Annotated in this window: 97 protein-coding genes (2 of these 97 cut by a window edge); 59 read left to right on the top strand and 38 right to left on the bottom strand. The window is 29.0% G+C overall.

Features of this window, described 5'->3' with window-relative positions; genetic code table 11:
* The 10 genes in view from MKD34_RS00275 to pcp are tightly spaced (at most 56 nt apart) and all read left to right on the top strand, a layout consistent with a single transcriptional unit that may run on beyond the window.
* Positions 1-683, top strand: partial view of a hypothetical protein gene (locus MKD34_RS00275; protein WP_023052132.1) — the 3' portion only. It extends 55 nt beyond the left edge of the window; only the last 683 of its 738 coding nucleotides appear in the window; the start codon falls outside the window, past its left edge; its stop codon occupies positions 681-683.
* Between the two features lie 56 nt (positions 684-739).
* On the top strand, positions 740-1597 hold the full coding sequence (locus MKD34_RS00280) for a PHP domain-containing protein (RefSeq protein ID WP_240219159.1): 858 nt from the start codon (positions 740-742) through the stop codon (positions 1595-1597).
* Complete coding sequence (rfaD, locus tag MKD34_RS00285) at positions 1594-2589, top strand: ADP-glyceromanno-heptose 6-epimerase (protein ID WP_023052130.1); 996 nt, start codon at positions 1594-1596, stop codon at positions 2587-2589. Before MKD34_RS00280 ends, rfaD begins: the two co-directional genes overlap by 4 nt.
* 11 nt (positions 2590-2600) lie before the next feature.
* Positions 2601-3404: an undecaprenyl-diphosphate phosphatase gene (locus MKD34_RS00290; RefSeq protein ID WP_185890827.1), complete on the top strand. Its 804-nt coding sequence runs from the start codon at positions 2601-2603 to the stop codon at positions 3402-3404.
* A gap of 16 nt (positions 3405-3420) precedes the next feature.
* Entirely contained in the window at positions 3421-4821 is a 1401-nt protein-coding gene (locus MKD34_RS00295) for a coproporphyrinogen III oxidase (RefSeq protein ID WP_240219160.1), read from the top strand.
* 1 nt (position 4822) lies between these two features.
* Positions 4823-5320, top strand: coding sequence for a ComEA family DNA-binding protein (locus MKD34_RS00300; protein ID WP_240219161.1), 498 nt, complete (start codon positions 4823-4825; stop codon positions 5318-5320).
* A gap of 10 nt (positions 5321-5330) precedes the next feature.
* Complete coding sequence (gene hslO / locus MKD34_RS00305; RefSeq protein WP_240219162.1) at positions 5331-6212, top strand: Hsp33 family molecular chaperone HslO; 882 nt, start codon at positions 5331-5333, stop codon at positions 6210-6212.
* On the top strand, positions 6209-6871 hold the full coding sequence (locus tag MKD34_RS00310; protein WP_240219163.1) for a DUF969 domain-containing protein: 663 nt from the start codon (positions 6209-6211) through the stop codon (positions 6869-6871). Before hslO ends, MKD34_RS00310 begins: the two co-directional genes overlap by 4 nt.
* Before the next feature lie 12 nt (positions 6872-6883).
* Positions 6884-7801 carry a DUF979 domain-containing protein gene (locus MKD34_RS00315; protein ID WP_240219164.1) on the top strand — a complete coding sequence of 306 codons (918 nt, stop codon included), beginning with the start codon at positions 6884-6886 and terminating at the stop codon, positions 7799-7801.
* An 18-nt stretch (positions 7802-7819) separates the two neighbouring features.
* Positions 7820-8461, top strand: a complete 642-nt coding sequence (pcp, locus tag MKD34_RS00320; protein WP_240219165.1) for a pyroglutamyl-peptidase I — start codon at positions 7820-7822, stop codon at positions 8459-8461.
* Between the two features lie 34 nt (positions 8462-8495).
* On the opposite strand, the gene MKD34_RS00325 is transcribed toward pcp, so the two are convergent.
* Positions 8496-8771, bottom strand: coding sequence for a hypothetical protein (locus tag MKD34_RS00325; RefSeq protein ID WP_240219166.1), 276 nt, complete (start codon positions 8769-8771; stop codon positions 8496-8498).
* A gap of 309 nt (positions 8772-9080) precedes the next feature.
* On the opposite strand from MKD34_RS00325, the gene MKD34_RS00330 reads away from it, so the two are divergent.
* Complete coding sequence (locus tag MKD34_RS00330) at positions 9081-10262, top strand: ROK family transcriptional regulator (RefSeq protein WP_240219167.1); 1182 nt, start codon at positions 9081-9083, stop codon at positions 10260-10262.
* Between the two features lie 261 nt (positions 10263-10523).
* On the top strand, positions 10524-11624 hold the full coding sequence (locus tag MKD34_RS00335) for a FomA family porin-like outer membrane protein (protein WP_240219168.1): 1101 nt from the start codon (positions 10524-10526) through the stop codon (positions 11622-11624).
* 62 nt (positions 11625-11686) lie between these two features.
* On the opposite strand, the gene MKD34_RS00340 is transcribed toward MKD34_RS00335, so the two are convergent.
* Positions 11687-12763, bottom strand: a complete 1077-nt coding sequence (locus MKD34_RS00340; RefSeq protein ID WP_240219169.1) for a glycerol dehydrogenase — start codon at positions 12761-12763, stop codon at positions 11687-11689.
* 115 nt (positions 12764-12878) lie between these two features.
* Between MKD34_RS00340 and ligA the strand changes: the two genes are divergently transcribed.
* Positions 12879-14927, top strand: a complete 2049-nt coding sequence (gene ligA / locus MKD34_RS00345; protein ID WP_240219170.1) for an NAD-dependent DNA ligase LigA — start codon at positions 12879-12881, stop codon at positions 14925-14927.
* 72 nt (positions 14928-14999) lie between these two features.
* On the opposite strand, the gene celB is transcribed toward ligA, so the two are convergent.
* From celB to MKD34_RS00360, 3 genes are all read right to left on the bottom strand, one after another.
* Positions 15000-16334, bottom strand: a complete 1335-nt coding sequence (gene celB / locus MKD34_RS00350; RefSeq protein ID WP_185890811.1) for a PTS cellobiose transporter subunit IIC — start codon at positions 16332-16334, stop codon at positions 15000-15002.
* Between the two features lie 97 nt (positions 16335-16431).
* Complete coding sequence (locus MKD34_RS00355) at positions 16432-17505, bottom strand: hypothetical protein (protein ID WP_240219171.1); 1074 nt, start codon at positions 17503-17505, stop codon at positions 16432-16434.
* Between the two features lie 54 nt (positions 17506-17559).
* Positions 17560-17865, bottom strand: coding sequence for a PTS sugar transporter subunit IIB (locus MKD34_RS00360; protein WP_240219172.1), 306 nt, complete (start codon positions 17863-17865; stop codon positions 17560-17562).
* Between the two features lie 319 nt (positions 17866-18184).
* Here MKD34_RS00360 and MKD34_RS00365 point away from each other — a divergent pair, with 319 nt between their 5' ends.
* From MKD34_RS00365 to MKD34_RS00375, 3 genes are all read left to right on the top strand, one after another.
* A complete protein-coding gene (locus tag MKD34_RS00365; protein WP_240219173.1) occupies positions 18185-19330 on the top strand; it encodes a replication initiation protein in 1146 nt (381 codons plus the stop codon).
* A 163-nt stretch (positions 19331-19493) separates the two neighbouring features.
* The gene (locus MKD34_RS00370; RefSeq protein ID WP_240219174.1) at positions 19494-20579 is read left to right on the top strand and encodes a DUF871 domain-containing protein; all 1086 of its coding nucleotides are present in this window, start codon (positions 19494-19496) and stop codon (positions 20577-20579) included.
* Positions 20580-20605: 26 nt separating this feature from the next.
* Complete coding sequence (locus MKD34_RS00375) at positions 20606-20944, top strand: PTS lactose/cellobiose transporter subunit IIA (protein WP_023052112.1); 339 nt, start codon at positions 20606-20608, stop codon at positions 20942-20944.
* Positions 20945-20998: 54 nt separating this feature from the next.
* Here MKD34_RS00375 and MKD34_RS00380 read toward each other — a convergent pair whose 3' ends face one another.
* The 3 genes from MKD34_RS00380 to MKD34_RS00390 form a co-directional block, all read right to left on the bottom strand.
* A complete protein-coding gene (locus MKD34_RS00380) occupies positions 20999-21442 on the bottom strand; it encodes a Dps family protein (RefSeq protein WP_240219175.1) in 444 nt (147 codons plus the stop codon).
* A 96-nt stretch (positions 21443-21538) separates the two neighbouring features.
* Positions 21539-22291, bottom strand: coding sequence for an IclR family transcriptional regulator (locus MKD34_RS00385; RefSeq protein WP_240219176.1), 753 nt, complete (start codon positions 22289-22291; stop codon positions 21539-21541).
* A 3-nt stretch (positions 22292-22294) separates the two neighbouring features.
* Positions 22295-22804 carry a hypothetical protein gene (locus MKD34_RS00390; RefSeq protein ID WP_240219177.1) on the bottom strand — a complete coding sequence of 170 codons (510 nt, stop codon included), beginning with the start codon at positions 22802-22804 and terminating at the stop codon, positions 22295-22297.
* 166 nt (positions 22805-22970) lie between these two features.
* Between MKD34_RS00390 and hcp the strand changes: the two genes are divergently transcribed.
* Positions 22971-24638, top strand: a complete 1668-nt coding sequence (gene hcp / locus MKD34_RS00395; RefSeq protein WP_240219178.1) for a hydroxylamine reductase — start codon at positions 22971-22973, stop codon at positions 24636-24638.
* Between the two features lie 44 nt (positions 24639-24682).
* On the opposite strand, the gene MKD34_RS00400 is transcribed toward hcp, so the two are convergent.
* Complete coding sequence (locus MKD34_RS00400) at positions 24683-25672, bottom strand: sugar kinase (RefSeq protein ID WP_240219179.1); 990 nt, start codon at positions 25670-25672, stop codon at positions 24683-24685.
* Between the two features lie 2 nt (positions 25673-25674).
* Positions 25675-26313: a bifunctional 2-keto-4-hydroxyglutarate aldolase/2-keto-3-deoxy-6-phosphogluconate aldolase gene (locus tag MKD34_RS00405; protein ID WP_185890801.1), complete on the bottom strand. Its 639-nt coding sequence runs from the start codon at positions 26311-26313 to the stop codon at positions 25675-25677.
* A gap of 191 nt (positions 26314-26504) precedes the next feature.
* Between MKD34_RS00405 and MKD34_RS00410 the strand changes: the two genes are divergently transcribed.
* Both MKD34_RS00410 and MKD34_RS00415 read left to right on the top strand, forming a co-directional pair.
* Positions 26505-27143 (top strand): carbonic anhydrase, encoded by a 639-nt coding sequence (locus tag MKD34_RS00410; RefSeq protein WP_240219180.1) that lies wholly within the window; start codon positions 26505-26507, stop codon positions 27141-27143.
* 132 nt (positions 27144-27275) lie between these two features.
* Positions 27276-28139: a mechanosensitive ion channel family protein gene (locus tag MKD34_RS00415; protein WP_240219181.1), complete on the top strand. Its 864-nt coding sequence runs from the start codon at positions 27276-27278 to the stop codon at positions 28137-28139.
* A 26-nt stretch (positions 28140-28165) separates the two neighbouring features.
* Here the strand turns inward: MKD34_RS00415 and MKD34_RS00420 are convergent, their stop codons facing one another.
* Positions 28166-29050, bottom strand: coding sequence for a hypothetical protein (locus MKD34_RS00420; RefSeq protein WP_240219182.1), 885 nt, complete (start codon positions 29048-29050; stop codon positions 28166-28168).
* A 165-nt stretch (positions 29051-29215) separates the two neighbouring features.
* On the opposite strand from MKD34_RS00420, the gene MKD34_RS00425 reads away from it, so the two are divergent.
* Both MKD34_RS00425 and MKD34_RS00430 read left to right on the top strand, forming a co-directional pair.
* On the top strand, positions 29216-29656 hold the full coding sequence (locus tag MKD34_RS00425; RefSeq protein WP_240219183.1) for a DUF2147 domain-containing protein: 441 nt from the start codon (positions 29216-29218) through the stop codon (positions 29654-29656).
* The gene (locus MKD34_RS00430) at positions 29653-32499 is read left to right on the top strand and encodes an AMP-binding protein (protein WP_240219184.1); all 2847 of its coding nucleotides are present in this window, start codon (positions 29653-29655) and stop codon (positions 32497-32499) included. The genes MKD34_RS00425 and MKD34_RS00430 overlap by 4 nt, the downstream gene beginning before the upstream one ends.
* 33 nt (positions 32500-32532) lie before the next feature.
* Here MKD34_RS00430 and MKD34_RS00435 read toward each other — a convergent pair whose 3' ends face one another.
* The 9 genes from MKD34_RS00435 to glgB form a co-directional block, all read right to left on the bottom strand.
* Positions 32533-33252 (bottom strand): basic amino acid ABC transporter substrate-binding protein, encoded by a 720-nt coding sequence (locus MKD34_RS00435; RefSeq protein ID WP_240219185.1) that lies wholly within the window; start codon positions 33250-33252, stop codon positions 32533-32535.
* 34 nt (positions 33253-33286) lie between these two features.
* A complete protein-coding gene (locus MKD34_RS00440) occupies positions 33287-34015 on the bottom strand; it encodes an amino acid ABC transporter ATP-binding protein (protein WP_240219186.1) in 729 nt (242 codons plus the stop codon).
* The gene (locus tag MKD34_RS00445; protein ID WP_240219187.1) at positions 34012-34677 is read right to left on the bottom strand and encodes an amino acid ABC transporter permease; all 666 of its coding nucleotides are present in this window, start codon (positions 34675-34677) and stop codon (positions 34012-34014) included. Before MKD34_RS00445 ends, MKD34_RS00440 begins: the two co-directional genes overlap by 4 nt.
* 399 nt (positions 34678-35076) lie before the next feature.
* Positions 35077-37014, bottom strand: coding sequence for a glycoside hydrolase family 13 protein (locus MKD34_RS00450; protein WP_240219188.1), 1938 nt, complete (start codon positions 37012-37014; stop codon positions 35077-35079).
* A complete protein-coding gene (locus MKD34_RS00455) occupies positions 37007-39439 on the bottom strand; it encodes a glycogen/starch/alpha-glucan phosphorylase (protein ID WP_240219189.1) in 2433 nt (810 codons plus the stop codon). Before MKD34_RS00455 ends, MKD34_RS00450 begins: the two co-directional genes overlap by 8 nt.
* A complete protein-coding gene (gene glgA / locus MKD34_RS00460; protein ID WP_240219190.1) occupies positions 39436-40878 on the bottom strand; it encodes a glycogen synthase GlgA in 1443 nt (480 codons plus the stop codon). The genes MKD34_RS00455 and glgA overlap by 4 nt, the downstream gene beginning before the upstream one ends.
* 21 nt (positions 40879-40899) lie before the next feature.
* Positions 40900-41991 (bottom strand): glucose-1-phosphate adenylyltransferase subunit GlgD, encoded by a 1092-nt coding sequence (gene glgD / locus MKD34_RS00465; protein ID WP_240219191.1) that lies wholly within the window; start codon positions 41989-41991, stop codon positions 40900-40902.
* A complete protein-coding gene (locus tag MKD34_RS00470) occupies positions 41991-43109 on the bottom strand; it encodes a glucose-1-phosphate adenylyltransferase (protein WP_240219192.1) in 1119 nt (372 codons plus the stop codon). Before MKD34_RS00470 ends, glgD begins: the two co-directional genes overlap by 1 nt.
* Positions 43110-43111: 2 nt before the next feature.
* Complete coding sequence (gene glgB, locus MKD34_RS00475) at positions 43112-44992, bottom strand: 1,4-alpha-glucan branching protein GlgB (protein WP_240219193.1); 1881 nt, start codon at positions 44990-44992, stop codon at positions 43112-43114.
* Between the two features lie 227 nt (positions 44993-45219).
* Between glgB and MKD34_RS00480 the strand changes: the two genes are divergently transcribed.
* From MKD34_RS00480 to MKD34_RS00580, 21 genes are all read left to right on the top strand, one after another.
* Positions 45220-45849, top strand: coding sequence for a polysaccharide deacetylase family protein (locus MKD34_RS00480; protein WP_240219194.1), 630 nt, complete (start codon positions 45220-45222; stop codon positions 45847-45849).
* Positions 45850-46028: 179 nt separating this feature from the next.
* Positions 46029-46229, top strand: coding sequence for a cold-shock protein (locus MKD34_RS00485; RefSeq protein WP_023052090.1), 201 nt, complete (start codon positions 46029-46031; stop codon positions 46227-46229).
* A 243-nt stretch (positions 46230-46472) separates the two neighbouring features.
* Positions 46473-47825, top strand: coding sequence for a magnesium transporter (gene mgtE, locus MKD34_RS00490; RefSeq protein ID WP_240219195.1), 1353 nt, complete (start codon positions 46473-46475; stop codon positions 47823-47825).
* A gap of 130 nt (positions 47826-47955) precedes the next feature.
* The gene (gene megL, locus MKD34_RS00495; RefSeq protein ID WP_240219196.1) at positions 47956-49149 is read left to right on the top strand and encodes a methionine gamma-lyase; all 1194 of its coding nucleotides are present in this window, start codon (positions 47956-47958) and stop codon (positions 49147-49149) included.
* A 247-nt stretch (positions 49150-49396) separates the two neighbouring features.
* Positions 49397-50737, top strand: a complete 1341-nt coding sequence (locus tag MKD34_RS00500) for a YjiH family protein (RefSeq protein ID WP_240219197.1) — start codon at positions 49397-49399, stop codon at positions 50735-50737.
* Between the two features lie 127 nt (positions 50738-50864).
* Positions 50865-51509 (top strand): helix-turn-helix transcriptional regulator, encoded by a 645-nt coding sequence (locus tag MKD34_RS00505; protein WP_240219198.1) that lies wholly within the window; start codon positions 50865-50867, stop codon positions 51507-51509.
* A 16-nt stretch (positions 51510-51525) separates the two neighbouring features.
* Entirely contained in the window at positions 51526-52101 is a 576-nt protein-coding gene (locus tag MKD34_RS00510; RefSeq protein ID WP_240219199.1) for a 2-oxoacid:acceptor oxidoreductase family protein, read from the top strand.
* Positions 52101-52403 carry a 4Fe-4S binding protein gene (locus tag MKD34_RS00515; protein WP_240219200.1) on the top strand — a complete coding sequence of 101 codons (303 nt, stop codon included), beginning with the start codon at positions 52101-52103 and terminating at the stop codon, positions 52401-52403. The genes MKD34_RS00510 and MKD34_RS00515 overlap by 1 nt, the downstream gene beginning before the upstream one ends.
* Before the next feature lie 14 nt (positions 52404-52417).
* Positions 52418-53668, top strand: coding sequence for a pyruvate ferredoxin oxidoreductase (gene porA, locus MKD34_RS00520; RefSeq protein WP_240219201.1), 1251 nt, complete (start codon positions 52418-52420; stop codon positions 53666-53668).
* Between the two features lie 4 nt (positions 53669-53672).
* Positions 53673-54611 (top strand): thiamine pyrophosphate-dependent enzyme, encoded by a 939-nt coding sequence (locus tag MKD34_RS00525; RefSeq protein ID WP_240219202.1) that lies wholly within the window; start codon positions 53673-53675, stop codon positions 54609-54611.
* Positions 54612-54880: 269 nt separating this feature from the next.
* Positions 54881-56449: a hypothetical protein gene (locus MKD34_RS00530; RefSeq protein WP_240219203.1), complete on the top strand. Its 1569-nt coding sequence runs from the start codon at positions 54881-54883 to the stop codon at positions 56447-56449.
* Entirely contained in the window at positions 56446-57138 is a 693-nt protein-coding gene (locus MKD34_RS00535) for a LytTR family transcriptional regulator DNA-binding domain-containing protein (RefSeq protein WP_240219204.1), read from the top strand. The genes MKD34_RS00530 and MKD34_RS00535 overlap by 4 nt, the downstream gene beginning before the upstream one ends.
* Positions 57139-57167: 29 nt before the next feature.
* Complete coding sequence (locus MKD34_RS00540) at positions 57168-57947, top strand: transporter substrate-binding domain-containing protein (protein ID WP_240219205.1); 780 nt, start codon at positions 57168-57170, stop codon at positions 57945-57947.
* An 8-nt stretch (positions 57948-57955) separates the two neighbouring features.
* Positions 57956-58747, top strand: coding sequence for an amino acid ABC transporter permease (locus MKD34_RS00545; protein ID WP_240219206.1), 792 nt, complete (start codon positions 57956-57958; stop codon positions 58745-58747).
* Entirely contained in the window at positions 58737-59483 is a 747-nt protein-coding gene (locus MKD34_RS00550) for an amino acid ABC transporter ATP-binding protein (protein WP_240219207.1), read from the top strand. Before MKD34_RS00545 ends, MKD34_RS00550 begins: the two co-directional genes overlap by 11 nt.
* Before the next feature lie 206 nt (positions 59484-59689).
* The gene (locus MKD34_RS00555; protein WP_240219208.1) at positions 59690-60427 is read left to right on the top strand and encodes a potassium channel family protein; all 738 of its coding nucleotides are present in this window, start codon (positions 59690-59692) and stop codon (positions 60425-60427) included.
* 27 nt (positions 60428-60454) lie between these two features.
* On the top strand, positions 60455-62764 hold the full coding sequence (locus MKD34_RS00560) for a patatin-like phospholipase family protein (protein WP_240219209.1): 2310 nt from the start codon (positions 60455-60457) through the stop codon (positions 62762-62764).
* 81 nt (positions 62765-62845) lie between these two features.
* Positions 62846-63472: a hypothetical protein gene (locus tag MKD34_RS00565; protein ID WP_240219210.1), complete on the top strand. Its 627-nt coding sequence runs from the start codon at positions 62846-62848 to the stop codon at positions 63470-63472.
* A 68-nt stretch (positions 63473-63540) separates the two neighbouring features.
* Positions 63541-64758, top strand: coding sequence for an AarF/UbiB family protein (locus MKD34_RS00570; RefSeq protein ID WP_240219211.1), 1218 nt, complete (start codon positions 63541-63543; stop codon positions 64756-64758).
* Positions 64759-64787: 29 nt separating this feature from the next.
* The gene (locus MKD34_RS00575; protein WP_240219212.1) at positions 64788-67670 is read left to right on the top strand and encodes a DEAD/DEAH box helicase; all 2883 of its coding nucleotides are present in this window, start codon (positions 64788-64790) and stop codon (positions 67668-67670) included.
* Positions 67654-68049: a (deoxy)nucleoside triphosphate pyrophosphohydrolase gene (locus MKD34_RS00580; RefSeq protein ID WP_240219213.1), complete on the top strand. Its 396-nt coding sequence runs from the start codon at positions 67654-67656 to the stop codon at positions 68047-68049. The genes MKD34_RS00575 and MKD34_RS00580 overlap by 17 nt, the downstream gene beginning before the upstream one ends.
* 33 nt (positions 68050-68082) lie before the next feature.
* On the opposite strand, the gene argH is transcribed toward MKD34_RS00580, so the two are convergent.
* The 3 genes from argH to yfcC all read right to left on the bottom strand — a co-directional run bounded on the left by argH (position 68083) and on the right by yfcC (position 72752).
* Positions 68083-69498 carry an argininosuccinate lyase gene (gene argH / locus MKD34_RS00585; protein ID WP_240219214.1) on the bottom strand — a complete coding sequence of 472 codons (1416 nt, stop codon included), beginning with the start codon at positions 69496-69498 and terminating at the stop codon, positions 68083-68085.
* A complete protein-coding gene (locus MKD34_RS00590; RefSeq protein WP_240219215.1) occupies positions 69453-70991 on the bottom strand; it encodes a Na+/H+ antiporter NhaC family protein in 1539 nt (512 codons plus the stop codon). The genes argH and MKD34_RS00590 overlap by 46 nt, the downstream gene beginning before the upstream one ends.
* Positions 70992-71252: 261 nt before the next feature.
* Complete coding sequence (gene yfcC, locus MKD34_RS00595; RefSeq protein ID WP_240219216.1) at positions 71253-72752, bottom strand: putative basic amino acid antiporter YfcC; 1500 nt, start codon at positions 72750-72752, stop codon at positions 71253-71255.
* A gap of 420 nt (positions 72753-73172) precedes the next feature.
* On the opposite strand from yfcC, the gene MKD34_RS00600 reads away from it, so the two are divergent.
* The 3 genes from MKD34_RS00600 to MKD34_RS00610 all read left to right on the top strand — a co-directional run bounded on the left by MKD34_RS00600 (position 73173) and on the right by MKD34_RS00610 (position 81840).
* Complete coding sequence (locus tag MKD34_RS00600) at positions 73173-74594, top strand: sodium-dependent transporter (RefSeq protein ID WP_240219217.1); 1422 nt, start codon at positions 73173-73175, stop codon at positions 74592-74594.
* A 164-nt stretch (positions 74595-74758) separates the two neighbouring features.
* Positions 74759-76030, top strand: coding sequence for a phosphatidylserine decarboxylase family protein (locus tag MKD34_RS00605; protein WP_240219218.1), 1272 nt, complete (start codon positions 74759-74761; stop codon positions 76028-76030).
* A 119-nt stretch (positions 76031-76149) separates the two neighbouring features.
* Positions 76150-81840 carry a hypothetical protein gene (locus tag MKD34_RS00610; protein ID WP_240219219.1) on the top strand — a complete coding sequence of 1897 codons (5691 nt, stop codon included), beginning with the start codon at positions 76150-76152 and terminating at the stop codon, positions 81838-81840.
* A 65-nt stretch (positions 81841-81905) separates the two neighbouring features.
* Here the strand turns inward: MKD34_RS00610 and MKD34_RS00615 are convergent, their stop codons facing one another.
* Entirely contained in the window at positions 81906-82151 is a 246-nt protein-coding gene (locus MKD34_RS00615; RefSeq protein ID WP_240219220.1) for a GlsB/YeaQ/YmgE family stress response membrane protein, read from the bottom strand.
* 172 nt (positions 82152-82323) lie between these two features.
* On the opposite strand from MKD34_RS00615, the gene MKD34_RS00620 reads away from it, so the two are divergent.
* The gene (locus MKD34_RS00620) at positions 82324-83166 is read left to right on the top strand and encodes a hypothetical protein (RefSeq protein ID WP_240219221.1); all 843 of its coding nucleotides are present in this window, start codon (positions 82324-82326) and stop codon (positions 83164-83166) included.
* Positions 83167-83223: 57 nt separating this feature from the next.
* Complete coding sequence (locus MKD34_RS00625) at positions 83224-84039, top strand: apurinic/apyrimidinic endonuclease family protein (protein ID WP_240219222.1); 816 nt, start codon at positions 83224-83226, stop codon at positions 84037-84039.
* 35 nt (positions 84040-84074) lie between these two features.
* Here MKD34_RS00625 and MKD34_RS00630 read toward each other — a convergent pair whose 3' ends face one another.
* From MKD34_RS00630 to MKD34_RS00645, 4 genes are all read right to left on the bottom strand, one after another.
* On the bottom strand, positions 84075-85628 hold the full coding sequence (locus MKD34_RS00630; protein ID WP_240219223.1) for a bifunctional aspartate transaminase/aspartate 4-decarboxylase: 1554 nt from the start codon (positions 85626-85628) through the stop codon (positions 84075-84077).
* A 14-nt stretch (positions 85629-85642) separates the two neighbouring features.
* The gene (gene aspT, locus MKD34_RS00635) at positions 85643-87358 is read right to left on the bottom strand and encodes an aspartate-alanine antiporter (protein ID WP_240219224.1); all 1716 of its coding nucleotides are present in this window, start codon (positions 87356-87358) and stop codon (positions 85643-85645) included.
* A 146-nt stretch (positions 87359-87504) separates the two neighbouring features.
* Positions 87505-90165, bottom strand: coding sequence for a formate dehydrogenase subunit alpha (gene fdhF / locus MKD34_RS00640; protein WP_240219225.1), 2661 nt, complete (start codon positions 90163-90165; stop codon positions 87505-87507).
* 14 nt (positions 90166-90179) lie between these two features.
* Positions 90180-90431: a GlsB/YeaQ/YmgE family stress response membrane protein gene (locus MKD34_RS00645; protein WP_240219226.1), complete on the bottom strand. Its 252-nt coding sequence runs from the start codon at positions 90429-90431 to the stop codon at positions 90180-90182.
* Between the two features lie 155 nt (positions 90432-90586).
* Here MKD34_RS00645 and MKD34_RS00650 point away from each other — a divergent pair, with 155 nt between their 5' ends.
* Positions 90587-91348 carry an autotransporter domain-containing protein gene (locus tag MKD34_RS00650; protein ID WP_240219227.1) on the top strand — a complete coding sequence of 254 codons (762 nt, stop codon included), beginning with the start codon at positions 90587-90589 and terminating at the stop codon, positions 91346-91348.
* 18 nt (positions 91349-91366) lie between these two features.
* Here the strand turns inward: MKD34_RS00650 and MKD34_RS00655 are convergent, their stop codons facing one another.
* The 7 genes from MKD34_RS00655 to MKD34_RS00685 form a co-directional block, all read right to left on the bottom strand.
* Entirely contained in the window at positions 91367-92785 is a 1419-nt protein-coding gene (locus MKD34_RS00655) for a GGDEF domain-containing protein (protein ID WP_240219228.1), read from the bottom strand.
* Positions 92782-95556: an EAL domain-containing protein gene (locus MKD34_RS00660; protein WP_240219229.1), complete on the bottom strand. Its 2775-nt coding sequence runs from the start codon at positions 95554-95556 to the stop codon at positions 92782-92784. The genes MKD34_RS00655 and MKD34_RS00660 overlap by 4 nt, the downstream gene beginning before the upstream one ends.
* Entirely contained in the window at positions 95553-97262 is a 1710-nt protein-coding gene (locus tag MKD34_RS00665) for a GGDEF domain-containing protein (RefSeq protein WP_240219230.1), read from the bottom strand. The genes MKD34_RS00660 and MKD34_RS00665 overlap by 4 nt, the downstream gene beginning before the upstream one ends.
* A 107-nt stretch (positions 97263-97369) precedes the next feature.
* Positions 97370-97714: a hypothetical protein gene (locus tag MKD34_RS00670; protein WP_240219231.1), complete on the bottom strand. Its 345-nt coding sequence runs from the start codon at positions 97712-97714 to the stop codon at positions 97370-97372.
* A gap of 57 nt (positions 97715-97771) precedes the next feature.
* Positions 97772-99367, bottom strand: a complete 1596-nt coding sequence (locus MKD34_RS00675) for a HAMP domain-containing sensor histidine kinase (RefSeq protein ID WP_240219232.1) — start codon at positions 99365-99367, stop codon at positions 97772-97774.
* A gap of 1 nt (position 99368) precedes the next feature.
* Positions 99369-100016, bottom strand: a complete 648-nt coding sequence (locus MKD34_RS00680; RefSeq protein WP_240219233.1) for a response regulator transcription factor — start codon at positions 100014-100016, stop codon at positions 99369-99371.
* A gap of 351 nt (positions 100017-100367) precedes the next feature.
* Positions 100368-100931, bottom strand: coding sequence for a 6-carboxytetrahydropterin synthase (locus tag MKD34_RS00685; RefSeq protein ID WP_240219234.1), 564 nt, complete (start codon positions 100929-100931; stop codon positions 100368-100370).
* A gap of 217 nt (positions 100932-101148) precedes the next feature.
* Between MKD34_RS00685 and MKD34_RS00690 the strand changes: the two genes are divergently transcribed.
* Complete coding sequence (locus MKD34_RS00690) at positions 101149-101529, top strand: Fur family transcriptional regulator (protein ID WP_240219235.1); 381 nt, start codon at positions 101149-101151, stop codon at positions 101527-101529.
* Positions 101530-101578: 49 nt separating this feature from the next.
* On the opposite strand, the gene MKD34_RS00695 is transcribed toward MKD34_RS00690, so the two are convergent.
* Positions 101579-104365 carry an autotransporter outer membrane beta-barrel domain-containing protein gene (locus tag MKD34_RS00695; protein WP_240219236.1) on the bottom strand — a complete coding sequence of 929 codons (2787 nt, stop codon included), beginning with the start codon at positions 104363-104365 and terminating at the stop codon, positions 101579-101581.
* 21 nt (positions 104366-104386) lie between these two features.
* Positions 104387-105331 (bottom strand): omptin family outer membrane protease, encoded by a 945-nt coding sequence (locus tag MKD34_RS00700; RefSeq protein WP_240219237.1) that lies wholly within the window; start codon positions 105329-105331, stop codon positions 104387-104389.
* A 527-nt stretch (positions 105332-105858) separates the two neighbouring features.
* On the opposite strand from MKD34_RS00700, the gene MKD34_RS00705 reads away from it, so the two are divergent.
* The 10 genes from MKD34_RS00705 to MKD34_RS00750 all read left to right on the top strand — a co-directional run bounded on the left by MKD34_RS00705 (position 105859) and on the right by MKD34_RS00750 (position 114638).
* Positions 105859-106635 (top strand): glycosyltransferase family 2 protein, encoded by a 777-nt coding sequence (locus tag MKD34_RS00705; RefSeq protein ID WP_240219238.1) that lies wholly within the window; start codon positions 105859-105861, stop codon positions 106633-106635.
* Positions 106636-106702: 67 nt separating this feature from the next.
* Positions 106703-107875 carry a glycosyltransferase gene (locus tag MKD34_RS00710; protein WP_240219239.1) on the top strand — a complete coding sequence of 391 codons (1173 nt, stop codon included), beginning with the start codon at positions 106703-106705 and terminating at the stop codon, positions 107873-107875.
* A gap of 13 nt (positions 107876-107888) precedes the next feature.
* Complete coding sequence (locus tag MKD34_RS00715; RefSeq protein ID WP_240219240.1) at positions 107889-109052, top strand: glycosyltransferase; 1164 nt, start codon at positions 107889-107891, stop codon at positions 109050-109052.
* Between the two features lie 2 nt (positions 109053-109054).
* A complete protein-coding gene (locus MKD34_RS00720) occupies positions 109055-109666 on the top strand; it encodes an acyltransferase (protein ID WP_240219241.1) in 612 nt (203 codons plus the stop codon).
* 6 nt (positions 109667-109672) lie between these two features.
* Positions 109673-110521, top strand: coding sequence for a glycosyltransferase (locus MKD34_RS00725; protein ID WP_240219242.1), 849 nt, complete (start codon positions 109673-109675; stop codon positions 110519-110521).
* Complete coding sequence (locus MKD34_RS00730; protein WP_240219243.1) at positions 110515-111204, top strand: lipopolysaccharide core heptose(II) kinase RfaY; 690 nt, start codon at positions 110515-110517, stop codon at positions 111202-111204. Before MKD34_RS00725 ends, MKD34_RS00730 begins: the two co-directional genes overlap by 7 nt.
* A 10-nt stretch (positions 111205-111214) precedes the next feature.
* Complete coding sequence (locus tag MKD34_RS00735) at positions 111215-111760, top strand: acyltransferase (RefSeq protein ID WP_240219244.1); 546 nt, start codon at positions 111215-111217, stop codon at positions 111758-111760.
* Positions 111748-112989 carry an O-antigen ligase family protein gene (locus MKD34_RS00740; protein WP_240219245.1) on the top strand — a complete coding sequence of 414 codons (1242 nt, stop codon included), beginning with the start codon at positions 111748-111750 and terminating at the stop codon, positions 112987-112989. The genes MKD34_RS00735 and MKD34_RS00740 overlap by 13 nt, the downstream gene beginning before the upstream one ends.
* Positions 112976-113989 (top strand): hypothetical protein, encoded by a 1014-nt coding sequence (locus MKD34_RS00745; protein WP_240219246.1) that lies wholly within the window; start codon positions 112976-112978, stop codon positions 113987-113989. The genes MKD34_RS00740 and MKD34_RS00745 overlap by 14 nt, the downstream gene beginning before the upstream one ends.
* Entirely contained in the window at positions 113982-114638 is a 657-nt protein-coding gene (locus MKD34_RS00750) for a CatB-related O-acetyltransferase (protein WP_240219247.1), read from the top strand. The genes MKD34_RS00745 and MKD34_RS00750 overlap by 8 nt, the downstream gene beginning before the upstream one ends.
* A gap of 6 nt (positions 114639-114644) precedes the next feature.
* Here MKD34_RS00750 and MKD34_RS00755 read toward each other — a convergent pair whose 3' ends face one another.
* Positions 114645-115343 carry the 3' portion of a hypothetical protein gene (locus MKD34_RS00755; protein ID WP_240219248.1) on the bottom strand. Its footprint extends 234 nt past the window's final position, so the window shows 699 of its 933 coding nt (coding positions 235-933); the start codon falls outside the window, past its right edge — the gene reads right to left on this strand; the stop codon is at positions 114645-114647.

Below are 115343 nucleotides of genomic sequence, written 5' to 3' on the forward strand. Positions count from 1 at the left end.
CACTAAATAAAAACAATGTTAATTTACAAGAGAAGTATAAAGTTGATACAGTGGCTATGAAAAACTGGGAAGAGACATTCAGCACAGTAATAATAGGAGAGTCTGAATTAGAAGATTGGTACGGAGCAGATCAACCAATAAGCTATTTAGCAAGAAATCAAAAACTAGATCAAAAACAAGTAAAATTTTTAGATTCTTTAAAGACAAAGGGAGAGATAACAGAAGCAGATCAAGAGCAGTTTAACTCTATTCTAGAAAAAACTGTGAAAAAACTTCCAAGAGAGTACTATTTAAAAGATGAAAACTTTAAAGACCCTGCAGGATTAGCTAAATATATGGTAACTCAATCATATGTAAGAATGGCAAATCCATCTAATCATATAGCTAATGAAGTTGCTACAAAAGAGGAGTGGGCTGAAATAGTTGAATTCTCTAAAAAGAGTGACTTATCAGAAAAAGAGATAAAAAGATTTAGAAAACTTCTAAACAAATTTATAAAAAGAGGAGAGTTCTTTGATTCAAAATCATGGTATTTTGTAGAAGTATCTCCTAGAGTTGTACAAGTAAATGATATTTACAAGAAAAAAGAGAAGACAAAGTTAGAGAAGAATAATATAAATGCAAAGGCTTTATACCTTGCTTATTCAGAGTATTTTTCAAAATTAGAAAAGTGGGATGACTAAAAAACTGTGGCGCCTTTAGAGATAAAGGTGCCATTTTTACTTAAGGGAGGAGTCTTATGAAGGATTTAAGTGAAAGGTATGATTTACATACTCATACAACATATTCAGATGGAACATTTACTGTGAAAGAGCTTTTAAATAGAGCTAAATACATTGGTTTAAAAGGAATAGCAATAACAGACCATGATACAATGGAAGGTATTTCTGAGGGGAAAGAGATAGCTCGTGAACTAGATTTAAAATTTATACCTGGAATAGAGTTTTCATGTTCTTATCAAGGATATGAGATTCACATTTTAGGATATTTTTTAAATGACAAATCGGAAAAATTAGCGTCAAAACTAATAGAGCTAAAAAAAGCTAGAAAAGAAAGAAATGAAAAAATTATTAAAAAATTAAATAATTTAGGCCTTAAAATAACAATGGAAGAGATAGAAAAAGAAGCTACAGGAACTATTGTAAGCAGAGCTCACATCTGTAATGTTATGATGAATAAAGGATTTGTTTATTCAAAAGGTGAGGCTTTTAAGCAGTACTTAGGAAGAAATGGTGTAGCTTATGTAGAAAAAGGTAGCTCAGATCCTATTGAGATTATAAAGCTTATAAAGGAATGTAAGGGAATCTCAGCTCTAGCTCATCCTAGTTTAATTTGTGATTCAAGAGAAAGAACAGAAAAGATAATAGATATTCTTTTAGAGGCTGGATTAGATGGATTAGAGGTAGAGTATAGTTCATATACCCCTAAAGAGATTAAATACTACAGAAAATTAGCCACAGAAAAAGGTTTGTTGAAAGTTGGGGGATCAGATTTTCATGGTGGAAATAGAGTGGGAGTAGATATTGCTCATGCTTCTATTAAAGAAGAGGATATAAAAGATTTATTAGAAAGAGAAAGCAAGGAGGAAGTAAAATGATTATAGTAACAGGAGCAGCTGGATTTATAGGAAGCGCTTATATTTGGAAATTAAATGAGATGGGAATAAATGATATATTAGCTGTTGATAAATTAAGAACTGAGGAAAAATGGTTAAATTTAAGAAAGAGAGATTATGCTGACTGGTGTGATAGAGATGAGCTTTTTGCATGGCTTGAAAATGAAGAAAATGCAAGTAAAGTAACAGCAGTTTTACATATGGGAGCTATATCAGCAACAACTGAGAAAGATGGAGATCTTTTAATGAAGAATAACTATGAGTATTCAAAAAAGTTATGGGATTTCTGTGCTGATAGAAATATTGTGTATGTATATGCCTCTTCAGCAGCTACTTATGGTGGAGGAGAGCAAGGTTATAGTGATGAGGGAACTCCAGAAGAACTAAAAAAATTAATGCCATTAAATAAATATGGATATTCTAAAAAATTCTTTGATGATTGGGCATTTAAGCAGGAGAAAGCTCCAAAACAATGGATAGGAGCTAAATTCTTTAATGTATATGGGCCACAAGAGTATCATAAAGGAAGAATGGCTTCAATGGTATTCCATACATTTAACCAATTTAATGAAAATGGTGGAGTAAAACTATTTAAATCTCATAAAGAGGGATATAGAGATGGGGAGCAATTAAGAGATTTCATCTATATTAAAGATGTTGTAGATATGCTATATTTCTGTATGTTTAATGAAGTTCCATCAGGAGTTTATAATATAGGAACAGGAGAAGCAAGAAGCTTCCATGATTTATCAATGGAAACTATGAAAAATGCTAGCGAAAACTTTGAATTAAAAACAGAAGAAGTAATAGAGTTTGTTCCAATGCCAGAGGATTTAAGAGGAAGATATCAATACTTTACACAAGCTTCAATGAGAAAATTAAGAGAAGCAGGTTATACTAAAGAGTTTTGTTCTTTAGAGGATGGAGTAGCTGACTATGTAAAATATCTTAAAAAAGAGGATAGCTACCTATAGGAGGAGATGAAATGAATCCATTTTTACTAGTTATTATACTGGGAATTGTAGAAGGGATGACAGAGTTTGTTCCTGTAAGTAGTACAGGTCATATGATATTAGTGGAGAGATTTATAAACTCTCCTCTTGTATCTAAAAGTTTTATGGATAACTTTTTAGTAATTATTCAGTTTGGAGCTATTTTATCAGTTGTAGCTTACTTTTGGAAAGATTTAACTCCTTTTGTAAAAACAAAAGAGGAGTTTAAAGAGAAATTTTCTTTGTGGACAAAGATAATAGTGGGAGTTTTACCTGCAGGAGTTATTGGATTGTTAGCAGATGATTATATATCTGAATTTTTTATGGATAACACAACAGTAGTTGCAAGTATGCTTATACTTTATGGTATTATTTTTATTTTAGTTGAAAGAAAAAATTTAAAAGGTAAAGTAACTTCAATAAAGCAGATGTCATATAGATTGGCTTTTACAATTGGATTTTTCCAATGTTTAGCTATGATTCCGGGAACATCACGTTCAGGAGCGACGATAGTGGGATCTTTACTTTTAGGTGTATCTAGAGCGGCAGCAGCAGAGTATTCATTTTTCTTAGCTATTCCAACAATGGCAGGAGCAACTCTACTGAAGCTCCTAAAAAATGGACTTAATTTTACAACTTTAGAATGGCAACTTTTAATAGTGGGATCTGTGGTTTCTTTTGTTGTAGCATATGTTGTTATTAATTGGTTTATGGGATATATAAAAAAGAGAACTTTTGTGGCTTTTGGAGTATATAGAATCATAATTGGAATTTTAGTTTTATTATTAATGAAATAGGAAGTGGTGTATTTAAGTGTCAATAGTTACTAACTTTCCTCTAAGTGAAAAAAGTTTAGAGGAGTTTGTAAGAATTATGTTACCTAAAGAAGTAGGTAAAGATATAAAAGGTGAAGTAAGTTATAAAGAGAATAAGATAATTGTAAAAGCTGAAATAGATGGAAAAGAAGCTATAATGGAAGAGGAGAATTTAGAGCATATAATTGAAGATCAAAATTTAATAATGTTAAAAGGAGGTCTATTAAAAGCTCTTAATAAAAATTATCCATGGGGTAGTTTAATTGGTGTAAGGCCTACTAAAATGACTAGACGACTTATGCAAATGGGATTTTCAAAAGAAAGAGTTAGAAATCTTTTAAATAATATGTACCTTGCTAATTTTGATAAAATAGATCTTTTAATGAGAGTTATTGAAACAGAGGAAAAATTATTAAATAAAGATGCAATGAATATGTATATAGGTATTCCTTTTTGTCCATCTAAGTGTAGATATTGTTCTTTTGCTTCTTATGAAATAAATAGTAGTTTAGGTCGTTTTTATCCAAAATTCGTAGAAACACTTTTAGAAGAGATTGAGCTTGTAGGAGAACTTTCAAAAAATAAAGGTTATAAATACGAATCATTGTATATAGGTGGTGGAACACCAAGTATTTTAACAGAAGAGGATACTGAAAAAGTTTTAAAAGCAGTTCATAAAAATATAGATCTTTCAAATTTAAAAGAGTTTACCTTTGAAGCTGGAAGAGAAGATGCTATAACTAAAAGAAAACTAGAGATTCTTAAGGAATATGGAGTAGATAGAGTAAGTTTAAATCCTCAGACATTTAAAGAACAGACTTTGAAAGATTTAAATAGAACGTTCAATAGAGAACATTTTGATGAAGTGTATAGAGATATAAAGGAGATTGGATTTATATTGAATATGGACTTAATATTAGGATTACCTGGTGAAAGTGTTGAAGATATATTAAATACTTTGAACGAGCTTGAAAAATATGATATAGAAAACTTAACGGTTCATGCCTTAGCTAAAAAAAAGGGATCACCTCTATATCATGAAGATTTTGAGGAATCTGAAGTTGAAAGAATGTTAGTTGAAAATGCAATAAGTGAACTTGTAAAAAGGAAAGGAATGGAACCTTACTATATGTATCGTCAAAAAAATAGTTTAGATTGGGGAGAAAATGTAGGATACTCTATTCCAGGAGCTGAATCTAGATTTAATATAGAGATGATAGAAGAAAATCAACAAACTATGGGTCTTGGTGGTGGAGCTATAAGTAAAGCCATTCATAAAGAAACAGAATATATTGATCAAATAGAAAGATTAGTTAATCCTAAAGATCCAGCATTATATATTGCAGAGATGAGAATGAGACACAATAAGAAAATAGAACTTTTTTCTAAGGAGATATAATATGAAAAAGTTAATTTTTTCAATTTTAATTTTATTAATATCAACTTTTTCTTATGGAATAATTGAAAGTGAATTTAAAGTTATTGAGAGTAAAAATACACTAGATGCTCAAAATTTACTTTTAGATATTAATAAAGCAAGTAAAAGTGATATGTTAAAAAACGGAATATCTCAAAGTTATGTGGATAAAATAATAGAATATAGAGATATAACTGGTGGATATAAAAAATTAAACGAAATGACTAGAATATCTGGAATTGGAAAAAAGACTTATGAAAAGCTAAAAGTAAAGTTTAAAGAGCCACAAAATATTAAACTAAATAGATTTAATATCAATAAGGCAGATGATAAAACTTTAATATATTATGGATTTAGTAAAAAAGAGATACAAAGCATTAGAAAATACCATGAAAATAGTACTATTAGAAATAATTTGGAATTAAAAAAAATTATTTCCAGTAAAAAATATGAAGATTTAAAAGATTATATCGATTATTAGAGGTGAAAAAATGAGTAGATTAATTAGAGGTGTAAGTAAAAATGCAAGATTTGTTCTTGTAGATACAAAAGATATTGTACAGGAAGCTTTAGATATTCATAAGTGTAGTCCAACTGCTATATCAGCTTTTGGAAGACTTCTTTCAGCTGGAGTTATGATGGGAGCAACCCTAAAAGGAAATGATATACTAACACTTAGAACAATGACAGATGGACCTTTATCAAGTATGGTAGTAACAGTTGATAAGGATGGTGTAAAAGGTTATGTTTCAAATCCAGAAGCAGATTTACCAGCAAAAGAGAATGGACAACCAGATGTTCAAGCTTTAGTAGGAAGAGGAACTTTAAATGTTATCAAAGATTTAGGTTTAAAGGATCCTTATGTTGGAGTATCAACAATAGAAAGCGGAGAGATTGCATATGATATTGCATATTATTATGTAACTTCAGAGCAAACACCTACAGTAATAGCTTTAGGTGTAGATTTAGAAAATGAAACAACTGTTAGATCAGCTGGTGGATACATGATTCAGCTTTTACCAGATGCAGAAGAAAATTTTATAGTAGAGTTAGAGAAGAAAATAGGAGCTATTAGAAGTGTAACAGAATTATTTAAAGGTGGAATGGATTTAGAAAGAATCTTACACCTTTTATATGAGGATATGAATGATGAAAGTCATGAGAAATTAGTAGAACCATATGAAATTTTAGACTCAAAAGAGATAAAATATAATTGTAATTGTGATAAAGAGAAATTCTATAAAGGAATTATAACTTTAGGAAAAGAGCAATTAGAAGAGATATTAGCTGAAAGAGGAGAGGTAGAAGCTGAGTGTCATTTCTGTGGAAAGAGATACTCATTTAAAAGAGAGGATTTAGGTGAGATATTGTGATTAAATTAATAGGGGTATTAATTATTCTAATTGGATTTATAATCAAATTAGATACTATAGCTGTTGTTTTAATAGCTGGAATAGCAACAGGACTTGTTGCGGGAATTGACTTTATCGAGGTTTTAAATATTTTAGGAACAGCTTTTGTTCAAACTAGATATATGACATTATTACTTTTAACACTTTCTGTAGTTGGAATACTAGAAAGAAATGGTTTAAGAGAAAGAGCTTCAATTTGTATATCAAAACTAAAAGGTGCAACAGCTGGAAAAGTATTATCAATATATGTAACAGTAAGAATGTTAGCAGCAGTTTTATCTATGAGATTAGGTGGACATGTTCAATTTATTAGACCATTAATTTATCCTATGGCAAAAGGTGCTATTGAGAAGGATGGAGTAGTATCAGAAGAGTTAGATGAAGATTTAAAAGGAATAACTAACGCTTCAGAGAATTATGCTAACTTCTTTGGACAAAATGTTTTCGTAGCATCTTCAGGAGTTCTTTTAATTGTTGGAACTTTACAAGAGTTAGGTGTAAAAGTAGAAGCATACGATGTAGCTAAAGCTTCAATACCAGTTGCACTAATAACTTTAGTATTAGCATATTTCCAATACTACCGTTTAGATAGAAAAATTAAAAAGTTAAGAGCAAAGTAGGAGGCAAAATTAATGGATGTAAAGATGTTATTAGAATTTATGTATATACTTTGCGGAATTATTTTATTAATAAGTGGTGTATATTCATTTTTAGATAAAAATAATCCTAAAAGAATAGGATCAGCGGCATTTTGGATGATATTTGGTTTCTTATTTATTGGTGGGCCACATGTAAATCCATCAATAGTAGGAGGGTTACTACTAGTAATGGGAGTTTTAAGTGCTACAAAATCTGTTTCACTTGCTTCGTTTACAACGAGTACAGAGGAGTTTAGAGAAAAGCAAGCTCATAAAATTGGAAATATGTTATTTGTTCCAGCTGGTTTGATAGGAGTTGTAGCTTTTTCGATAGCTCAATTTACAAAATTAGGTGGTTTAATAGGATTAGGAATTGGAGCGATAGTTGCCTTAATTGTTACTATGATAGTAACAAAAGAAAAGTTTGATAAAATTCCTTATGATTCAAGTAGAATTTTACAACAGATGGGTCCAACAGTTATTTTACCACAACTTTTAGGATCTTTAGGTTCTGTATTTGCTAAAGCTGGAGTTGGAACTGTAATTGCTGGAATAATGGGAAGTGTGGTTCCAGAAGGAAATATTTTAGCAGGAGTAACTGTTTATTGTTTAGCAATGGCTATATTCACAATGATTATGGGAAATGGATTTGCGGCTTTTGCAGTTATAACAGCAGGAATAGGTTATCCATTTGTTATAGCTCAAGGTGGGAATCCAGCAGTAGTTGGAGCGCTAGGATTAACAGCAGGATTCTGTGGAACTTTATTAACACCAATGGGAGCTAACTTCAATATAGTTCCAGCATCGATACTAGAGATGAAAAATAAAAATGGTGTAATATTAAAGCAAGTAGGTGTAGCGGTACCTCTTCTTGCAATACATGTTGTATTAATGTATTTCTTAGCATTTTAATTTTTAGGAGGTAGTGTAATGAAAGTTTTAATTACAGGTTTTGATCCATTTGGAGGAGAAAGTATAAATCCAGCGTGGGAAGCAGTGAAGGCAATGAAAGATAATATTGATGGTATAGAGGTAATAAAATTACAAATACCAACAGTTTTCAAAAAATCAGCTGAAAAACTATTTGCAGGAATAGAAGAGCATAAACCAGATGCTGTTATATGTATTGGACAGGCTGGTGGAAGATACGATATGTCGGTTGAAAGAATAGCTATTAATATGGATGATGGTAGAATTCCAGATAATGAAGGATATCAACCAATCGACACTCCAGTTTATGAGGATGGAGAAAATGCTTACTTTGCAACACTTCCTATTAAAGGAATCGTTGAAGAGATTAAGTTAGCAAAAATACCAGCATCGGTATCAAATACGGCTGGAACATATGTATGTAATCATATAATGTACTCATTACTTTATTATATATCAAAAAACAATTTAAATGTAAAAGGTGGATTTATTCATGTTCCTTATATAACAGAGCAAGTTGTTGATAAGAAAAATATGCCTTATATGGAAGTTACAACTATAACAAAAGCATTAGAGTGTGCAGTTCAAGCTTTAAATAAATATGAAATTGATGTAAAAGTTTCAGGTGGTAAAGAGTTTTAATGAAAAAAGCCCGTCGTAATGATGGGCTTTTTTACTATTCTTCAATAATACCAAGAACTTCATCTAACTCTAATAAAATTTGTTCTTTAGAAGAGTCATTTATTTTGATTCCAGATTTTTTAGAAAAGATAACTTTATCATTAATATTAAATAAAGAGTTTACTTCAGAATTAGAGCTTAAAGAGATTATTTCTCCAACTCTGTAATTTTTTTCCTCGTTATTTTGAATTAATATAATTCCTGTAGATGTTTTTTCTTCTAAATTTATAGTTTTAACAAGAATTCTTTTACCAATAGGTTTAATTTTCATTTTTACCTCCTAAAATATTTTAAGATAATAAAATTGTAGCAAAAAAAAATAAAAAAGCAATAAAAATAAAAGAAGAGATGACGGGAACATCTCTTCTTAAAACGGGTTTCAACCAATCAACTGGAGGGTTGCTGGTTATTTATATAATAAGTTTAGCACCTTATTATTAATTTATGATATAATTAAATAAAGATACGTTGTTTATTTAATTTAGTAAAAAAAATACCTAAAAAAAACGATATGAGTTTTACAAGGTAAAATATACATTAAAAAAAAGGGTTTGTCAATAAAAAAATAAAGGAGACGGGGATGGATTTTAAAAGTCAAAATAAAAACATTACAAATTTATTGAAATTTATTAATCAATGTGGTGGGTCTAATAAATTGGAAATAGCTGAAAACATAATGGTTTCACCAGCTGCGTTAACAAAAATTTCTAAAAAATTACTTGGGGATAATGTATTAGTTGAAAAAAAGTATATAGATGAAAATAATAGAAAAAAAAATCTTTTACTAATAAATTATGAAAGATTTTGTTCAATAGGTGTACTAATCGAAGAAAATTTTACAAAGGTTATTTTAACAAATTTAAAAAATGATGTTTTGGGTGAATTAAAATTTGAAAATAACTATAATGGTGATTTTGACGAGTATTTAAAAGCTTTGCTTGAATTTATTGAAAAACTTGCAAAAGAAAATAAAGTTTTACCTGAGAAAATATTAGGTGTTGGTGTTGTGGTAACTAATGAGTTTATTGTAAAAAAATCACTAGATTTATTTAAAGAGGATAGATTTTTAACTTTAAAAAAATCTATCATGGATAAATTTTCAGGATATGTATTTGTAGAAACTGAAATTAGAGCAGAAGCTTTATATGAAGCTTTTTTAGCTCCAGAATATAAAGATTTTTTCTTGGTCAAGTATGGAGAAAAAAGAGGAAGTGCTATTATTATAGATAATAAGCTTGTAAATCCAGCTATTTCTCATTATAGATCAATGGGAACTAGACATTTTATAGTAGAGCCTAACTCAGATATATATTGTGAAATTTGTAAGAAAAAAGGATGCTTTGATACAATGGTTTCTCCTAAAAATATATTTGAAGAAATTTTAAAGGAAAATAATTATTCAAATCGTATAGTAGAAATGTATAAAAATATGAGTTTTGAAGAGTTTATAAAAAGGGCAGAAAGCGGAGAGATAACAGAGTGTAAAGCACTTAGAAAAGTAGCAAGATATATTGCAATTCTTATGATTAATCACAATAATTTATTACCTTTAGATACTTTTTTACTTTCTGGAAGAGTATTTAAAAGTTCGCTTTTCCTAAATTATTTAAAAATGTATTTACAAGAGTTTCAACTAGGAGAGGTTCATGAAAAACTTATAGTTTTAGATAAACATGTATTTAGAGAAGAGCTAGTAGCTTCATTCTTACCAATAAACTATATTTTTTATAATTATCACTTTCAAGATAATTTAGAAGAATAAATTTTAAGAGATAGAAATCTATCTCTTTTTTTAATGGATAAATTTCATATAGTAAAATAAAGATAAAAAAATAAAAGTTAACTTTTCTTTTAAAAATAAGGGTTTATAGATAAAAATAAAATAAAAAAATAATTTACTAAGAAAAATTATATTTACAAATTTAAAAAAATATTGTATAAAGAATACAGTGGAAAAGAAATATTTTTTTACTATAAAAAATTATTTCTCAAAATAACACAATTAAAAATCGGAGGGGATTTTATGAAAAAATTAGCACTTTTTTTAGGATCTTTACTTGTTGTAGGAACTGCAGTTCAAGCTAAAGAGGTTGTTGTAGCTCCAGTTGAAGTATCGAAAGAGATTATTGTTGTAGCTGAGCCTGTAGTTGAAGAGGTTGTAGCACCTGTATTTAGACCAACAGGTTATATTGGAGTAGAGTATAGAGCATATGGAAAGACTGAAGGACATGGAGATAGAGTAGCTCCAGGATTTGGAACAGATCCAGGTGTGGCTCAAGATGAGTGGAATAGAGGTTCAAATAAATATTCAAGACTTGAGACAACTTTTGGTGTTCAAGCAACTGAAAATTTCTCGCTAGAAGGAAGAATTAGAGATTTTAACAATTTAGAAAATGGTGATTCAAATGATAATTATAGTGCACAGGATGGAACTGAAACAAGATTAAGAGCTTACTATAAGCATAACGATTGGTTTACTTCAAGAGTACAGTATAAAGATGAAGAAGACAATTCTCAAAATTTAGAGTACCAGGCAAGATTTATAACATACAAAAATGAAGGTGGATTATTAAGTAGCTTAATCCTAGCTCCAAAAGTATATCATTCATTCCCAAAAGATGGTGGGTCTAACTATATGAATACTATCGGTATGGATATCGAGTATGCAGGTAACTTACCATTAGGATTTACTTGGGATGGTACAATTTATTTAGATCAAAACTTCTATGGACAAGATTTCCATACAAATGCTAACTTAACAGATAATAAAGATAAAGATTTTACTGCAACATGGGAAATCTACTTACGTAGAAACTTTGCATTATATACAACTGATGCATATGCGATAGACTTCAATTTTGAAGGTGGATATGATCCATACGTATTTGGACAATATGATAAATATACTAAAGATAGTAATGGTGAAACTACTAAATCACCTAAGACAACTTATAGCTTATATACACTATTAACTTTAGATGCAACATATAAAATTACAGAAAATGTAGCTGTAAATGCTGGAGTAGGAGCAGAGTATAGAAACTGGGATAATATAGATCAAAGTTCAGCTTCTCACTGGAGATGGCAACCACTAGCATATGCTGGAATGAAAGTAACATTCTAATAGATATCTAATTAAAAAACCCTTGGATTAATCCAAGGGTTTTCTTTTTTATAATCAATTTTTTAATATCCTCCATAGTTGTCAGCAGCTAAAATAGCAGCTAAAACTTTTTCAGGAGTAACTTTAAAAGGCATATTATGAATTGTTTCTCCTGGTGCACAAGCAAGTTTAGCAACTTCTAAAAGTTTTTCTCTTTCGATGGAATTAACTCCTAAATCCTCTAGAGATGTTGGGAGCCCAATGTTTTTACAGAAAAATAAAACTTCATCAATCTCTTCCATAGGTGCATTTTCAAGGAATAGTTGAACTAAAGTTCCAAAAGCTACTTTTTCACCATGATATAAGTCATGACACTCTTCAAGAGCTGTTAACCCGTTGTGAATAGCATGAGCAGCAGCGAGTCCGCCACTTTCAAATCCAATACCACTTAAATATGTATTAGCTTCAATAATATTTTCAACTGCCTTTGTACAAACACATTTTTGTGCAGCAAACATAGCTTTTTCTCCATCTGCTATAAGTGTATCAAAGCATAGTTTAGCAAGAGCCATAGCAGCTTTAGTAGGAAGTCCACCACCCATATTTAAAGCTCCTGATTGCTCACATGCTCTAGCTTCAAAGTATGTTGCTAAGGCGTCGCCCATTCCACTAGCTAAAAGTCTAGCTGGAGCCTTAGCAATGATCTCTGTATCCATTAAAACGATATTTGGATTACTTGGTAAAATTAAATATTCATCAAAAATACCATCATCTGTGTAAAGAACTGATAAAGCACTACAAGGAGCATCAGTTGATGCAATAGTAGGAACAATTATAACGGGAAGATTTGAATAATAAGCGAGAGCTTTTGCAGTGTCTAATGTTTTCCCACCTCCAACTCCAATAATAATCTCAGATTTTTTTTCTTTTAGAATTTCTTTTAATCTGTTAATCTCATTTTTAGAGCACTCTCCATTAAAAAGTTCAAAAGTTGCAGTTAAATTTTCTTTTTTAAAACTTTCTTTTATAATATCTTCAGTTATACTCATAACAAAGTTATCAGCAATAATAAAAGCATTTTTTTTAGCATATTTAGCAATATTGCTTAAAGAGTTAGCTCCCTGAATATATTTACTTGGTGATAAAATAATGTTTTCCATTTAATACCTCCATAACCTTTAATAAAAAAGAACTTTCATATCTATTTATTACCACTAAACTCTTAATTTGTAAATAGAAAAGTGGTATAATTTAATAAAAAAAGGATGGTGGAGCATGCTAAAACTTTTTGATTTAGTTGAAGAGAGTGAGCCGAAAAAAAGAATAGATGAATTAAGAAAAGAGATAGAGCGTTATAACTATTATTATTATACTAAAAATGAATCTATAATCTCAGATTTTGAATTTGATAAACTTTTAAAAGAGTTAGAAAAATTAGAAAAAGAATACCCAGAATTTAAAGAGGATATATCTCCAACAAAACATGTGGGAGCCATTGATTTAAAAGAAACTAAGTTTAAAAAAGTTATTCATAAAAAGCCTATGTTAAGCTTAAGTAACTCATATAATATCGAGGATGTAGTTGCTTTTACAGAGAGAATAGAAAAAAATCTTGAGTATAAGCATGAAAAATTAGAATATGTTCTTGAGTTAAAGTTAGATGGAGCTAGTATAAGTATAACTTACGAAAAAGGTCAACTTGTAAGAGCAGTAACAAGAGGCGATGGAATAGAGGGAGAGGATGTTACAGAAAATATCTTAGCTATTAATACAATTCCTAATTACTTAAAAGAGGATGTTGATTTAGAGGTTAGAGGAGAGATTGTACTTCCTTTAAGTCAATTTGAAAAATTAAATGAAGAAAGATTAAAAAATGGTGAAGAGATATTTGCTAACCCAAGAAATGCAGCTAGTGGTACTTTAAGACAGCTAGATTCAGAAATAGTTAAAGAAAGAGGATTAGATGCTTATTTCTATTATGTAGTGGAACCTTTAAAATATGGTTTTAAAACTCATAGAGAGAGTTTAGATTATTTAGACAAAGTAGGAATAAAAACAACTGGAGTAGCTGAGGTTATTGATGACTTAACTATTATGGAAAAAAGAATAGCTTATTGGGAGATTGAAAGAGAGAAGCTAGACTTTGAAACAGACGGGTTAGTGATAAAGTTGGATAATATAGATTTATGGGATGAAGTTGGATATACAACAAAAAGTCCAAGATGGGCAATAGCTTACAAATTTCCAGCAAAGCAGGTAACAACTAAACTTTTGGGTATAACTTGGCAAGTTGGAAGAACTGGAAAAGTTACTCCTGTAGCAGAGTTAGAAGAGGTTGAACTATCTGGAAGCAGAGTTAAAAGAGCTAGTTTACATAATATGGATGAGATTTTAAGAAAAGATATTAGAGTTGGAGATAGAGTATTCATAGAAAAAGCAGCTGAAATTATTCCACAAGTTGTAAGTTCTATAAAAGAGGTTAGAACAGGAGAGGAAAAAGAAGTTGTTCCTCCAACAAACTGCCCAGTGTGCGAATCAGTTTTAGAAAAAGAAGATGGGTTAGTTGATTTAAAGTGTGTAAATCCTAACTGTCCAGCAATTATTCAAGGAAGTATTGAGTATTTTGTTTCTCGTGATGGAATGAATATAAGTGGATTTGGAAGTAGAATTGTAGAAAGAATGCTAGAGTTAAATTATATAAAAGATATCACCGATATATATAATTTAGGAGAACGTAAAGAAGAACTTATACAATTGGATAAGATGGGAGAAAAAAGTGTAGAGAAACTTTTAGCTTCAATAGAAAAAAGTAAAGAGAGACCGTATTCTAAAACACTATATGCTTTAGGAATACCTTTTGTTGGAAAATTTTTAGGAAATGTTTTGGCAAAGAAAAGTAAAAATATAGATAGATTATCTCAAATGTCTAAAGAGGAACTTTTAGAGATTGATGGTGTTGGTGATAAAGTTGCTGAGTCTGTTTATAACTTTTTTAGAGATGAAAAATCAATGATAATTGTAAAAAAGTTAAAGGATTATGGAATAAATTTTGGAAAATCAGATGAAGATGTTGAAGAGAAAATTATAGAAAATGGCAAATTTTCAGGAAAGACCTTCCTATTTACAGGAAAATTACAAAGATTTAAAAGAGAAGAGATTAAAGATTTAATAGAATCTCTAGGTGGAACAAATTTATCATCAGTAAGTAAAAAGCTTGATTATTTAATTGTTGGAGAAGATGCAGGTAGTAAATTAACAAAGGCAAAAGAGATTGGAACAATAAATATTTTAACAGAAGATGAATTTATAGAGTTAACAAAGTAATAAAAACCTCCCTAGGATTAATCCTAGGGAGGTTTTTATATATATATTAGCACTTTATTTATAAATTATTTATTAAGCAGCTTCAGTTTCATTTAAAGACTTCTCATATACTCTTAAGAAAGGAATGTATAAGAAGAATGAAACAGCAACTAATCCACAACTTAGGATAAACGCAGTAATACTGAAGTTAGTAGCAAGTAATGCTCCGATTGGTCCTGGAGTTGTCCAAGGAACAAGAGTTATAATTTTTCCTACTAAGTCAAACTTTGTAGCAAACCATGCTATACAAGCATTTAATACTGGGATTCCAACGAATGGAATGAATAATAATGGGTTCATTACAATAGGTGCTCCAAACATTATTGGTTCGTTGATATTGAATACTGCTGGAATAACTGAAAGTTTTCCAATTGATTTAATATGTGCATTCTTACTTACAGACATAGCAAGTGCAAGTCCTAAAGTAGCTCCAGCTCCACCGATATAAACATAAGCATCAAGGAATCCTCCTGCAAATATCTTAGGTAAAGCTTCACCAGCTTGAAGAGCAGCTTGGTTAGCAGCAAGGTTAGATAGAGTTATAGAGTTAATAATAGCTATAACGATATTTGTTCCGTGTAATCCAGCAAACCATAAAAGGTGAGTGATTATGATGATGAAGATTACAGAGATTAATGAATCAGACATATTTAATAATGGTGCAAAAGCTTTTAAGATAATCTCAGGAACCATGATGTTTAAACTCTTCATTGCAAATATGTTCATTGCGTGGAAGATAATTGTAACAAATACGATTGGGATTAATAACTCAAAAGATTTAGCTATTGCAGGTGGTACAGAATCAGGTAATTTAATAACAAACTTCTTTTGTACTAATAGTCTGAATATTTCAATAGCTATTATTGCTCCTAGGATAGCTGTAAATAGTCCTTTAGCGTCAAGATATCTAGCGTCCATAATTGGCATCCATCCACCGTCAGGTATAAGGAATAGAGCTCCAGCACCCTCTGCTTGACCAACAGGTAACCAATCTAATTTAGCTGAAACTAGTAAAAATGCATACATTGATAAGAATCCACCAGTTGTACCATTAAGACCATAGCTATTAGATAAAGACATTCCAATTCCATAAGAAACGAATAAAGACATAATTCCCATACTTACATAGAAAGGCTGTACTAAATCTCCTTTAAAAGCTCCCATTAAATTAGCGTACCATTCCATATAAAGTACGTTATTAGGATCAGTAAATGGTAGGTTTACCATTAAAAGGATAAATGAACCAATAATTAAGAACGGCATTGTGTAAACGAAACCGTCTTTGATTGCATTTAAATATCTGTTTTGTCCAACTTTGGCAGCAACAGGCATAAGTTTTTCTTCAATAAGATTCATAAAGTTACTCATAAATTTTTCCTCCGTTTTTTAGTTTTATTATATCAAATTTTATAGAAAGGGGTGGAGGAAAAAACTTCCCCTCCCCATAATTTTTATATTTGTCAAATTAGAATTTGTAGTTTAGTCCTACATAAGCCCAGATTAAATCAATATCGTGGTCTCCGTTAGGTTGTGTCCAAGAGAATAACTTATCATCATTTTTATAAGTTCTCGTATTGTGCTCATAAGCAACTCCTACGAAAGTAGAGAAAGCTTCATTGATAATATAGTTAGCCATTAACTCATATCTAATTTTGCTTCCAAATTTATTTTCGTATTGTTCAATATATCTACCATCCCATTTAGCATCATGAGTTCTGTCTAAAGTTAATCTAATTCTAGGCATGATAGTTAATTTTTCAGTAGCTTGATATGGCATCATAAATCTAATTTGAGTTTCAACCATTTCATAAGAATCATACATCTCTCCAGTTGTATAGATAGTTGGATTAAATGATAACTTATCAGTTAATTTGAATGAAGGACCGAAATCTCCTTCCCAATACCATCCGTTGTCTCTAGAAACTTCTCCAGTTTTTGTAGTTTCTTTATCTCTATCGATACCAGCAACTAACCAACCTGCTAACATTCCGTTGAAATGATTAAAGTCAGTTCCTAACTCATATCTATCTCTTGTCCAGTTATTATGATAAGTTTCTCTATTATAGTCTCTAGTTCTTTCTTCATTTCTATATTTTAAGTGGAATCCTTGATTAGCAAAAACTTGATATCTAACTTTCCAATCTACTCTTAAAGACTCCCAGTTAGCGTTTGATTTATCTACAGATAAATCCCCACCAAATCTTTTTTCAACATTTAAATCTAAAGTTAATTTTCCTTTTGAAGCTGATACTCCAGTTCCCCAGAAAGTTCCGTCTTCGTCATCTCCACTAGCAACTCTAGATCCGTTATCAAAATCTTCGAATTCTAAATAAGTTCTACCAGCAAAAGTCCACTTATCTTCAGGAACTTCAACCATAGTCATAACTTGAGTCTCTTCGTTTACATTTTCTTCTCTAATCTCCCCAGCAACAGGTGCAATTGTTTCAGTAGTAGTTGTAGGCCCTGCTACAACCTCTTTAGCAAAAACGTTTGTACCTAATAATGATAAAGCAGCTAATAAATAAAGTGATTTTTTCATTTGTTACCCTCCCGTTTTTTAATATAAAAGTGTTATTGTTATTCCTTATTTTAATTATTTAGATAAGCTTAAAGCAAAGTCTAAAATTTTCTTACCGTTTAAAGTTCCGTAAGCCATAGTATCGATTACATCTAAAGGTTTTCCAGCTTCAGCAGCTATAGCAGCTAATTCAGCTTTCTTAAATCTAACTTGTGGACCTAAAAGGAATACATCATATTTAGGTAATAACTCGTGGAATTGCTCTAAACCTACAGCATCAATTTTAACTTCTATATTTTCAGCAGCAGCAGCAGCTTCCATTTTTTTAACAACCATACTTGTTGACATTCCCGCAGAACAAAGTAATAATATTTTTTTCATAATTGTTTCTCCTTTTTAACTTACATATTTGAATTTTTAATTTAAAATTTTTAATTAGTGTTGAGTGAACCTTTCACCTGACACTAGAATTATAAAATATGTTTTAAAAAAAGTCAAATTTCACAAAAATCAGACTTTTTTCGTCAAATAACAATATATATAATAAAAAAAAACTTGAAAATAAGAGATAAATATTGTATTCTTTAATAGAAACGAAAAAAAATACAAAAAAAATCGTCTAATTTTCATATAAAACTGTTAAAAAAAAACAAAAAAAATTAAAAAAAATTAATAATTATATAAAAAAGGTGGTGGAAGTATGAGAAAAATGGCTTTTGATTTTTCTAAAAATGATATTTTTATAGATACAGATAAGAAATTAAACAAAAAAGAAAGAGATTTTTTAGAGGTAATCAGAGAGAGATACAAAGGAAAAAACGAAAAGTATATAATTTTTACAGAAAAAGAGTTAAAATCAATAGTAAAAGAAAGAGGATTAATAGAAGATTTTTTAGATAAATTTTCCAAAAGAAGGATTCATTTAAAATTAATAGAAAAAGATGAAGAAATATTTTTTTCATCATTTCCTATATTTGATTTTTATATGAGAAATAGAGAAGAATATAGATTATACATCTCTAGATCCTTAAAATCTTTAAAAGAAAGTGGAATTTTTGATGACATAGATTTAATGTTAATTCTTTTATTTAAAGATAAAAAAAGTTTTCAACTATATTTAGCTATGATAAAAAATAGAAATCAAGGTGGATTTTTAATAAGTAGAGATCAATTAAAAGAACTTTTAGGTGTAGGGCAAGAGAATTATGAGAGATTTTATGATTTTGAAAAAACAATTTTGAAACCAGCATTAGAAGATATAAATCAATTAACAAAATATAATATAGAATATAAAAAAATAAAAAATAGTGACGGATTTACAAGTAAAATTATGGAGATAGAGTTTACATTTAATCATAAACTTTCTCCAATATTAGCTGAAGAGATTGATAGATTATTACTTCCACTTAGAGATAGAGTTGACTCAATCTCAACTGTAAGTAAAGTGATAGAAGAAGCTCTTTTAAAAGAGGGAGTAGAATTTGTTAGAAATAACTTATATCATTTAGATAAAGGAATCTCAGGTTCTTTAGATGAAGCTATTTGTTTGGCTTTAAAAGAAAACCAAAATATAGATCATCAAGAAAAATATATTTTAGTAAGTAAAACGGTAGATGTATTTTCTAATAGATTTATTTTTGAATCAAGACTCTATAAAGAGCTTTTAAAGTGTAAATTTTATTATAATTATAACTTCTTAAAAGCTTTAAGAAATTTAAAAGTTGGAGAGACGTTAGAATACAAAGATGAAAGACACAAAATAAATATTCTTTATTTAGATAAAGGAAGAGAAAGTAGTATAGAGATCTATAAAACAGTAGAAGATGCTACAGGAGAAAAAAAATAAATTTACCCGTTAATATGTGATAAAAAGAGATAAATAGTTGAAATTATTATAGGTATTAGACGAAAAAAAACAGTTTATTTTTCTTGTAGTTTTAGTTCTTGACTTATGTAGAAAAATCTAGTAAAACCTAAGTAAAACAAAGGTTTTCAGGAGGGAGTAGAGAATGAAACAATTAGGAATATCTATATATCCATTTCATGCTACATTAGAAGAAAATAAAAAGTATATTGAATTAGCAGCAAAGTATGGTTATAAAAGAGTTTTCACTTGCTTATTATCAGTTGATGGGGATAAAGAAGTTATACTAAAAGAGTTTAAAGATACAATTGAACATGCAAATAGCTTTGGAATGGAAGTTATGGTAGATGTAGCACCATCTATATTTAGTAAATTAAATATAAGTTATGAAGATCTTTCTTTCTTTAAAGAGATAGGAGCTACAGGAGTAAGATTGGATTTAGGTTTTTCTGGAAATGAAGAGAGTATAATGACATTCAATGAATATGGATTATTAGTTGAGATAAATATGAGTCAAGATACAAATTATGTAAATACAATAATGGATTTTATGCCAAATAAAGAGAAGCTAGTAGGATGTCATAATTTCTATCCACATAGATATACAGGACTTTCAAGAGAACACTTCAGAAGTTGCAATAAGAGATTTAAAGGATTTGCTTTAACAACAGCAGCCTTTGTAACATCACAAACAGGAACGTTTGGTCCATGGCCAGTAAATGATGGTCTTTGTACGTTAGAAGAGCATAGAGATCTTCCAATAGAAGTTCAAGGAAGAGAGTTATTTAATGAAGGAATAGATGTTGTAATTATATCAAACTGTTTTCCAACAGAAGAAGAACTTAAGAGATTAGCAGATGTAAATAAAGAGATGTTAGAGCTTGAGTGTGAGGTTTATGAGGGTGTAGGGGCAGTTGAAAAAGATATAATTGAAAAAGAACTACATTATCAAAGAGGAGATGTAGGAGAATATGTTGTTAGATCAACACAATCAAGAGTAAAGTATAAAGGAACTCATTTTGAGTTATTTAATCCAGTTGATATTAAAAAAGGAGATGTATTAATCGAGTCATCACTTTATGGACAATACGCTGGAGAGTTACATATAGCAAGAAAAGATATGAAAAACTCGGGGAAAACAAGTGTAGTTGGAAAAATAGATCCAAATTACATGGGATTATTAGATAGTATTAAACCTTGGCAAAAATTCAAGATTAAAATAAAAAAGTAATAAAAATCGGTTTAGGAGGATATAAAATGGTAGACTTTACAGAAGAGGAATTAGAGGAGATAATATTTTCAATAGTTGCATATGCAGGAGAGGCAAAAGGATGTGCTCATCAAGCGCTAGCATTTGCAGAAGAGGGTAAATTTGAAGAAGCTGAAGAGTGTATGAAAGAATGTGACGCAGCAGTTTTAAAAGCTCACCACGTTCAAACAGATATGATTCAAAAAGAAGCGGGAGGACAAAAGATACCTTTATCAATAGTTTTCGTTCATGCTCAAGATCACTTAATGACAGCGTTATCTGAGAGAGAGTTAATTAAGAAAATGATTAAATTAAATAAAAGATTATTTGCTTTAGAGAGCAAGTAATAAAAATTATAACAAAAAACCCCTTGAAATTTTCAAGGGGTTTTAATTTTATACTTATGCTAACCAAGCACCAAACATCCAAATATGTTTTTGATATAAAGCAGCTATATCAGTTATTAAAGTAAGAGTTTCTTGGTCATCTTCTTTTTCAGCGATTCCCATTATAATGTTAGCTTCAGCTAAAAGAAGTTTAAAATCTTCTAACATTAATTTAACAGCTTCTTTAGCTGGATATGCTTTAGTTTCAGCTTCAGCTAAAACAGTATGTTTTAAATAGATTTCTAAAGATCCAAAAGGTCTGTGTCCTATCATTAAAATTCTTTCAGCAACAGAATCGATTTGTGCATCAATTTCACCCATTATACCATCAAGCATTGGATGAATAACGAAGAAGTGCTCTCCAGTTAAATTCCAGTGGAAGTTGTGTACTTTAGTTTTAAATACATGTAAATCTCCTACAAATTTGTTCATTTGAAATACTAGATCTTTATTTTCCATAAAAAATCCTCCTTTTGTTTAAAAACCTTTAGTTTTTTTAAATTCAATTTATTATTCGGGGATTTTAGAAATTTCCTTCAAAGAAAATAAAAAAAATTAGAATGACATATTAATAAGAGTTTTATTTACTTTTTCAGAAACCTCTTTCATAGCAATTATAATCTCATTTATATGAGATTCATTAGTATTATTACTAAAAAAAGGACAACTAAGAGCAGCTATAATTTTATTACTTTTATCATAAATAGGAATAGCCACTGCACTAATAGTGTTTGAGTGCTCCATATTATCAAAAGCAATTTTTTTTATGTTGACTTTAAATAACTCTTTTTTTAAAAGATCTCTGTTAGTTATAGTATTTTCAGTATATTTTGGTAAAACTTCAGGAAGTAGAGAGTTTAATTTTTTTTCTGTTAACTGACAAATTAAAATTTTACTTGCTGCACCAGCATGTAAAGGAAAAATTGCATTTTCTGGAACAGTAATTTTATAATAATCATTACTCTCAACAGAAGCAATTACTCTAATTTTATTTTTATCAAAAACACTAACTTTAAAAGTTTCCTTAAATTTTAAGGACAACTCTTCTAAATATGGATAAGAAACATTTTTAATTAAGTTATAGTTTTTATTTTTATTTGAAAAGTACTCAAATTTATTTCCTAAAGTATAATCTTTTCCATTTTGATAGATATATCCCATTGTAACTAAAGTATAGATTAATCTATTTGTCGTAGCTTTAGGTATATTTAAATCTTTAGAGATTTCAGCTTGAGAAGCTTTTTCTTTTAGATAAAGATAATTAAAAATCTTATCAATTTTTTCCATAGCCGGAACTAATTTTTTCATAGTTTAATTCACCATTGTTGTAGTTTTTTGTACTTTACCAAATCCTTTTTGATAAGTGGTTCTTTCTATTGTTCCACTAGGATATCTTTTTTCTACAGTAACTTCAGGTCCAGATTCAGCGTCAATAAATTCAACAATTTCATAAATGTTTTCACCTGACTTCCAAGTTTTTCCAACTGTAAATGGTGCTTTTAAAATAACTTCGCCTTTAGTTAAATTAAGGTCATCTATATTAACATGAGTATCTTCTCCAGAATAGATTAAAGAGATTGAATCTTTATTAACAAGATATACTCTCTCAACTCTTGTAGCTGTATCAAAAGTTTCTTCAACAATAAATTTTAAACCATTTTTTCGAACTGTTTTGCTAGTAGTTTTTGAACCAGCATTTTCAAATCCACCTTTATAAGTAAAGTCTCCTGCTACGAAAAAATCAGAGACAATATATTCCTCTGTATTACTACATCCAATTAAAAAAAGTAAACAACCAAAAATAAATAGATATTTCTTCATAAAATCTCCTCCTACTAAAAAAATAATTTATTAGTTTAAAATGATTATACCTTAAATATAAAAAATCTACTAGAAAAAAAGTTGGATCTGTAACATATGTTACAGAAAAAAAATAACTATACTGTTATAATCCACTTATAGATTTTAGAAATAAGGAGAGATATCAATGGAAAAAATACCAATGTTTTGTTTTCAATGTCAAGAAACAGCAGGAAATAAAGGCTGCTCAGTAGTAGGAGTTTGTGGAAAGAAACCGACTACATCAAATCTACAAGATTTGCTTATTTATACAGCAAAGGGTATATCGATACTTAGAGAAAATTTATCTTTGGAAAATAGATTAGAAAATAAAGAGTTAAATTCAGAGATTGATTACTATATAACAAACTCTTTATTTATAACAATAACAAATGCAAATTTTGATGATGAAATGATATCTAAAGAGATTTTAAAAGGATTAGAGATTAGAGATAAAGTAAAAACTCAATTGGATAATTTTGGATTAGATATAAAAAGATTAAAAGACCACGATGCAGTAACATTTACAGTAAAAACAATCGAGGATATGAATAAAAAAGCTTTAACAATTGGAGTTCTTTCAACTGAGAATGAAGATATAAGATCTTTAAGAGAAGTTATAACTTATGGATTAAAAGGTATGGCAGCATATTATGAACATTCTGTAAATTTAGGATATGAGAAATCAGAAATAGTTATGTTTATAGAAAAAGCTTTAGTTTCAACTTTAGATGATTCAATAGAGTTAGGAGATTTAGTTGGATTAACTTTAGAAACAGGAAAATTTGGAGTAGATGTAATGGCATTATTAGATTCTGCTAATACAGGAAAATTTGGAAATCCAGAGATAACAGAAGTAAATATCGGAGTTAGAAATAACCCTGGAATTTTAATATCAGGTCATGACTTGAATGATATAGTTCAACTTTTAGAGCAAACAGAGGGAACAGGAGTGGATGTATATACTCATTCAGAGATGTTACCAGCGCACTATTATCCAGAGTTAAAAAAATATAAGCATTTAGCTGGAAACTATGGAAATGCATGGTGGAAACAAAAAGAAGAATTTGAAACATTTAATGGTCCTGTTGTATTCACAACAAATTGTATAGTACCACCTAAGGCTGGAGCTTCATATGAAGGAAAAGTATTTACAACAAATGCAACTGGATTCCCAGGATGGAAAAGAGTTGAAGAGAAGAATGGAAAGAAAGATTTCTCAGAAGTTATAGCATTAGCTAAAACATGTAAAGCACCGACAGAGATTGAAACTGGAAAAATTATAGGTGGATTTGCACATAATCAAGTATTTGCATTAGCTGATAAAGTTGTAGATGCAGTAAAATCTGGAGCTATTAGAAGATTCTATGTAATGGCAGGATGCGATGGAAGAATGAAGTCAAGAGATTATTATACAGAGTTTGCAGCTAATCTACCAAAAGATACAGTAATTTTAACAGCAGGTTGTGCAAAATATAAATATAATAAATTAAACTTAGGAGATATTGGTGGAATTCCAAGAGTTTTAGACGCAGGACAATGTAATGATTCATACTCATTAGCATTAATAGCTTTAAAATTAAAAGAAGTATTCCAATTAAATGATATAAATGAGTTGCCAATTGCTTATAACATAGCTTGGTATGAGCAAAAAGCTGTAATAGTTCTATTAGCATTATTACACTTAGGAGTTAAAAATATTCATTTAGGACCAACAATTCCAGCATTTTTATCAGGAAATGTTTTAAAAGTTTTAATAGATAACTTTAATATTGGAACTATTTCAACAGTAGAGGAAGATTTAAAGAATTTCTAAGAAATAAAAATGGTAAGGGGTGAGTTCCTTACCATTTTTTTATATTATCTTGAAACAGTTGAAATACCATTATTGATGATATTATAAATTTCATCTTTTGAAACTAAGTTTGCATCTCCTCTTACAGTATGTTTATAAACAGAAGCTGCAGTTGCAAAATCTACAATATCTTTAGGTGAATGATTGTTATAGATTCCAAAAAGAGCTCCAGCAGCAAAGGCATCTCCTCCACCAACTCTATCAACAATTTGGAAAGTATATCTAGGTGAAGCTATAAGTTCACCATCTTTAAAGATAAAACCAGTTAAAGAGTTTTCATTAACTGAGTGTGTTTCACGTTTTGTAGAAAGCAGATATTTTATATTTGGATATTTTTTTGTAATCTCTTTATAATATTCATTTAAATCAGAATGATTTCCTAATTTCATGATATTTTTAGCATCTAAAATACCAGCAAAACAGATATCTATATACGGAAGATAACTTGTTAAAACAGGAGAAGCTTCATCTAAAGTCCAAAGTTTTCCTCTGTAATTAAAGTCGAAACTGATTAAAACTCCCATTTCTTTAGCTTTTTCCATAATTTTAATTGTAAGTTCTTTACAATTTTCTGAAAGAGCTGGTGTAATTCCAGAAAGATGTAATATTTTACAATCTTTTAGAATTTCTTCTATTTTTAACTCACTATAATCTAAAGTAGAGAATGACGAGTATTTTCTATCATAAATAACTGATGATGCTCTAACACTTGTTCCAACTTCTAGGTAGTAAGTTCCAAGTCTTTCTCCACCAAGAACTATATTTTTTGTTTCAACTCCATTAGCTTTTAAATATCTAAAGATAGAATCAGAAAGTGGATTGTTAGGTAGTTTAGTAACATACTCAGATTCTATTCCAAAGTTTGCAAGAGAAACAGCTACGTTAGCTTCTCCTCCACCGTAATCAGCTCTAAATGTATTACTTTGAATAAATCTATTGTTATTTTCAGTAGAAAGACGTAACATAATCTCTCCAAGAGTTACAATTTTACTCATAATTAGATCTCCTCTCTAACCTTTTTAACTTTAGCGATAAAAGCTTTTGCAGTAGCAGTAATCTCTTCGCTAGGTCCAGTAGCTAACTTTCCTCCAACACCAACAGCTACAACTCCATTTTTAATCCATTGGTCAACATTTTCTAGAGAAACTCCACCTGTAGGCATGATGTTAGCTTGAGGTAAAGGTGCTTTAACAGCTTTAATAAAGTCAGGGCCAAAAGCACTTCCAGGGAAAAGTTTAATAATATCGCAACCTAATTCCATAGCCTTAATCATTTCAGTAATAGTCATACATCCAGGCATATATGGAATAGCATATCTGTTACAAAGTTTAGCAGTTTCAGCATCAAATCCAGGAGAAACAATATATTTTGCTCCAGCTAAAATAGCAAGTCTAGCAGTTTCAGTATCTAAAACAGTTCCAGCTCCGATTATAAAATCGTCTCCAGGGAATTCTTTTGAAAGCTCTCTGATAACTTCAGTAGCTCCTGGTACAGTGTAAGTTACTTCAATTGCATTAACTCCACCAGCAATACAAGCGTTAGAAACACGTTTAGCTTCCTCTAAATTTTCAGCTCTAACAACAGCAACCACTCCAGTATTTATAATTCTATCTATAATTTCATGTTTTTTTAACATTTATAAACCCCCTTAAATTTCTTTTATTAGTTGAATTAATTTTATAAAAATAGTAGATTATAAACAATGTCAATTTTACAAAAAAATTCCACATATGAAACTAAAGGAAATAAGCCACTAAAAAGGTAGAAATATTTTGTAAAATATAGTAAAATGTAAGTAATACTCTAAATAGGTTTTAAGGAGGAAAAATGCAAAATTATAATGAGTTATTAGAAGCAAATTTAGAATGGGTAGAAAAAAGATTAGATTTAGATAAAGATTATTTTAAGAATCTTTCTAAAGGTCAAAATCCACCATTCTTATATATAGGATGCTCAGATAGTAGAATGCCGATTGATACTTTTACTCAAAGTGAACCTGGAAGTTTTTTTATTCATAGAAATATAGCTAATCAAGTATTTTCAAATGATATGAATTTTTTAGCAACTTTGGAGTATGCTGTTGAACAGTTAGAAGTAGAGCATATAATAGTTTCTGGACACTATGAGTGTGGTGGAATAAAAACAGCTCACGATAAATGCAGACATTCTTCAATAATCTCAAGTTGGTTGATGCCAATAAAAAAGATAGAAGTAGAGCATAAGGAAGAATTAGAAAGTTTGGCAACAGAGCAAGAAAGATTAGATAGATTGACAGAATTAAATGTATTAGAGCAATTAAAACATATATTTGAATTATCAGTTATAAGAAATAGAATTGAAAATGGAAAATATCCAAGAATTCATGGATGGGTTTTAGATATTAGAAGTGGAAAAATAGTAGAAATAGAGATTCCAATAGAAGATTGGAAATCAAAGGGAATAATACCTAAAGAGTACCAAGTTTAATAACTAATCCTTTATCTTTTAAAAAACTAAAAGATGGAGGATTTTATTATGTAGGATACAGAGAAAAAATTGTTTCATCTGTAGAATTTATTTGGTTTAAAAATTAAAAGATATAATATTAGGAGGAGTAAAGTGGAAGTAAAGTCACAAAGTTTTTTGGAGGAAGTTTTAAATCACTTAGTTGACAAAAATATTTTTGTTAATTTTACAGTGGAGTTTTTATTTTTTATAATAAAATTATTTTTTTGTATAGGAATATATTATTTTGCTTTAAAATTAGTAAAAAAAATAGCTCCAATTTATAATAATGCTAGAAAAGAGAATGTAATAGATCCATCATTAAGAAGTTTTATTAGATCAATTTTATATGTGGGCTTACATGCAACATTGATAACTATTTGTCTTCTGATTATGGGAGTTAAAGAGAGTAGCTTACTTGCATTCTTTGGAACATTGGGAATAGGTGTTGGTTTAGCATTAAAGGATAACCTATCAAATTTTGCAGGTGGAATAATTGTTCTTGTTTTTAAAACATATAAAGTTGGAGATGAAGTAAACATATCTGGAGAGATGGGATATGTTCATGATATTGATATTTTCTCTACTACAGTTAGAACTCATAATAATGATTTAGTGATAGTACCAAATGGATCTATTGTTTCAAACAAAGTAATCAATTATACAAAAACGCCAATAAGAAGATTAAAGTTTATAGTGGGAGTATCTTATGATGCAGATTTAGATATTGCTAGAGAGGCATTAGAAAAACTTTTAAGAGATAATCCATTAGTTTTAACAGATCCACCAGTATATAGTCATGTGGATGCTTATGCAGATAGTTCTATAAATATTGCTTTAAAAGGTTGGGCAACAAACGAGCATTACTGGACAGTTTATAAAGAAACATTAAATGGTATAAAAGGTGCTTTAGATAGAGAAAATATAAGCATACCATTCCCACAAATGGATGTTCATTTAAATAATGTGGATAAATAAAAAAGCTGAAGAGATTCAGCTTTTTTTTAAAATCTATATCCTAAAGAGAGTGTTACACTCTTTCTTTTTCCAAAACCAACTTCAGTTGTAAATTCAACTGATTTATTTATCTCACTTCTAAAACCAATAACATTGTTCCAAGGAGATGAAGTACTTTCTTTTACTTCAAATTTTCCATTTTTAACATTGATTCCAGAAGGAAGAATTCCAAGTGTATTGATATCTCCTTTTAAAGTTTGGGTAATATTTTGATACATAGTTCCAATCCAAATAGAGTTTTTAGTATTATAAAAGTCAAAGTTATAACCAACTTTTGGAGAAACAACAAAAGCAGAGATATCTCCTTCGATAATGTTTAAAGTAGTATTAGTATAGTTAAAATCAACAAGGGAGAAGAAATTTTTATATCCTCCAGCTAGAACAGTTCCAACTCCGTAAGTAGTTCCTTCATACCTTAAAGTAAAATCAACATCTTTAATAGGGATGGGAATAGGTTTTCCATTAGGAAATATAGAAGGTAAAAAGAAAGTTCCATTAACATTGGCTGTAGAATGTCCTTTTGTTTTTCCCAAAACTCCATAAACATTTAAAAAAGGAAAAATCCAAAGATCAGCTTTAATCAATTTATTTGTGTTAACTGTTTTAGCTTTATCAGCTGTAAGATTTAAATTATTTCCAATATCTAATTTTCCAATAGTTCCAGTTAAATTAATCTCTTTAATATCCACATCTTGTTTCATATCTACATATATAACATTTATTCCATAGGGATTTGGAAGTTCATAACCTCTCTCTCTAGCTTCATCTCCAAGTAAAGGAAACATAGATTTATCTTGTAAAGAATTATCAGAAGAGATAAGTAAAATACTATTAAAAATAAAAGTGATAAGTAATATTAATGCTTTTTTCAAAAGAACCTCCTAAAATATATCATAAGGAGAAATTATATCATAAAAAGAATGATAAAGCTATTGGAAAATTATTAAAAAACAAAAGTGTAAAATATTTCTAATATTACTATTTGAAAATATAGGTTATAATATTTATCCATAAAAAATAGGAGGAAATTGTGAAAAATGAAACTAATTATATTGTTTATGATATTTGGAAATATGCTTTTTGCTAATTCAATTTTAGGGTATTGGATGACTCAAGAGGGAAAAAATGGAAATGAAGCCATTGTTTTGATAGAGAAGGAAAAAAATACATATATAGGGAAAATAAAGTATATAGCGACAGTTGATAAAAATTTTAATATAATAAGTTATACAAATAAAGATGAAATAATTGGATTTGAATTAGTAAAAGGTTTTCAAAAAATTGATGATGTAACATATAAAAAAGGGCGAATAATAGATCCTAAAAGTTTGAAAGAGTATTATGCATCTGTAAAACTTGAGGGGGATAAGTTTATTTTGAGAGGGTCACTTGATTCTCATGGAATATTAGGAGCTAAGAGGGTATGGAAAAAAGTGAATAAAGAGTATATAGAAAAATATGGTGATGAAAAGTTATGACAGAGAAAAGAAAAGTATCTCCTAACGAAAGAATGTATTTAGCATTTGAAAAAAATTATAACTCTTTCGTAATAAATAGGATTGTAGAAGGTAGAGGAGATATTGATATAGAGATACTTCAAAGTGCAGTCAATAAAGTAGGAGATATTTATCCAGAGAGTAGATTTAAATTAAAAAATGACTATTGGATAGATTCAAAACTAAATCCAAAAGTTATAAAGATTCAGAGAAAAGATGTGGGAAAAGATTTTAAAGAGTTGATGAAAAGAAAGATAGATTTAACTAAAGATATAGCTTGTGAAGTATACTATCTTAATGAATTTGATAAAATAACAATTATATTTCGAACTCATCATGGAGTGATGGATGGAAAAGGACAAGGAATTTGGATTGAAGCAATTTTTAAAGAGCTTAATAATTTAGAGATTGAAAAGTTTTCTTCTAAAGTGAGAGACATAGATTTACTAAAAGATAGTGGAATTAATAAAAGCAGTGATATAGTAACAATAGGAAATTATTCACCGCTGAAAGATAGAGTGTCTTATAAAATTACAGATCCAATCTCTAAAAAAATAGAGATTAATGAAAAAATAAATAGTATAACAGCTAAATTAATAGGGAGTATCCATAAGTTAAGTAAAGATTCAAAAAGTAGATTTATAATAACAAGAGATATAAGAGAAAAGTTTCCAGAGGAAAAATTAAATACTGGAAATTTATCACTACCTATGTATTTAGAAACTACAAGTGAAAATTGGCAAGAGATAAATAAAGATTTAATAAATACAATATTAAAAAATGAAGATATAAAATATTCACCAAAAGAGTACTTTATATTTGAGAATATCCCAATGAATATTCTAAGATTAGGATTAAAATATACAATTTTCAATTATAATAGACAGAAAAAAACGGCAACAACTGCAGTAATATCAAACTTAGGTAGAATTGATTTAGAGAATTATAAAACAAAATATTTTATACCAGAAAAAGTTTATGCACTACCAGTAATAACACCACTAGTTCCATTATCTTTTGTAATAACAGAGTTAGATAATAAAACTATAATAACAGTTGGTTATTATGAAGATAACTATGAAGAGAAGAAATTAGAGGAATATTTAGAGAAATTAAAAGATACTCTTTTAAATAGAGAGAAAGTTAAGATTAAGGGTAATAAAGAGATAAGAAAAGTTAATATATTTAAAGAAATTTTTAAAAAATCTGAAAAAGAAGATATTTTAATTTTAGAGAATGATAAAGAAATAAGTTATAGAGATATATTTATTAGTGCTTCGAAAGTAGCTAGTTATTTGAAAAAAATAGGAGTTAATAAAGGAGACAGAGTTTCTATATCAACAAAAAGAGACTCAAGTTATTTAATCTCTATATTAGCATGTATAAAACTAGGAGCTGTATTTATACCAATAGATCCAGAGTACCCAAAAGAAAGAGTAGATTATATAAAAGAGAGCTCAGCAAGTAAGATATTGTTAGAATCTTTAGAGTTTATTTTAGAAGAAGAGGTTTTAACTAATCTAAATTTTAAGGAGTTTACGGAATATAAAAATGAAGATGTTATTTATACAATTTATACTTCAGGAAGCACAGGAAAGCCTAAAGGTGTAGAGATAACATATGGTACACTTTGTAACTATATATCTAATTGTATTGAAAAATATGGGATAACAGAGGAAACTATATTTGGATTTTTCACATCAATATCCTTTGATTTATCTATAACAGCTATTTTTACAACATTACTAGCAGGTGGGAAAATAGAGTTTTTTAATGAGAAAATTACACCAATAACTTTAAAAAATATTTTTGAAAATAGTAAAATGAATAGTGTGAAAATGACACCAACTCATTTGGAAATTATTTCAAAATATAATATAAAAAAAGATAGGTTTAAGTTAGTAATTGTAGGTGGAGAACAGTTAAAGGTAAGTACAGCTAAAAAAGCTCAGGATATTTTAGGCGATAGTTGTAAAATAGTTAATGAGTATGGACCAACAGAAGCCACAGTGGGTTGTATATACCATATTTTTGATAAAAATAAAACTTATATAGGAGAGGGACTACCTATTGGAAAACCTTTAGATAATATTGATCTGTGTTTAGAGATTGATACCAATGAAAATATGGGAGAACTCCTTATAGGTGGAGATTGTTTAGCAAAAGGATATTATAATAATTTAAAAGAGACTACAGATAAGTTTATATACTTAGAAAATAAAAGATTTTATAAATCTGGAGATCTATGTAGAATAAATAAAGATAATGATTTAGAGTTTTTAGAAAGAAAAGATTTCCAAGTAAAAATTAGAGGTTATCGAATAGAATTAGAAGAGGTTGAGAAAAAGATAGAGGAGTATCCAGCTATTATTGGATGTAGAGTTATTCCTAACTCATCTAAAAATTCTCTATTAGCATACTATATTGGAAAAGTAGATCAAAACGAACTTTTAAAAACTTTAAAAGAAAAATTACCAGAATACATGGTACCCTATGCTTTTTTTGAAATTGATGAGTTTCCGCTAAATTCTAATGGAAAATTAGATTTAAAAAAACTTAAAGAGTTAGGACAAAAAGATTATAAAGATAATATAGATGAGGTGTCATTATCAAGTTTTGAAAAAAAGATTATCAAAATTTGGGAAGAGATATTAGAGATAAAAATAGATAAAAATAAAGTAAATTGGAATTTTTATGAATTAGGTGCGGACTCTTTAAGTATAGTTAGATTTATAAATGAGATAGAGCCCTTTATAAATAAAGAGGGAGTAGAAAAAATTCTATTAAATCCAAACTTAGAAACAATAAGTAAGTATAAAAAATAAAATCCCCCATATTTGGGGGATTTTTAAATATCTTTACATATGTTTTTTTAAAAGAGTTTCATAAGTTCCATCTTTTTTTAGCTCGTCTAAAGCTGTATTAATTTTATTTAAAAGTTCACTATTTTTTTTAGAGATGGCGATGGCATATTCTTCAGGTTCACCAGATGTTTCAGCTAATTTTAAACCTTTATTATTTTTTACATAGTTTAAAGCAGTTTCAGAATCTAAAACAACAGCATCGATTTTATTGTTTTGTAACTCCATGATAGCAGCATAAGAAGCATTATATTTTTTTGACTTAACATCTTTCATCTCGCTAACTACAACGTCCCCAGTAAATCCTAGCATAACTCCAACAAGTTTTCCATTTAAATCATCAAATGTTTTAATGTCGTTATTATTATCATTTAAAATAATAACTTGGTTAGCTGTATAATATGGATTTGAAAAATTAACAGCCATTTTTCTCTCATCACTAGCTGTCATTCCAGCAATAACAATATCTATTTTATTAGTTTCAAGAGCTGGAATTAGTCCATCAAAAGCCATGTCTTTAATAACTATTTCCATATCTAATTTTTTACCAATAGCTTTAACTAAGTCTATATCAAATCCAACGACTTCCCCTTTATCAAGGTATTCAAAAGGTGGAAATTCAGCATTAGTACCAACATAAAGTTTTCCTTTTGCAAAAGTTAAAGTACTCATAATTAACATTAAAAATAGAACCAAATTTTTAAAAATCTTTTTCATAATATCCTCCTCAATGTTTTTAAAATATCTTATATTAATGATTTAAAACTTTTTCAATGAAATCTTTAGCTCTAGAATGATTAGTTCCATCAAAAAGTTCATCAGGGGTTGTATCTTCTAAAATAGACCCTTGATCCATAAATAAGACTCTATCAGCTACTTTTCTAGCAAATCCCATTTCATGTGTAACTACAACCATAGTCATTCCTTCTTTAGCAAGATCTCTCATAACATCTAAAACTTCTCGAATCATCTCTGGATCAAGAGCAGATGTTGGTTCATCAAAGAGTATAACTTCAGGGTCCATACAAAGAGCTCTAGCAATAGCTATTCTTTGTTTTTGACCTCCAGATAAATGATCTGGATATGCTAAAGCTTTATCCTTTAATCCTACTTTTTTTAGCAAAAGAAGAGCTTTCTCTTCAACATCCTCTTTTTTCATTCCTTTAACTTTCATAGGAGCTAAAGTAAGATTCTCAAGAACTGTTTTATGGGGAAAAAGGTTGAAGTGTTGAAAGACCATTCCAACTTTAGCTCTCATATGATTTATATTTGTTTTTGGACTCATTATATCCTCTCCACTGATATAAATATGTCCAAGAGTAGGTTCTTCTAAACGGTTTATACATCTTAAAAATGTAGATTTTCCACTTCCAGAAGGGCCAATAACTGCAACAACTTCCCCTTTCATTATATGGGTAGAAACTCCTTTTAAAACTTCAAGTTCTCCGTAATTTTTAAATAGATTATCAACTTTTATCATTTATTGCTCAACCCCTTTTCAACACCTCTCATGATTTTTGTAAAGATTCCAACTAAAACTAGATATATTAAACCAACTAAAAGTAGTGGTTCAACTCCTCTATAAGTTTGAGATGTAATTATGTTTGCAGATCTTAAAAGGTCTACTCCACCGATAAACCCAACTATAGATGTTTCTTTTAAAAGAGTAATAAATTCACTAACTAGTGTGGGAAGTATTTTTCTAACAGCTTGTGGAATTATAACCTCTTTCATAGCCATAGAATAACTCATTCCAAGAGCTCTAGAAGCTTCCATTTGTCCTTTATCAAGTCCTTCAATACCAGCTCTAATAATTTCAGCAACGTAAGCACTAGAGTTTATTCCAAAAGCAATACCAGCAACTAAAAATATAGGCATGTCACGGAATCCAGCAAAAATAATATTAGCTAGAACTAGAAGTTGAACAACTGCTGGAGTTCCTCTAATAAGATCAATATAGCAAATAGCTATCCATTTGAATCTAGGTGAAAGTCTTAAAAGTGCGATAAAAATACCAAAGATAACACCAAAGATAGCTGAAAAAGCTGTAACACCAACTGAAAAAGCTAAACCTTGAAGAACATATTGATATCTGTAACCATCAATAAAAATTGTTTTTAGTGTACTTAAGTAATCTCCCATAAAAATCTCCTTTATATTAGTATTTGGTATAAAAAAAGAAGGCCTAAGAGTATAGACTTATACTCTTAGGCCTTCCAAAATTAAAAGGGTAAATAATTTTGCGAAAGTAATCCATAGTTATAAAAATAAAAATGGATGGTCAGCATCAAAAATTACTAAGAATATAATAGAATATAGAGTTTTTATTATTTTGTACCCTATTCCTATCATTTCTAAATAACATGACCTGACCTCCTTTAAAAAATTCTTAAACTACTAAAGTTTGATTGATTATAAACTATGAAAATAAAATTGTCAAATACTTTTTTATAAAAATATTTTTCCTAAAAGTGCTTATGAGAAAACACTCACAAGTACCCTTAGGAAAAAAGCTGAGCAGGGGGGAGTGCTCAGCTTTTCTTAGACACTTTTACTACTAAATAAAAGTGTCTTTAGTGGGGGGATTTTTATTGGGAAATTAGTAGATGAATCTATTGGAACGATTAGGGGGTCATTCCAACGATATATGTCAGTCGCTATATTATTACTAAATTTCCCCAGAAATTCCTTCAAATTAATTTTAAAAATTTTTGATTTATTTGGATTTCTATTTGTAAGAACTCCTATAAAGTCTCTCTCATTGGGGAAAAATCTTATGTAGGCAAATACATCAGGATGGGGTGAAAAAAATTTAATTTCACCTTTTTTTAACACTTTAGAACTAGATCTTAAAAAAGATATTTTTTTATACCAATTTAAAAGATTTTGGTCCTCCTTCCCCCAAGGATATGTTCTTCGATTATCAGGATCTTTACCACCTTCTACTCCAACTTCGTCTCCATAATAGATAACAGGAACTCCAGGAAGAGTAAATTGAATTAAACTTAAAGATTTTAAAACTCTAGTAGTTGCAGGCTCTAAATATTGAGGCTCAAGATTAAAATCTTTTACTATATCTTTAACTGAAGTTTTTATTCTTTTTACATCATGGCTTCCTAAAAGATTAAAAGATGCAAAATAGTTCTCTTTAGGATAGTTTTCTCTTAAAGAATTCATATATTTACAAAGAGTTTCACTATCAATAGAACCATTATAGAAATTCAAAAGATATGTTCTAAGAGGATAATTCATAGCAGAGTCTAGTTGTTTACCATTAAAATACTCTCTTCGTTGCCCATAACTTACCTTATTACTGGCATCTTCCCAAACTTCTCCAATAATAATAGATTCAGAATCGATATTTTTACATTTATATTTTAAACTTTCAATAAAGAAGCTTGGAAGTTCATCAGCTACATCAAGTCTCCACCCTTTAATACCAGTCTTCATCCAATGGTTAATAACACTATTTTCACCTTCAACAATGTATTTAAAAAAGCTAGGTTCTAACTCGTTTACACAAGGTAAATCCTTAATTCCCCACCAACAATCATAATCATAGGGGTAATTTTGAAATCTATACCATGGATAGAAAGGAGAAGATTTATTAGTAGATGCTTCTTTAAAATATATACTATCCTTTCCTGTATGATTAAAAACACCATCTAAAATTGTATATATTCCTCTTTTTTTACACTCTTTAACCATATTTTTAAAGTCTTTATATGTACCTAAAACAGGGTCGATATTATGATAGTTATTAGTATCATAACGATGGTTACTAGTTGCTTCAAAAATAGGATTTAAATATAGGGTTCCAACATTTAAACCTTTAAGATAGTTAATTTTTTCAGTAATCCCTTTTAAGTTACCTCCAAAAAAGTCCCAACGAGCTATTTCATTTTTACTATTTTTTATATACATTGGAATATCAGACCATCTTCCATATAAAAAACTATTAGCTTTGGGTTCGTTAACTTTACCATCTTTATTTCCATTTTTAAATCTATCTGGAAAAATTTGATAGGCAATACTTTCTTTAAACCAGTTAGGAGTAGGAGTGTTTTTATAGTATAGGGTAATTTGATAATCAATTGGAAAATTCTCATAGATATCTCCTATTCCACCAAGAGCTAGAGAGTTATTACCATAATAAAAAACTGTATTATCATTTCCAATGACTATTTTAAAGTGATAAAAAATAGTTTTAGCTAAAGATGGAGTTGTAAAATTAAGAGACCAGACAATATAGTCGTGGTCTCCAATTTTTTTTTCACCTTCAGGAAGCATTTTAAGCTCTAACTCCTTACCATTTTTTATGATTAAGCTAATATTTAAACAGTTAATATTTTTTTGAGTGAATATATTGAATGTTATATTTTCTCCACAAGGAGTAGCTCCAAAAGGTGTTTTAAATTGTTCATCTTGAGAATCAAATAAAATAGAATCTTTAGGTAGAGAATAAGAAAGACTATTCACCTCTTTTCACCTCCTTAATATGCCAAATATCCTCAGCATATTTTCTAATACTATTATCAGAAGAGAATTTTCCAGAATGTGCAATATTAACTAAACATATTTGTAGCCAACCTCTTCTATTTTCATATAAAGTATTGATTTTATTTTGAGCTTCAACATAAGCAGAGAAATCCTTTAAAACAAAATAGGGGTCTCCTTCTCCATATATATGATTTAAAATATCTTTAAACTCATCCTTATTTTCAGAGAATGTCCCATCACTAAGTTGATTAAGAATCTTTTGTAAGTCAGGATTAGAGTTTAGAATATCTCTAAAGTTATAAGTTCTATTTTTTTCCAAGTCCATAACCTCTTGAGAAGTAAGACCAAAGATAACGATATTGTTATCTCCAACTTCATCATAAATTTCTACGTTGGCTCCATCAAGAGTAGCTAGAGTAACAGCTCCATTCATCATGAACTTCATATTTCCAGTTCCAGATGCTTCTTTAGAAGCTGTTGAAATCTGCTCACTCACATCTCCAGCTGGAATTATAAGCTCAGCTATAGAAACACCATAGTTTTCAAGGAATACAACCTTAATTTTATTTCTAATATCAGGGTCATTATTTATAACATTAGCTACAGAGTTTATAAGCTTTATAATATTTTTAGCTAAATAGTAAGATGGAGCAGCTTTAGCACCGAAAAAGAATGTACGTGGAACTATATCAAGTTCAGGATTTTCCTTTAGTTGATTATAAAGATAGATTATGTTAAAAATATTTAGTAGTTGTCTTTTGTATCCATGAAGTCTTTTAACTTGTACATCAAAAATTGAAAATGGATTTATATCAATGTTATATTTATTTTTAACAAAATCTACCACTTTTTCTTTATTTTTAAATTTTATTTTATCTAATGTTTGTAAAACATTATCATCATTTATATATTTTAAAAAGTTAATAAATTTATTTGTATCATTTAAACATTCAGGGCCACTTTTCTCTATAACTAGTTTATAAAGTTCAGGATTTGCATTTTTTAACCATCTTCTATGGGTAATACCATTGGTTTTATTGTTAAATCTTTCAGGATAAAGAAGATAGAAGTTATGAAGTTCTCGATTTTTAAGAATTTCAGTGTGAATTTTAGCAACTCCATTAACTGAGTGAGAACCAATTATAGCTAGATTAGCCATTCTAACCTCACCATTATAGATTATTCTCATTGAATCAATTTTACTATAATCCTCTTCATATTTTTTACTAACCTCTTCGCAGAATCTTCTATCAATCTCTTCGATAATCATAAGAATTCGAGGAACAGTTTTTTTAAACATATCATAGGGCCATTTTTCCATAGCTTCAGCTAATATAGTGTGATTAGTATAAGCTAAAGTTTTAACAGTTATATCCCAAGCACTATCCCAATCAAGTCCCTCTTCATCTAAAAGTAGCCTCATAAGTTCACCAACAGCTATAGCGGGGTGTGTATCATTGATATGAATTCCTACAAAATCAGAGAATTTATGAATAGATTCTTTAAGTTTTTTATATCTTTTTAAAATAGTTTGAAGTCCAGCACTAACAAAAAAATACTCTTGCTTTAGACGTAAAAGTTTTCCTTGAAAACTAGAGTCATCAGGATATAAAATCTGTGAAATAGCTTCAACAGCAAACTTTTTATCAATAAATTTTTGATAATCACCTTTTTGAAGACCATTTAAATCAATCTCTTCTTCAGGAAGTTCAGCACTAAAAAGTCTAAGGGTATTAACAGTTTCCATATTAGAACCTAAGATGGGAATGTCATAAGGAACAGCGTCGATCTCTTCACAACCAGAGTATATAGGTTCAATACCATTGGGAGTATTAACTAAATTTACAACTCCACCAAATTTAACTGTTACAGTTTTTTCAGGTTTTTTAATTTCCCATAAAAAATCCTCTTTTAACCAGTTATTTAAAAGTTCTTTTTGATATCCATTTACAATTTTTTGATTAAAAAGACCGTGTTTAAATCTAATTCCACACCCATGTCCAGGAAACCCAAGTGATGCAAGAGAATCCATAAAACATGCTGCAAGTCTTCCAAGTCCTCCGTTTCCAAGAGCAGGATCAGGCTCTAATTGTAAAAGAGTATCTAAATCTATCCCTAAATCTCTAAGACCATCTTTAACTACATCTCTAATATTAAGATTTAAAAGATATGAGTTTAAAAGTCTTCCTAGTAAGAATTCCATAGAAAAATAGTATATTTGTTTACATTTTTTCTTAGTATAGTAGTTGTTAGTTTCTGCCCAAGATTCAGAAATATAATCTCTAATAAGTTTTCCAAGAGCTAAATATTTATGTTCTAGGGAAGCTTCAGTGGGCGTTTGAGCAAAAGTCAGAGTAAGTCTTTTAATATAATCCTCTTTAAATTGATTTTTAGTTAAATTCATAAAAGACCTCCATATAGCGATTTATATTTTTTAGCTGACTCCTTCCAATCAGAGTTATATTTCATACAAGATCTCATAAGAGCAGTCCAAGCTTTTTTATCTTCATAAAAAACTTTTGCAGCATATTCAAGTTTAAAAAGCATATCATGAGCATTATAATTTTGGAAAACAAAACCAGTTCCTCCTAAGGTATCAGGATTAAAGTTAGAAACAGTGTCTTTTAAACCACCAGTTTCCCGAACTAGAGGAATAGTACCATATCTCATAGCAATAAGTTGACCTATACCACATGGTTCAAATAGAGAGGGCATTAAAAACAGATCACATGCTCCATATATTTTTCTAGCCAATTCATCACTAAATGTTATGTTAGATGAAAGCTTCCCAGGATTAATATATGAATAATAGTTAAATAGATCTTGGTACTGCACATCTCCAGTTCCTAAAACGACAAATTGAAGGTTAATGTTTAAGATATCATCCATAACCCATTTTATAAGATCAAGACCCTTTTGACTGACTAAACGAGAAACTAATCCTACCATTAAAATATTTTCATCTACAGGAAGTCCCAATCTTTTTTGTAACTCCACTTTATTTACAGCCTTTTTCTTTAAGTTAGTTAATCCAAAATTAGCATAAAGTTTATCATCTTTTCTAGGATCATATAAAGTATAATCAATTCCATTTACAATTCCATGAACTTTATTTCCAAGTTCGATGATTAATCCATTTAATTTTTCTCCATAGAAAGGGTATGTAATCTCTTTAGCGTAAGTTTCACTAACTGTTGTAACTAAATCAGAGTATATAAGACCACCTTTCATAAAAGAAACACCATCATAAAATTTAAGTTTATCCTCTGAATAATATGATGAATCAAGACATAGAAGTTCTCCTAAGATATCTTTAGAAAATACACCTTGATATTTTAGATTATGTATTGTAAAAACTGTTTTAGTATTTTTTAAAAGTGAATCCTCTTTATAAAAAGCCTTTAAAAGTACAGGAATCATTCCAGTATGCCAATCATTACAGTGAATAATATCAGGAGAAAAATCAGGTATATGTTTAACAGCTTCTAAAACCCCTCTGCAAAAGAAAGCAAAGATTTCTCCATCATCATAGTGGCCATAAGGGATATGTCTTTTGAAATAGTATTCGTTATCTAAAAAATAGAAATCAACGCCATCATATTCTAAATGAAAAAGACCAGCATATTGATTTCTCCAACCAACAGGTACAGTAAAAGAACCTAAAAAATTCATTTTTTCTACGAATTTTTTAGGAATATTTCCATTTTTAGGAAGTATAACTTTAGCATTAACACCAACTTTTTTTAATGCTTTTGGGAGAGCGTGAGATACATCTCCAAGACCTCCAACTTTTAAAAATGGATCAGCTTCTGAAGTGGCAAAAAGCAGATTAATATTTTTCATCTTCCTTCCTCCTTGTAAAAGTTAAAATTTATATTTTTTCTGAATAACAAGAGGATATGAAGGGTTTCCTTCTAACTCTGTTTCTTCTAAAACAACATTTTTATCAACAATAATATTCTTTAAATGAGTACCAGCTTTTATAGTACAATTTTGAAGAATGATACAATTTTCTACTCGAGCACCTTTTTCAATATTAACATATCTTGAAAGTACACTATTAATAACTGCTCCTTCAATAAAACATTCATTGGAAATAATAGAATTTTTTACAATCTCTTCACTTAAATAATGAGTAGGAATAGAATCTTTAACTTTACTAAAAATTGGTCTATTTTCATTGAAGAAAATCTCTTTTAAAGTTTTAGAGTTTATTAAATCCATATTAGTTCTAAAGTAGTTTGCTAGTGAGTTTAAACAAGAAAGATATTCTTCATGCTCAAATCCCATAATTTTTAGATTATTTTTACTTCTATAGATAATATCTTTTAAAGCTATTTGATTGTGCGGTCTAGACATAACTAAAGCCATTAATAGAGATCGCTTTATTAAAAATACTTCCATTGATATGTTTTGATTTTTCTTAGGTAAAAAATTAGCACAAGCTCTTGTTAAATGATTTTTTTCATTAAATTCTAAAATATCACATCCAAGAAAATTTTCTGAAGGCTCTGGAATATTTTTATATATAACAGTGACATCAGCTTCAGATAATTCGTGAAACTCAATAGCTTTATCTAAATCGATATTTGCAATCATATAGGTTGGTGCGATAACAATCATCTCATCTTTAGATTTTAAAAGATCATCAAAATTTTCAACTAGAAGTTCAGTGTCACTTTCAGCATCTCCATTATGTATTGTAAGACCACCATTTTTTCTATTTAATCCCCAAGATTTAGCAACATCTAGATGGTTTCTTAAAGAGCGACAATTTTTACCTGTGAGAATATGTATATTTCTAATTCCAGCATTTTTCATATATGATAATGGAAAATCAATAGCTCTGTATTTTCCTGCAATAGGAACAGTTGCAATTCCTCTGTGTGCTGTTAAAGTTTTTAAAAGGTCCCTACTTTCAAAAGAAGTAATAACTCCAGTATATTTTGCTAACATTATTCATCCCCCCCACTGATAAATAGAATTTCATCCTTTCTACCAAAATGTTCATTTTTTTCAACAACAACATTTTCACCTAAAATTATTCTATTAACAAAACTCCCCTCTTTTAAAACTGCACCAGCTAAAATTACACTGTTATGTACTTTAGCACCCTCTTCTACAAAAACTTCAGATGATATAACAGAGTTAATAACTTCTCCTTTTATAATACACCCTTCTGAAATAATAGAGTTTTTAACAACAGCAGTTTCTTCAAGAAGATGACCAGGTTTATTTGTAGCTTGAGAATATATTCTCCAATTTTTGTCAAAAAGATCAATAGGGTTTGAGCTATCTAACAAATCCATATTTGCAGCCCAAAGACTTTCAATAGTTCCAACATCTTTCCAATATCCTGAGAAAGGATAAGCCATTAGTTTATGTCCTTCTCTTAAAAATTTAGGAATAATATTTTTTCCAAAATCTTTATCTGAATACTTATCTTGTTGATCCTCTTTCAGTGCTTTTTTAAGATCAGGCCAATTAAAAATATATATACCCATACTTGCTAAAGTACTTTTAGGTTCTTTTGGCTTTTCTTCAAACTCATAGATTTCATTATTTTCCTTTGTATTCATAATTCCAAACCGTGAAGCTTCCTCAATAGGTACATCAATAACAGCTACAGTTGCAGCTGCCTCTGTTTCAATATGAAAATCCAACATTTTATCATAGTCCATTTTATAAATATGATCTCCAGATAGGATAAGAACATACTCTGGATTATACATATCAATATAGTTTTCATTTTGAAATATAGCATCAGCAGTTCCCTTATACCAACGATTTTCACTCTCTGTAGAATACGGAGGTAAAATACTAACTCCAGCGCCTTCTACATCCAAATCCCATGGACTTCCAACTCCAATATGTCTATTCAACAAAAATGGCTTATATTGAACTAAAACTCCAACTGTATCAATTCCAGAGTTAACACAGTTACTTAGTGGAAAATCAATAATTTTATATTTACCTCCAAAAGGAACAGCAGGTTTTGCTACATCTTTTGTAAGTTTTTTTAGTCTACTTCCTTGACCACCAGCTAAGATCATAGCTATCATTTTCTTTTTCATAGTTAAATTCCCCCTTTTTTTAATATTGGTTTTAAAAATAGTGTACAAAGTGGAGCTATATTTATAGAAATAGAGAAAGGTTGATCATCTAATTCTCTATTTATAGGCTTGATAATTTCACTATTAATTTGGTTACTACCACCAAAAATATCTTTATCACTATTAAAAACTTCCATATATTCAAACATCCTTGGAACACCAATAGAGTGATTTATGTACTCGTTTTTAGTAAAGTTACAAACAACTAAAATAAAATCCTCTAAATTCTCTCCCTTTCTTATAAAAGTTATAAGTTTTTGGGTATAGTTTTTATGATTCACCCATTGAAAACCATCAGAAGTTGAATCTTTACCCCAAAGAGCTGGTTCTGATTTATAAAATTCATTAAGTTTACTAATATAAGTTTTTAAAGAATCATGTTGTGGATATTTTAAAAGTTTCCATTCTAACTCTTCGTAGTATCTCCATTCAATAAATTGTCCAAATTCTCCCCCCATAAAAAGAAGTTTTTTTCCTGGATGTCCAAACATGAATCCATAAAACATTCTAAGAGAATCAAATTTTTGAATGTAATCTCCACTCATTTTATCAAGAAGAGATTTTTTACCATGAACTACTTCATCGTGAGATAAGGCAAGTATAAAATTTTCACTAAAGGCATACATAATAGAGAATGTTAAAAGATTATGATTTTTTTCTCTTTCACAAGGAGTATAAGACATATATTTCAACATATCATTCATCCAGCCCATATTCCATTTGTAGTTGAATCCAAGACCTCCTTTATATGTAGGAGCAGTAACTAAAGGCCAAGATGTGGCTTCTTCAGCAATCATAAGTGGGTTTTTATAAAGTTTAAAAATTGTTTCGTTGAGTGTTCTTAGAAAATCGATGGCTTCTAATTTTGCATCTCCACCAAGAGAGTTTTTTAGACCTGTTTTTTCACGTCCGTACTCAAGGTATAAAAGGTTTGAGACTGCATCTGCACGAATTCCATCAATATGAAAATGTTCAAATAAAAATGTTGCACTTGATAATAAAAAGTTTCTAACAAAGGGTTTAGTAAAATCAAAGTTAGCAGTTCCCCAAGTTGGGTTTTCCCCTAAAATTTCGTTTTCGTATTCAAAAAGAGGTGTTCCATCAAATCTATATAGACCATGAGCATCTTTACAAAAATGTCCAGGAACCCAATCTAAGATAACTCCAATTCCAGCTTTATGACATTCATTAACAAGATATTTAAAATCTTCTGGTGTTCCATAACGACTTGTAATAGAGAAATATCCAACTCCTTGGTATCCCCAAGATGTATCCAAAGGATGCTCAGTAAGAGGAAGAATTTCAATATGAGTAAAACCTGTTTCTAAAATATATGGAACAAGTTTTTCAGCTATTTCTCGATAATTAAGAAATTCACGACCATCTTCTGGTCCTTCTCCACGATTGTAATTTCTTTTCCAAGAACCTAAGTGTAATTCGTAGATACTGATAGGTTTATTATAAAGATTATCTTTCTCTCTTTTTTCTAACCATTTTTTATCATCCCATGGAAAAGTTTTAAAAGGGTCATAAACTATAGAAGCAGTATTGGGACGAACTTCAGAATAAAAGGCAAATGGATCACTTTTCATAAAGATTTTTTGATTTTTATCAGCAATCATATACTTGTAAATTGTTCCCTCTTTTAAATTAGGAATAAAAAGAGACCAAACTCCAGTTTTTAAATCTTTATTCATATAATTTCTTTTTCCATCCCAATCATTAAAATCTCCAACAACTGAGACTTGGACTGCATTAGGCGCCCAAAGTGTAAAAAGAACTCCATCAACATTATTGTTTTTTTTCAAATGAGAACCAAAAGTTTTATAAAGAGTATAATTCATAGAAATCCCCCCTTTTTTCTAAAATTTTAATTATTATAATATATTATTTTGAAAAAAGATACATCTTTCCTTTATAAAAATAAAAATAAATTTCCAAATTAAAAAAAGAAAGTGATGGATATTTTAGTAAAAGATTTATTTAGTTAAAAAATAAAAAGAAAACATCTATACCAAAAGTATTATATTGTGTTATATTTAAATGAAAAAAATAATGAGAGGGGAAAAAGATGAAAATATTAAAGTATTTATTGGCAATTTGTATGATGACTATAACTATTTTTGCTCAAGGAACAAAAAAAATAGCTCTAACTTTTGATGATGGTCCAAAGGCTAAAATAACAGAGGAGATTTTAGAAGTTTTAAATGAAAATGATGCAAAAGCAACATTTTTTATTTTAGGAACGAATGGAAAAAGATATCCTAAAATTTTAGAAAAAATCCATGAAGGTGGACATCAAATTGCGAATCATTCATATAATCATCCAAATTTAAAAAAATTACCAATGAGTGATGTGAAAAAAGAGTTAGAGAGTACAAATAAGATAATAACAGCAGTAACAAATAAAAAAGTAGGACATTTTAGACCACCGTATGGAGCATTAACTAAAACTCAGAAAGAGGAGTTAAAAAAGAGTTTAGGGATGGAGTCAGTTATGTGGAATATCTGTCCTAAAGATTGGGAAAAGCCATCAGATGCAGATTATATAGCTAAATTTTTAGTAGAAAACTCAAAAGATAACGGAATAGTGTTATTACATGACTATGGAAAGACTGCTCAAGCCTTAAAAGTTGCAATTCCTCAATTAAAAGCTAAAGGATTTGAGTTTGTAACAATTGAAGAGTTAAATAAAAAATAAAAAAATTAAATAAAAAAGCTTTACTTTTTAATAAAAAACATGTATAATATTTCTAGATTAATAATATGAGTTTTAAAATTTTTAGAAGAGAAACCTATAGGTAACTTGAGTTTGTTTAACCTCTGATTTAAAGATTAAGATTTGTAGAGTTATAAAAAATAATTTTATGGAGGTATCAAATGAAAGGTACTGTTAAATGGTTTAACGAAGAAAAAGGATTTGGATTTATCACTGGTGAGGACGGGAAAGATGTATTCGCACACTTCTCTCAAATCAAGAAAGATGGATTCAAGAAGTTAGTAGAAGGAGAAGAAGTAACTTTTGACGTAGTTCAAGGTGAAAGAGGACCTCAAGCATCTAACATCGTAACTGTAAAGTAATGATATTTTAAAGCCTTAGAAGATTTTCTAAGGCTTTTTTTTATGTAAAAATATAAAAGATTTACTTTTTTTTATAAAAAAGGTATAATTTAAAGGTTGAAAAACAAAAATAAATTAAAGGAGAGAAAAGATGGATAGTTACCCCAAACGGACTAAAAATAAAAACAATTTAATATATAGTTTGTAGGGGAAAGGTCTAGAAATTTTTCTTCAATTTTCCTCTGCAAAACTCAAGGAGGAAAAATGTTTGAAACAAAAGTAAAAGAACTTCTACTAAAAAAAGATTTAAAAGGTCTAAAGGAGGTTCTAAACTTAGAAACTCCTATAAATATAGCTGAATTTATTGAAGCTAACAGTGAAAATGAAAAGGATATAATTATTCTTTTTAGACTTTTACATAAAGAGTTAGCGGCGGAAGTTTTTGCAAATTTAGATGCTGATGAGCAAATAAAAATTGTAGGTTCAATAAATGATGATAAACTTCAGTCATTATTAGAAGAGCTATATTTTGATGATATGATTGACTTTTTAGAAGAGATGCCTTCAAATGTTGTGAAAAGGGTGCTTGAAAATTACAAGCATGAAAACAGATCTTTAATAAATCAATTTTTATCTTACGAAGAGGATTCAGCAGGAAGTTTAATGACAATAGAGTATCTTTCTCTAAGAAGTAATCAAACTGTAAAAGAGAGTCTTGAGCATATAAGAAAGTATGCAGAGGAACTTGAAACTATAGATGTTGCTTATGTTATAGATAAGAATAAAAAGCTTGAGGGAGAGATAACTTTAAAGAAACTTTTAGCATCTTCTGATGATGAGATTATAGAAAATATTATGGATAAAAATATACTTTCTGTAAAAACATCAACAAATCAAGAGGAAGCTGTAAAGTTATTTAAAAAGTATGATCTAACAGTTTTACCAGTAATTGATAAGGAAAATATCTTAGTAGGAATTATTACCATAGATGATATGGTAGATGTTATTGAAGAGGAAAATACAGAGGACTTCCAGAAAATGGCTGCTATGGCACCAAGTAAGGAGGAGTATTTAGAAACTTCAGTTTTACATTTAGCTAAAAATCGTTTAACATGGCTTTTAGTATTAATGGTTTCAGCTACATTCACAGGATCAATTATTAGTAAATACGAAGAGATAATAGAACAGATGGTAGTTTTAGCTGCAGCAATTCCAATGCTTATGGATACAGGAGGAAATGCTGGTTCTCAATCGTCAACTCTTATAATAAGAGGAATGGCTTTGGGAGAGATTAAAATGAGTGATTATTTAAAAGTTGTATGGAAAGAGTTAAGAGTAAGTTTAATTGTAGGATTAGGCTTAGGAGCTGTAAACTTTTTACGTATGAATTATATATTAAAGCAAGATTTCAAAATGTCAATGTTAGTATCATTTACTTTAGGTATAACAGTAGTGATAGCAAAATTAGTTGGAGGATTACTTCCAATTGGAGCTAAAAAATTAAAGTTAGATCCAGCTATAATGGCTGGGCCACTAGTTACAACTATTGTTGATGCATTAGCTTTAGTTATTTACTTCTATCTAGCAATGTTCTTATATAGTGATGTATTAAAATAGTCAGATCGCAAGATCTGGCTTTTATTTTTTTAAAAAACTGTTATATAACAGTTTTTTCTTTGAAACCTTGCTTTAGGAGATAAAAGAGGTATAATTGAGTTAAAAATAGGTTTCATAGGGAGGAGTTATTATGGATAAGAATATGAAAAATGGTTTTGGAACAATAGCGATTCATGGTGGAAGTGAGAAAAATCCTTTTGGAACTTTAGCAACACCAATCTATCAAACATCAACATTTATATTTGATTCAGCTGAGCAAGGGGGAAAAAGATTTGCTTTAGAGGAAGAGGGATATATTTATTCAAGACTAGGAAACCCTACAGTGACAGTTGTAGAGAAAAAATTAGCTCTATTAGAAGAGGGAGAAGCAGCGTTAGCTACAGCTTCAGGAATGGGAGCAATAGCTTCAGTAATGTGGACAGTTTTAAAAGCTGGAGACCATGTTTTAGCAGATAAAACCCTTTATGGATGTACATTTGCACTATTAAGTCATGGATTAACAAAATTTGGAATAGATGTAGAATTTATAGATACTTCAGATTTAGAAGCTGTAAAAAAATCTTTAAAAGATAATACAAAAGTTGTTTATTTAGAAACACCAGCAAATCCAAATCTGAAAATTGTTGATATAGAAGCAGTTTCAAAAATAGCTCACACACACAATGATGATATATTAGTTGTAGTGGACAATACATTTGCAACACCGTATTGTCAAAAACCTTTAACACTAGGAGCAGACGTTGTTGTTCACTCAGCTACAAAATATTTAAATGGACATGGAGATGTAATAGCAGGATTTGTTGTAGGTAAAATGGATTTAGTAACTCAAGTTAGACTGGTTGGAGTAAAGGATATGACTGGAGCAGTACTTAGCCCAATGGATGCTTACTATATAATAAGAGGAATGAAGACTTTAGAGATTAGAATGGAAAGACACTGTTCTAATGCTAGAAAAGTAGCGGAGTTTTTAAATACTCATCCTAAGATTGAAAAAGTATTCTATCCAGGATTAAAAACACATCCAGGACATGAGATTGCATGTAAACAGATGAAAGATTTTGGTGGAATTTTTGCCTTTGAATTAAAAGGTGGAATGGATGCAGGAAGAACTCTACTAAATAACTTAAAACTTTGTTCTTTAGCAGTTTCTTTAGGAGATACAGAAACACTTATCCAACATCCAGCTTCAATGACTCACTCACCATACACAAGAGAGGAGAGATTAAGTGCTGGAATCACTGATGGATTAGTTAGAATCTCTGTAGGACTTGAAGATATAGAGGATATAATTGCAGATTTAAGAAATGGTTTAGAGTTAGTTTAAAAGTAGTATAAAAATTAAAAAATAATATATTGACAAAATAACGAAAATGCATCATAATGCATTATAAAATTTTAATATTAGTTCACCTTTACAAACTGAGCCTAAGGCCGATGGCGAAGACGTTGTAATCCTGTGAACATAAATATTGTGACGCTGCCATAACAATATTCGAGAATTTTGTTATTTGTTATCTTTGAGAGCGTACTTTTGTACGCTCTTTTTTTGACTAAAAAATAGGGAGGCGATAGTGGTAATCAATACTTTTAAATTCGGATTTTATTCTTTTATGGGAATCTGGCTTTTTCTAGTTCCAATTGTAATTGGAGGGGAATCAGCAATGCTTTTAGGGCACATAAAAAGTTATATAGTTAATGGATATGTAGGAGTAGTTAAATCCTTTATGATAGGATTTGCTGTAGTCACCATATTTGGAACTATTTTAGGAATAAAGAAGAAAACTTTTAATGATAGAGTTTTAGATGAATTTTTTATAAGTAGTAAATTTGTATCAGTGGTTAGAATAATTGGAGCACTGTCTCTAATTTTAATAGCATATAATTTTTTACCCAATGTAATAGGTAGTGTAATTGCAGATGAAGGAACTGGTTTAATGATGATTGATGAATTACTTCCGACTATTTTGGTAACTTTTTTACTTGAAGTTATGTTAATACCTCTGCTTACATCCTTTGGATTAGTTGAATTCATTGGAACTTTAATAGCTCCTTATATGAGAAAGCTATTTAGAGTACCTGGATATGCAGCAATAGATGCTTTGGCATCTTTTGTAGGAGATGGAACTATTGGAATTGTAGTTACAGATCAACAGTATGAAAAAGGGTATTATACTCAAAAAGAGGCGGCGATAATAGCTACATCTTTCTCTTTAGTTGGGATTTCCTTTGCTATAATGATGGCAGATTTACTGAGATTATCACATATATTTGGATATTTTTATGGTTCTATTGTAGTTTGTACAATTTTAACGGGAGTTGTAATTTCAAGACTTCCTTTAAAAAAATTTAAAGATAGTTATTATAAAGAGGGAGAAGCTCCAAACGAAAGAGATACAAGTATGAGTTACGCTTTGAGATTGGCTTCAGATGTGGCAGGAAGAACAAAAGCTACAAAGGTTTTAAAAGATTCATTCTTAAAAGTTTTAACAATATATGTAACTTTTACTCCTGTTATAATGTTAATAGGAACAATAGGATTGGTTCTTGCAGAGAAAACAACGGTTTTCCAAGTGATAACAGCACCTATGGTGCCATTTTTAGAATTTATAGGGTTTGAAAGAGAGATAGCTCAGTACATGGCACCATCTATGATAATAGGAATTACGGATATGTGGTTGCCAGCTGTATTTATTAAAGATTGTCCAAGTGAATTAGCTAGATTTGTAATTGGAGGTCTTACTTTTTCCCAGCTAATATACTTTAGTGAAACTGGAATTATTCTTATGAATTCAAAAATAGGATTTAATTTTTTTGATGTAATGAAGATATTTTTCTTAAGAAGTATAGTAGCTTTTCCAATGATATATGGAGTTGGATTATTTATGTTAAAAATAGGATTATTAGTAAATTAAGGGAGGAAACTCCCTTTTTTTATTGAATATGAAAAATGAGAAAAAAATTCTTATTGTAAGAAAAAATTTTTTGACTTTTTGAAAGGTGTGGGGTATATACCTATATTGGAAAAGGAGGGGGATAAATTTGAAAGGAGACTTAGAGATCTTAGAAGAGTATAGAAAAGTAGCAAGATTTATGTCTAAATGTTATGGGGAAAATGTAGAAGTAGTTCTTCATGATTTGAGGGATATAAGTAGTTCTAGTATCGAGATATTCAACAACCATGTAAGTGGAAGAGAGATAGGTTCTCCTATGAGTGAATTTGGATTGAAAATTTTAAAAGAAAGACTCTATGATGATAGGGAGTTTATAACAAACTCAAAAGGTGTTGTAGGAGGAAAAATTCTTAGATCCTCAACATTTTTTATAAAAAATATAGATGAGAATATTATTGGAATGATATGTGTAAATGTAGATGTGAGCAGTTATTTAAATATAGCTTATCAAATGGAGTGTATGGCAAATTTTGGTCTAAATTTAAAAGATGAAAAAGAAGTGGTAACAGAAGTAGATTTTCCAAACTCTATAAAAGAGATGATAAACAAGGCTTTACTAGAGATTTTGAAAGGTAGAGTATCTTGGAAAGAGATAGAGGGGGAGGAGAAACTTAATGTTATAAAAAAACTTCACCAAAAGGGGATATTTGATTTAAGAGGTGGAGTTTTAGAGGTCTCAGAAGCTTTAAATGTTTCTGAATCAACAATATATCGTTATTTAAGTAAAATTTAAAAAAGGATGGTAGATCATGGGTAAAATGGTAGAAATCAGATGGCATGGTAGAGGTGGACAAGGTGCAAAGACAGCTTCTCTTCTATTAGCAGATGTAGCATTTAGCAGTGGAATGTATGTTCAGGGATTTCCTGAGTATGGACCAGAGAGAATGGGAGCACCAATAACAGCTTATAATCGTATAGGAAATGAACCAATTAGAGTTCATTCAAATATTTATGAACCAAACTTTGTAGTTGTAGTAGATGAAACTTTAATAAAAGCAATTGAAGTAGAAAAAGGTCTTAAAGAGGGCGGAGCTATAATTGTAAATAGTGAGAGAAGCCCTGAGGAATTAAGAGCTGAATTGAGAGGTTATACAGGAAGACTTTATACATGTAATGCTAGAAAAATATCTGAAGAGTGTTTAGGAAAATATTTCCCAAATACACCGATGTTAGGAGCAGTTGTAAAAGTTAGTGAACTTATACCAGAAGCTGAATTTATAAAAAATATGGAAGAGTCGTTTAAACATAAATTTAGTACTAAACCTCAAGTTTTAGAGGGGAATATGTGTGCGTTAAAGCGTTCAATGGATGAGGTGGAAGGATAATGAAAAATAAAAACGGTAGAATAATAGATGAAACTATAACTTGGCAAGAGATAACTCCTGGTGGAGTAGTATATGAAGCTGGAAGTGCTGAAAACTTTAAAACTGGTGACTGGAGAACAATGAAAGTTGATTTTATTGAGGAGAACTGTAAGCAATGTTTACTATGTATCCCAGTATGCCCAGATTCAGCTATTCCAGTTAAAAATGGAAAAAGACTAGATTTTGATCAGGATCACTGCAAAGGGTGTGGAGTTTGTTTTGCAGTATGCCCATTTAAAGCGATAGAGTTTACAAAGGCTTAGGAGGAGAGAGGAAAATGAGTATAAGAGAGAGAATGTCAGGAAACGAAGCTGTAGCCACAGCCATGAGACAGATAAATCCAGATGTAATGCCAGCATTTCCAATTACACCATCAACTGAGGTACCACAATACTTCTCTAAGTATGTAGCAGATGGAAATGTAAACACAGAGTTTATTCCAGTAGAATCAGAGCACAGTGCAATGTCAGCAGCTATAGGAGCTCAAGCAGCAGGTGCTAGAACTATGACAGCTACTTCATCATGTGGACTTGCTTTAATGTGGGAAATGCTATATGTAGCCTCTTCAATGAGATTGCCAATAACTATGGCACTTATAAATAGAGCACTAACAGGACCAATAAATATAAATGCAGATCACAGTGATTCAATGGGAGCAAGAGATACTGGATGGATTCAAATATATAGTGAAACAAATCAAGAAGCATATGATAACTATATTCAAGCAGTAAAAATAGCTGAAGATCCAAGAGTTATGCTTCCTGCAATGGTTTGCCAAGATGGATTTATAACATCTCACGCTGTTGAAAACATAGAGCTTTTAGAGGATGATAAAGTAAAGGCTTTTGTAGGAGAGTATAATCCAGAGGATTATCTATTAAACTCAGCTAGACCAATAGCTCACGGGCCATATGACACGGCTAATTTCTATATGGAGCATAAAGTTCAACAAGCTAATGCTATGATGAAAGCAAGACAGGTTATAAAAGAGGTTGCAAAAGATTATGAAAAATTAACGGGTAGAAAATACTCATTCTTTGAAGAGTATAAAATGCAAGATGCGGATGTAGCTATAGTTGTTATAAACTCAACTGCTGGAACAGCAAAAGAAGCTGTAGATGAGTTAAGAGCAGAAGGGAAAAAAGTTGGACTAATTAAGATTAGAGTATTTAGACCATTCCCATTTGATGAGTTAAAGTATACTTTAACAGGAATAAAAGTTGTAGGAGTAATGGATAAATGTGAGGGATTCTCTGGAGCAGGAGGACCACTTTTTGCTGAGGTTAGATCAGCACTTTATGATTCACACGATAGACCAGAAATGTTTAACTATGTTTATGGTTTAGGAGGAAGAGACGTAACTGTAGATACTATAAAAGGAGTATTTAATGAACTTCTTTATGAAGCACACGCAAAACAACTTATAGAGGATCAAGTGGAGATAGCTTACAACCCAGAATTACTTTTAGCACATACATCAGATTTTGAAGTTGGTAGAGTTTACAGACACTTAGGAGTAAGGGGGTAGTAAGATGGCATATAATTTTAAAGAGGAAATGAATAAACCAGAGAGATTAACTGGAGGACATAGACTTTGTGCTGGATGTGGAGCAGGAGTTGCTGTAAGAGGAGTTTTAAGAGCTTTAAAAGTTGAGGATAAGGCAGTTATTGCAAATGCTACTGGATGTTTAGAGGTTTCAACATTTATGTATCCATATACAGCTTGGAAAGATTCGTTTATCCATAGTGCTTTTGAAAATGCAGGAGCAACTTTAAGTGGTGTAGAAGGAGCTTACAATGCTTTAAAAAGACGTGGAAAAATAGATGATACATATAAATTCATAGCTTTCGGAGGAGACGGAGGAACTTATGATATAGGATTCCAATCACTTTCTGGAGCAATGGAAAGAGGACACGATATGGTTTATGTATGTTATGACAACGGAGCATACATGAATACAGGGATTCAAAGATCATCAGCAACACCAAGATATGCTGATACAACAACTTCACCTATCGGTAAAGATAGTAATGGAAAAGTTCAAAGTAGAAAAGATTTAACGGCTATTATTGCTGATCACAATATTCCATATGTTGCTCAAACAACATTCCTAGGAAATATGAAAGATTTACATGAAAAATCAGAAAAAGCCATCTATACAGAGGGAGCAGCATTTTTAAATGTTTTAGCACCTTGTCCAAGAGGGTGGAGATATTCAACAGAAAAACTTATGGAGATGTGTAAGTTAGCAGTTGAAACTTGTTACTGGCCACTGTTTGAAGTTATAAATGGAGAGTGGAAACTATCTTATAGACCTAAAAATAAACTTCCAATTACAGAGTTTATAAAAGATCAAGGTAGATTTGCTCATCTGTTCAAACCTGGAAATGAACATTTAATAGAAGAGATGCAAAATGAAGTGGATAGAAGATGGGAAGCTCTTTTAAAAAGATGTGGAGAAGAGATTTAAAAAATTTAAATAATGTTCACAAAATTTAAAGAATTGTGTCTAAAAGTGTGCTTAATGTTCTGAAGGGCTTTAAAAAAAGATAAAAACCTGTATAATCTAAGACGTAAGGAAACTTACCCTTGAAACATTAACGTTGTGTTAAAGTTTGAAGTGCCCCGACGTCTAGAAATAGATAGAAAACCTCCTCAGAAAACTGGGGAGGTTTTTTATTTTTCAATTATGTCATTAAAATGTTATAATAAATAAAAGTTTAAAATTTAGGAGGAGGAATGAACATAAAAAAAAGAATGGGAATATATATAAGTATATTCTTAGTAATATTATCTTTTTTAACATATGTAGCTAGAGATAGCAATAATTTTATATCTATAATTACTAATAGAGAAAGCAAAGATCTTTTTAATAAAAATCAAGAGGTAATATCATTATATAAAAAAGAGAAGAATCAATTGAAACCAATTAAACTTTTTCCATATTTAGATGATTATATGAACATAGATAGTACTCCAGGAGAGTATTTGATAGAGATACAAGATAATAAGCAGCCAAATCGATATTATGAAGTGACAAAAAATGAAAAAAGCCCTTTAAAACACTACTTAAATTACATTCCAAAAGATAATCTTTTAAAAAATAAGATCTTTTTAAACTTCTTAACAGGTTTATTTTTAATTTTTAATTTAAGATTGCTTTATATATTCAAGAAAGAAATTTTAAGAAAAAAAGATTTAATATTTCCAATTACTCTTCTTTGTTTAAAAATTCTTTTAACTAACTCTGAAGTTTTTTCAAATATTATTATGACTAGAATGAATCTTACAATAACAAGTTTATTAGGATTGTATTTATTGCTTTATGTGAAGAATAAAAGTATTAAATTGAAAAAAGATTTACCTGTAAATATAGGATTATGGATTCTGTTTTTAATGTACTACAGTGGAGAAGTTATAGTATTAAGTGCAATTTTAGATAGAAGAATTCTAAACTATTTAGTAATAAACTATTTAGCTCTTATAAAAGTAGCAACATTTTTTTATGTATGGATAGACTCTTTAATCATAATACTAATAATGTTTCGACTAAACTCTATTAAAATAAAGAAAAAGCAAATAATAAAAAAAATTGAAAAGAAAAATTTTGCTATGATTGGAAGTTTTATAATATTATCTTTAGGAGTAGAATTTTTTATAAATAATAATAAATATTTTTATTATTTAAATATGTTTGAATTTGTTTTTATATTTTGGTATATATTTTTAACAGATGTAAACACTATGGGTAAAATAAAAGTATTAACATTAAAAATGTTCCAAATGTTTTTGCATATATATCTATTTTTTGTAGTAACAGAAAGTGTTTTAATAGCTTTAGCAATTGTTTTTTCATTTTTATTTTTAAATTTATGTACACATTTTATAAAGGGAACTTTAAGAGTTGATAAATATTATATTGAAAATCTTGTAAACAGGATGTATTTAACAAAAAATTCTGAGGAATTTAAAGAGCAACTTTCTAAAGAGCTAAAAAAGAATTTAGAATTAAAAGAGGTAGAAAGCATCATATTAACCCAAAGAGATGATTATAAAAACTTTTTATTAGATAGATATTATGATGAAGATGAGATAATATTAGAAAAAAATGATATAATAGATAAAAAATATGATTATGCAGTTAGATTGAAATCTAATAAGAATCCATTTGTTGGACTTATATTAATTCAAAATAGAGACACTAAATTAGTATACGAAGAGAAAAGATATTTAGAGGATATAGTTGAAAAACTATCATTAGTTGCAAGTAGATATAGATTTGAAAAGCTGCAGGAGGAACTTAATTGAAGAAAATAGGTATTAATATAGATTTAAATTTACAAGAGATATTAAGAGAACTTCTTGAGGTTGAGTTTTATTCAATTGATAGTGTAATTGATTATGAAATAGAAAAAATAGATGTTGTTATTCTTGATTTAAAATATGAAAAAGACGATAGTAAAATACACTTTTTTAGTAGAAAAAATATTCCTGTTGTGTTATTATGTTCTAGAGATGAAGAATTAAAAAAAATTAAAGAGTATTTTAAAAAAAGAGAAATCTATGATTGCGTATATAGAGATGATTATTTTGAAATAGAAAAAACTTTAGATGAACTTTTTAATAAAAAAATTATTATTCAAGATGCAAAAGAAATAGTTATAAATGATAATTTTTATAAAGCAATAATTAAAATAGAAGATATTATATATATGAATTATTGTAGATTATCAAGAAAAACAGAGATTACAACTAAAGATGGAAAGATTTATTACTCTAAGAGAGGGTTTGCCGAAGTTGAACAAAAATTAAAAGGGTTTAGTTTTTTTATTAAAGTAGATAGAGGAACTCTTATAAATAGAAATCTTTTAAAAGAGATTGATTATAAAGGAGAAAAAATAACATTTTTAGGTAATAAAAATTTATTTGTTAGTAGAAGTAAATTAAAAATTTTAGAGGAAAATTTAGATTTATTCGGAAATAGAATAGAGCTATAAAAATAATTTTTTTAAGATGGAGGATATTTATGAAAAAAATAATACTTTTTTTAACATTGATTTTAGGAAGTTTAGTTTTTGCAAATGAAAAACCTTTAATTGTTGGAATGGAGTTAGCATACCCTCCTTTTGAAATGTCTGATGAAAATGGGAAACCAACAGGTATAAGTGTAGATATGGCTTATGCTCTTGGAGAATATTTAGGAAGAGATGTTATTATAGAGGATATGTCTTATGGAGGATTAATTCCAGCATTAAAAACAAAAAAAATAGATATAATAATCTCATCAATGTCAGTAACAGATGAGAGAAAACAGTCTGTAAATTTTTCAACACCATATGCAAAAAGTTATTTAGGAATGTTAGTTAATAATAAATCTGGAATTACAAATGCTACTGAATTAAATCAAAAAGGTAAAAAAGTTGCAGTAAAAAAAGGTACAAGTGGACACACTGTAGCTGAAAAATATTTTCCAAATGCAGAAATAATGGTTTTTGATAAAGAGAGTGCTTGTGTGCTAGAAGTTTCTCAAGGTAAAGTGGATGCTTTTATATATGATCCACTAACAATTTATAGAAACTGGACAAGAAATTCAGACTCAACAACACCATTATTAGCTCAATTTGAAACTGAATCACAACCTTGGGCAGTAGCTTATAGAAAAGGTGAAGAGGATTTAGGAGCTCAAATTGATGAATTTATAATAGAATATAAAGCTAATGGTGGATTTAATAAGTTAGCTGATAAGTATTTAGGTGAGGAGAGAGCTTTCTTTAAAGAGAAAAATGTACCTTTCTTCTTTGATTAGGAGATGATATGAGTATACTAAAAACTCTATTTTTTAGACCAAAAACTGAAAGTGAAACTACAACAGTAAAGTGGATAAATATAGTTTTAGTAACTGTAATAGTTTTAGGAGTTTTTCATTTTGCTTTTAGTAGATTAGATTATCCATATAATTGGGAAGGCATAATTGAAAAATATAAATATAAGTTTATGATTGGGTTTACAATGACTTTAATAATCTCAATATTCTCTTTAATAGCAAGTTTTGTAATAGGAGGACTTTTGGTCTTAGGACAAAGAGGAAGTTTTTTACCTACATATTATTTTGCGAAAGGATTTACTGAGGTTATTCGTGGAACACCATTAATAGTTCAAATATACTTATTTTATTATGTAATAGGAACTGCTTTTGGTATAGAAAATCGTTATTTAATGGGAGTTTTAATAATGGGAGTTTTTTCTGGAGCTTACGTTTCAGAGATTATCCGTGCTGGAATTGAAAGTATAAATAAAACTCAAATTGAAACTGCAAGGTCTTTGGCATTTACAAAGTTTCAAACATATAGATATATAATTTTTCCACAAGTTATAAAAAGAGTGATGCCACCTCTTGCAGGGCAGTTTGCAAGTTTAATTAAGGACTCATCACTACTTTCAATAATTGCAGTAAATGAATTTACAAAAAATGTTCAAGAAGTAGATTCGTTAACTTTTTCTCCAATAGAAAATTACTGTATTTTAGCAGTTGGATACTTAATACTAACTTATCCAATTTCTCACCTTTCTAAGTATTTAGAGAGGAGGTATAACTATGGAAATTAAAATAGAAAATTTGTGCAAAAGTTTTGGAGAACAAGTTGTATTAAACGGCTTAAATTTAGATGTAAAAAATATACATTCTATTGTTATAATAGGACCATCTGGTGGTGGAAAGTCAACTTTATTAAGAATTTTAGCTGGACTAGAAGTTTCAGATAGTGGTGAGATTGAAGTGAATGGAGAGAGAATTCCCAAAGAGGAAGAGGAGCTTCATGAATATAGAAAAAGTATTGGAGTTGTATTTCAAGCATTTAATTTATTTCCACACTTAACAGCTTTAGAAAATATAACTTTACCTTTAGAAAAGGTTCATAAAATACCTGCTAAAGATGCTAAAGAGAGGGCTGAAACACTTCTTAAAAGATTTGGACTTTATGAGCATGAAAGCAAATATCCACATCAATTATCAGGTGGACAGCAGCAAAGAGTTGCTATAGTAAGAGCAATGGCACTAAAACCAAAAGTTTTACTTTTAGATGAACCAACATCAGCTCTAGACCCAGCTTTAACAAAGGAGATTTTAGAAGCGATAAAAGAATTACGAAAAGATAAAAAAGATATGGTTTTAGTAACTCATGAGATGGAGTTTGCTAAAGGTGTAGCTGATTGTGTAATCTTTGTAAGTGGAGGAAAAATTGTTGAGATGGGACCTCCAGGAATAATATTTGAAAATCCAAAAACTATAGAGTTATGTAAATTTCTTGGTGGAGTAGATTGTGAAAAAAGAATAAAAAAATAGATAATGCCTAGTAAAAACTAGGCATTTTTTTATTAAATAATCTTTAGAAAAATATTGCATAAAATTATGTATTATATTTCAAAATGAAAAGATGAGAAATTATTGACTTTAAAAGTAAGAGGTGATATAAAATTCTTTTGGAGAAATTTAAAAAGGGAAAATGGTATTTAGAAAGTATATTTCTATAAAAAGATTTTGGAGGATAGATGAGATTATATAAAAAAGAACAGATATATAATTTTCTTAAAAATGCAGCATTGTCTGCAGCTATAGCATTTTTTATATCTCTTATAGCCCATGTGCTTATAGACAAAGATAGGATTGGATCTTTAGAAATAATTTTAAGTACTGTAAAAATATTTTTTAGTATATTACCTATAGTATTTTTAAAACAAAAAAACTTTATATTTAAAGATGGTCCATTAAAAGCTACAGCTTTAGTATTTTATTATTTAATATTAGTTCCAATTATAAATTTTTCTTTAAATATTAATGAAGAAGAGAGTAGTTTAAAGTATTTTTTCTATTTTTTATCTTTTATAAACATTATTCTTTTAATAGCCTGTCACATAATAATTTTAAAATATGTTTTTACAGATTTTTTAAGAAGAAGAAGGAAGATTGTACCAACAGATGTAATTATTGTAATAACAACTTATATAACTATTGCCATAAGTTTTGGACTACTATATACTGTACTTAGTTTATTTAGTTCAACACAAGTTTTTAATGGTATAACTCAAGATTTACCACAAATTGAGTTCTATTTTAAACATATATATTTTAGTTTTATAACAATAACAACAGTAGGATATGGAGATGTTTATCCAATGACTATGCTGGCACAATTTTTAGTTGTTGTGGAGATAATAACTGGAATTGTACTTACTAATGTAATACTAGGACTTGTAATTGGATCAGGAATATTATCATCAAAGGATTAAATAAATATGGGAGGATTAAAAACAAAAATGGGAAACCTAAAGAAAATAGTGTTGTTTTTGATAATTTCTTTGTCTATTTTTGCAGCTGAAGATTCACCGAACAGAGTTAATACAGCAGCAGAAAAGATAAAAGAGATCGATAAACAGATACAGGAGCTAGAGTTAAAAAGAAAAAACTTGGAAACACTAAAACAGACTTTTATAAAAAATCAAAATGTAACAAGACCTAAAATAGGATTAGTACTAAGTGGAGGAGGGGCTAAAGGAGCTGCTCATATAGGTGTTTTAAAGACACTAGAAAAGTATCAAATCCCAATAGATTATATAGTGGGAACGAGTGCAGGAAGTATAATAGCGGCTATGTACTCTGTGGGATATACACCTGATGAAATTGAAAAAACAGTAACAGATTTGCAGTTTTATGATTTATTTAGAAATTCATCAAATAGAGACTTAGAGGGAATTGTACAAAAGACTCAATCAAATAAATATCCTTTAAATATATCTTTAACAAAGGATTTTAATCTTTCATTACCAATGGGAGTTTTAAATGGAGAGTACATTTACTTAGAGTTAAAAAAGATTTTTGCTAGAGCAGAAAATGTAAATGAGTTTAAGGATTTTCCAATACCTTTTAGAGCTATGACAACAAATTTACAAACAGGTAAATCTGTGGAGCTAAACAGTGGAGACTTAGCATTAGCAACATTAAAAAGTATGGCTATTCCAACATTTTTAGATCCTATAAGAGAAGGAGATAACTATTACGTAGATGGAGGAGTTGCAGATAACTTTCCAATTTTACAAGCTGTAAATATGGGAGCAGATATAGTTATTGGAGTAGATATAGCAGCAGAACCTATTGTTATAACAGATAATTCAAATATAATTCAAATACTAGATAAGTTATCAACTTATAATGGTGATAAGAGTACTGAGATTCAAACTCATTACCCAGATATTTTAATCACTCCTGATGTAAAAAAACATAGTACTTTGGACTTTGATAATCTACCGAAATTGGTTAAAGAGGGAGAAGTTGCCTCTGAAAAGCTTGATTATGCTCTTGCTAAGTTAACTGATAAAGAAAGATATAATGAAATAGAAGCTAAAAAAGAGCAAATGAAAAATAGAAAATTTGATATAAAAAATATAAATATTCATGGAAATGATCTCTTAACTATGAAAGAGGTGGAAAAGTTAAGACCAGAAAAAGGTGAGATGACGGTAACTGAATTAAACCTATGGACAGAAAAGATATTTGCTAAAAACTTTGTAGATAGAGTATTCTACACAGTTGATGGAGATACAGTTAACTTTACTGTAAGAGAGAAAATGGATACGAAGTTAAAAGCAGGACTTTTCTATGTTTCAAACTATGGAGCTGGATTAGAAGCTGTAGCTGAAATACCAGTATTTAATAAGTTTAATCTTTCTCAAAAGAACTATACATTAAAAGCTGAATTTTCAAAATATCCAAAAATATCACTAACAGATATGACTCAATATAATGTTTGGGATCATAAATTATTAGTTTCAGCAGAAGTAGGTTATGGATTAAATCCTATATTCCTATATAAAGGTGGAGATAATGTTTCAACTTATGAAAATAATACTTTTGAAACAAGTTTATCAATAGGAACAACAATATTTAATGATATAATTGCAGGATATACACTAAGTTATAAAAATATGGAAACAAACTACTCTTCAGGAGAGAAACTTAAAAATTTCTCATACTTTAAAAAAGATGGATCATATTTTACAAATACATTTAGTTTCTACTACGATACGATGAATCAGTCAGAGTATGCAACAAAAGGTGGTCAAGGGTTATTGCAAGTATTCTCTGAAACAAATGCAAAGGAAGGAAACTCTTTTGAAGGATATTCAGTAATGGCAATGAAGTATTTCCAACTAAGTAGTAATTGGTCTTTAAATACTGGATTAAGTGGTGGACAGATGTATAATGCAGAAAATACTCCACTATCAGAATTGTTTAATTTAGGTGGGTTAAGAAGTAATCCATTGAGAAGAAATTATGCTTTTGTAGGACTACCAATATCTTCAGTTTATACAGATAACTTCTTTATAGGTAGTGCAGGATTACAATATACTGTTGCTCCAAATTTATATCTAAGTTTTAACTATAACATTGGAACATATAACTATTACTCAGGTTTTGGAAGTGAAAAAGGTATTTGGGATATGGAAAAACAAGGATATGGTGTTGGAATTGGTTGGGATACATTCCTAGGACCAATGGACTTCTCAGTATCTAACAACGTTTTAAATAATGAGATGTTATTCCAAGTTCATATAGGATACGTATTTTAAATTATAAAAAGAAATAAAGGAAGAATAAAAATATTATAGTAAAGTTATTTTAAAGAAGATAAGTTCAAGGAGGATTTTATTATGTTAAAAAAGTTAGCCTATCTATCTCCATTAGCTTTACTAATGTTTCAGGGGTGTACATCTTTAATGGATGGACATTTAGTAGCTGTGGACTCATATGCACCAAAACCAATTCCAGCAGGAACGTATTACCTATCATCTAAAGGACCAGAGGCTGGATTACAAAAACAAACTTTTGAGAACTCTCTACAGAATATGTTAGCATCAAAAGGATATACAAGAACTTTTGTAAATAAGGGAGCAAATTATAACATAGTTTATGACTATACTGCAACGGGGCCATTTACAACAGAGGAGAGTTTCCCAGCACCTGTAAATGAATGGTGGGGAGTAGAGCAAACGTATGGTGGAGTTCATAATGGAATGTTTGAAGAGGCTTGGTATAGCGATGATACACAATATGTAAATTATTTTGTAAAAGCACTAAGTTTATCAGCTTATGCAAATAACATACCTCTTTGGAGAGTGAAAGGGCATGTACAAGCAGAGACTCCTAATTTAAATCAAGACTATCAATATTTAATATCTGGAATATCTGATTATATAGATCAAAGTTCTGGAAAAGTTGTATATGTAAATGTTGTTAAAAACTCTAAAACTGGAGATTATACAGCAACTAAATGGTAAAATAAATTTAAAAGAGAGGTGTAACCTCTCTTTTTTAGTATAAAGATGTAAAGAGTTAGGAGGAAAATATGAAAAATTTCAAATTAGTAAAATTGATATATAAAATTCATACAAATTCCCCACCACCATTGGAAGAGATAGAAAAAATGGGGCTTTTAGCAGTAAAAATAGCACAGTACTATGCATTGAGAGCAGATTTTATAGATGAATCAACATGTGTGTATTTAGCAAAACTTTATGAGTATAGCTATGAAGCTCAAAAGCAGGATATAGATGAGATAATAGGAGATGATATGCGGATTTTAACAGCTATGAAATCCTATGAAAAACTTCCATTTGCATCAGCATCTATTGGGCAAGTTCATCTTGGATTTCTAAGAAACAGTGGAAATAAAAGTGAAAAAGTTGCTATAAAGATTCGAAGAGAAAACTTTAAAAAAGATTTTTTAGAGGATGTAGAAAGTGCAAAAAAGATAGTTAATTTAGTGTTGTTTTTTTATCCTAAATTGAAAAAAATCTTTAATCCATTGGAAGTTTTAAATAATATTGAGGAATCAACACTACGAGAGTTGGATTTTAAAAATGAAGTTGAGGGTGCTGAATATTTAAAAAAGTTAAAAGATGAGAATATAGGAAAGTTTCCTTTGGAAAATCTTTATTTTTCAAATTTTATAGATAATTTATGCACAGATAAGGTGGTTGTATCAAAGTTTATAGAGGGAAAAAGTTTTAATAGTTTATTAAAAGAAAAAGAGTTAAAATATTCAGATCTTCTTCGAGTTTTTAAATATCATACTTTTTATATGTTTAAATTAGGGATATTTCACGGAGATTTGCATCCAGGAAATATAATTTTAGAAGAAAATGGGGATATAAACCTTATAGATTGCTCGACTATTGGAAGGGTAAAAACAAAATTAAGAGTAGGATTATTTTGGTTTTTCTATTATTTAAGTAGGTATGATTATGATAAATCAGCTTTTTACTTAAATGAGATGTCAGAAAAAAAATTGAAAGAGGAAAACTATTTAAAGTTTACAAGAAAATTTAAAGTTCTTTATAGAGACTTTAAAAATTCTACAGTTTCTCAAGTTAGTTTAACAAAACGTATGATGGAAACAATAAAGTTAGCTATAAATTCAGGGATGGAGTTTGAAGAGGGAATGTTTCATATAATAAAAAGTTTAATGTATTTAGATGGAATGGTATTAAAATGTAATCCAGATATAAATTTAATGGATGATATAAGAGAGTTTACAGCCCTTTTAGAAAGTGATAAACTGTAATAAATACATATTATTTTAATGGGGGATATATGAAATATGAATTTATAAGTAATACTAACTTAGAAAATAATGGAAATTTATATAGATATATAGAAAATGGATTTAAAAAAGCTAAAAGTTTCTGTTTTTCTGTGGCATTTATTAACTTTGCAGGAGTACAAATAATTTTAGATATTTTGAAAAAAAGTGAAAAACATAATATAAAAGGTAAAATTTTAACAACAAACTATCTTCATTTTACAGAACTGAAATCTATAGAGTTTTTAAAAAGATTTAAAAATATAGAGGTTAAATTTTTTGATAGTGACAAGATGGAAGGATTTCATACTAAAGGATATATCTTTGAGTATGATGATTGCTATAAAGCTATAATAGGTTCTTCTAACCTTACTAAAAGTGGGCTTAAAAGTAATATTGAATGGAATACAGCAGTTACTACAGAAAAAAATAGTGACTTCATAAAAGGGGTTTTAAATGAGTTTAATTACCTTTGGGAAAAAGGTGTTGAAAATGTAAATCCATATATAGTTTCATATGTAAAAAAAGAGGAGATAGTTGTAAGAAAAAAAGTTAGAGATGAATATTTTTTAGCAGCAGAGGACCATGAGTTTGGGATCTATAAAGAGTCGGATATAAAACCAAATTATATGCAAGAGATAGCTTTAAAAAATTTAGAAACAACTAGAATGTATGGGGAGAAAAGAGCTCTTTGTATTGCAGCAACAGGAACAGGAAAAACATATTTAGGGGCTTTTGATGTAAAGGCATTTAAAGCTAAGAAAATGCTTTTTATAGTTCACAATGAAGATATCTTAAAATCTGCTATGGAAACTTTTAAAAATATTCTGCCTGAAAAAACTATGGGTTTTTTTACAGGAAATATAAAAAATGTGGATAGAGATTATATTTTTGCCACAATACAAAGCTTAAATAATAGATACCAAGAGTTTAATGAGTATGAGTTTGACTATATAATAGTTGATGAAGCCCATCATATAACTGCTAAAAGTTATGAAAAGGTTATAAATTACTTTAAACCAAAGTTTTTACTAGGACTAACAGCTACACCTGAAAGATGTGATGGTAGAAATATATATGAGATTTTCCATATGAATGTCCCTGTGGAAATTCGTTTACAAGAGGCTTTAGATAGAGAGCTTGTAACACCATTTCATTATTATGGAGTCAAGGATATATCAGATGTAAACTTAGAGGGAATAGATTTAAATGATATTGCTGCAGTGACTAAAGCTTTAAATTTGGAAAAAAGAGTGGATTTTATTATAGAAAAGATGAATTTTTATGGATATAGTGGAGAGAGAAGAAAAACTATAGGGTTCTGCGTCTCTATTGAGCACTGTGAATACATGACTAAAGAGTTTTTAAAAAAAGGGATAAAAGCAGCAACTATAACAGGAAATCATGGAAAAGATTTAAGAGAAGATATAATAAAAAAATTCAAAGATACACAGGATTTAGAAGTTATATTTACAGTTAATATTTTTAATGAAGGAATAGATATTCCGTGTATAAATAGTATTTTAATGCTAAGACCAACAGCTTCACCAATTATATTTACACAGCAGTTGGGAAGAGGGCTAAGACACTATGAAAACAAGGAGTTTTTAACAGTTATAGATTTTATAGGAAACCATTCTAGAGCTTTTTTAATTGCATTGGCACTTATGGGAAGAAAAGGTTATGATAAAGAGAGTATAAAAATAGCTGTAAAAAGAGATTTTGATAATCTTTCTAAATCTATTCATGTAAAGATGGAAGAGATTTGTAAACAAGAGATATTGAAACAACTAGATAATGAAAATTTTAATAGTTTAAAGTATTTAAAAGCTGAGTATGATGAGTTTAAAGATTATCTAAAGGGAAAAATTCCAAGACCATTAGATTTTATTGAGTATGAGGATGCTCCTAATTTTTATAAATATGTAAGACTTCAAAAATCATATTTAGATTTTCTAGATAAAGTAAAGGATAATCTATTTTCATTAAATGAAAAAGAAAGAGTGGTTATTCGTGAGATAGAGAGATTTTTACCTATAAAAAGAGTGTATGAGTTTGCAATAATTCGTGAGTTAATAGCAAAGGATAAAAAATTATCAAAAAGTAATATTTTAGGAGTAGTTGGAAAATATATTGAGATATCTGATGTTAATCACACTGTCGATAATATAGATCATGCTATGAGATATTTAAATGGAGATTATTATGATTCACAAGATTTGAAAAGATGTGGAAAACTTTTTCAAGTTTTTGGTGAAACTATAGAGAAAACAGAGTTATTAAATGAAGTTTTAAAAAATAAAGATATAAAAGATTATATTTTAGAGGTTTTAGATTATGGACTTTTAAAATATAAAGAAAGTTTTGGAACAGAGGATTATGGTTTTCCATTTTTAAAGTTGTATGAAAACTATTTTATGAAAGATGTCGCATTAATTTGTAACTATCAAATGAAACATAGTTCTGTTAGAGGAACTGGTTTATTTACAAATGGAAATAATTATTTTTTATTTGTAGACTTACATAAAGAGGCAGATATTAAAGAGAGTATAAAATACAATGATAAAATATTGGATAGATATCATTTTCAGTGGGAAAGTCCAAATACAACAAGAGTTGGAAGTGAAAGAGGACAAAATATAGTTAAAAATATAGAACATGGTATTAATTTACATATTTTTGTAAGAAAATATAAAGAGGTTGATGGTGTAGTTCAACCATATATCTATATAGGAAAAGGGGATTGCGTAGATTATAAGAACGAAAAACCGATAACTACAACTTTAAAGTTAGAGAATCCACTTTCTAAAGAGATATATATTGAACTTACTGAAAGAGTAGAAAAAGAGCTACAAGTAGCAGAAGTAGGAGAAATTAATGAAAAAAATTATTGAGGTAGTAGGAGCTATTTTAGAAAATCCAAATGGAGATATATTTTGTGCTATGAGGCCAAAGGATAAAACTTTCCCAGGGATGTGGGAGTTCCCAGGTGGTAAGATTGAAGAGGGAGAGGAACCTAAAAGAGCTTTAGAAAGAGAAATCAAAGAGGAGTTAAATATAGATATAAGAGCAGATAAACTTTTTGATGAAGTTCAAAAAGAATATGAAGAGTTTGTTATAAAATTATCTACATATAGCTGCACAGTTTTAGATTTCTCAGATTTTAAATTGGTGGAACATCAAGAGTTTAAGTGGATGAAAAAAGAGTTGTTAATGACTTTAAATTGGGTTCCAACAGATATTCCAACTGTAGAGAAGTTAGTGAAATTATAAAAAGGTATACTCCCCAGTATACCTTTTTTCTTATTACATAATATCGTTTAATCTATAGTTAATAAGATCTATCTTGGCCCCATCCAAAAATTCATTTAATCTTTCTAAGTGAGAGAGTAAACTCTCTTTACTTGGTCCACCTAAGGACTTTCTTTTTTCAACACAATTTTTAATAGCTATTGTTTCATATATATCCCCGTTAAAAATATATGAAAACTCCCTGTATTTTTCAAGTGATAAAGTTTCTAAATTTAACCCATTATCAATACAGTAACTAACAATCTCCCCAGTTATTTTATAAGCTTCTCTAAAACTCATTCCTTTAACAGTTAGGTAGTCTGCAACGTCAGTGGCATTGATAAATCCATCGTTACAAGCTAAAAGTAAAACCTCATCCTTTACCTTTAACGTCTTAACCATCCCAACAAATACTTGTAAACATCCCTTCACAGTGTCTACAGCATCAAAGAAAACTTCTTTATCCTCTTGCATATCTTTGTTGTATGCTAAAGGAATTCCCTTCATAGTTGTTAAAAGTGCCATTAAATCCCCATAAACTCTACCAGTTTTCCCCCTAACTAGTTCAGCTGCATCAGGATTTTTCTTTTGCGGCATTATGCTACTTCCAGTTGAAAAAGCATCACTTAATTCAATATATCCAAAGTCATTTGAAGTATAGATAATAATCTCTTCAGAGAACCTTGAAAGATGCATCATAACAATTGAAAGAGTAGACATAATCTCAATTAAGTAGTCTCTATCACTAACTCCATCTAAAGAGTTTAAAGTTGGACCTTTAAATCCTAAAGTATGAGCAGTAAACTCCCTATCGATAGGATAAGTTGTACCAGCTAGAGCTGCACATCCAAGAGGTGAGTAATCAAGTAGTTCAAAAGCGTTATTTAAACGGATAAAGTCTCTTTTAAACATCTCAGAATATGCAAACATATAGTGTCCAAATGATATTGGTTGAGCCTTTTGAAGGTGAGTAAACCCAGGCATATATGTTTCTAAATGGTCTTTTCCTAAGTTAGTAGTAACCTCAATTAGTTCAATTAAATAGGACTGGATTTTTTTTACTTCATCCTTTGTAAAAAGTCTCATATCTACAGCTACCTGGTCATTTCTACTACGTCCAGTGTGAAGTTTTTTTCCCACATCACCAATTCTATCAATAAGAATTTTTTCAATATTCATATGAATATCTTCATAAGTTGTAGAGAAAGTAATCTTTCCATTTTCAATATCCTCTAGAATTTCTAAAAGAGTTTTTTCAATAAGGTCCCCATCGTCTTTTGAAATAATCCCCATTTTAGAAAGACCTCTCACATGGGCGATACTACCCATAATGTCGTATCTATATAACCTTTGATCAAAGTGAATAGAGGAGTGAAAATCTAGGATTAGTTCACTTGCTGCTTCTTTAAATCTTCCTGAAAAGTACTGCATTTGTCATCTCCTTTATAGAATCTGTTTTTAGTAAAGATTTTTATTCCTATTAAAATTGCAATTTGTGAAATTATTGCAAAAAGGATTAACGAACTATTTTGTGTAAATCCACCGATTAAAAATACCGATATAGCTAAAATAGCATTTACTATAGCATATGGAGTTTGAGTTTTTACGTGATTTATATGATCACATCCAGCTCCTGCTGATGAAAGTATAGTTGTATCTGAAATTGGTGAAACATGGTCTCCAAAAAGTCCACCTGAAAGTATAGCTCCAATTGTCACATAAAGTGGAGCATTAAAAGTAACAGCCATAGGTATAACTAGTGGTACCATAATACTGTATGTTCCCCAAGAACTACCAGTTGAAAAGGAGATAACAGCACCAAATATAAAAGCAATAGCTGGAATAAATCCAGAATTAATATCTAAAGTTTTTAAAAATCCAATTAAGAATTGATCAGCTCCAAGGTCTTTATTAATAACACCTAAAGACCAAGCTAAAATTAGAATTATAACAATCTCACTCATTTTTTTCATGCCATTCAGATAGATAGAAAATATCTCTTTAAATGTTTTACTTTTATAAAAAAGCATAAGTCCCATTAAAACAAGGGCTGCATATAGATAACCACTTGTTAGAGCTGCTCTAAAAGCACTTCCTGAAACTCTAGAAGTTATAAAAGAAACACCAAGCATTGAAAATAGAGTTCCTAAAAGAACTAGTATTGGCACCCAAACAAAAGATCCTTTAGCATTTTCTACATGATATTTTGAGTTATCTATTTCAAAAGAACTTTCATCAATTGGGTTATTTTCAAAAGTTCTCATAGGTCCAAAATCTAGCTTTAGTAGTGTTAAAGCTGGAATAATAGTCAGTGCTAATATTGGATAAACGTTAAAAGGAATAGATTTTATGAAGCTTTCATAGTCTGAAAGAGACAGATTTAAAAGCTCAAACTCCTTTTGTAAAAGTCCTATGATAAAAACTCCCCATCCAATAAAAGGGACTAAAACAGCCACAGGTGATGATGTAGAATCTAGTATAAAAGCTAGTTTCTCCTTAGAAAGCTTTAATCTTTTAAAAAATGGACTAAAGATTGGTCCAACAATTAACGGTGTTCCTAAGTCAGAGAAAAATATCATAATCCCTGTAAAATAAGCTAAAAGTTGAGCCTTAGTTTTAGAATTTATAGAGTTTTTAAAACTCTCAGCAAAAGCGTAAGCTCCACCAGACATCATCATAAGCTCAATAAATCCACCAATAAAAATCATAAGTACAATAACTCCAGCGTTATAACTATCTGTAAGTTGATTGATAAAATATTTTCCCACTAGAACCTTTGTAGTCTCTAGAGGATTGTAACCGTTTAAAATGAAAATACCACAAAATACACTGGAAAAAAGTGACAAAACTACATTTTTAGTTTTGATAGATAAAAAAACTGCAATTAAAATTGGAATTATAGATAATACCCCATATGAAACCATTTAAATCCTCCCTAAATTAGTAAAAAATTACTACCCCAAAAGAAAAGGCATACCAAAGAATGGTATGCCCTAGAGAACTTAATTAAAGTTAATAAGCGTATTGTTATGGCAGCGTCACAATACTTAATTCACAGGGTCATAACATCATCGCCGTCGGCCTTAGGCTCCGTATATGGAAGTGAACTAACCTCTATTTGTTTTTGTTAAGAGTGAGTATACAACATTTTAATAAAAAATGTCAAACTATTTTGAAAAAATATTTTATTGTAGCTTTATTAAAACTCCAATAATCATGAAAATTGAACCTAAAAGGAAAAGAATTCCTTGGAACTTTATTTGAAGTTTAGCCCAAACTCCCCACTCAATTTTAGCTATTCCTAAAATAGCCATTAAGATACCAGATGTAGGAACAAACATATTTGTAAATCCATCTCCAAGTTGGAAAGCTAATACTGCAACTTGTCTAGGAACACCAACTAAATCTGAAAGTGGTGCCATAATTGGCATTGTTAAAGCTGCCTGTCCAGAACCTGATACAACAAAGAAGTTGAATACAGACTGGAAGAAGTACATTGCAACTGCAGATATAGAAGCATGTAAATGACTTAAAACACCAGCTACAGAGTTTAAAACTGTATTTAAAACTGTAGGAGTTCCAGCATCTACTCCACCTAAAACTAATACAATACCTTTTGCCATTCCAACAACCATTGCTGCTCCAATAAGGTCCTCAGCACCTTTTCTAAAAGAGATAGCAATATCATTAACAGTCATATCATTTAACTTAAATACTACTCCAATGATTCCAGAAATAACACCCATAATAGTAAACTGTGCAGCTATTTCAGGTAAGTAATATCCGTGGAAAACAACTCCCCAAATAATCCAAGACATTCCTAAGAATATTGTTAAAAATACAAGTTTATGCCCAAATTTAAACTCTAAATCCTCTGATTCATCAGCTTTAAAATCATCTCTAAAGAACTTATCAGTTTCGTAAGATATTGATAACTCAGGATTAGCTTTAACTTTTTTAGCATATCTCATAGTATAGATAATTCCAAAAGATGTGAAGAATACCCACATAACTATTCTGAACATAGCTCCAGAAAGCACAGGAACTCCAGCAACTCCTTGAGCAATAGCCACACTAAAAGGGTTCATCCAAGATGTAGCAAATCCAATTTGAGTTGATATATAGCACATAAAAATACCAGTAATAGAGTCATAACCCATACCAACAACTATAGGTATAAGGATCATAGCAAAAGGAATAGCTTCCTCTCCCATACCAAATACAGCTCCACCTAAAGAGAATAGAAGGAAAACAAGAGGTATAAGTAGCGCCTCAGATCCTTTAGTCTTTTTAATCATATTAAGTATTCCAGCTTCAACAGCTTTAGTTTTTAAAATAATACCAAAAGCTCCACCAGTGATAAGGATAAATGCGATAATACCAACAGCAGTTCCCCACTTATCTCCACTAACAAGACCTTCGAAAATATAGTTAGTAACACTCATATCTCCACCAGCAGCAAATATAGGAATACCCTTAGTAAGTGGTTGTCCTAAATCATTTAATGCATATTTAAAACTTCCTGGAACAGGAACTGTTCTAGTTTTCATACCAGCTTCAGTAGCATATTGAATCTTTTCCATGGTAAAGCTACCAACTGGGATAATGTAAGTAAGAATTGCAGCAAAGACAACTACAAAAAAGATAATGACGTACGTATCAGGTATTCTGATTTTTTTCTTCATTTGTTTCCTCCTAAAAAATTATGCTTCGCCTAGAGAAGTAATATATATTCCAAAAAAAAAGACATACCAAGTGGTATGCCTAAATAGCTTAAATTATCTTACTTAAAAATTTTAAATATGAATTAATAAGCGTATTGTTATGGCAGCATCACAACACAAATATATTACAAACATCTTCGCCATCGGCCTTAGGCTCCGTTTTACTAAGAACAGTATACTATAAATTTAGGCAAAGTGTCAATTGTAAAAACTTTGTAAACTTGTCTTAAAAATTAGTACGAAAGTCTTTTAATTTATTAAAGTTCTTTTACAATAGACAATAGTACTAAAAAAATGTAAAAAAACTATTGTATTTTAATTTTAGATGTGTTATTATTCTTGAAAATAAAAAATAATTTTCAAAAGGGACGGTGAAGAACTATGAGTAACGAAAGAGGTAATTGGGGATCAAGTGTTGGATTTGTTTTAGCGGCGGCAGGATCAGCTATAGGGCTTGGAAATTTATGGAAGTTTCCTTACTTAGCAGGAAAGAATGGAGGAGGAGCATTTGTAATTGTCTATTTATCTCTAATAGTAATACTAGGTTTTTCTCTTATGTTAGGTGAGATGGCAATAGGTAGAAGAGGAAAGTCTGATGCCTTTGGTTCATATAATAATATTAAAAAAGGTTGGGGATTCATTGGAATCTTTGGAATTTTATGTTGTTTTATTATCTATTCATACTACGTTGTAATCGCTGGATGGATTGTAAAATATATCGGTATGTTTATTAGAGGTGGACTTACAGAGGACCCAGTAACAACATTTGGGAATTTTATCTCTTCTGGAACTTCACCAATTATATATAGCTTTGTTATTGTTGTAGTAACGGCATTAATCGTTTTAAAAGGTGTATCTGGTGGAATTGAAAAAGCAAGTAAAATAATGATGCCAATTCTATTTGTATTTATGTTGATCATAGTTGCAAGATCAGTAACTCTTCCAAATGCAATGGAAGGAATTAAATATTTCCTAAAACCTGATTTCTCACAGATTACTCCTACTGTTGTAATAGCAGCTTTAGGACAGGTTTTCTTCTCACTAAGTTTAGGTATGGGTGCTATGATAACTTATGGTAGTTACCTTCCAAAGGATACTAACCTAGTTAAAAGTGCTCTTTGTATACCTGTGCTAGATACACTAATAGCTTTACTTGCAGGACTTGCTATCCTTCCAGCAGTATTTTCATTTGGACTTGAGCCAACAGCTGGACCAGGATTAATCTTTATAACTTTACCAAAAGTATTTGCATCAATGCCAATGGGTAATCTATTTGGAATTATCTTCTTCGTATTAGTACTGTTTGCAGCTCTTACATCAACTATCTCATTATTAGAGGTTGTTGTATCATTTGTTGTGGATCAGATGAAGTTAGATAGAAAGAAAGCTACAATTTTAGTAAGTGGTTTAATTGCTGCTTTTGCAATTCCAAACTCACACTCTTTTGGACCTTTAGCAGAGTTAAAAGTGTTCTTTGGATTAAACTTCTTTGATTTCTTAGGATACTTAACAGACAATATCTTATTACCAATGGGTGGATTACTTCTTTGTGTATTCGTTGGATTTATCTGGGATAAAGAGGATATTAAAAGAGAGATTACAAATGATGGTGAAGTAGCATTTCCATTATTCTCAGTATGGATGATAGGAGTTAAATACTTAGGTATTCAGCTTTTAGCACTAATTTTACTTCAAGCAGTTGGAGTTGTAGGAAGCGCTTTAAGTTTCTCACTAGCAGCTATATTTATGCTTCAAATCTTCTTTGATGTACTTGAAAATAGAAGAAAAGTAAAAACAGCCTAATAATTTTTCCTAAAATATATATTAAAGTGAATTAGTGGAAAGCACAGATTAAACTCTGTGCTTTTTGCTTTTTAAAAATTACAAGGAAAATAAAAAAATATTTGTAGAATAGATTATATAGAGATTTTTTTCTTTTTATAATTTAAATTAAGGAGAGTGTTAAAATGGAAAAAAATATTAAACCAATTGATAAAACATTCATGGTAGGAAAATGGATGCCTTCAGATCAAGAAACATTAGTTGCTTGGATGAAAAAAATTATGGAAAAGGCAGATAAGCAAACTGGACCGCTATTACCTGTTATTGAAAATTTTAAAAATTTTATTGAAACAAATCCAAAAGCTTATATGTTTTTTACTCAAATGTTTGATCAAGTTGCAAAAAGTAAAACAAAATCACCAGCTAATTTGCCTCAAGTTCGTGATTATCAGCATATGTTATCTCTTTTTAATGTAATTATGACTCATTCTCCGGAGTTTGACGAAACTGGACTTGTAGGTTTTCCTTTTAACGCTATCTTAGATTGGTCTATGGCTACAACTGGTGGTTGGGCAGGATTTTTAGATGAAAAGATTAACTCACATCTTAAAACTATTTTAGATGAGTGGGCTATATATCTTTCTTCACCAGAAAGTGCTCATGTTTTAAATGATGATCCTAAAACAGGTTGGTTTGGAGAAGATGCTAAAAAAGCAATGCCAACATTTGTTGATGACTTCATTTGCGATCCAAATTTACCTCATCATGGTTTCACATCATGGGATGACTTTTTCACACGTCGTTTCAGAGAGGGAGTTAGACCGATTGCTATGCCTGAAGATGATTCTATTGTTATAAATGCATGTGAATCTGCTCCATACAGAGTAGTTAATAATGTTCAACTATATGATAAGTTTTGGATAAAAGCACAACCTTATGCATTAAAATTTATGTTAGATAACGATCCGTTGACTGAAAACTTTGTTGGTGGAACTGTTTATCAAGCATTTTTAAGTGCTCTTAGCTACCATCGTTGGCATGCACCAATTTCTGGAAAAGTTGTAAAAACAAAAATTATTGATGGAACATATTATTCTCAAGCACTTAGTGTAGGACTTGATCCAGCAGGACCAAATGAATCACAAGGTTATATCTGTGAAGTTGCAACACGTGCTCTAATTTTTATTGAAGCGGATAATCCAGATATAGGTTTATTCTGTTTTATGGCTGTTGGAATGGCTGAAGTTTCAACATGTGACGTACGTGTTTTTGAAGGACAACATATTACAAAAGGTCAAGAATTAGGAATGTTCCACTTTGGTGGATCAACTCATTGTCTATTCTTTGGACCTCAAGTTGAGGTAGAGTTTAATTTACATAATCAAACTCCAGGACTTGATAGTTCAAATATTCCTGTAAATGCTCATTTAGCAACTGTAAAAAGAAAAAATAAATAAATTAGTAAATAAATATACATATCAGAAAAACTAGGAGTGCAAATTCTCCTAGTTTTTTATTTTATTATTACCATTCAAAAATGTTATAATAAAGACATAAAATTGTGAAGGAGGAGAGAGTGAGAAAGCTACTATTTTTACTAAAAATTTTAATAACTTTAATAGTCTTACTAGAGACTCTCTATGGTAGGGAGATTAACCCACTAAAGACCTTTACATATGATATTGTAATTTCAAACTATGAAAATAGTTCGAAAAGAGATATTCAGATAGTGAATGATTTAACAAAAATTAGAGGGCAGTTAGCCAATAGTGGTGAAGGTTTTTTAGATGTTGAAGGAGAGGCGTTTACTTCTTGGGAGATATATAAAAATGGTGAAAAAATTAGTACAGGAGATAAAGATCTTTTAGATGATAAGATTGTAGAGTTGCTTCCAGAAGAGAGTATAAAATATGAGATTGTAGTTACACCAAATCCAAGACTTTTATCTCAAGAGATAAAAAATATAGTTACAATTTATGAGGATAATCAACTTTTAGAAAAAAGAACATATAAAGGGGAAGTTTTAGGTTCAAAACCTAGAGTAAAAAGAGAGGTAGATTTAAAAACTTACTCTCCTGGAGACTACATAAAGTATAAAGTAGTAGTTGAACCTGATGGGCCAGGATATTTGAATAACTTCAAATTAGATGAGAGTATAGATAAAATTTTAGTACCTACTTTAAATGGAAAAAAAGAGCTATTACTTTCAAATATAGAGGTTAAAAGTAATAGAGAAAATGTTCAAAATGAGATGGATATCCCTTTTGGAGAAAGTTTAATCTATGAGATTAAAGGTAAAATAAATGAGAATATTTTAGGTAATATTGAATATAAAGGTTTAGTTACTAAAAGTGAGCCGTATAAATTAGATGTAAAGTTTTTAAATAGTGAAAAGTACTCTCCTGGAAAAGAGTACACATATGAGATAGAGATAAAAAATAGTGGAAAAGGAAATAGTAGTAATATTCCTTTAGAGTTTTTAGTGGATAAAAGTGAAGTGGTAAACTGGAAGGGCGAGATTATTAAAGCTTTTCCTAAAAATGAGACTAGTTTAAAAGATATAATTGCTTTGGGAAAGGGCAAAAAGATTATAAAAAAATATAGTGTATATGTAGATGATTTTAGTGTTAGTGATATAGAATCAAAATTATTGATTGATAGTCATACGGTCAATAATAAAATTTCATCACATAGTTCAGATCCTAAGATAACTTACCAAGTAGAGAGCTATTTAGATAAAAGTGGAAATAAAAAACTAAAGGGATATACATCAGAAGGTTATATAGAATATCTATTTAAAGTTGAAAATATAGGTCTTGGAATTTTAAATAACTATAGATTTAATAGTAATATAGATTATTTAAAAACAAAATCTATAAATGGAAAAGAGATTTTAGCTTTTTCATCTAGTGATAAAAAAATATCTCGAGAAAAGGGTTTAATAGTAGATGAAACTTCAGAAGGAGAGGATGTTTTAAATATATTACCAGGAGGTTTTATAGAGTACAAAGTAAGAGGAAAAATATCTAAAGAAGCAGTGGGAAATATTATTAAGCATAGTACTATTGCAAAGATGGAAAAAAGTGATGTAGTTCATAGTTTAAAAGTTTCAAAAGAGAGTTATAAAGCTGGTGAAGAGATTAGTTATACTATCACATTGAAAAATAAAGGTTATGGAACTGCATATGAACAAAAATACAAATTAAATGTAGATGAAGCATTAGTTTCAGCTTCTGGAGTTGAAAACAAAAAAGTAAATGCCTTTAAGAATGACTTACCAATTGAGAAGACTCCAGTTATATATCCAGGACAGGAGATAAAATATAGCTTTAAAGGAATCACTAAAAATAGTATTTTTGATAGTATACATATGAAGTCTATTTATGGTGAAGATATAAAAGAGAGTGAAGTTAAGTCACTGCCTGGAAAGCTAGAGTTTTCAAGTAGTTTAAAGAGTGTAAATGGAAAAATAGTAACTAGTGGAGTGAAATATAAACCAGGTGATATGGTAACTTATGAGGCTACTTTAAAAAACATAGGAGAGGGATTTTTAGATAATCTAAGTGTTGAAAGTAATCTTGATGAGATAAAAGCTTTAGTAGCTGGATCAGATGTTAAAGAGAAAGTTTTAGAGGGAATAAATATAAGTGTAAAAAGCAGTGACCCAAGAACAGTAATAACATCTAAGATGGGAGATACAGGAAGTTACATAAAAAAGAATGTAGATTTTGCTCCTAAAAGTAGTATAACTTTTGAGATAACAGGGATAGTTTCAGACAAAGCTATTGGAACCTTAAGTGGAATGAATTTTGTTGTCAATGGAATGGGTAAAACTACCGATGAACTAGGAAGTGTTGGAGGTTCTATAAGTGGAGAAAAGACTCTTTTAGAACCTGAAAATGGTATATATAAACCAGGAGATAAACTTAAATACATGCTTACTATCAAAAATAAAGGTGATGGATATGGTCGTTCTATTCCTATAGAGGACATACTTTCTGAAGTTACAACTGAGAAAGAGGGGAAGCGTTATGGAAGAGCTTTCTCCAATTGGAAGGTAACGTATTTAGGGGCTAAGGATGAATCGAGTAGATTTAAAAAGCATACATATTTAAAAAATGAGATATCAGGAAGAGAGGATTTAAATACAAAGGTTGATATAGGGCCTGGAGTAACTATAGAGTTTTTAGTTGAAGCTGATATAGATAGTAGTGCTATTGGAGTTATTGAAAGTAAAGCTAAAATAGCTGGTGGAACAAATGATGATCAAACAATCTATTTAAAACCACTATCTGAGTATTCAGAAGATGAGAAGGTGGAGCAGGGAGTTAGAGTTCGTTTAAGTTCTACAAAGAGTGAGATAAAGCTTGGAGAGGTTGTAGGATTTACTGTTAATGTGGAAAATTTAGATAAAGAGAGTTACGAAAATCTAAGTTTAAAAAATACCACTCCAAAAGGTTTTAGATATTTAGATGAGGAGTTTCAAAAATTTAGTTTAAAACCAGGAGAAAAATATAGTAAAACTTTCTATATGAAAGCAACTGTTGGAGCTAATATGGGAAAAAATATTTTCCAAAGTTATGTAGCCAATAGAAATAGTAAGATATCAAATATAGGTGAAACAAGTGTTGATGTAAAGGGAGATTCTCTTTTAAATACAGCTACTATAATAGGTAAAGTAATAGATGAGGCAACAGATAAGGGAATACCTTATGCAGTTGTTTATACTCCAAGTGGAGTTGTGGTTCAAGCTGACGAGTTTGGTAGATTCCATCTTCCAGATCAGTGGGTAGATAAAGCTTTTGGTGAAAATTTTACAGTAAAACTTGATGAAAGTAGTTTGCCCAAGGGAAGTGTAATAAAAAGTGAAAACCCTCTTGTAAAAAGAATAACTCCATACTCTTTAACAAAATTTAACTTTATAGTTCAAAAAGGTATAGAGGAAGAGGAGAAGACAGAGGAAAAAGAATCTGAGAAAAAATATACATATATGGGAACAGGATTAGTGGATGCGTATATAGGAAAAGATAGCGATAAACCGAGGGCTACATATTTTGGTAAGGGTAGCTATGGAGACTATAAGTTAACACTACATTTTGATACTAAGGATAAAAAAAATCAGACACTTTTAGAAAGAGTTACAGATGATGACTATGTTTATTATCCAACGTATGGAGATGACTCTAAAATTAGAAAAGAGGTAAATACAAATGGAAAACTTTATCTAAAGTTAGAGCATAAAAAATCATACCTAATGTGGGGTAACTATGAAACTGGTTTTGTAGGAACAAAGTTTATGGATTATAACAAAGAGTTATATGGATTTAAAGGTGAGTACAAAGAGGAGGATATAAATGTAAAAGTCTTTATGAGTACTCCAAATACTATGTATGGTCATGATGAGTTTTTAGGAACTGGTGGAAGTTTATACTTTCTAAAAAATGGTGAAGTACTAAAAGGTAGCCAAAAAGTTTGGATAAAAATTGTTGATGCAGATACCTATGTTGTTGAAAAAGTAATCTACTTACAAGAGGGAAGAGATTATGAGATTGATCCTTTTATAGGAAGAGTTATACTTACAACACCTTTAAGTGGTGGAAGCTCAGCAGATTATTATGCATATTTAGTAGTTGATTATAGTTATCTTCCTAAAGATGGAGAGGTTGTAGATTCATCAAATTACGGTGTAAAAACTGTAAAAGATATAAATGAAAATCTAAGTGTAGGAGTAACTGCTGTCCATGAAAGTCGTGGGAAAACAGACTACGATTTAAAGGGTGTAGAGGTTAAGTTAAAAGATGAAAAAGGAAACTATATAAAAGGTGAGTTTAGTACTAGTTCTGGAGTTTCAAATATAAGTAACTATTTGTCTTTTGATGGAGGATTAACTTTCCAAGAGGTAGATAGAGATGATAGTAAAATATCTGGAAATGCCTACAGAATTACAGGAGCTTTAAAACTTTTAGAAGAGGCTGAATTGAAAGCTTGGTACGAAAGAAAAGAGCGTGGATACTCTTTTGCTTCAGATTTAGACGATAGATTTTTAGAAACTTTTGGAAGTGAATTAAAATATAGTCACTCTGAAAATCTAAAAAGCTATTTAAAATTTCAATATGTAGATCAGATGAAGTGGGGAGAGAAAAGAGAAACAGGGACAGTAACTAGTGCTAAGCTGGAGTATATTTTAAATGAAAGTACAAAACTATATAGTGAGATAAAAGCTGGACTTAGTAATGCACTGTCTTTAGGAGCTGAAAAAAGAATAAACGATAGATTAAAAGTTAATGGTAGAACCTCTTTTGGAGATTCAGGAAACTATTTTGAGCTTGGAGGAGATTATCAACTTTTCGATAACTATAATATCTATTCAGGGTATAGTTCAGATGGAGAGATATCTAGAGATAGATATACTGTTGGTCAAAGAGCTAGAGTTGGAGAGAGAACTAGTATCTACCAAGAGAATCAGTTTGTAAAAGAGAGAGGTAAAAATGCTACTCTTCAAGGGTATGGTATAGATTACGATTTGAGAAGAGGAGTAACTTTAGGTGGATCGATTCAACATGGTGAGTTAATTTTACCAAATGATGAGAGAAGTCGTAGAAGAGGAGGTTCCCTATATTTAAGAGCTGAATTAGAGAGTTTAACTTTAAGAAACAGAGTTGAATATAGAGAAGACAAAGGTTCAGAAGATATAGAGCAGTATTTAACAACGAACTCTTTTACATATAGATATAACAAAGAGTATACTTTTGCAGGGAAAGTCAATTATTCATTTACAGATGATAGTTTTAAAACTAGTTATTTAGAGAGTAGTATGGGACTTGCTTATAGACCTATAGACAATGATAGGTTAAACTATTTATCGAGATATACAGTGATATTGGATAAGGATAGTAAAACTAATAAGGATTTTAGTGCTCACATAGGGGAGTTTGAAACAATCTACTCCTTTACAAGATCCCTTGATATATCTATGAAAAATGGGTATAGACGTGAGAAAAATAAGTATTTAAATGATCTTTATATGTTAGGGTTTAAGGCTAATTATAGTGTAATGAATAGTTGGGAAGTTTTTGGACAGTATCAGTGGTTAGTAGACCGTGCTAATGAGGACGTTCTAAGTGGAGCTATCTTTGGAGTTTATAAAAATATAGATAGAAACATGAAGCTAGGAGGGGGATATAACTTCTCTGGATTCAAGGACTCTTTGGGAGAACAGGACTATAAAACTACAGGATGGTTTTTAAATATAATTGGGACTATGTAGATTAATAATCTTAAATTAAAAAAAGAGAGATTTCGGGGAAGGGGCCGAAATCTCTCTTCTTTTGTTTATCTGAATTTATTGAAAAGCCATAAAACTACAATGGCTCCAAAAGCTGCAGTAAAGATACTACCAATATTTAATCCATGAACAGAACCAATACCGATAATACTACCTAAAAATCCTCCAACGAAGGCTCCAACGATACCAAGTATCATAGTGGCAATTATTCCGCCACCTTGATCACCAGGCATGATGAACTTAGCTAGAGCACCAGCTAAAATACCAAGGATGATCCATGTTAAAATTCCCATTTTACAACCTCCTATTTAAATAATTTTATTTTCTAACCATTTATTCTGAGATACTTTAGAATTTCTTTTTTTTATTTTAAAAAATAAATAACCATTGAGAAAGGGTAATTGTGATACAATAAAAAGGGTTTAAATGGGTTTAAAATGAAAAGTAGAAATTAAGGGAGAATGCATGAAAAGAACAACGGGATTATTATTTTTGCTACCACAACTGGTTTTAGCGCAGGAGTATTGGAATGGAATTCCATATCCTATGAATCGTTGGGGTATATCGGGATTAGGAGTAACTCAAACAGAGGCTGGGAAAATAAGCAACATTGATATAAACATAAAAAAAATTCCCATTGGAAACAATGAGGTAGATTTGGAAATTGTAAATCCAGATTCTATAGAAGTAAAAGCTAAAGTTAAAGGAATTAAGGTTGATTACTTTGTATTGCCATTTTTGTCTGTCTATGGAATTTATGGACAATTAGAAGCGAATGTAGATATGAGAGCTGGAAATCCTAAAATAGGAATACCAGGAACAGGAAATAATTTTATAGATGGAATAATAGGTGGCTACGAAGATAAAATAAACAACCATTTAGAAAAAATAAAATTAAACGGGAAGTTTAAAACAGAGGGAGATATTTATGGTATAGGAGGTATTTTAGCTGGAGAATATAGAAATATTTTTGGAATGGTTCAGTATACTTATAGTGAGATTCATATGAAAGATGGATTGGCTAAGAAAAAAGCTGAAATGGCCAATGCTAGATTAGGTTATAGCTTTAAACCAAAAGATACATTTATAACTAATATAACACCATATTTTGGAGGAGCTTATCAGCTTATGGGAACACAAGTTAAGGCTGGAATTGGAGATTTAAATGCAACTATAGATTTAGAATTAGATGAAATATCTCCAGCAGCAGGGGTATTTATTCAGCTGAGAAATAATATAACTCTAATGGTAGAAACTACATGGGGAACTAGAGATTCCATTGCCATAGATTTAGGATATAGATTTTAATAGAAAAAAGATTTAATAGCAAGCCCTAGTATAAAACTGTCAAAGGATGGTGATAAAATGCTAGGGCTTGTTTGTATGTTAGATGGAAAAGGCATGAAAAAGGGTGTTAATGCACTTAAAAATTTTAACTTGGAAAAAGTTAAAGAAGCGGCACTATTTAATTTAGATTACACTTTAGAGTGTATAAAGTTTTGCTTAAAAAATAACTATATCTATAGAGTTTCATCATCTGTAATACCATATCCTGATCTCTGGAATTGGAGAGAGGACAGAGATATTTTAGAAAAACTAAAACTCATAAAAGAGTATAGTTCTAAAATAAGGCTCATAATTCATCCAGATCAATTTGTAGTTTTAAATAGTGATAGTGAAAAAGTTATAGAAAACTCTTTGAAAATATTAGAAAGCCAAGTACAGTTTGCAAAACTTGCAGGGATAAGTGATTTAGTTCTTCATATAGGAAAAAAAGATGGGATAGAAAAGTTTATAGAAACATATAAAAAATTAGATAGTTATACAAAGAGCATATTAGTTTTAGAAAACTGTCATTATTATAAAGCAAATGAAGTGTTAGAACTATGTGAAAAAATAGATGTACCAATGGTTTTAGATGTACACCATGCTAGAGTCACAAAGGATGAGAACTACGATTTAGAAAAAATAAAAAAAACATGGATAGATAAAAAGCCTTTAGCTCATATATCTAGTGGAAAAGACTTGGTAGATGATAAATCTCATAGTGATTATATCTCAGAGGAGGATATAAAAAAATATATCTGGCTTTTTAAAGAGTTTGATGTGGAGATAGAAGCTAAGAAAAAAGAGAAGGCATTGAAAAAAGCTGCAGATACAATAGGTATCTACAGCTTATAATATAGGGAGACTAGAGTATACTCTAGTCTTTTTTACTATTTAGAACTTTCATACTGAGTATGGAACTCTTTTAATATCTGCTTAGTCTTTTTACCAATAGCTTCATATTGATACTCTTTTAAGTTTGCTAGAGAAACTCTTAAAGTTGGATGTGTATCTCCAAATCCTTTTCCAGGAAGTAACACAACACCAGTTTCCTTAGCTAAAGCAAATAGGAAATCATTTATTTTATTGTTATCTTTAAACCACTGTGCAAACTTTTCATCGAAAAGTTCAAGGGCTATATCTGCTACATTTATAAGAGTATAGTAGCTTACAACATTTTCGTCATCTTCAAAATGAGCTCCTAAAGATGAGTAAAGAAGTTTACATCTATTTCTAATAAGAGCCTTACAAGAGTTCTTATAGTATGAGTTTAAATCAACTAAAGAGTTTAAAGCAAATAAGGCCATCTGTAGTTGTTGAGGAGTAGATATACCTGCAGTATGATTTAATCCCACAGCTCTACTATCAGCAACAATTCTATCAATAAATGACAGTGTTTTAGGAGTTGGTGTTATTATAGTATATCTATTATTTACATCATCATCAGCTGTTTTTAAAAGCTCATCAAAAATACTATCGTGAGAGATAGAGATGGTACCTAGTCTCCATCCTGTAGCTCCGAAATATTTAGAGAATGAGTAAACTAAAAGTGTATTTTTAGGAATTACTCCAAAACATGAAACAAAGTTGTCGCTAAATGTTCCGTATACATCATCAGTTATAATCATTAAATCAGGTCTATCCTCATCAACTAATTTTTTTAAGTTTAAAAGAGTTTCAGTACTTAATTTTGTTGATGGTGGATTACTTGGATTAACAAGACATAGTAGTTTTATACTAGGGTCTTTAAGTTTTTCAAGCTCAGATGCAGGCAGTTGCCAATCAGATTTTGGATCAAGTTGTAATTCAACAATATCTAAGTCATATTCAGATAATTTAGGAATTTCTAAATATGGTGTAAATATAGGTGTAACAATAGCTATTTTATCTTTTGGTTTAATAAGTTTATTTGTAGCTAAAGAGTTAAAAATATAAAACATTGCAGCAGTTCCACCCTCAGTTGCAAAAACATCAAAATCACAATCTAATTTATTTTGACACATCTCTTTAGTTAGATATTTTTTTACAATAATCTCTGTGTTTACTAGCATTTTGGGTGGAGTAGGATAGTGACTTCCTAAGTAAGCTTCAACAAACTCCATTAAAACTTCATCTATATTTAAACCAATTTGATCCTCTATATATGATAAATATGTTAAAATTCCATTTGCTTCAGCAGAACATTGCTCTTTTCTTAAAAATATTAAAAATCTAGTATAGATTCCCTCCTTTTTAGGAAATCCACCAATATGATTGTGAAGATATGAGTATGAAACTTCAGATTCTTCAATGGCAAACTTTCCAATTAAGTTAAAAACTCTACGAGGAAGAGTAGCTAAAAAGTTTGGGTTTCCTCTACCTGCATTTAAAACTTCACCTTTAAAAGCCTCGTCAGCTAGTTTAATAAGTTGATCTTTTAGCTCAAATGGGCTTAACTCTTTCATAATAATACCTCCAATTAATTTTTAGTTATAATACCAACAATAACAGGTCCCCACATAGTTAAAAATACATTTGCCACAGCATATCCAACTGAGAAGGGTAGTACTGGAGTTGAATTTTGAGTTTTTCTAAGAACTTCAGCATAAGCTGGGTTAGCACTTCTACCTCCAGCTATAATTGCCACTGAATCAACTGGATTTTTAATTTTTAAGATAAAGTAGTCAAATAGGAATGTAATAACCTGTGGAACCATAGTTACAAAAACACCAAGCCAGAATAGTGTCATACCATATTGTTCAATGGTAACGAGAGCACTTTTACCAGCATTTAAACCAACAATTACAACGAAAACAACTAGTCCAAAAACTTTAAGGAAAGAAACTGTACCAGTGTCTATTCCTCCAACTTTTGGATATCTACTTTTCAACCATCCAAAAATAAGACCTGAGAAAAGACATCCTCCACCAGTTCCTAGAGATATAGGAATACCGGCAACAGGTAGAGTAATTTCTCCAATAATGATACCTAAAATCATACCAATTGAGAAAGTTATATAATCAACAACATTTTTACTAGGAGTAGCATAACCTAAAAGTTTAAAAGAACTATCTATATTTTGCTTTCTACCAGTTAAAATAACTTCATCTCCAAGTTCAAATTTAAAGTCAGGTTTTAAAGGAAGCTCCTCATTTTCTCTATAAACTTGAGCTACAATAAAACCAAGAGTAGCAGCAGGTGGTAAAAGAGTTTTTATCTCTTCAATTGTTTTTCCAGCAAATTTTTTATAGTGGAAAATAATGGATTTTTTATATTCAGTTGTAGTAGTTGAAAACTTAGTACAATCAAAAATCTCAGTTCCTAAAACACCATCTAAACTAAGAAGTGCTTTTGTTTTCCCACCGATTACAACCCAGTCATTTTCTTGAAAAATGTAGTTATCATAGTTATCTACTTTTATAGATGAACCATTTTGAGAAACATCTAAAAGAAAAATTTTTTCTTTAAAATCTTCCTCTAACTCTCTAGCTGTTTTTCCAACATATTTAGAGTCTTTAGTTATCTCATAAATTCTCGAAGAAACTTTTTCAAGAGCCAAAAACTCGTTTTCACCTAAAACAATTCCTTTAGATTGAGATTTTTCAAGTTCAATAGCCGACTTTCTAAGATCCCATTTCATAATAAGAGGAAGGATAGTTCCAACCATAAGAACAGGTCCTAAAGTACCAAAAATATATGTAACAGAGTAACCTACAGCAACATTTGTTTGAAGTTGCTTAGTTAATTCAGGACTTAATCCCAAGTTTCCAATAGAGTTCCCTGCAGTACCAATAATAGCTGATTGAGTTAAACCACCAGCCGCTAGTCCAGCCGCTAGCCCTCTATCTAAATCAAAATAGTACGCACAAATAAGAACACATAAAAGTCCAACAACAGTCATGAAAAATGATGAAATTACAAATTTCATAGAAGCTTTATTATTTAAAGCTCCGAAAAATTTAGGTCCACCTTCATAACCACAAGCATAGATAAATAAAGCAAAGAAAGCTGTTTTTAAAATACCTGGAACATTAAAACCAAGTTGTCCAATAATAACAGCAACGATTAAACTACCGGCAATTCCACCGAGTTGAAACTTTCCAATTTTAATTTTTCCTAAAGCATAACCAATACCTATGGATAGGAAAAGTGCAATTAAAACATTAGAGCGAATATAATCTGCAAAAATGTCCATATATGATACCTCCTTAAAAAGAATTTTTAATTAAGTCAATCTGGCTCAAGTATACTAAATAAAAAGAACGATTCCTTCAAATTTTTTCAAAAAAATAGAAAAGAGATCAAAGCCTGGTCAGAAACCTTAATCTCTTTTCTTTTATTTTAAATTAATTTAACAGGGCAAATTTTATATTCTGGAGTTTTAGAGATAGGCTCTAAAAACTCGCTAGCAGTAAGTTCATTAACCAATGCACTTGAGAAATGGAATGGTACAAAAACTACACCATCTTTAACTCCATCACGCTCTTTTATTTTTAAAGTAATCTCTCCACGACGAGATTTTATAGTTATAACATCACCATCTTTTTTAGAAATTTTCTCTAAAAGATTGGAGTTCATCTCAGCGTAAGGTTCAGGACACTTTTCATTTAATCCCTCAACTCTACCACTCATAGATCTAGTATGATATTGATAAAGAACCCTTCCTGTTGAAAGATAGTAAGGATACTCATCGTTTATAACCTCTATAGAATTAACTAATTCTACAGGGATAAGTGAAAACTTTTTCTTTAAATTTGAAAGATCCTGGTATAAAAATTCAGTTCCTTTTCCATCAATAAGAGGCCATTGAACACCCTCCTCTTCTAAAATAGAATAATTAAATCCATTATAAAGAGGTGTAACTTCACAAAGTTCATTAAAGATAGTTTCAGGAGTTCGATTTACTTGTTTATATCCCATTCTATCCATAAGTTCTAAAATTATATCTAAGTCCATTTTAACCTCACCTGGAGGTGTAACAACTTGTCTAACTCTTTGAATTCTTCTACCAGTATTAGTAAAAGTTCCAACTTTTTCAGCAAAACATGTAGCTGGTAAAACAATATCAGCCATTGCCGCTGTCTCTGTTAAAAATATATCTTGAACAACAAAGAGATCTAAGTTTTTAAGAGCACTTCTAACATGTTTTAAGTTAGGGTCAGTCATAAGTGGATTTTCACCCATGACATATAAAAACTTCATCTCATTTTTAGCTATTTTATCTATCATCTCTACAACAGTTACTCCAGCAAAAGGTGAAAGATGTTCTACATTCCAGAACTTTTCCATCTTTTCTTTAGATTTTGGATCATCAACTTTTTGATATCCTGAATATATCTCTGGGAATGCTCCCATATCACAAGCTCCTTGAGCATTGTTTTGTCCTCTTAAAGGATTTACTCCACCTCTTTCTTTTCCAACGTTACCACAGATTAAAGCTAGATTTGAAAGAGCTGTTACATTATCAGAACCGTTTATGTGTTGAGTATTTCCCATTCCCAAATATGTTGTAGCCACATCACTAGAATATATTCGAGCAGCTTTAACAATATCCTCTTTTAAAACTCCACAAATCTTCTCAGCATACTCAGGAGTGTAGTCTTTTACACTCTCTTTAAGTGCTTCAAAACCTTCAGTATTGTCATCTATATACTCTTTGTTATAAAGATTTTCTGAAATAATAACATTGACCATAGCGTTAATTAAAGCTATATCAGTTCCAGGATTTATCTTTAAAAATACATCTGCAATTTCAGAAAGATCAATATCTCTAATATCTATAATTATAAGTTTAGCACCATTTTGTACAGAGTGCTTAACCTTAGCTCCTAAAACAGGGTGAGTTTCTCTTAAATTTTCACCACTAATTAAAACAACTTTAGATTCAAAACCTTCATGAACACTGTTAGACATAGCTCCATAACCTAAAGTTTTTCCTAGAGCTGCAGAGGATGAACTATGACAAAGTCTTGAACAGTGATCTATGTTATTAGTTTTCATAACTCCTCTAAAGAATTTCTGGAATAGGTAGTTCTCTTCATTTGTACATTTTCCAGATGAGAAAGCTCCAATAGCTTCACCACCATATCTATTTTTAGTTTCTTCTAACTTTTTAGCTATTAAAGAAAGTGCTTCATCCCAAGTAGCCTTTCTAAAAACACCATTCTCTTTAATAAGAGGATGAGTTAAACGATCAGGATGATTTACATATGAAAATCCAAATTTTCCTTTTACACAAAGTAAACCAACATTTGGTTTAACTAAGATAGGATGAGATTCAACTATAACATTATCTTTAACTTCAAAGTTAATTTGGCATCCTACACCGCAGTAACCACAAGTTGTTTTAACTGTTTTAGTCTCCCAGTGTCTAAACTGATGTTTATACTTTGGAAGAAGTCCTGCAGTTGGGCAAAAGCTTACGCAGTTTCCACAAGAAACGCAAGTTGAACTATTGATATTGTCCGCTTTATTAGCCCAAGTATGAATTTTTCCATCTGTAGTTTTAAGTTTTAAAGCGTGGTTACATTGAAGATTTCTACAAATTTGAGCACACTTTCCACACCCAATACATTTATTGGGATCTATTATAAAAAATGGATTTGAATCATCTATTGGAAGTAGATTTAAACTATTAGGAATAGTTTTATCAACTCCATATTTATAGCAATATTCTTGAAGTTTACACTGCCCAGATTTTTGGCAAACAAGACAGTTAACATGATGATTATCTATATATTTTTGAAGTAGTTTCTTTCGATTGTCAATAACTTCAGGGGCTTTGGTATCTATAACCATACCTTCAGTAGGGAGAGTTTTACAACTCTTTGTAACAGTTCCATCAATTGAAACAGCACACATTCCACAAATCCCAAGTTTTTCTTCAGATCGGTTATCTCTACAGAAAGTTGGAATCTCTAATTCTAGAGATTGTAAAGTCTCTAAAAGAGATAGTTTTTCATTAACTGAATAATTTTTCCCATCAATAGTTATATTTACCATGTAACCCCCTTATTTTATCTTCCTCTAAATTTTATAAATAGGAACAGAACAACAAAAGCACCAATTACAGATAAAAAGATACTTCCAAGGTTAAGACCACTAACAGATCCTATTCCAAGAAGACTACCTATAAATCCACCTACTAAAGCTCCTACAATTCCAAGAACTGTAGTTGCAATAAGCCCAGCTGTATATACCTCTGGCATCATAAGTCTAGCTAATGCTCCAGATAAAAGTCCTAAAATAATCCATGAAAATAATCCCATAGAACAAACCTCCCATAAATACGTTTTCGTCATTATTATATTCGTGAAAAATTAAAAATTTCTTTTTAAAAAAATTTAGAATAGATAAAAAATCAAAAGGTAAAATAAAAAGCTTTTAGTATAAATAAAAAAAGAATTAAGAAGGGGGATAAGTGGTGAAGAGTTTTTTTCTATGTTTTATCTTAATTTTTCAACTTTTAAGTGGTTTTGAAAAAAATGAAAATAAAATATTTATTGGAAAAAGATATCCACTAAACCTAAAACTAGATTCAGGCTGGACTATGAGTTATATAAAGATGGATAGTAATTTAAAAAGTAATTTTAAGACTCCTAAAATGAAGACAGATCCTAAAGTAAATATAGCTTATTTAAAATATAGTGAGGATCTCATAGGTTTTAACTGTGAAAATTTAGATGATTCTTTAAATTCAAATCTGAAAAACCATTTTTTTGGTGGAATGGGAAAAGTTTCTAAAAAGATAAACATAGATTCAATATATTTTGAACCCATGGGAAAAATACAGTCTATGGCTGTATTTCAAAGAAGTATCAACGAAAATTATGGGAATTATAATGTAAGTTTAGATAATTTAAATGGGGTTTTAAATACATTGTATTTAGGAATGGGAGTTGGAAAACAATATTTTCAAGAGAGTAATATTGTTGACGTTTCTATGAATGCAGGAGTAAAACAAGAGCTAAATAGGATAGATGAAGAAGTTAAATATAAGGCAAGAGTTTTAGAACAAGAGGAAGATAGTAATTTAAAAGATAAAAATAGTTTCTCCCAAGAGTTAGGTCTTAACGGAGCCATTGGAAATCCAACTACAGGAGTTTCTTTTTATACAGGATATAAATATTTCTTTTCAGAAAATGAATCATGGAAAGTAACAGCTGGAGTTAGTTATATATTTTAAAAAAGTAGCCTTCTAAATTTAGAAGGCTACTACTTTATCTCTACCAGTTTTCTTAGCAGTATACAGATTTTTGTCAGCTTTAGAAACTGCTGAATAAAAAGATGATTTATCTTTAATATTAGTGTATATAACTCCAAAAGATGCAGTTATTTTATAATTATCAACAATATTTAAATTTCTAATTAAATTTTGAAGAGTATTAACTTTATCTAAAAGTGTTTCTTTATCAGTATCTTTAAAAATAATTAAAAACTCCTCTCCACCCCATCTGAAAGCATCAGCACTTCCAATAGAAACTAGCTTTATACAGTTACTAACAGCTTTAAGAACGTGGTCACCTTTATCATGTCCAAAAGTATCGTTTATATTTTTAAAATGATCAATATCAAGTAAAACAACACCACAATTATTAATAGGAAAAACCATCTCCTCTTGTAAAAAGTATCTATTATAAAGGGATGTTAATGGTTCTCTTAAAAGCAGTTCACTTTTAATTTTATTTATCATTTTTAAAGAGTGTAACTCTTTTTTTAGTTTATCTTTTTTATTTATATAAAAGACTAAAAAGAAAATAAAGAATATTAAGAAAATCTCTTTTGCTTTAATAAGTTGAAACATATTTTCCTTTTCAACTAAGATTTTATAATTTGTTTTTTCCAATGGAAAAACATAAAAATTATTAATATCAGTTACAGAGTTAATTTCAGTTCCATTTGTTGAGTAAACAGTTTTGTAATCTCCATCAATAATAGAAACATCTAGGTCTAAAGTGTTTTTTAACATAATTGTATTTTTAGCAAAAAAGTTACTATTAAAATCAAAATACCAAAGAGCTTTTAACCTTTGAGAGTTATTAAAATAATCATATTCTGGAAAAATAATAGTAAACATCTCTTTGTTGTAGATTTTGTCAGTGTAAAGATTATAAAGAGAAAACTCAGTATTATCTCTAGAGATACTTCTTTTATTTTTAAAACTATTTGAAATTAGTGAACCATTTTTTAATGTATCTACCCAAACCTTGGAAAAATTATTAGAATAAACAATCTGCCTTTTGTTAGCAAAAGACTCAACACTATTATAAACAATAAAAAGAAGAGAGTTATCAAATTTAGAATTCAAATTCTCCTTAGCTTCTTTTAAATTATAAAAATTAAAATGATCAGGATATGAAGTTATATTTTTAAAATAAACTCCATTTCCCTCTATATTAAAGTATGTTATATTGTCATCAATAGTATAATTAACAAAAGGCAAACTTTTTTTAGTGACATATAGAAAATCAATCTCATTTTTTAATATCTGTATATCCTTATTAAAACGAATGTTAAAATTATCAACAGAGGAGTTTATATCACTAAAAAGATTATTTTTATTGATAAAAGTAGAGATAAAGAATAAAACAATCAATAAAGGATAAATCAGTTTAAAAATCATAGATTTCTTACCTCCATAGTAAATTCTTCTTTAGAAATAGGTTTACTAAAGTAATAACCTTGAACATAATCAACATTAAGAAATTCTAAAAATTCTAATTGTTCTTTTGTTTCAACTCCTTCAGATACAATTTTAAAATTCAGATCTTTTATTAGTGATGTTAAATTTTTATATACAATCATTCCTTTTTCTTGATTAATTTCAAGAGAATCAAGAAGTGATTTATCAAATTTAACTATATCTATTGGTAAAAGTGGTAAAAGACCAGCAGTTGAGTGTCCAGCAGTAAAATCATCTAAAGAAATTTGGATACCTAGAGCTTTTAGTGCTTTTAATTTACTTATTAAATCTTTCATATCTAAAACAAAGATAGATTCAGTTATTTCAATCTCAATATATTTTCCAGGAACTTTAAAATAACTAAGTAAACCAGAGATAATAGTAATTAAATCATTCCGTTTAAAAGTTTTCATAGATATATTAAATGATATTCTAAAGTTATTTAAAGATATACCACTCTCAAGAAGTTCTTTGACAAAAACAATAGACTCTTTAGCAATTTTGTAGTCAACTTTATGTATAAAATTATATTTTTCAGCTATAGGTATAAATTCGAAGGGGCCTATTGGTCCAAGTTCTAATGAACTATATCTAGCAAGAGATTCAGCTCCAATAATTTTATTGGTTTTAATACAATATTTAGGTTGAAATAAAGCATAGACTCCTTTAATATCCTCCTTTAATAAAGAAAGTAGTGAAGATTCTCGATCCATTTTTTTTATGAACTTATCATCGGCAATTTTAAAGAATTTACTTTTTTCCTTTTTAGTTTCAAGCATAGCTAAGTCTGAGTATCTGAAGCTAGTGGCTAAAGTCATACTTGATGATTTATGACTTATACCTAGATTAAAAGTAATATTATATTTTAAAAGTGTTGGACAGAACTCTTTATACTTTTTTAACTTTTCAATAATTTGCTCTTGATTTTCAAAAGAGAAACCATAGAACTCATCTCCAGATATTCTAAAAATATATGAATCTATAAAGCTATTTTTTAGGAAAGTAGCAAACTCCTTTAAAATAACATCTCCAAACTCGTGACCTAAAGAGTCATTTATATTTTTAAAATTATTTAAATCAATAACAAAAGTTGAACCAATAAGAGAGTTTTCTTCATGACAAAATTTATCAAAAATAAATCTATTTGGTAAGTTTGTTAAAGAATCTTTTAGTAGATTTTTTTTATTTAAACGCTCTTTATACAAGTAGATTGAAATAGCAAAAATTATAAAAATAAAAAGTATGGAAAAAAGTACAAGAATATCACGAACCTCTTTATTTTTTAAATATATATTTTTATTTTCTAAATCTCTTTCAAGTTCAGATAAATTAGCTAAGTTTTTTAAATCGATTGAATGATGAAAAGCTTTATTTATAATATCTCTTAAAATTACATTTTCCTTATTAAACATTAAGTTAACAGGGATAGTTTCAAAAGGTATGATATTATATTTGTTAGAATCAAAATCCTCTTTATTTGTAACAAGAAGATTTCCAATTTCACCACTATTTAATGCTTTAACCATAGCTTCTAAATCATCAAAAATAGTAATATTACTATCTACGTCATATCTTCTAGCAAGATGCTCTTCTACATTATTTCTTAAAACTCCAATAGTTCCACTTGATGATGGACTGTTATCTAAATTAATAACATACATCTTAATGTCATATATTTTTTTAGAAAATATAAAATCTTTACTACGTTCTTGAGTTTTAGAAAGAATCATTGTATCAAACTCATGATTTTTAAGATTATCAGTAGTTTTATAACTATCATCAGTAATATCAATAAAATCTATATTAAGATTATTTTTTAAAACCTTAAAAATATTAGGAGCTATACCTTGATATTTTCCACTTAGTTGTGATTTATATGAAACAAGAGAGTCAGTTCTATTTTCATAAGCTACTTTAATGGGAGAAAGATTTTCAAGATATCTTTTTTCATCTTCCGTTAAAGAGGTATAAAAATTATTATAAGATATAGAACTTTCTAAATTATGAAGTTCTTTCAAAAAAATATCTCTATAACCTGATTTAAGGGCACTATTAACAAATGGAAGAAGTTTCACATATTTATGAGAAAGAGCTATAGTTACCCCAGAAGAATTTCCGATTTTAATTCCATAATTAGGTTTATAGAGTACTGGATTTGTTGTTAATAAAAGTTTACTTTTATAATTATACAAGTTTTCAACAGGTATAAAATAGCTGTGAAGATCATTATTATCTAAAACTGCATTGAGAATATTTACATATGACTCCATATAAGGAGTATAAATAATTTTATCATTTAAATCTTCTAAAGAGTTTATAGGTGTATTTTGAGAGATTACAAAAAGTTTTTCTGAAAAAATACTATCACTAAAATCAAGGAAATCATCAAAAAATTGATTTTTAGGAATTAGTGCAACTCCATCAATAGAGCCAGCTTCAACTTCACTCTCTAAATTTTTATAAGAAATAGTTTTAAAAACTACATTTAATTGCATATAATCTTTTAAAAACTTTTTAGCAGTATCATTTAAAGAGGGAGTATTAGGGTAACTTAAATTATAAAAAGGTTCATTTATTAGACCAATAATAATCTCTTCTTTTTGTAATTTACTAAACTCCTCTTTCTCTTTAGTTGTAGAAGGTGTATAAACTTCACTAAAAGCAAAGTTAAAAAGCACAAAAAAAACAAGGGCAAACAATCGATAAATCATTTAACATCTCCTTCATCTATATCTTGATATATAATCATGTTTTTCCCAGAGCCTTTAGCTTTATAAAGTCTTTTATCACACTCAGCATATGTGTTTTTCGTAGCCTTGGAAAAACCGCCACTTATAGTAACAGTAATTGGGTGTTTCCAATGGATGTTTTCTACACTTTTTCTAATGTATTCACAACTTTCCATAGCAAAATTTTCGTTAAAGTGTGTAAATAAAATAGTAAACTCTTCCCCACCAACTCTATATATTGAAATCTCTTTATTTTCAATGGTTTTAAGAATTTTACCAATAGTTGATAACACTTCATCCCCGAATTCATGTCCATAAGTATCATTTATTTTTTTAAAATTATCTATATCAAAAAGCAACATAGAGTATTCATCATTAGCTTTTAAATTCTCTAGGTCCTCTTTGAAAGCAAGTCTATTTCCAATTGTTGTTAAAGTATCAATTTTAGATTTTTTATCAAGGTATACCATACGTTTATATACAGCACCTAAAATTAAAACCATAGCAACAATTAAAAGAGTTATATTTTTATAAAGCTTTTCGTTTTCTTTAGCAAAACGTTCATGCTCTAAATTTTCAATAAGATACATACTAAAAACCTTATTATTAGCAATGTTAATTCTATTTAAATATTGATCATAATCCTTAGTGAGCTTAGTATACTCTTCAAAGTTATTGGCTTCATAGTAATATTTAAACAGAAGTTTAAATGCAATTTTTAAAAATGTAATATCTCCGTAATAATTAGAAGTTTTTATAAAAGTTTTAAGAGCATCTGGCGAAAATTTACTAGGCTCATATTTTAAATAATAGTTTTCCATAGTTAATAAACGAAGATTTTCTAAATCAGTAAAAAAAACTTTTTCAAGGTTATCAAGTAAAGGATTAGCAGTATTTAAACACTTTAAAGCTTCCTCTTTATTATCAGAAATTATATATAATCTAGCTTCAAGTAGATTTTTTAAAATTAATACATTTATTTTAAAATTTCCACATTCATTTTCCAATAGAGGTGTGATTTTATTTAAATATTTAAATCCCTCTTTTGTATTATTTAAAAAACCAAAATTTTCAGCTAAATATAGATACAAGGAGATAGTAGTTCTTGAAATATCAAGAAAGTTTTTATTTTCAATATCAATATCTTTTAGTATTTTTATAGAGATTTCATGACCACCTAAACTATTAAAAATAGAGCTTAAAGCTATTTTAGCCCGAACAATATCAGGTTCAGAATTTAACTCTTCAGCTAAGCTTAGGTATTCCATAGTTAATTTTATAGAGTTTACAATATTTCCAGAAGTAGCATCTAAAACTCTAAGTTTATTTAAAATAAATAACTCAGCCTTAGGAGAAAGGTTTCCGCTACTTAGAACTTGTTTTAAAATGTAAGCTCCAACATTTTCTTTAGAACGTAAATTTAAAAGTACTCTATTGTTTTCAGCAATCTCTTCATAACGAGAGTTATATTCACTTTTTGGAATCTGCTGAAACTTATCCCAAACCTCTTTTTGTAAGGGAGTTAAATTATTTATATTAATAGAATCGTTACTAATTGTAATATTTTTTAGAAAAAATGACTCTTTTTCCTTTAATCTATTTTCTTTAATAATGATAAAAAATATAAAGGAGAAAGTTAGCAAAACAATTGATAATATAACAAGATTATTGTAAGATTTATTTTTCATAATAAGTTTTAACTCTCCTCAAAAATAAAATAGTCGATTAGATTAGTATAGCATATTATATGTAAATAAAAAACCCTCTAAATGCATTAGAGGGTTATAAAAAAATGTTATTTTTTAAAGTATTGAGAGAAAAGGATTTTGTCCTCTCCAACTGTACTATCGTGCTTTATAACGATATAAATATCATCAATTGAATTATCTGTTCCTAAGTTTTTTAGAATCTCTTGAGCAACTCTATCAAAGTTCATTTTTGGAGTTGTAAGACCTTCGATTTCAACTTCAATATTCATGCTATTATTAACAATTGTAACATCATAGTCAGCTTTTTTTATAACCGAAGCCATTCTAACTTTTAATTGATCCTCAATACGATCCTCTAAAATGTCAGTAGGTGAGTCCTTTGCAAAAGATAATGCTGAAACTAAAATCATTAAAAGTAGTAATTTTTTCATAAATAATCTCCTTCGTCAATATATTTTATATTTTATATTAACCTGAGAATATCCCTTTTATATCTCTTTTTTTAAAATTATAAAAAATCTTACACCGAAGTCACAGTTTTCTACTCCATACTTAAAATTGTGAGCATCTAAAATCTCAGATGAGATATAAAGACCTAGACCTCTTCCTTCACTATTTGATGAGAAGAATTTATTCCAAACCTTTTCTATATTTTCTTTAGGAATGTGAGGGCCATCATTTTCTAAGAATAAAAGAACTTCATCATTTTTTTCCTCTGTATAGATTTTAATTTTATACTTAGAGTATTCTAAAGCATTTTTTAAAATATTAAGTATAACTTGCTCAAGCTTTTCTCTATCACCAAATACTGTCACATCTTCTAAATGAGAAGTATCAATATCTATGGTTTTACAATCACTTTCAAAAATCTTTAGGGATAGCTCTATTAAAGAGGTTAAACTAAAGGATTTTTTTTCTAAAATCAATTTGTTTTCAGAGCAACGATTCTCTTCTAAAAGAGTGTTAGCCATTTTTAAAATTCTTTTACTTTCACTATTTATAATTGCAATTTCCTCAGTGTGCTCATCTTCTAAAAGTAGATCACTAAAACCAATAATAGCTGAAAGAGGAGTTTTAACTTCATGCATAAAAAGTTTTATACTTTCCTCTAACTTTATTTGAGCTTCCTTGTTTCTAGAGATTTTTCCTTTATAAAGTTCAATTATGTTTTCAAGTTTTTCACTCATTTTAAATATATCTTTATATAGAGTTCCTATTTCATCTTTACTTTTATAATCAATCTCTTTTATAAAATTAAGATTAGCTATTTTTTCACTAACTTTTGAAAGATTAACAATGGGTTTAACCATAATTTTTTCTAGAATAATACCAATTAGTACTGTTAAAAAGATAATTAAAATAGCTTTTAGATAGAAATAGAGTCTTAAAGATGGAAATATATCCTTGATATTTTCAAAGGAATAGAAAATAACAACTTTGTATCCATCACGATTTAATGTTATAAGTTGAAATTCATCATCACCATCTACATCTTTATATTTTGCTTTTTGAGGTTTTAAAACATCGATAGCCAGTAGAGATTCTAAAAAATCATCCCCTAAGCTAGATTGAGTATATGGGGTATTAACCTTTTCAACTCTACCTTTAATATCATAGATATCTTTAGAACGATAGCTAAACTTATAATCTTTAAAAACATCGTTATTTTTTATTAAAGTTGTAGGAAGATAGTAGTTATCTAAAACTTTAATAGCAGTTATTTCAACTAAATCTTTATTTTCAATTTTTAGAATAGTGTTAGAGTAAAGATTGTCTAAAAAAGCATCGAGTAATACAAAAACTTCTCCATCTTTAGTTTCTACTTTTATATAATAAAAATTTTCAATATTTACAATTTTATCATCTCTATAAATCATAACTAAAGCGTTTTGACTTTTTTCATAATCTTTGAGTTTATCATAATCAATTTTACCACTATTGATAAAATCTATTTTTTCAAGTTGTAGGACTTTACTATATCTAAAGTATTTTTCAAAATAGATATTTCCTAAAAAACCCTCTAAAAATAGAAAAACTAGTAGAACTAAAGATAAAATCAAAATTAGTTTATTTCGTAATTTCATATTAAACCTCAAACTTATAGCCAAGAGCTTTAACTGTTTTAATAAATCTGCTAGATTCACCTAAACGATCACGAAGTTTTGCTATGTGTTTATCTACAACTCTATCATTTCCATAAAAATCATAACCCCAAATAGCATCTAAAATCTGTTCTCTAGTTTTAATAGAACCTTTATTTTCCTCTAGATAAAATAGAAGTTCACGCTCTTTAGTTGGAAGGTGTAACTCTTCACCATTAATAAAAACTCCTCTACTAGATTTAGAAAGAGTTAGATCATCATAGTGTACTGGCTTTGATGCTTTTTGCTCAAATCTTTTTACCATAGAAATAAGTAGTGGTTTTGAAAAAGGTTTAGTTAAATATCCATCAGCACCGTTTTCATAGGCAAGAACTTGACTACGTTCATCTGAAAGAGCTGTTATAAAAACAACAGGAACTTCAGAGAAGCTTCTAAGTTCCTTTATAAACTCTAGTCCATTCATTTTAGGCATCATTATGTCTAAAAGAATAAGAGAGTATTTTGTTTCTCCACTTACCTTTTCAAGAGCAATCTCTCCATTTTCAGCTTCATCTATAGAAAGTCCCTCTTTCTCTAAAATTTTCCTCGTGAGTTTTCGTAAACTCTCAGTATCCTCAACTATTAATATCATTTTTTTTCTTCAACTCCCGAAGTTTCAAGTACTTTACACTTGTATAAAGAGTGCGAAGACTCTAAATTCAACTTTTTTAATATTTTATAAATATAATTTTAAACTATTAGTATACTTATTAATAGTTCTAAATTCCTTAATTCTAATATTTGACTAAGCTCTATTTTTCTCATTTTCTACATAAGCAGTATTAAGATATAAAGTTGCTTTCATTGAAAAAGTATATCATATTTTTTAGAATTCTGCACCTTTTTAGAGTGGAATAGGGGAGAAAAAAAGAACTAGGTAACGGGGGAGGTTACCTAGTTCAAACATAAAATGAGATCAATTTGGAATTTTAAAGATTAGTAATTATTTTTTGTATCCACACTTAGGACAAGCATGGTTTTCATCTAATGAAATCCCGCAAAGAGGACAACGTTCGATGTTATTTTTTGTATTGTACTCTGCAGATGCAGCGTTTACACCACTAGTAAAAGTGATTTTAGCAATATTTAATTTATCTTTTAATAAGTCATAAACTATTTTAATCATACCTTCAACTGTTAGAGTTTCCTTTGTAACAACTAAACGTGAATCAGGGTATGCAGTTGCAAGTTCAGTTTTAAATGCCTCACCCTTCATTGTATTTTGAGGTGTACCATCTTTAATACCTGTTTCTTCATAAACATTAAGAATAGCAGGAAGAAGTGGATCATCTTCTCTTAGGATAAGTGCGTGGTCAAAGTTTTTAAGAACATCCCAAGCTGTCTTTTGAATTTCGTTACAAGGATAAACCATATTAACTCCTTCGTTAATAGAATCTTCAACTTCAATAGTTAAAAGACCAGTGTGCCCGTGTAAATATTGTGCCTCTCCTTTAAACTGATAGAATCTGTGTGCATATTGTAAATCAAATGTAGTAATACTTCTCATAGTAATACCTCCCTTTTAAATTTTTTAAACTAATAATAGTAATCATTACTATTGTTAGTTGTGAATGTATTATTACATATAAAAATATTTTTGTCAAACATAATTTTTGAAGATTTTAAAAATAAAGTTGGAAAAAAACTCAAAAATAGATTAAAATTATAGGAAAATAGTAATAAAAACAGTAACTATTATTAAAAATGTAAAGGAGGTATAATTTATGAAATTTTCTAAACAGAGAGAATTAATCTTAAATTATATATTAAATAGTCACGAACACCTTACAGCAGATACTATATATGCAGATTTAAAAAAAGATAATCCTGAACTAAGTTTAGGGACAGTTTATAGAAATTTAACAAAGTTAACAGAGATAGGAGCTATAAAAAAAGTTAGTTTACCTAATCAAGTGGATAAGTTTGATAAGAATTTAGAGCCACATGCTCATTTTATATGTGATGAATGTGGAAGTATAACAGATATAAATATCCCAGAGGTGGATAAGTTTTTAAATAAGATTTCAAAGGATGAGGATATCTCAATAAGAAAATATGATATCACTTTAAATGGAACTTGTAAAAAATGTAAGAGTAACAAATAAAGTAAAAGCCCACAGAATACCTGTGGGCTTTTTACTATTTAGGGGGTACTTAAAATTTATAACCAATACCTAATGCTAGGTAGTTGTTATCTCTTTTTCCAAACTCTTTTCCAAGTTCAAAAGTGATTTTAAAATCTTTAATCTCAGTAGATACTCCAGCGTTTAACACTAAATTTGCCTTCTCTAAAGAGTCACTATTTAGTTTATAATTAACTTTATCTCCTAAAAGAGACATACCTTGTTTTTTATTTAGATCTCCTAACTCATATGAGTAGATAGCATTTGAATAGATATCTACAGATCCAAAGTTTTTACCAACTTTAAATCCAACACTTGGAAGAACTGAGAAATAACTCTCCTCTTTCACTGTTAATCCTAAATCACCAGCATTCTTCTCAGTGAACTTCTCATGCTTTCCATACCCTAAGTTTAATCCAAGAGTAGGTTTAATATATAATGAATCACCATAAACTCTACTAATTTCACTGTTAGCTCCTAAAGTATAAGAGTTATATTTTCCTTTAGCTTTTTTCTCAAAACTATCAATCTCTCTATTTGTCTCGTGGAAGTTATACTCTCCATTTAATCCAAGTTTAATATCAAACTCATTTAAAAGAAGTTTTTTATAGATTCCAGTATGAATAGATTGAATTGCCCCCTTAGATCCTTCGTTATATTTAACACTACTATTTTCATATCCAATAGTTGCATAAATATTATTTTCGAACCTTTTTGTTCCTACAAATCCCTCTGACGTAGTCTTATATCCAGAGATCTCCCCTTTATTTTTAACAGATGATTTATCTCCAAAGAAGTTAAAGTTATAGCTATACTCATTTAAGTTATCTATAAGTTTTCCATCCTCTTTTATAAATCTATCTTGAATATCGAAAATCTGTCTAGGAAGATTAGCATAAATCTCTCCAGATAAATCTTTTACAACTTTTTGTACCTCATTGATATTATCAGATTTTAAAATTTTATCTACAACTAATTTTTCATCTTTAGATAGTTCCATTCCTTCAATATCTAAGTAGTTATCTAAAGAGCTAGTTAAAGAGTTAAACTCTGTACTTTCATAGCTTTTCTCAATAGTAGTTTCATTTCTATAGACAACCATATCAACGTTTTCAGTTTTATTAAGTTCTAACTTTGAGTTATAAAACATAGAAACAGCCTTTGAATCAGTACCTCTAGCTAACTCAATTTTTGGAGCAGAGAAAACATCTTTATAAATAACTTCCTTCTTGTTTCCATCTATTAAATCCTTAGATGCAATAACATCTCCATCTATTTTTAAACTTCTTTTAGCTCTAACTCTAGAAACATCTCCAGAAGCCTCTTTTCCAACAATAAATTTACCTTTATCTTCAGTTTTTATCTCAATACCATCTTCACCAAGTATTTTCCCGTTATTAACATAAGTTCCATTATCAGAGGCCCAAATAGCAATTTTATATGGATTTGTATCTCCAAAAATAATCTCTCCATCATTAACAATAGTACTAGTTTCATATTTATCAGAGTTTACTCCAACGTTTCCAGCATACATACCAATAGATTCACCACTTAAGATTATTTTACCTTTATTTATAACTTTACTTCCATTTGTAGCAGTCATAGCAAAAGCGTTTTTACCATCTATTTTTATAACACCAGTTTTTTCATTGATTCCAACAGCACCTTGAGAAACATCTATACCATTTGAATATGCTCCTGAAACATCAATAGTTCCCTCGTTGATAACTGATATATTTTTTCCATAACCAATCATTCCATTACTATCTTCACCAGTAGCTTTAATAGTTCCTTTATTAACCATTGTTATATTGTTTCCACTAGCATTCATACCAGCACTATGTTTTCCACTTACAGATATATTTCCATTGTTTATCATTGTATTTTTAGCAGTGCTATCATTATCAACTCTCATGCTCATTCCATGAAGATACATAGATGATACAGCATTAGGATTTAAAATGTGAAAATTATCATTGTGAATGCTGATATTTTTATTGTTAATAAGAGTAATATCCTCATCAGCATCATTTTCTTTAATGCTTTTAAGAGCTTCCATTCCAATTAAACTTGTATAATATAGATTTGATTCATTGTTACCATTTAGCTCAATATCTCCATTATTAACAGAAGTGAATCCTTCACCATGATTAGAACGATTTGACATAGCACTAATAGATATACCAGTTCCCTTTATAGTACCATTATTTTCTAGGTTAGCTCCATAGGCACCTTCCATTAACTTCATAATTTCAATAAGATCTGATTGAGTTCCAATAATAGTTCCTTCATTTATACCTTTAGCAGTTTTTCCAAGAGCTAAAATAGCTGAAGAATGCTTTGTAGTAACGTTAATAATACCAGTTTTTTCATTTACTGCTGTTTCATTATCAAGAGCAAGAAGAGCAACCATACCTTCGTCTTTCATAGTGATAGTACCACTATTTTTAAGAGGAGGTCTCTCAAACGGAGGTGGAAGTTCGTCTGGTTGTGGTTCTCCAGGTTGAGGAACAGGAACAATCTCCTCATTTTCTTCTACAACAGGTAGATTGGGATTATCCCCATTATCTCCACCATTGGGTTTATTAACCTCAGAAATAACAGGAACCATAGGTTTTCCTTCAACTTTTTCTGGATTTGCAACTGGATTTACAGGTGCAACTATATTTGTAGTAGGTTTGCTACTAACTGTAGGTGAAGGTGTAGAAGCAGAAGGTGAGTTACTGCTACTACCACCGCCACCTCCTCCGCTTCCACATGCTGTTACTAATGCAGAAAGGATTCCGATAAATAGATATTTTTTATTGTATATTTTCATTTTTAATTTTCCTCCAAATTTTTAGAACTTGTATGTAGCTCCAAGAGATACTACATAGCTACTATTTTTAATACCTGATAAATTTTTAATACCACTAATTTTATCTCCATCTTCAGTTGTGAAATCAGTAGTAGATTTTTTCTTATGGAAATACTTAGAGTATTCTAAGGTACCATTTATATCGATAGATGGAGTGATTGGGTATGTAGCCACAAGTTTAACCCCTAAATTTTTAACATCTTTATATTTTTCATTAGACTCCATAGGGCCTCTTTCAAGGTGTTTGTCGTTAGCTTTAGCTTTACCATAGATACTACCTTTAACTTCTAAATCTAAAACTAGTTTTTCATAAGTGTAAATAGCTCCATAACCTATGTATGGTGTGAAAAACTTTTGAGAGTACTCAATACTTTTTTTAGAGTAATCATCTTTATATATAGTAGTAGAACCATCTAACATATAGTTATATTGATCTCCCCCTTTAGCGTAGAACTTAAAGTAGTCGTATTTAAAACCTAACATAGGTCCAGATTTTAAGTTTTCAGTGTGAACAAACCAGTATTTAATGTTTGTATCAAACATTAACAGGTCTTCTACGTAGTTTTTGTTGTCACTAAAGTTTGAGAGCTTTCCGTAGTCACTAGGAGTAGCTCCCTCTTCAGCGTCGTCAGATGAGTACCAATCATAATCCTTCATAGATCCACTAGATGTAGAGTTAAAGTTTTTCTTTAGTCCCATTTGAAACTCTATGTTATTAAATGTGTGTGTGTAACCTAATATAAAAACAGGAACATTTTTAATTTTCCAATCTAAATAACTAATTTTTTCTCCAGTTTCAGGTACATATACGTACTCTCCAGCTTTACCGTTAACAGTTCCTAAAGAGAAGTTAAAGGCATTGTTTGATTGAGCAAAAATCCCAGTAGAGGCAGCAGTAAGTAGAACTAATAAGTTTCGTTTTAACATAAAAAACCTCCTAAGTCTTATAAATTTATTTTCTAAAATCATTTTAGTATACAGAATGCAAAAATTATTTTTTCTAACATGAATTCTTGAAAAAAATACATGAAAAATAAAAAAATTAAATTGGGGATATAAAAGAGATTAAAAAATGTTAAAATATTAAATATAAAAATACAGAGTGGAGGAGTAAAATGATTTTTCTTTTAGTTTTTTTTGAAATAGTTTGCAGTTATATATTTTTACTCAAAAATTTAAAAAAGCAAGTAGAAACATTAAGAGAGAAAATTTTATTTTATTTACTATGGATTCAAATAATAACACTAAGTATATACTCATCTTATTGTTTTTTTAAGTATTGATGTATTATAGTGAAAAATGTTTAAAATATGCTATAATTATAAAGAAAAAGATATACAGATTTTTAGTTTTTAGTTCTTAACTTCATTTTAGTAAAAATGAGATATTATCATATTAAAATAATAATGGAGATATGATATAATTTAGAATAGTAATTAAGGAAAGGTGAGAACATGAAATTATCCGTTGCAATGATAACTTTTAATGAAGAAAAAATATTGAGAAAGACTTTAGAATCGGTTAAAGATATAGCAGATGAAATAGTAATTGTTGATAGTGGTTCAAAAGACTCAACAGAGAAAATTGCAAGAGAATTTAATGCAAAATTTTATACTGAACTTTGGAAAGGATATGGCCCTCAGAGAAATTCAGCTATTCAAAAATGTCAAGGAAAATGGATTTTAAATATCGATGCGGATGAAGAAATATCGGAAGAATTAAAAAATAAGATAGTACAAATTTTAGAAAATGATAATTCAGATAAAGAAGTTTTTAAGATAAATAGATTATCAGTTTGTTTTAATAAAAAATTAAAATATGGAGGATGGGGAACTTCGTATGCAATTAGATTGTTTAAAAAAAATTCAGGTTTTTTTAATAATAATTCAGTTCATGAGACCTTTGAAACACAGAAAAGAATTTTTAAAATAAAAGAAAAAATATATCATCATTCATATTTGACAATGGAAGATTATTTTAATCGATTTAATCGATATACTACTGAAGGAGCTATAGAATATTATAATAAAAATAAAAAGGTAAGTATAGTTAATATTGTAGTTAATCCAATATATAAATTTTTGAAGATGTATATTTTTAGATTTGGTTTTTTAGATGGAGTCGACGGATTTGTTATAGCTTCAACAAGTTCTCTTTATACAATGATAAAGTATTTTAAGTTAAGAGAAATTTATAGAAATAAATCTTATTTAAAAAAGAAGATAGATTAAAATTCTAGATACATAAAGAATAAAAACCTCCTTTGTGGAGGTTTTTAAATTAAAAGGAGGAGATTGTATGATGGAAAAAAATAAAAAGAAAATATTGTTTTCTATTGATACGTTATTAGTAGGAGGGATAGAAAAAGTTTTAATAGAGCTTTTAAGTAATATTTCGAAAGAAAAATATGAAATAACACTATTAATAGGTTATAAATTAAATGAATTGGAGAAATTAAAAGAAGATATACCGATGAATATCAAAATTGAATATATATTTAAAGAAAATATTCATATTTTAGGAAAAAAGAAAAAAGCAATGGGGAATTTAAAAGGTTATGAAAAAATAATATTTGAAATAACATCACTTTTGAGAAAAAAAATTTTTAAAAAAAGATTATTAAAAATTGTAGAGAAAGTAGATACCGTTGTGGATTTTGATATGACTTTAGCTTCTTATGCCAAAGATATATCTAAAAATATAATTACATTTTGTCATTTTAGTCCTAAAAATTATAATCGTGGAATAAAGAAAAGACAAGAAAGATTAGGAGAAAAACTTAAGAATTATAATAAAATTGTTGTAATATCTAAAGATATGGAAAAAGAAGGAATTGAAATTTTTCCATTTTTAAAAGAAAAGTTTATAACAATATATAACTCTTTTAATATAGACTTAATTGAAAGAAAATCGAATTTAATAAAAGAAGATGAACTAAATTTGATAAAAAAGCCATATATTTTATCTATTGGAAGATTAGAAGAAACACAAAAGGATTTTACTACTTTAATAAAAGCTTTTAGTAAAGTAAGCAACAATATAAAAGAGAATTTATATATAATAGGAGAAGGAAGACATAAAGATAATTTAAAAAAATTAGTAAAAGATTTACAAATAGAGGATAGAGTTTTATTTTTAGGTTTTAAAAACAATCCATATCCCTGGATAAAAAACAGTAGTTTTTTTGTACATAGTTCTAAATTTGAAGGATTACCAACAGTTTTAATAGAGGCTAGTATTTTAGGAAAAGCAATAGTATCTACAGATTGTCCAACAGGGCCAAGAGAGATATTAGAGAACGGAAATTGTGGACTTTTAGTAGATGTGGGAGATGTTGAAAAATTGGCTGAAAATATAAAATATTTAAGTCAAAATTTAGAGGTAAGACAAAAATATGGAGAATTAGCAAAAAATGAGAGTAAAAGATTTGATTCAAAAGAAATAGTAAAAATAGTTGAAAGATTATTTTAAAGGAGGGGAAATTTTGAAAAGGATAGTATTGAATACAGATTCTCTAATAATGGGGGGAGCAGAAAAAATAGCATTAGAGTATGCAAATCTTTTAAAAGATAATTATGAAGTTTTTTTACTGATAAATGAAGATAATGGAATTGATAATATTTTAGAAGAATTAATTGATAAAAATATAAGATATCAGTTTGTGGTAGATAAAGAAATAATGGAGAAACTGAATAAATACCGCATATTAAAAAAGAAAAATTTTATATATAAAATTTACTATAGTTATTATTTAAAGAAAAGAAGAAAAAGCTATCAAAAGAATATAGAAAAAATTTTAAAAGAAAAAGATTATGATTATTTAATAGATTTTTATTGTAAAATACCTTGGAAATTAGTGAATGAAAAAACAATATGTTGGTTACATATGACTTTAGGAAATTTAAAAGAAAAAACAAAGAAAGAATATCAAAAAAAGTTTACAAAGTGTAAAAATGTGATAGTTTTAAATGAGGAAATGAAGAAAGAGGTTTTAAATATATTTGAAATAGATCCAAATAAAGTAATGAAAATTTATAATTTTTTTAATATAAAAAAATTAGAAAATCTTTCTTTAAATCAAGAAGAACTGACATTAAATCAAAAAAAATTAATAAAAGATAACTATATTTTTGCGTGTTGTAGAGTAGATAAACAGAAGGATTTAGATACGTTAATAGATGCTTTTAAAGATTTAAAAGATGAATTTAAAATAAAAGAAAAACTTTATATAGCAGGAGATGGAGATCAAAGAAAAAGGCTAGAAAAAAAAGTTACAGATTTAAATCTAAAAGAAGATATAATATTTTTAGGAACACAAAAAAATCCGTATGTTTGGATGAAAAATGCAAAATTATTTGTTCATAGTTCTCATCGAGAAGGATTTGGAATGGTTTTGGTTGAAGCGTTAATAACAAATGGAATAGTTATTTCTACAGATTGCCCAGTGGGACCAAAAGAGATTTTAGAAAATGGAAAAAGTGGAGTTTTAGTACTACCAAAAAATAAAAAAGACTTGGCAAACAAAATTTATCAATTATTAAGAGATCAAAATTTAAGGATAAACTTATTAGAAGAATCAAAAAGAAGGAAAAATGATTTTTCAAAAGAGATAGTTTTAAATAAAATAAAAACTATATTTGAGGGATAAATATGTATTTAAAAATAAAATATCTATTTCAAAGAAGTATTGTAAAAATTAAAAATGAAAGAAATAATTTAAAGATAGAGGGAAAATTAAGAGCATCAAAGATAAAAGTAGAAGGGGAAGGAAATCAATTAAAAATTGGAAAAAATAGTTTTTTAAAACAAGGAAAAATTAGTATAAAAGGAAGTAATAACACAATTATAATTGGAGAAAATTGTGATTTGAAAAATTTAAAAATTTTTATGCAAGATAATAACTCAACCTTAATAATAGGCGATAATACAACTTGTGCAGGAGCAAAAATATTGTCTCAAGAGGGCTGTAAGATTAAACTTGGTAAGAATTGTATGTTATCATATGATATTGAGATTAGAAATTCAGATTCACATAAAATCTTTTCAGAAAAATCAAAAGAAAGAATAAATGAAGGAAAAAATATAATATTAGAGGATAACATTTGGATTGGAATGAGAACTTTAATATTAAAAGGGAGTTATGTAGAAAAAAATTCAGTAATAGCAGCTGGAAGTATTGTTGTAAATAGAGTTTATGCCAATACAATAGTAGCTGGTAGTCCAGCTAAAGAGGTAAAAAAAGCTATATATTGGGAAAGGTAGAAAAATATGAAAAAGGAAAAAATTAGTTTAATAACTTGTACTTATAATAGGTTAGATAAATTGGAAAAATTAATAAAGTCATTAAAAAATCAATCTCTATTACCAGATGAGTTTATTGTATCTGATGATGGTTCTAAAGAAGATATAGAGTTCTTTTTAAAAAATATATTTAAGAATGAAAATAGATTTAAAGTAAAACTAATAAAGCAAAGTGATTTAGGGTTTAGATTAGCTAGAGCTAGAAATAATGGTGTAAGAGAGGCAATAGGAGAATTAATTATATTGATAGATTCAGATATCGTAATGCCGAAAAAATTTATAGAGATTTTTTATAAAAAAAGACAGAAAAATGTGATTAATTTAAGCAGAGCGCTGAGATTAACACCAGAAAATACAAAATTATTAACATGTAAAGAGATAGAAGAAGAGAATTATTCTCATTTATACTCTAAAAAAAGTTATTACTATAATATAGAAAGATATTATAAGAATAAATTGTATTCAATTTTTGCTCCCAAAAAGCAAGCTGAAAAATTTAGAGCAATGGCATTCTCTCTGTATAAAGAAGATTATATAAAATTAAATGGATTTGATGAAAATTTTATTGGATGGGGAGCTGAAGATCTAGATTTTGGAAGAAGAGCTTATTATAAGGGAATAAAAATAGTGAATAGTCATAAAAATAATTTTCAAATACATCAATGGCATGAAGAATCTGATAAAAATGATGATTATTCATTAAAATATTTTAGAAAAATTTGGGAAGAAAGAGAAAAAAGCAAAAATTATGATATAGAATACGGTATTTTAAAAAGTTATCAAAATGATAAATATGAAGTGATAGAAATATGTTAAGAAATGAAAAATATAAAGGTTATAGTATATATTTTTACGATGAAAAATATGAAAAGATTGCTAGAAATATAATTGATAAAAAATATAAAGTTCTAGAAAAATATAAAGATGATAAGAGAAGTTATGTTGTAAAAATTGAAGTTGATAATTATGTATATATATTAAAAAGAGCATTAAATGAAACAAATAGATTTAGAAAAAAAATTAGAACTTTACTGAAAAAAAGCGAAGCATTGACAACTTTAATTAATATAAATAATTTAAGAAGAAATGGATTAAAAGAATTATATATTCCATACTTAGTAGTAGAGAGAAAAGAAAAAGGTTTTATAAAAGAAAGCTTTTTATTAACAGAATTTATTGAGGGAAGAGTAATAAAAAATTATAAAGAGTTTACTTTAGAGGAGAAAAAAATAATTGTAAATATACTAGAGGAAATCCATAAAAAAAATGTCTATCATGGGGATGCTAATCATGGGAATTTTATATTTACTAATAATGGAATTAGAGTTATTGATACAGTAGGTAAAAAAGAGAAGTTATTAAATTATAAAAGAAATTATGATTTTATAACATTAGATGACTGTATTCAAGATATAGAAAAAATTCATGTTTATAAAAAATATCAGTTATCTTACTGGATTGCTAGTTTTATAAAAAAATTAAAAAAAAGGTTTTGTTAAGAGGGGAAATATGAATAAATTATTATTTAAATTGCGAAATAAAGTAACATTGGATAAAGAAAATTATATTGAAATAGATAAGAGTGTAAAAATAAGAGGATGCAAAATAAAAATAAGAGGAAAGAATAATAAATTAATAATAAAAAAAGATGCTAATTTAAATGGTGTTATTATAGAGATAAGAGGTGAAAATAGTTTTTTAGAAATTGGGAATAAAAGTATTCTTGGAGAAAAAACTTATCTTTCAATAAAAGGAAAAGAAAAAAATATAGTTATAGGAAAAGAGTGTATGTTTTCAAGAAATATAAACATTATGACTTTTGATGGACATGATATCTATAAGAATGGAGAAAAAATTAATGAATCTCGTAGCATTAAAATAGAGGATAATGTATGGGTCGCTGATGGTGTTACAATACTTAAAGGGGTAAATATATTAAAAGGAAGTGTTATTGGAATAAATTCTGTTGTTACTAAATCCTATGATGAAGAGAATATAATAATAGCTGGAAATCCTGCGAAGATTATAAAAAGGGGTATAATATGGAAAGATTGAAAAGACAAATACACTCCTTAGGATTAGCAGGTGTATATTTATATGGGATATCTTTAATAATATCAAAAGGTGGAGTAAATATAGGTTTAGCTTTAATGACTCTTTCAGCAATTTGTTTTGTTAAAGATTTAAAGATAAAAGAAATTGAAATAGAGTATAAAATATTTTTAATTATACTTTTGTTTATACCAATTTTTGATTTATTATCACCAGGGGGATTATATTCTGCTAGAGTCACAATAAAACAATTATATAGATTTTTACCAATGTTTATTGCTCCAATATTTTTAAAAACGACAAAAGAATTAAAGCGATTTATGTATATGATAAGTATATCAGTACTAATAAATTGTTTAAATGGAATAAATTTTTATAGAAAAAATAATTATAATTTTACTTTAAGATATGAAAGTTTTACAACTATTATGGATAGTGCTCATGCATTAGTAGGATTATCTTTTATTATTTTATCCTTAATAATTATAGAGGTAAAAAATAGAAAAAATAACCGATTAATATATTTAATCCCAACTTATTTACTAAATTTATTTTGTATAATTTTAGGACAAACAAGAGGGGCCTGGTTAGCATTAATTGCTGGATTTTTAATATATTTATCAATATCTTTGACTAAAAAACAATTATTAATGAGTTCGATAATGGTTTTAATATTAATAGGATTTAGTTTTAATGTAATTAAGGATAATCCCTATGTTAAAAGATTTCAAAGTATAACTGATGTAAAAAATTTATCACCTAAAACCAGACTTTTTATGTGGGAAGCATCGTTGGATATATATAGAAATAATACTGTATTTGGTGTAGGGAAGGATAATGGTCCTAAATATTACTTAGATTATTTTGAAAAGAATGATTTATATTCTAAGTTTGATGAGTGGGATAGACCTATGGTAAAAGTAATAGCAACGGCAGGAAATGCACACAATATGTATTTTGAAAACTTAGTGAACATGGGAGTGTTATTTTTTGCTTTATTGGGATTTTGGATATTTATATTATATAAGTCGTTTATTCAAACTAGAAAATTTTCTAAAAAAGGTGAGCTATATTGGATATCTTTAGCTGCGACATCGATGATTCTTGTATACTATGTGACGGGGTTAACAGAAGGAGCTTGGGGAGAATTTATTAAAAGACATATTTATTTAATTGGAGTTATCTTATACATAAGTTGCAAAAAAAATGGAGTATTTAATGAAAAAATTTAAAAAAAGTAAAATTTTATATTATATTGATCCAATTGAAGGATATAGAGAAGAGTTAAAAAATGAATTAAAAAAAATATTTAAAGAGGTTACATTTATAGGAGGAGGATTTCCTAAAAAAGAGGAAAGAAGTAAAAGTTTCAAAATATTAAGAGAGTTACAAGGTATAAAAATTTTCAAAAAATTCTTTTTAAAAAAACAAATAAAGTATATAAATAAAATTTTGAAGAATATAGAGAATTATGACTATTTCTTAGCTGTAGGAACAGGTGAGTTTTCAATTGATTTTATGAAAAAACTTAAAAAGAAAAACCCAACAATAAAGACAGTATTATTTTTATGGGATAAGGTAAAGTATTTACCGAAAAAATTTAACTTAGAAGAATTCGATTATATCTTTTCTTTTGACAAAGAAGACTGTAAGGAATATGGATATATTTTTAGAGAAAGTTTCTATATTACAAATTTGAAGAGTTATGAAAAAAAAGAGTATGATTTATATTACTTAGGTGCTTTAAGAGAGGAAAAAAGATATAAAAAATTAGTAAAATTAAAAAAATTTCTTGAAAAAAATAACTTGAAATATAATTTAAAACTTTATATAGATAAAGAATTAGAAAAAAAGTTAAATACTAGTTTAGATGAGAAAATAGTTATTAGAGAAAAAATAGGATACTTAGAAAATTTATTAGAAGTACGAAAATCAAAATGTATTTTAGAAATAAATTATAAAGATCAAAATGGTTTAACTTTAAGATCAATGGAAAGTATTTTAGGAAAAACAAAATTAATAACAGATAATTCAAACATTAAAGAATATGATTTTTATAGTGAAAATAATGTTTATATAATTTCAAGTATTGATGATTTAGATAAGATACCAATAGAATTTTTTGAGAAGGAATATGAAGAGTTACCAGAAAAAATTAGAGAGAAATATAGTTGTGAAGGCTTCTTAAAAGAGATTTTAGAAAAGTTAAGTGAAGGTAATAATTATGATTAGAGAGATTTTACAAAAATATAAACTTAAGGGAAAAAAAGTATTTTTAGAAAAAAAAGTAAACTTTAAAAAGGCAAGTTTTGAAGGTGCTAATAGAGTCGGAATGAACTCAAGTATAAGAAAAATTAAAATAGGCTATGGAAGCTATATAGGAAAAAATTGTATGTTAAATGCAGCTAAAGTAGGAAAATTTTGCTCCCTAGGAAATAATATTAAAATAATTTCAGGAAATCATCCTACAAAAGATTATGTTTCAACTCATCCATTTTGCTACAGCACAACTTTTAAAAGAGAAGGTTTAAATTTTCAAAAGCATATAAAGTTTGATGATTTGCTAAAGATAGATAATAATACATCTATAGTAATAGGAAATGATGTATGGATAGGAGATAATGTCCTTATATTAGGTGGAATTAAAATAGGAGATGGAGTTGTAATAGGATGTGGAAGTGTTATAACAAGAGATATTGAAGCTTATTCAATAGTTGTAGGAGTTCCAGGGAAAGTATTAAGAAAAAGATTTACAGATAAACAAATTCAATTTTTAGAAGAATTTAAATGGTGGAATAAAGAGATCGAATGGATAGAAAAAAATATAGAAAATTTTTCTAATATAGAAAAATTAATGGCAAATGAAATGGTGAGAAGCTAGAATCGATTAAGATTCTAGCTTTTTTTTTAATTCATTATAATGGAGTTTAACTAAATACTCATCATATTTTTGGCATTCATTTAAGAATTTTCCAAGGATCTCATCTTTAGAGCAACTACCAATGGAGAAGTAATCAATATAGTAGTTTACTTTTCCTTTTAAAACTCTGTTAGTTCTAGTTTCGCTATTATCAGAGCTATTTAAAAGAGTGGGTCTAAAATTCCATTTACCACTAGCAGCTTTTACAATACAACTGTTGATATTGGTGCAATAACCATTTTTAAACTCAATAGTGGCTTTTTCATACAAAATTTTAAACTCGTCTATTGTCAAATCAGGTTTAGCGTTAAGAAGATTTACAATTGTAAAATCATCTAAAATCTCTTTTAAATAGGTTCTTATAGAAAGATTATTAGTTAGTACAGTATTTTTTTTGTGTATATCTTCTTTTTCAATAATATCTTTATAAATATTAGTATTATTATGTGACGTATCTTCCATGTTAGGAGTTACCGCCACTGGAATATCCAGTGGTGCAGTATCCATACTAGGAGAATCCACAGTGGGAAAAGTGGACAAGTGTAGTTGCGGGGTAGTATCAACGCTTCTAAAAGGTTCGGTAGTTTTATTTAGAAGTTCCTTGTCGTCAGAAAAGTAATATATATTTTTAAGTTCACCTTTGCGGACAAAGGCAATCTCTTTTTT

The sequence above is a fragment of the Cetobacterium somerae genome, from assembly GCF_022430525.1.
Taxonomy (GTDB): domain Bacteria; phylum Fusobacteriota; class Fusobacteriia; order Fusobacteriales; family Fusobacteriaceae; genus Cetobacterium_A.

Bases quoted from the DNA above. Each gene is read 5' to 3' on its own strand.
- MKD34_RS00280 (WP_240219159.1), top strand. From the start codon at position 740: ATGAAGGATTTAAGTGAAAGGTATGATTTACATACTCATACAACATAT.
- rfaD (WP_023052130.1), top strand. From the start codon at position 1,594: ATGATTATAGTAACAGGAGCAGCTGGATTTATAGGAAGCGCTTATATT.
- MKD34_RS00290 (WP_185890827.1), top strand. From the start codon at position 2,601: ATGAATCCATTTTTACTAGTTATTATACTGGGAATTGTAGAAGGGATG.
- MKD34_RS00300 (WP_240219161.1), top strand. From the start codon at position 4,823: ATGAAAAAGTTAATTTTTTCAATTTTAATTTTATTAATATCAACTTTT.
- hslO (WP_240219162.1), top strand. From the start codon at position 5,331: ATGAGTAGATTAATTAGAGGTGTAAGTAAAAATGCAAGATTTGTTCTT.
- MKD34_RS00315 (WP_240219164.1), top strand. From the start codon at position 6,884: ATGGATGTAAAGATGTTATTAGAATTTATGTATATACTTTGCGGAATT.
- pcp (WP_240219165.1), top strand. From the start codon at position 7,820: ATGAAAGTTTTAATTACAGGTTTTGATCCATTTGGAGGAGAAAGTATA.
- MKD34_RS00325 (WP_240219166.1), bottom strand. From the start codon at position 8,771: ATGAAAATTAAACCTATTGGTAAAAGAATTCTTGTTAAAACTATAAAT.
- MKD34_RS00330 (WP_240219167.1), top strand. From the start codon at position 9,081: ATGGATTTTAAAAGTCAAAATAAAAACATTACAAATTTATTGAAATTT.
- MKD34_RS00335 (WP_240219168.1), top strand. From the start codon at position 10,524: ATGAAAAAATTAGCACTTTTTTTAGGATCTTTACTTGTTGTAGGAACT.
- MKD34_RS00340 (WP_240219169.1), bottom strand. From the start codon at position 12,763: ATGGAAAACATTATTTTATCACCAAGTAAATATATTCAGGGAGCTAAC.
- ligA (WP_240219170.1), top strand. From the start codon at position 12,879: ATGCTAAAACTTTTTGATTTAGTTGAAGAGAGTGAGCCGAAAAAAAGA.
- celB (WP_185890811.1), bottom strand. From the start codon at position 16,334: ATGAGTAACTTTATGAATCTTATTGAAGAAAAACTTATGCCTGTTGCT.
- MKD34_RS00355 (WP_240219171.1), bottom strand. From the start codon at position 17,505: ATGAAAAAATCACTTTATTTATTAGCTGCTTTATCATTATTAGGTACA.
- MKD34_RS00360 (WP_240219172.1), bottom strand. From the start codon at position 17,865: ATGAAAAAAATATTATTACTTTGTTCTGCGGGAATGTCAACAAGTATG.
- MKD34_RS00365 (WP_240219173.1), top strand. From the start codon at position 18,185: ATGAGAAAAATGGCTTTTGATTTTTCTAAAAATGATATTTTTATAGAT.
- MKD34_RS00370 (WP_240219174.1), top strand. From the start codon at position 19,494: ATGAAACAATTAGGAATATCTATATATCCATTTCATGCTACATTAGAA.
- MKD34_RS00375 (WP_023052112.1), top strand. From the start codon at position 20,606: ATGGTAGACTTTACAGAAGAGGAATTAGAGGAGATAATATTTTCAATA.
- MKD34_RS00380 (WP_240219175.1), bottom strand. From the start codon at position 21,442: ATGGAAAATAAAGATCTAGTATTTCAAATGAACAAATTTGTAGGAGAT.
- MKD34_RS00385 (WP_240219176.1), bottom strand. From the start codon at position 22,291: ATGAAAAAATTAGTTCCGGCTATGGAAAAAATTGATAAGATTTTTAAT.
- MKD34_RS00390 (WP_240219177.1), bottom strand. From the start codon at position 22,804: ATGAAGAAATATCTATTTATTTTTGGTTGTTTACTTTTTTTAATTGGA.
- hcp (WP_240219178.1), top strand. From the start codon at position 22,971: ATGGAAAAAATACCAATGTTTTGTTTTCAATGTCAAGAAACAGCAGGA.
- MKD34_RS00400 (WP_240219179.1), bottom strand. From the start codon at position 25,672: ATGAGTAAAATTGTAACTCTTGGAGAGATTATGTTACGTCTTTCTACT.
- MKD34_RS00405 (WP_185890801.1), bottom strand. From the start codon at position 26,313: ATGTTAAAAAAACATGAAATTATAGATAGAATTATAAATACTGGAGTG.
- MKD34_RS00410 (WP_240219180.1), top strand. From the start codon at position 26,505: ATGCAAAATTATAATGAGTTATTAGAAGCAAATTTAGAATGGGTAGAA.
- MKD34_RS00425 (WP_240219183.1), top strand. From the start codon at position 29,216: ATGAAACTAATTATATTGTTTATGATATTTGGAAATATGCTTTTTGCT.
- MKD34_RS00430 (WP_240219184.1), top strand. From the start codon at position 29,653: ATGACAGAGAAAAGAAAAGTATCTCCTAACGAAAGAATGTATTTAGCA.
- MKD34_RS00435 (WP_240219185.1), bottom strand. From the start codon at position 33,252: ATGAAAAAGATTTTTAAAAATTTGGTTCTATTTTTAATGTTAATTATG.
- MKD34_RS00440 (WP_240219186.1), bottom strand. From the start codon at position 34,015: ATGATAAAAGTTGATAATCTATTTAAAAATTACGGAGAACTTGAAGTT.
- MKD34_RS00445 (WP_240219187.1), bottom strand. From the start codon at position 34,677: ATGGGAGATTACTTAAGTACACTAAAAACAATTTTTATTGATGGTTAC.
- MKD34_RS00455 (WP_240219189.1), bottom strand. From the start codon at position 39,439: ATGAATTTAACTAAAAATCAATTTAAAGAGGATTATATTAAAAGACTT.
- glgA (WP_240219190.1), bottom strand. From the start codon at position 40,878: ATGAAAAATATTAATCTGCTTTTTGCCACTTCAGAAGCTGATCCATTT.
- glgD (WP_240219191.1), bottom strand. From the start codon at position 41,991: ATGTTAGCAAAATATACTGGAGTTATTACTTCTTTTGAAAGTAGGGAC.
- MKD34_RS00470 (WP_240219192.1), bottom strand. From the start codon at position 43,109: ATGAAAAAGAAAATGATAGCTATGATCTTAGCTGGTGGTCAAGGAAGT.
- glgB (WP_240219193.1), bottom strand. From the start codon at position 44,992: ATGAATTATACTCTTTATAAAACTTTTGGTTCTCATTTGAAAAAAAAC.
- MKD34_RS00480 (WP_240219194.1), top strand. From the start codon at position 45,220: ATGAAAATATTAAAGTATTTATTGGCAATTTGTATGATGACTATAACT.
- MKD34_RS00485 (WP_023052090.1), top strand. From the start codon at position 46,029: ATGAAAGGTACTGTTAAATGGTTTAACGAAGAAAAAGGATTTGGATTT.
- mgtE (WP_240219195.1), top strand. From the start codon at position 46,473: ATGTTTGAAACAAAAGTAAAAGAACTTCTACTAAAAAAAGATTTAAAA.
- megL (WP_240219196.1), top strand. From the start codon at position 47,956: ATGGATAAGAATATGAAAAATGGTTTTGGAACAATAGCGATTCATGGT.
- MKD34_RS00510 (WP_240219199.1), top strand. From the start codon at position 51,526: ATGGGTAAAATGGTAGAAATCAGATGGCATGGTAGAGGTGGACAAGGT.
- MKD34_RS00515 (WP_240219200.1), top strand. From the start codon at position 52,101: ATGAAAAATAAAAACGGTAGAATAATAGATGAAACTATAACTTGGCAA.
- porA (WP_240219201.1), top strand. From the start codon at position 52,418: ATGAGTATAAGAGAGAGAATGTCAGGAAACGAAGCTGTAGCCACAGCC.
- MKD34_RS00525 (WP_240219202.1), top strand. From the start codon at position 53,673: ATGGCATATAATTTTAAAGAGGAAATGAATAAACCAGAGAGATTAACT.
- MKD34_RS00530 (WP_240219203.1), top strand. From the start codon at position 54,881: ATGAACATAAAAAAAAGAATGGGAATATATATAAGTATATTCTTAGTA.
- MKD34_RS00540 (WP_240219205.1), top strand. From the start codon at position 57,168: ATGAAAAAAATAATACTTTTTTTAACATTGATTTTAGGAAGTTTAGTT.
- MKD34_RS00545 (WP_240219206.1), top strand. From the start codon at position 57,956: ATGAGTATACTAAAAACTCTATTTTTTAGACCAAAAACTGAAAGTGAA.
- MKD34_RS00550 (WP_240219207.1), top strand. From the start codon at position 58,737: ATGGAAATTAAAATAGAAAATTTGTGCAAAAGTTTTGGAGAACAAGTT.
- MKD34_RS00555 (WP_240219208.1), top strand. From the start codon at position 59,690: ATGAGATTATATAAAAAAGAACAGATATATAATTTTCTTAAAAATGCA.
- MKD34_RS00560 (WP_240219209.1), top strand. From the start codon at position 60,455: ATGGGAAACCTAAAGAAAATAGTGTTGTTTTTGATAATTTCTTTGTCT.
- MKD34_RS00565 (WP_240219210.1), top strand. From the start codon at position 62,846: ATGTTAAAAAAGTTAGCCTATCTATCTCCATTAGCTTTACTAATGTTT.
- MKD34_RS00570 (WP_240219211.1), top strand. From the start codon at position 63,541: ATGAAAAATTTCAAATTAGTAAAATTGATATATAAAATTCATACAAAT.
- MKD34_RS00575 (WP_240219212.1), top strand. From the start codon at position 64,788: ATGAAATATGAATTTATAAGTAATACTAACTTAGAAAATAATGGAAAT.
- MKD34_RS00580 (WP_240219213.1), top strand. From the start codon at position 67,654: ATGAAAAAAATTATTGAGGTAGTAGGAGCTATTTTAGAAAATCCAAAT.
- argH (WP_240219214.1), bottom strand. From the start codon at position 69,498: ATGCAGTACTTTTCAGGAAGATTTAAAGAAGCAGCAAGTGAACTAATC.
- MKD34_RS00590 (WP_240219215.1), bottom strand. From the start codon at position 70,991: ATGGTTTCATATGGGGTATTATCTATAATTCCAATTTTAATTGCAGTT.
- yfcC (WP_240219216.1), bottom strand. From the start codon at position 72,752: ATGAAGAAAAAAATCAGAATACCTGATACGTACGTCATTATCTTTTTT.
- MKD34_RS00600 (WP_240219217.1), top strand. From the start codon at position 73,173: ATGAGTAACGAAAGAGGTAATTGGGGATCAAGTGTTGGATTTGTTTTA.
- MKD34_RS00605 (WP_240219218.1), top strand. From the start codon at position 74,759: ATGGAAAAAAATATTAAACCAATTGATAAAACATTCATGGTAGGAAAA.
- MKD34_RS00615 (WP_240219220.1), bottom strand. From the start codon at position 82,151: ATGGGAATTTTAACATGGATCATCCTTGGTATTTTAGCTGGTGCTCTA.
- MKD34_RS00620 (WP_240219221.1), top strand. From the start codon at position 82,324: ATGAAAAGAACAACGGGATTATTATTTTTGCTACCACAACTGGTTTTA.
- MKD34_RS00625 (WP_240219222.1), top strand. From the start codon at position 83,224: ATGCTAGGGCTTGTTTGTATGTTAGATGGAAAAGGCATGAAAAAGGGT.
- MKD34_RS00630 (WP_240219223.1), bottom strand. From the start codon at position 85,628: ATGAAAGAGTTAAGCCCATTTGAGCTAAAAGATCAACTTATTAAACTA.
- aspT (WP_240219224.1), bottom strand. From the start codon at position 87,358: ATGGACATTTTTGCAGATTATATTCGCTCTAATGTTTTAATTGCACTT.
- fdhF (WP_240219225.1), bottom strand. From the start codon at position 90,165: ATGGTAAATATAACTATTGATGGGAAAAATTATTCAGTTAATGAAAAA.
- MKD34_RS00645 (WP_240219226.1), bottom strand. From the start codon at position 90,431: ATGGGATTATTTTCATGGATTATTTTAGGACTTTTATCTGGAGCATTA.
- MKD34_RS00655 (WP_240219228.1), bottom strand. From the start codon at position 92,785: ATGATTTTTAAACTGATTTATCCTTTATTGATTGTTTTATTCTTTATC.
- MKD34_RS00660 (WP_240219229.1), bottom strand. From the start codon at position 95,556: ATGATTTATCGATTGTTTGCCCTTGTTTTTTTTGTGCTTTTTAACTTT.
- MKD34_RS00665 (WP_240219230.1), bottom strand. From the start codon at position 97,262: ATGAAAAATAAATCTTACAATAATCTTGTTATATTATCAATTGTTTTG.
- MKD34_RS00670 (WP_240219231.1), bottom strand. From the start codon at position 97,714: ATGAAAAAATTACTACTTTTAATGATTTTAGTTTCAGCATTATCTTTT.
- MKD34_RS00675 (WP_240219232.1), bottom strand. From the start codon at position 99,367: ATGAAATTACGAAATAAACTAATTTTGATTTTATCTTTAGTTCTACTA.
- MKD34_RS00680 (WP_240219233.1), bottom strand. From the start codon at position 100,016: ATGATATTAATAGTTGAGGATACTGAGAGTTTACGAAAACTCACGAGG.
- MKD34_RS00685 (WP_240219234.1), bottom strand. From the start codon at position 100,931: ATGAGAAGTATTACTACATTTGATTTACAATATGCACACAGATTCTAT.
- MKD34_RS00690 (WP_240219235.1), top strand. From the start codon at position 101,149: ATGAAATTTTCTAAACAGAGAGAATTAATCTTAAATTATATATTAAAT.
- MKD34_RS00695 (WP_240219236.1), bottom strand. From the start codon at position 104,365: ATGAAAATATACAATAAAAAATATCTATTTATCGGAATCCTTTCTGCA.
- MKD34_RS00700 (WP_240219237.1), bottom strand. From the start codon at position 105,331: ATGTTAAAACGAAACTTATTAGTTCTACTTACTGCTGCCTCTACTGGG.
- MKD34_RS00705 (WP_240219238.1), top strand. From the start codon at position 105,859: ATGAAATTATCCGTTGCAATGATAACTTTTAATGAAGAAAAAATATTG.
- MKD34_RS00710 (WP_240219239.1), top strand. From the start codon at position 106,703: ATGATGGAAAAAAATAAAAAGAAAATATTGTTTTCTATTGATACGTTA.
- MKD34_RS00720 (WP_240219241.1), top strand. From the start codon at position 109,055: ATGTATTTAAAAATAAAATATCTATTTCAAAGAAGTATTGTAAAAATT.
- MKD34_RS00725 (WP_240219242.1), top strand. From the start codon at position 109,673: ATGAAAAAGGAAAAAATTAGTTTAATAACTTGTACTTATAATAGGTTA.
- MKD34_RS00730 (WP_240219243.1), top strand. From the start codon at position 110,515: ATGTTAAGAAATGAAAAATATAAAGGTTATAGTATATATTTTTACGAT.
- MKD34_RS00735 (WP_240219244.1), top strand. From the start codon at position 111,215: ATGAATAAATTATTATTTAAATTGCGAAATAAAGTAACATTGGATAAA.
- MKD34_RS00740 (WP_240219245.1), top strand. From the start codon at position 111,748: ATGGAAAGATTGAAAAGACAAATACACTCCTTAGGATTAGCAGGTGTA.
- MKD34_RS00745 (WP_240219246.1), top strand. From the start codon at position 112,976: ATGAAAAAATTTAAAAAAAGTAAAATTTTATATTATATTGATCCAATT.
- MKD34_RS00750 (WP_240219247.1), top strand. From the start codon at position 113,982: ATGATTAGAGAGATTTTACAAAAATATAAACTTAAGGGAAAAAAAGTA.